101 protein-coding genes, 3 tRNA genes, 1 pseudogene and 1 riboswitch (2 of these 106 only partly in view) are annotated in these 113,306 nt (G+C 62.8%); of the genes and pseudogenes, 52 read left to right on the forward strand and 53 right to left on the reverse strand.

The annotated features are described in order from the left end of the window. Together ACN6KF_RS06510 and lpxB are read left to right on the forward strand one after the other, a co-directional pair. On the forward strand, window positions 1-419 hold the end of the coding sequence (locus tag ACN6KF_RS06510; protein WP_434956056.1) for an LpxI family protein. The gene continues 472 nt to the left of window position 1, outside the view; the window shows 419 of its 891 coding nt (coding positions 473-891); its start codon lies off the left edge, out of view; the stop codon is at window positions 417-419. Beyond that, complete coding sequence (lpxB, locus tag ACN6KF_RS06515) at window positions 419-1,591, forward strand: lipid-A-disaccharide synthase (RefSeq protein ID WP_434956057.1); 1,173 nt, start codon at window positions 419-421, stop codon at window positions 1,589-1,591. The genes ACN6KF_RS06510 and lpxB overlap by 1 nt, the downstream gene beginning before the upstream one ends. A 78-nt stretch (window positions 1,592-1,669) precedes the next feature. Here lpxB and gltA read toward each other — a convergent pair whose 3' ends face one another. Both gltA and gltX read right to left on the reverse strand, forming a co-directional pair. Continuing rightward, window positions 1,670-2,962 carry a citrate synthase gene (gltA, locus tag ACN6KF_RS06520; RefSeq protein ID WP_434956058.1) on the reverse strand — a complete coding sequence of 431 codons (1,293 nt, stop codon included), beginning with the start codon at window positions 2,960-2,962 and terminating at the stop codon, window positions 1,670-1,672. Window positions 2,963-3,265: 303 nt separating this feature from the next. Next, the gene (gltX, locus tag ACN6KF_RS06525) at window positions 3,266-4,696 is read right to left on the reverse strand and encodes a glutamate--tRNA ligase (protein ID WP_434956059.1); all 1,431 of its coding nucleotides are present in this window, start codon (window positions 4,694-4,696) and stop codon (window positions 3,266-3,268) included. Between the two features lie 218 nt (window positions 4,697-4,914). Here gltX and ACN6KF_RS06530 point away from each other — a divergent pair, with 218 nt between their 5' ends. Then, window positions 4,915-7,143, forward strand: coding sequence for a ComEC/Rec2 family competence protein (locus ACN6KF_RS06530; protein ID WP_434956060.1), 2,229 nt, complete (start codon window positions 4,915-4,917; stop codon window positions 7,141-7,143). A 29-nt stretch (window positions 7,144-7,172) separates the two neighbouring features. Then, window positions 7,173-7,379, forward strand: coding sequence for a TOBE domain-containing protein (locus tag ACN6KF_RS06535; protein WP_434956061.1), 207 nt, complete (start codon window positions 7,173-7,175; stop codon window positions 7,377-7,379). 103 nt (window positions 7,380-7,482) lie between these two features. Here the strand turns inward: ACN6KF_RS06535 and ACN6KF_RS06540 are convergent, their stop codons facing one another. From ACN6KF_RS06540 to ACN6KF_RS06585, 10 genes are all read right to left on the reverse strand, one after another. After that, a complete protein-coding gene (locus ACN6KF_RS06540; RefSeq protein WP_434956062.1) occupies window positions 7,483-8,166 on the reverse strand; it encodes a pentapeptide repeat-containing protein in 684 nt (227 codons plus the stop codon). Window positions 8,167-8,192: 26 nt separating this feature from the next. After that, window positions 8,193-8,909, reverse strand: a complete 717-nt coding sequence (gene lexA / locus ACN6KF_RS06545; protein ID WP_434956063.1) for a transcriptional repressor LexA — start codon at window positions 8,907-8,909, stop codon at window positions 8,193-8,195. 112 nt (window positions 8,910-9,021) lie between these two features. Next, on the reverse strand, window positions 9,022-10,242 hold the full coding sequence (locus ACN6KF_RS06550) for a molybdopterin molybdotransferase MoeA (RefSeq protein ID WP_434956064.1): 1,221 nt from the start codon (window positions 10,240-10,242) through the stop codon (window positions 9,022-9,024). Beyond that, entirely contained in the window at window positions 10,239-10,742 is a 504-nt protein-coding gene (moaC, locus tag ACN6KF_RS06555) for a cyclic pyranopterin monophosphate synthase MoaC (protein WP_434956065.1), read from the reverse strand. The genes ACN6KF_RS06550 and moaC overlap by 4 nt, the downstream gene beginning before the upstream one ends. After that, on the reverse strand, window positions 10,739-11,542 hold the full coding sequence (gene trpC / locus ACN6KF_RS06560; protein WP_434956066.1) for an indole-3-glycerol phosphate synthase TrpC: 804 nt from the start codon (window positions 11,540-11,542) through the stop codon (window positions 10,739-10,741). The genes moaC and trpC overlap by 4 nt, the downstream gene beginning before the upstream one ends. A gap of 5 nt (window positions 11,543-11,547) precedes the next feature. After that, window positions 11,548-12,558, reverse strand: a complete 1,011-nt coding sequence (trpD, locus tag ACN6KF_RS06565; protein ID WP_434959626.1) for an anthranilate phosphoribosyltransferase — start codon at window positions 12,556-12,558, stop codon at window positions 11,548-11,550. Beyond that, window positions 12,558-13,172, reverse strand: a complete 615-nt coding sequence (locus ACN6KF_RS06570) for an anthranilate synthase component II (RefSeq protein ID WP_434959627.1) — start codon at window positions 13,170-13,172, stop codon at window positions 12,558-12,560. Before ACN6KF_RS06570 ends, trpD begins: the two co-directional genes overlap by 1 nt. Window positions 13,173-13,256: 84 nt before the next feature. Further along, window positions 13,257-13,763: a hypothetical protein gene (locus ACN6KF_RS06575; RefSeq protein ID WP_434956067.1), complete on the reverse strand. Its 507-nt coding sequence runs from the start codon at window positions 13,761-13,763 to the stop codon at window positions 13,257-13,259. Between the two features lie 18 nt (window positions 13,764-13,781). After that, window positions 13,782-15,293, reverse strand: a complete 1,512-nt coding sequence (trpE, locus tag ACN6KF_RS06580) for an anthranilate synthase component I (RefSeq protein ID WP_434956068.1) — start codon at window positions 15,291-15,293, stop codon at window positions 13,782-13,784. Window positions 15,294-15,302: 9 nt separating this feature from the next. After that, complete coding sequence (locus ACN6KF_RS06585) at window positions 15,303-17,198, reverse strand: peptidylprolyl isomerase (protein ID WP_434956069.1); 1,896 nt, start codon at window positions 17,196-17,198, stop codon at window positions 15,303-15,305. Between the two features lie 519 nt (window positions 17,199-17,717). Between ACN6KF_RS06585 and tpiA the strand changes: the two genes are divergently transcribed. Both tpiA and ACN6KF_RS06595 read left to right on the forward strand, forming a co-directional pair. Beyond that, window positions 17,718-18,482: a triose-phosphate isomerase gene (tpiA, locus tag ACN6KF_RS06590; protein ID WP_434956070.1), complete on the forward strand. Its 765-nt coding sequence runs from the start codon at window positions 17,718-17,720 to the stop codon at window positions 18,480-18,482. After that, window positions 18,479-18,946: a GNAT family N-acetyltransferase gene (locus ACN6KF_RS06595; RefSeq protein ID WP_434956071.1), complete on the forward strand. Its 468-nt coding sequence runs from the start codon at window positions 18,479-18,481 to the stop codon at window positions 18,944-18,946. The genes tpiA and ACN6KF_RS06595 overlap by 4 nt, the downstream gene beginning before the upstream one ends. Before the next feature lie 206 nt (window positions 18,947-19,152). Here the strand turns inward: ACN6KF_RS06595 and ACN6KF_RS06600 are convergent, their stop codons facing one another. The 8 genes from ACN6KF_RS06600 to ACN6KF_RS06635 all read right to left on the reverse strand — a co-directional run bounded on the left by ACN6KF_RS06600 (window position 19,153) and on the right by ACN6KF_RS06635 (window position 26,706). Further along, complete coding sequence (locus ACN6KF_RS06600) at window positions 19,153-19,887, reverse strand: phosphotransferase enzyme family protein (RefSeq protein WP_434956072.1); 735 nt, start codon at window positions 19,885-19,887, stop codon at window positions 19,153-19,155. A gap of 109 nt (window positions 19,888-19,996) precedes the next feature. Continuing rightward, window positions 19,997-20,845, reverse strand: a complete 849-nt coding sequence (locus tag ACN6KF_RS06605) for an ABC transporter permease (RefSeq protein WP_434956073.1) — start codon at window positions 20,843-20,845, stop codon at window positions 19,997-19,999. Window positions 20,846-20,858: 13 nt separating this feature from the next. Continuing rightward, window positions 20,859-21,740, reverse strand: a complete 882-nt coding sequence (locus ACN6KF_RS06610; RefSeq protein ID WP_434956074.1) for an ABC transporter permease — start codon at window positions 21,738-21,740, stop codon at window positions 20,859-20,861. Next, on the reverse strand, window positions 21,737-22,798 hold the full coding sequence (locus ACN6KF_RS06615; protein WP_434956075.1) for an ABC transporter ATP-binding protein: 1,062 nt from the start codon (window positions 22,796-22,798) through the stop codon (window positions 21,737-21,739). Before ACN6KF_RS06615 ends, ACN6KF_RS06610 begins: the two co-directional genes overlap by 4 nt. A gap of 86 nt (window positions 22,799-22,884) precedes the next feature. Continuing rightward, window positions 22,885-24,069: an ABC transporter substrate-binding protein gene (locus tag ACN6KF_RS06620; RefSeq protein WP_434956076.1), complete on the reverse strand. Its 1,185-nt coding sequence runs from the start codon at window positions 24,067-24,069 to the stop codon at window positions 22,885-22,887. A 21-nt stretch (window positions 24,070-24,090) separates the two neighbouring features. Beyond that, on the reverse strand, window positions 24,091-24,834 hold the full coding sequence (locus ACN6KF_RS06625) for a FadR/GntR family transcriptional regulator (RefSeq protein WP_434956077.1): 744 nt from the start codon (window positions 24,832-24,834) through the stop codon (window positions 24,091-24,093). 125 nt (window positions 24,835-24,959) lie between these two features. Continuing rightward, window positions 24,960-25,667, reverse strand: a complete 708-nt coding sequence (locus ACN6KF_RS06630; RefSeq protein ID WP_434956078.1) for an ArsR/SmtB family transcription factor — start codon at window positions 25,665-25,667, stop codon at window positions 24,960-24,962. 88 nt (window positions 25,668-25,755) lie between these two features. After that, window positions 25,756-26,706 (reverse strand): LysR family transcriptional regulator, encoded by a 951-nt coding sequence (locus ACN6KF_RS06635; protein WP_434956079.1) that lies wholly within the window; start codon window positions 26,704-26,706, stop codon window positions 25,756-25,758. 192 nt (window positions 26,707-26,898) lie between these two features. On the opposite strand from ACN6KF_RS06635, the gene uraD reads away from it, so the two are divergent. Both uraD and ACN6KF_RS06645 read left to right on the forward strand, forming a co-directional pair. Beyond that, window positions 26,899-27,438 (forward strand): 2-oxo-4-hydroxy-4-carboxy-5-ureidoimidazoline decarboxylase, encoded by a 540-nt coding sequence (gene uraD, locus ACN6KF_RS06640; RefSeq protein WP_434956080.1) that lies wholly within the window; start codon window positions 26,899-26,901, stop codon window positions 27,436-27,438. A gap of 174 nt (window positions 27,439-27,612) precedes the next feature. Further along, the gene (locus tag ACN6KF_RS06645) at window positions 27,613-28,950 is read left to right on the forward strand and encodes an MFS transporter (RefSeq protein ID WP_434956081.1); all 1,338 of its coding nucleotides are present in this window, start codon (window positions 27,613-27,615) and stop codon (window positions 28,948-28,950) included. Window positions 28,951-29,040: 90 nt separating this feature from the next. Here ACN6KF_RS06645 and ACN6KF_RS06650 read toward each other — a convergent pair whose 3' ends face one another. Both ACN6KF_RS06650 and ACN6KF_RS06655 read right to left on the reverse strand, forming a co-directional pair. Beyond that, window positions 29,041-29,403 (reverse strand): hypothetical protein, encoded by a 363-nt coding sequence (locus tag ACN6KF_RS06650; protein WP_434956082.1) that lies wholly within the window; start codon window positions 29,401-29,403, stop codon window positions 29,041-29,043. 29 nt (window positions 29,404-29,432) lie between these two features. Beyond that, complete coding sequence (locus ACN6KF_RS06655; protein WP_434956083.1) at window positions 29,433-30,551, reverse strand: 2'-deoxycytidine 5'-triphosphate deaminase; 1,119 nt, start codon at window positions 30,549-30,551, stop codon at window positions 29,433-29,435. A gap of 92 nt (window positions 30,552-30,643) precedes the next feature. Beyond that, window positions 30,644-30,723: riboswitch (SAM riboswitch) on the forward strand. A 35-nt stretch (window positions 30,724-30,758) separates the two neighbouring features. Between ACN6KF_RS06655 and ACN6KF_RS06660 the strand changes: the two genes are divergently transcribed. From ACN6KF_RS06660 to ACN6KF_RS06695, 8 genes are all read left to right on the forward strand, one after another. Next, entirely contained in the window at window positions 30,759-31,967 is a 1,209-nt protein-coding gene (locus ACN6KF_RS06660; protein WP_434956084.1) for an O-succinylhomoserine sulfhydrylase, read from the forward strand. A gap of 154 nt (window positions 31,968-32,121) precedes the next feature. Beyond that, window positions 32,122-33,123, forward strand: coding sequence for a xanthine dehydrogenase accessory protein XdhC (gene xdhC, locus ACN6KF_RS06665; RefSeq protein WP_434956085.1), 1,002 nt, complete (start codon window positions 32,122-32,124; stop codon window positions 33,121-33,123). A gap of 194 nt (window positions 33,124-33,317) precedes the next feature. Next, window positions 33,318-34,853, forward strand: coding sequence for an ABC transporter ATP-binding protein (locus ACN6KF_RS06670; protein ID WP_434956086.1), 1,536 nt, complete (start codon window positions 33,318-33,320; stop codon window positions 34,851-34,853). Beyond that, complete coding sequence (locus tag ACN6KF_RS06675; protein WP_434956087.1) at window positions 34,843-35,913, forward strand: ABC transporter permease; 1,071 nt, start codon at window positions 34,843-34,845, stop codon at window positions 35,911-35,913. Before ACN6KF_RS06670 ends, ACN6KF_RS06675 begins: the two co-directional genes overlap by 11 nt. Beyond that, the gene (locus ACN6KF_RS06680) at window positions 35,913-36,848 is read left to right on the forward strand and encodes an ABC transporter permease (protein ID WP_434956088.1); all 936 of its coding nucleotides are present in this window, start codon (window positions 35,913-35,915) and stop codon (window positions 36,846-36,848) included. The genes ACN6KF_RS06675 and ACN6KF_RS06680 overlap by 1 nt, the downstream gene beginning before the upstream one ends. A 73-nt stretch (window positions 36,849-36,921) precedes the next feature. Continuing rightward, complete coding sequence (locus tag ACN6KF_RS06685) at window positions 36,922-38,001, forward strand: BMP family ABC transporter substrate-binding protein (RefSeq protein WP_434956089.1); 1,080 nt, start codon at window positions 36,922-36,924, stop codon at window positions 37,999-38,001. Window positions 38,002-38,227: 226 nt separating this feature from the next. After that, window positions 38,228-39,496, forward strand: a complete 1,269-nt coding sequence (locus tag ACN6KF_RS06690) for an allantoate amidohydrolase (protein WP_434956090.1) — start codon at window positions 38,228-38,230, stop codon at window positions 39,494-39,496. A gap of 346 nt (window positions 39,497-39,842) precedes the next feature. Then, on the forward strand, window positions 39,843-40,715 hold the full coding sequence (locus tag ACN6KF_RS06695) for an EamA family transporter (RefSeq protein ID WP_434956091.1): 873 nt from the start codon (window positions 39,843-39,845) through the stop codon (window positions 40,713-40,715). Here ACN6KF_RS06695 and ACN6KF_RS06700 read toward each other — a convergent pair. The 6 genes from ACN6KF_RS06700 to rimO form a co-directional block, all read right to left on the reverse strand. Beyond that, window positions 40,699-41,508, reverse strand: a complete 810-nt coding sequence (locus ACN6KF_RS06700; protein WP_434956092.1) for an amino acid ABC transporter ATP-binding protein — start codon at window positions 41,506-41,508, stop codon at window positions 40,699-40,701. The genes ACN6KF_RS06695 and ACN6KF_RS06700 overlap by 17 nt on opposite strands. Before the next feature lie 14 nt (window positions 41,509-41,522). Continuing rightward, entirely contained in the window at window positions 41,523-42,158 is a 636-nt protein-coding gene (locus ACN6KF_RS06705) for an amino acid ABC transporter permease (RefSeq protein WP_434956093.1), read from the reverse strand. A 4-nt stretch (window positions 42,159-42,162) separates the two neighbouring features. Further along, complete coding sequence (locus ACN6KF_RS06710) at window positions 42,163-42,831, reverse strand: amino acid ABC transporter permease (RefSeq protein ID WP_434956094.1); 669 nt, start codon at window positions 42,829-42,831, stop codon at window positions 42,163-42,165. 107 nt (window positions 42,832-42,938) lie between these two features. Beyond that, complete coding sequence (locus ACN6KF_RS06715) at window positions 42,939-43,811, reverse strand: transporter substrate-binding domain-containing protein (RefSeq protein WP_434956095.1); 873 nt, start codon at window positions 43,809-43,811, stop codon at window positions 42,939-42,941. Window positions 43,812-44,027: 216 nt separating this feature from the next. Next, window positions 44,028-45,227 (reverse strand): class C beta-lactamase, encoded by a 1,200-nt coding sequence (gene ampC, locus ACN6KF_RS06720; protein WP_434956096.1) that lies wholly within the window; start codon window positions 45,225-45,227, stop codon window positions 44,028-44,030. Window positions 45,228-45,644: 417 nt separating this feature from the next. Further along, window positions 45,645-46,997 (reverse strand): 30S ribosomal protein S12 methylthiotransferase RimO, encoded by a 1,353-nt coding sequence (gene rimO, locus ACN6KF_RS06725; protein ID WP_434956097.1) that lies wholly within the window; start codon window positions 46,995-46,997, stop codon window positions 45,645-45,647. A gap of 386 nt (window positions 46,998-47,383) precedes the next feature. On the opposite strand from rimO, the gene ACN6KF_RS06730 reads away from it, so the two are divergent. From ACN6KF_RS06730 to ACN6KF_RS06765, 8 genes are all read left to right on the forward strand, one after another. After that, a complete protein-coding gene (locus ACN6KF_RS06730) occupies window positions 47,384-48,037 on the forward strand; it encodes a FadR/GntR family transcriptional regulator (protein ID WP_434956098.1) in 654 nt (217 codons plus the stop codon). Between the two features lie 41 nt (window positions 48,038-48,078). Further along, complete coding sequence (locus ACN6KF_RS06735; protein WP_434959628.1) at window positions 48,079-49,248, forward strand: PLP-dependent transferase; 1,170 nt, start codon at window positions 48,079-48,081, stop codon at window positions 49,246-49,248. Window positions 49,249-49,329: 81 nt separating this feature from the next. Next, a complete protein-coding gene (locus tag ACN6KF_RS06740; protein WP_434956099.1) occupies window positions 49,330-50,595 on the forward strand; it encodes an ABC transporter substrate-binding protein in 1,266 nt (421 codons plus the stop codon). A 256-nt stretch (window positions 50,596-50,851) separates the two neighbouring features. Continuing rightward, window positions 50,852-51,775, forward strand: a complete 924-nt coding sequence (locus ACN6KF_RS06745) for a carbohydrate ABC transporter permease (RefSeq protein WP_434959629.1) — start codon at window positions 50,852-50,854, stop codon at window positions 51,773-51,775. A 2-nt stretch (window positions 51,776-51,777) separates the two neighbouring features. Beyond that, entirely contained in the window at window positions 51,778-52,617 is an 840-nt protein-coding gene (locus ACN6KF_RS06750; RefSeq protein ID WP_434956100.1) for a carbohydrate ABC transporter permease, read from the forward strand. Between the two features lie 13 nt (window positions 52,618-52,630). Beyond that, entirely contained in the window at window positions 52,631-53,698 is a 1,068-nt protein-coding gene (locus ACN6KF_RS06755) for an ABC transporter ATP-binding protein (protein WP_434956101.1), read from the forward strand. Between the two features lie 161 nt (window positions 53,699-53,859). Beyond that, entirely contained in the window at window positions 53,860-55,089 is a 1,230-nt protein-coding gene (locus tag ACN6KF_RS06760; RefSeq protein ID WP_434956102.1) for an MFS transporter, read from the forward strand. Between the two features lies 1 nt (window position 55,090). Next, on the forward strand, window positions 55,091-55,441 hold the full coding sequence (locus ACN6KF_RS06765; RefSeq protein ID WP_434956103.1) for an ArsC family reductase: 351 nt from the start codon (window positions 55,091-55,093) through the stop codon (window positions 55,439-55,441). 178 nt (window positions 55,442-55,619) lie between these two features. Here the strand turns inward: ACN6KF_RS06765 and ACN6KF_RS06770 are convergent, their stop codons facing one another. From ACN6KF_RS06770 to ACN6KF_RS06795, 6 genes and pseudogenes are all read right to left on the reverse strand, one after another. Continuing rightward, complete coding sequence (locus ACN6KF_RS06770) at window positions 55,620-55,973, reverse strand: DUF1428 domain-containing protein (RefSeq protein ID WP_434956104.1); 354 nt, start codon at window positions 55,971-55,973, stop codon at window positions 55,620-55,622. A 97-nt stretch (window positions 55,974-56,070) separates the two neighbouring features. After that, window positions 56,071-56,562, reverse strand: coding sequence for a peptide deformylase (locus ACN6KF_RS06775; RefSeq protein ID WP_434956105.1), 492 nt, complete (start codon window positions 56,560-56,562; stop codon window positions 56,071-56,073). A 31-nt stretch (window positions 56,563-56,593) separates the two neighbouring features. Beyond that, entirely contained in the window at window positions 56,594-57,022 is a 429-nt protein-coding gene (gene cueR / locus ACN6KF_RS06780) for a Cu(I)-responsive transcriptional regulator (RefSeq protein ID WP_434956106.1), read from the reverse strand. Between the two features lie 84 nt (window positions 57,023-57,106). Further along, a pseudogene (locus ACN6KF_RS06785) lies at window positions 57,107-59,380 on the reverse strand (heavy metal translocating P-type ATPase); the annotation flags it as partial. Between the two features lie 244 nt (window positions 59,381-59,624). Then, the gene (locus ACN6KF_RS06790; protein ID WP_434956107.1) at window positions 59,625-60,323 is read right to left on the reverse strand and encodes an SOS response-associated peptidase; all 699 of its coding nucleotides are present in this window, start codon (window positions 60,321-60,323) and stop codon (window positions 59,625-59,627) included. A 31-nt stretch (window positions 60,324-60,354) separates the two neighbouring features. Then, the gene (locus ACN6KF_RS06795; protein ID WP_434956108.1) at window positions 60,355-62,442 is read right to left on the reverse strand and encodes an ATP-dependent helicase; all 2,088 of its coding nucleotides are present in this window, start codon (window positions 62,440-62,442) and stop codon (window positions 60,355-60,357) included. 294 nt (window positions 62,443-62,736) lie between these two features. On the opposite strand from ACN6KF_RS06795, the gene ACN6KF_RS06800 reads away from it, so the two are divergent. The 7 genes from ACN6KF_RS06800 to ACN6KF_RS06830 are packed head-to-tail and all read left to right on the forward strand — an operon-like array spanning window position 62,737 to window position 68,973. Next, window positions 62,737-63,417 (forward strand): hypothetical protein, encoded by a 681-nt coding sequence (locus ACN6KF_RS06800; protein WP_434956109.1) that lies wholly within the window; start codon window positions 62,737-62,739, stop codon window positions 63,415-63,417. Next, window positions 63,414-64,649 (forward strand): DUF4350 domain-containing protein, encoded by a 1,236-nt coding sequence (locus ACN6KF_RS06805; RefSeq protein ID WP_434956110.1) that lies wholly within the window; start codon window positions 63,414-63,416, stop codon window positions 64,647-64,649. The genes ACN6KF_RS06800 and ACN6KF_RS06805 overlap by 4 nt, the downstream gene beginning before the upstream one ends. Then, window positions 64,618-65,574, forward strand: coding sequence for an AAA family ATPase (locus tag ACN6KF_RS06810; protein ID WP_434956111.1), 957 nt, complete (start codon window positions 64,618-64,620; stop codon window positions 65,572-65,574). The genes ACN6KF_RS06805 and ACN6KF_RS06810 overlap by 32 nt, the downstream gene beginning before the upstream one ends. Further along, entirely contained in the window at window positions 65,571-66,881 is a 1,311-nt protein-coding gene (locus tag ACN6KF_RS06815; protein ID WP_434956112.1) for a DUF58 domain-containing protein, read from the forward strand. Before ACN6KF_RS06810 ends, ACN6KF_RS06815 begins: the two co-directional genes overlap by 4 nt. Then, the gene (locus ACN6KF_RS06820; RefSeq protein WP_434956113.1) at window positions 66,878-67,585 is read left to right on the forward strand and encodes a stage II sporulation protein M; all 708 of its coding nucleotides are present in this window, start codon (window positions 66,878-66,880) and stop codon (window positions 67,583-67,585) included. The genes ACN6KF_RS06815 and ACN6KF_RS06820 overlap by 4 nt, the downstream gene beginning before the upstream one ends. Beyond that, window positions 67,507-68,019 (forward strand): stage II sporulation protein M, encoded by a 513-nt coding sequence (locus tag ACN6KF_RS06825; RefSeq protein ID WP_434956114.1) that lies wholly within the window; start codon window positions 67,507-67,509, stop codon window positions 68,017-68,019. The genes ACN6KF_RS06820 and ACN6KF_RS06825 overlap by 79 nt, the downstream gene beginning before the upstream one ends. 27 nt (window positions 68,020-68,046) lie before the next feature. Further along, complete coding sequence (locus ACN6KF_RS06830) at window positions 68,047-68,973, forward strand: RDD family protein (protein ID WP_434956115.1); 927 nt, start codon at window positions 68,047-68,049, stop codon at window positions 68,971-68,973. 29 nt (window positions 68,974-69,002) lie between these two features. Here ACN6KF_RS06830 and ACN6KF_RS06835 read toward each other — a convergent pair whose 3' ends face one another. Together ACN6KF_RS06835 and ACN6KF_RS06840 are read right to left on the reverse strand one after the other, a co-directional pair. Continuing rightward, entirely contained in the window at window positions 69,003-69,749 is a 747-nt protein-coding gene (locus tag ACN6KF_RS06835) for a DUF7847 domain-containing protein (protein ID WP_434956116.1), read from the reverse strand. Window positions 69,750-70,269: 520 nt separating this feature from the next. Further along, window positions 70,270-71,379, reverse strand: a complete 1,110-nt coding sequence (locus ACN6KF_RS06840) for a hypothetical protein (protein WP_434956117.1) — start codon at window positions 71,377-71,379, stop codon at window positions 70,270-70,272. A gap of 403 nt (window positions 71,380-71,782) precedes the next feature. On the opposite strand from ACN6KF_RS06840, the gene ACN6KF_RS06845 reads away from it, so the two are divergent. Further along, window positions 71,783-72,646, forward strand: a complete 864-nt coding sequence (locus tag ACN6KF_RS06845; protein ID WP_434956118.1) for a hypothetical protein — start codon at window positions 71,783-71,785, stop codon at window positions 72,644-72,646. A gap of 21 nt (window positions 72,647-72,667) precedes the next feature. Here the strand turns inward: ACN6KF_RS06845 and ACN6KF_RS06850 are convergent, their stop codons facing one another. Continuing rightward, window positions 72,668-73,405: a hypothetical protein gene (locus ACN6KF_RS06850; protein WP_434956119.1), complete on the reverse strand. Its 738-nt coding sequence runs from the start codon at window positions 73,403-73,405 to the stop codon at window positions 72,668-72,670. Window positions 73,406-73,908: 503 nt separating this feature from the next. On the opposite strand from ACN6KF_RS06850, the gene ACN6KF_RS06855 reads away from it, so the two are divergent. Together ACN6KF_RS06855 and ACN6KF_RS06860 are read left to right on the forward strand one after the other, a co-directional pair. Beyond that, window positions 73,909-74,067, forward strand: a complete 159-nt coding sequence (locus tag ACN6KF_RS06855; RefSeq protein ID WP_434956120.1) for a hypothetical protein — start codon at window positions 73,909-73,911, stop codon at window positions 74,065-74,067. A gap of 455 nt (window positions 74,068-74,522) precedes the next feature. Beyond that, window positions 74,523-74,596 (forward strand) — tRNA-Gln (locus tag ACN6KF_RS06860). A 397-nt stretch (window positions 74,597-74,993) separates the two neighbouring features. Here the strand turns inward: ACN6KF_RS06860 and ACN6KF_RS06865 are convergent. After that, the gene (locus ACN6KF_RS06865; RefSeq protein WP_434956121.1) at window positions 74,994-75,788 is read right to left on the reverse strand and encodes a helix-turn-helix transcriptional regulator; all 795 of its coding nucleotides are present in this window, start codon (window positions 75,786-75,788) and stop codon (window positions 74,994-74,996) included. 520 nt (window positions 75,789-76,308) lie between these two features. Between ACN6KF_RS06865 and ACN6KF_RS06870 the strand changes: the two genes are divergently transcribed. Further along, window positions 76,309-76,704: a hypothetical protein gene (locus ACN6KF_RS06870; RefSeq protein WP_434956122.1), complete on the forward strand. Its 396-nt coding sequence runs from the start codon at window positions 76,309-76,311 to the stop codon at window positions 76,702-76,704. A 38-nt stretch (window positions 76,705-76,742) separates the two neighbouring features. On the opposite strand, the gene ACN6KF_RS06875 is transcribed toward ACN6KF_RS06870, so the two are convergent. From ACN6KF_RS06875 to ACN6KF_RS06895, 5 genes are all read right to left on the reverse strand, one after another. Then, a complete protein-coding gene (locus ACN6KF_RS06875; protein WP_434956123.1) occupies window positions 76,743-77,672 on the reverse strand; it encodes a carbohydrate kinase family protein in 930 nt (309 codons plus the stop codon). Window positions 77,673-77,681: 9 nt separating this feature from the next. Then, window positions 77,682-79,313, reverse strand: a complete 1,632-nt coding sequence (locus ACN6KF_RS06880) for an HAL/PAL/TAL family ammonia-lyase (protein WP_434956124.1) — start codon at window positions 79,311-79,313, stop codon at window positions 77,682-77,684. A gap of 107 nt (window positions 79,314-79,420) precedes the next feature. Then, complete coding sequence (locus ACN6KF_RS06885) at window positions 79,421-80,572, reverse strand: carboxylate-amine ligase (RefSeq protein WP_434956125.1); 1,152 nt, start codon at window positions 80,570-80,572, stop codon at window positions 79,421-79,423. 218 nt (window positions 80,573-80,790) lie between these two features. Next, window positions 80,791-82,200 carry a type I glutamate--ammonia ligase gene (glnA, locus tag ACN6KF_RS06890; RefSeq protein WP_434956126.1) on the reverse strand — a complete coding sequence of 470 codons (1,410 nt, stop codon included), beginning with the start codon at window positions 82,198-82,200 and terminating at the stop codon, window positions 80,791-80,793. A 166-nt stretch (window positions 82,201-82,366) separates the two neighbouring features. Then, the gene (locus ACN6KF_RS06895) at window positions 82,367-82,705 is read right to left on the reverse strand and encodes a P-II family nitrogen regulator (protein ID WP_068296275.1); all 339 of its coding nucleotides are present in this window, start codon (window positions 82,703-82,705) and stop codon (window positions 82,367-82,369) included. A 287-nt stretch (window positions 82,706-82,992) separates the two neighbouring features. On the opposite strand from ACN6KF_RS06895, the gene ACN6KF_RS06900 reads away from it, so the two are divergent. Both ACN6KF_RS06900 and ACN6KF_RS06905 read left to right on the forward strand, forming a co-directional pair. Then, window positions 82,993-84,462 carry an NAD(P)H-hydrate dehydratase gene (locus ACN6KF_RS06900; RefSeq protein ID WP_434959630.1) on the forward strand — a complete coding sequence of 490 codons (1,470 nt, stop codon included), beginning with the start codon at window positions 82,993-82,995 and terminating at the stop codon, window positions 84,460-84,462. 213 nt (window positions 84,463-84,675) lie between these two features. Further along, window positions 84,676-85,467: a bestrophin-like domain gene (locus ACN6KF_RS06905; RefSeq protein WP_434956127.1), complete on the forward strand. Its 792-nt coding sequence runs from the start codon at window positions 84,676-84,678 to the stop codon at window positions 85,465-85,467. Between the two features lie 20 nt (window positions 85,468-85,487). Here the strand turns inward: ACN6KF_RS06905 and ACN6KF_RS06910 are convergent, their stop codons facing one another. Continuing rightward, window positions 85,488-86,783: a multicopper oxidase family protein gene (locus ACN6KF_RS06910; protein WP_434956128.1), complete on the reverse strand. Its 1,296-nt coding sequence runs from the start codon at window positions 86,781-86,783 to the stop codon at window positions 85,488-85,490. A 222-nt stretch (window positions 86,784-87,005) separates the two neighbouring features. Between ACN6KF_RS06910 and ACN6KF_RS06915 the strand changes: the two genes are divergently transcribed. The 6 genes from ACN6KF_RS06915 (at window position 87,006) to ACN6KF_RS06940 (ending at window position 94,190) form a co-directional block, all read left to right on the forward strand. After that, window positions 87,006-87,090 (forward strand) — tRNA-Leu (locus ACN6KF_RS06915). 61 nt (window positions 87,091-87,151) lie between these two features. Beyond that, window positions 87,152-88,570, forward strand: a complete 1,419-nt coding sequence (gene tig, locus ACN6KF_RS06920; protein WP_434956129.1) for a trigger factor — start codon at window positions 87,152-87,154, stop codon at window positions 88,568-88,570. Window positions 88,571-88,869: 299 nt separating this feature from the next. Next, window positions 88,870-89,502, forward strand: coding sequence for an ATP-dependent Clp protease proteolytic subunit (locus tag ACN6KF_RS06925; RefSeq protein WP_434956130.1), 633 nt, complete (start codon window positions 88,870-88,872; stop codon window positions 89,500-89,502). A 280-nt stretch (window positions 89,503-89,782) separates the two neighbouring features. Then, complete coding sequence (gene clpX, locus ACN6KF_RS06930; RefSeq protein ID WP_434956131.1) at window positions 89,783-91,042, forward strand: ATP-dependent Clp protease ATP-binding subunit ClpX; 1,260 nt, start codon at window positions 89,783-89,785, stop codon at window positions 91,040-91,042. A 533-nt stretch (window positions 91,043-91,575) separates the two neighbouring features. Then, on the forward strand, window positions 91,576-93,999 hold the full coding sequence (lon, locus tag ACN6KF_RS06935; protein WP_434956132.1) for an endopeptidase La: 2,424 nt from the start codon (window positions 91,576-91,578) through the stop codon (window positions 93,997-93,999). 115 nt (window positions 94,000-94,114) lie between these two features. Further along, window positions 94,115-94,190, forward strand: a tRNA-Val gene (locus tag ACN6KF_RS06940). A gap of 46 nt (window positions 94,191-94,236) precedes the next feature. On the opposite strand, the gene ACN6KF_RS06945 is transcribed toward ACN6KF_RS06940, so the two are convergent. Continuing rightward, on the reverse strand, window positions 94,237-94,449 hold the full coding sequence (locus ACN6KF_RS06945; protein ID WP_434956133.1) for a hypothetical protein: 213 nt from the start codon (window positions 94,447-94,449) through the stop codon (window positions 94,237-94,239). A gap of 285 nt (window positions 94,450-94,734) precedes the next feature. Between ACN6KF_RS06945 and ACN6KF_RS06950 the strand changes: the two genes are divergently transcribed. From ACN6KF_RS06950 to ACN6KF_RS06960, 3 genes are all read left to right on the forward strand, one after another. Beyond that, entirely contained in the window at window positions 94,735-95,226 is a 492-nt protein-coding gene (locus ACN6KF_RS06950) for a DUF4189 domain-containing protein (protein ID WP_434956134.1), read from the forward strand. 234 nt (window positions 95,227-95,460) lie between these two features. Then, the gene (locus ACN6KF_RS06955; RefSeq protein WP_434956135.1) at window positions 95,461-95,718 is read left to right on the forward strand and encodes a YjhX family toxin; all 258 of its coding nucleotides are present in this window, start codon (window positions 95,461-95,463) and stop codon (window positions 95,716-95,718) included. 117 nt (window positions 95,719-95,835) lie between these two features. Further along, entirely contained in the window at window positions 95,836-96,333 is a 498-nt protein-coding gene (locus tag ACN6KF_RS06960) for a GNAT family N-acetyltransferase (RefSeq protein WP_434956136.1), read from the forward strand. A gap of 39 nt (window positions 96,334-96,372) precedes the next feature. Here ACN6KF_RS06960 and ACN6KF_RS06965 read toward each other — a convergent pair whose 3' ends face one another. From ACN6KF_RS06965 to rfbF, 4 genes are read right to left on the reverse strand one after another with little or no spacing between them, the layout of a single operon-like run. Continuing rightward, window positions 96,373-96,903 carry a dTDP-4-dehydrorhamnose 3,5-epimerase family protein gene (locus ACN6KF_RS06965; RefSeq protein WP_434956137.1) on the reverse strand — a complete coding sequence of 177 codons (531 nt, stop codon included), beginning with the start codon at window positions 96,901-96,903 and terminating at the stop codon, window positions 96,373-96,375. Then, window positions 96,900-98,144 (reverse strand): methyltransferase domain-containing protein, encoded by a 1,245-nt coding sequence (locus ACN6KF_RS06970; protein ID WP_434956138.1) that lies wholly within the window; start codon window positions 98,142-98,144, stop codon window positions 96,900-96,902. The genes ACN6KF_RS06965 and ACN6KF_RS06970 overlap by 4 nt, the downstream gene beginning before the upstream one ends. A 10-nt stretch (window positions 98,145-98,154) precedes the next feature. Next, window positions 98,155-99,234 carry a CDP-glucose 4,6-dehydratase gene (gene rfbG, locus ACN6KF_RS06975; RefSeq protein WP_434956139.1) on the reverse strand — a complete coding sequence of 360 codons (1,080 nt, stop codon included), beginning with the start codon at window positions 99,232-99,234 and terminating at the stop codon, window positions 98,155-98,157. Then, window positions 99,231-100,004, reverse strand: a complete 774-nt coding sequence (gene rfbF / locus ACN6KF_RS06980; protein WP_434956140.1) for a glucose-1-phosphate cytidylyltransferase — start codon at window positions 100,002-100,004, stop codon at window positions 99,231-99,233. Before rfbF ends, rfbG begins: the two co-directional genes overlap by 4 nt. A 75-nt stretch (window positions 100,005-100,079) precedes the next feature. Between rfbF and ACN6KF_RS06985 the strand changes: the two genes are divergently transcribed. Beyond that, window positions 100,080-101,258 (forward strand): glycosyltransferase family 61 protein, encoded by a 1,179-nt coding sequence (locus tag ACN6KF_RS06985; RefSeq protein ID WP_434956141.1) that lies wholly within the window; start codon window positions 100,080-100,082, stop codon window positions 101,256-101,258. Window positions 101,259-101,338: 80 nt separating this feature from the next. After that, window positions 101,339-101,701: a DMT family protein gene (locus ACN6KF_RS06990; protein WP_434956142.1), complete on the forward strand. Its 363-nt coding sequence runs from the start codon at window positions 101,339-101,341 to the stop codon at window positions 101,699-101,701. Window positions 101,702-101,707: 6 nt separating this feature from the next. On the opposite strand, the gene ACN6KF_RS06995 is transcribed toward ACN6KF_RS06990, so the two are convergent. Further along, window positions 101,708-103,606, reverse strand: a complete 1,899-nt coding sequence (locus ACN6KF_RS06995; RefSeq protein WP_434956143.1) for a potassium transporter Kup — start codon at window positions 103,604-103,606, stop codon at window positions 101,708-101,710. Between the two features lie 141 nt (window positions 103,607-103,747). Here ACN6KF_RS06995 and recJ point away from each other — a divergent pair, with 141 nt between their 5' ends. Beyond that, window positions 103,748-105,553, forward strand: a complete 1,806-nt coding sequence (gene recJ / locus ACN6KF_RS07000) for a single-stranded-DNA-specific exonuclease RecJ (RefSeq protein ID WP_434956144.1) — start codon at window positions 103,748-103,750, stop codon at window positions 105,551-105,553. A gap of 18 nt (window positions 105,554-105,571) precedes the next feature. On the opposite strand, the gene ACN6KF_RS07005 is transcribed toward recJ, so the two are convergent. From ACN6KF_RS07005 to ACN6KF_RS07015, 3 genes are all read right to left on the reverse strand, one after another. Next, complete coding sequence (locus ACN6KF_RS07005) at window positions 105,572-106,597, reverse strand: aldo/keto reductase (RefSeq protein ID WP_434956145.1); 1,026 nt, start codon at window positions 106,595-106,597, stop codon at window positions 105,572-105,574. A 240-nt stretch (window positions 106,598-106,837) separates the two neighbouring features. Next, a complete protein-coding gene (locus tag ACN6KF_RS07010; protein ID WP_434956146.1) occupies window positions 106,838-108,664 on the reverse strand; it encodes a tetratricopeptide repeat protein in 1,827 nt (608 codons plus the stop codon). Between the two features lie 349 nt (window positions 108,665-109,013). Next, a complete protein-coding gene (locus ACN6KF_RS07015) occupies window positions 109,014-109,676 on the reverse strand; it encodes a TetR/AcrR family transcriptional regulator (RefSeq protein ID WP_434956147.1) in 663 nt (220 codons plus the stop codon). A gap of 112 nt (window positions 109,677-109,788) precedes the next feature. Between ACN6KF_RS07015 and ACN6KF_RS07020 the strand changes: the two genes are divergently transcribed. The 3 genes in view from ACN6KF_RS07020 to ACN6KF_RS07030 are tightly spaced (each overlapping or abutting the next) and all read left to right on the forward strand, a layout consistent with a single transcriptional unit that may run on beyond the window. Beyond that, entirely contained in the window at window positions 109,789-111,396 is a 1,608-nt protein-coding gene (locus tag ACN6KF_RS07020; RefSeq protein WP_434956148.1) for a carboxyl transferase domain-containing protein, read from the forward strand. After that, complete coding sequence (locus ACN6KF_RS07025; protein WP_434956149.1) at window positions 111,393-112,166, forward strand: enoyl-CoA hydratase/isomerase family protein; 774 nt, start codon at window positions 111,393-111,395, stop codon at window positions 112,164-112,166. Before ACN6KF_RS07020 ends, ACN6KF_RS07025 begins: the two co-directional genes overlap by 4 nt. Next, a protein-coding gene (locus tag ACN6KF_RS07030) for an acetyl/propionyl/methylcrotonyl-CoA carboxylase subunit alpha (RefSeq protein WP_434956150.1) crosses the window boundary here: on the forward strand, window positions 112,163-113,306 show its 5' portion. Its footprint extends 869 nt past the window's final position; the window shows 1,144 of its 2,013 coding nt (coding positions 1-1,144); it begins with the start codon at window positions 112,163-112,165; its stop codon lies off the right edge, out of view. Before ACN6KF_RS07025 ends, ACN6KF_RS07030 begins: the two co-directional genes overlap by 4 nt.

Consider the following 113,306-nt stretch of genomic DNA (forward strand, 5'->3'; position numbering starts at 1 on the left):
CGGCGGAGCTCGAAGGGATCGCCATCGGCCAGCGCGCTCTTGCCGCCATGGGGCCGAGCGACATTGGCCAGGGCGTTGTAGTCGCACAAAGGCGCGTACTGGCCGTCGAAGCCGCCGAGGGCACGGATAACATGATCCGGCGAGTTGCCGTTTTGCGCCGGCTTGGCCTATTTGGCCGCTTGTCGCGCCATGGCCGCCCGCCCATCGCCGAGCAGGATGGCGGTGTGCTGGTGAAGGCGGCCAAGCCGGGACAGGATTTCAGGGCCGACCTTCCGAGCATCGGCCCGCGCACGGTGCGCCTCGCCAAGAAGGCCGGACTTGCTGGTATCGCCATCGAGGCCGGCAATGTTCTCGTGCTGGAACGGGATGCGACGATTGCAGCAGCCGATGCCGCCAATCTATTCCTTGTCGGGGTGTGATGATGATGGATCGGCCTTTGAAGATCGCCATCGTCGTGGGCGAACATTCCGGCGATCAGCTCGGCTTCAAGCTGATGCAGGCCTTGCGCGCGCAGGCGGGTGCGCCCGTGGTGTTCAAGGGCACGGCTGGGCCCGCCATGACGCGCGAGGGCATGGAGAGCCTGTTTCCGCTCGACGACATTGCGGTGATGGGATTTGCTGCCGTGATCGGACGCTTCCCCACGATCTATCGGCGCGCCTGGCAAGTGATCGACTCCATCGTTGCCGATCCGCCCGATGGCCTGGTGATCATCGACAGTCCGGATTTTACCCATGCCGTCGCCAAGCGCGTGCGCCGGCGCCTGCCGCATCTGCCGATCATCAACTATGTCTCCCCCAGCGTCTGGGCCTGGCGCCCGGGCCGGGCGGTGTCGATGCGGGCCTATGTCGACCACGTGCTCGCTTTGCTGCCCTTCGAACCCGAGGCCTATCGCCGGTTGAACGGCCCCCCTTGTTCCTATGTCGGCCATCCTTTGATGGAGCGCCTGCATGAATTGCGCCCCAATGCCGAGGAGGAGACGATCCGGCAGGGGGACCGAGCGCTGGTGCTGGTACTCCCCGGCAGCCGTTCGAGCGAAGTGGGGCTGCTGACGGAAGATTTCGGCCGGACGATCGAGCTCCTATCCACCAGGATCGGGCCCTTCGATGCCGCGCTGCCAACGGTGCCGCGCCATGCCGAGCGTCTGCGGCAGGCGACCGCCGGCTGGGCGCCGAATCCCCTGATCATCACCGATCCCGACGAGAAATACGCGGCCTTCCGCCGGGCGAGAGCGGCACTGGCAGCATCGGGCACGGTGACGCTCGAACTGGCTTTGGCGCAGGTGCCGATGATCGGAACCTATCGCTTTCCGGCCTGGGAGGCCTTCCTGGCCCGTCGCCTGGTCAAGGGACGTTTTTTCCTGTTGCCCAATCTGATTCTCGATCGACAGGCTGTGCCCGAACTCTTCCAGGAAGAGGTCGTACCGGACCGTCTGGCCGATCTCATGGCCGGATTGCTGGGGAATACCGATGAACGGCGCGCGCAGATGCACGCCTTCGATGAGATCGATCAACGCATGCAGGTGGTGGGGGAGTCCCCGTCGCAGCGAGCGGCCCGCATCGTGCTGGAAACCATTGCCGGCAAGGCGGGTTGAGGGTCTCAAGCGCTCGTGCCGCAAATAGCAGGGGCTGAAAACCAGAAGGGCGGATCCGAGGATCCGCCCTTTGTTATCTTAGCGGCGCTGGGCCGGGGAAACGTAGTCGCGACGGGCTGCGCCGGTATAGAGCTGGCGCGGGCGGCCGATCTTCTGGGAAGGATCTTCGATCATTTCCTTCCACTGCGCGATCCAGCCGACGGTACGGGCCAGGGCGAACAGCACGGTGAACATCGAGGTCGGGAAGCCCATCGCCTTGAGCGTGATGCCCGAATAGAAGTCAATGTTCGGATAGAGCTTCTTTTCGACGAAATACTCGTCGTGCAGGGCGATGCGCTCGAGTTCCAGCGCAACCTCGAGCAACGGGTCGTCCTTGTGGCCGAGCTCGTTCAGCACCTCGTGGGTGGTACGCTGCATGATCTTGGCGCGCGGATCGTAGTTCTTGTAGACGCGGTGGCCGAAGCCCATCAGGCGGAAGGGATCATTCTTGTCCTTGGCCTTGGCGATATATTGCGGGATACGATCGACCGTGCCGATTTCCTGCAACATCTTGAGCGCAGCTTCATTGGCGCCGCCATGGGCCGGGCCCCAGAGGCAGGCGATGCCGGCGGCGATGCAGGCAAACGGATTGGCGCCCGAGGAGCCCGCGAGGCGGACCGTCGAGGTCGACGCGTTCTGCTCGTGATCGGCATGCAGGATGAAGATGCGATCGAGCGCGCGGGCCAGGATCGGATTGGGCTTGTATTCCTCGCAAGGGACCGAGAAACACATGCGCAGGAAGTTGGACGGATAGTCCAGATTGTTCTGCGGATACACGAAGGGCTGGCCGATGGTGTATTTGTAGGCCATCGCAGCCAGGGTCGGCATCTTGGCGATCAGTCGCATCGACGAGATCATGCGCTGATGCGGGTCGGAGATGTCGGTGGAGTCGTGATAGAAGGCCGAAAGGGCGCCGACCGAGGCGACCATCACGGCCATCGGATGGGCGTCACGGCGGAAGCCCTGGAAGAAGCGGGCCATCTGCTCATGCACCATGGTGTGGCGCGTGACGCGATAGTCGAAGTCCGCCTTCTGGGCAGCTGTCGGCAGTTCGCCATAGAGCAGGAGATAGCAGGTCTCGAGGAAGTCGCCATGCTCGGCGAGTTGCTCGATCGGGTAGCCGCGATAGAGCAGCACGCCCTCATCGCCATCAATATAGGTGATCTGGGATTCACAGCTCGCCGTCGAGGTGAAGCCTGGATCGTAGGTAAACATGCCCGTGTGCTTATAAAGGGGCGCAATATCAACAACCGTCGGACCAACGGAGCCGGCCTTGGTTGGCAATTCGATTGCCTTGTCACCAATAGTCAGAGTCGCCGTGTTACCGCTCATGCAATCCTCCTTGTACGGAAATACGCGGTCACGCCTTGGCCAGAAAGGAGCCCCCCGGCTCAAGTAAGGCCTACGTATCGCCGATCCGTCGGTGTTGGGTAGACCATTTGCTGCAATGCCGCAAGAAAGACGAAGAAGTGAACTGTCGGTTCGACGACTGCTTAGGCGGCAGCGCGCCAGGGTAGGGCCGATTGCCCCACTTTGACGCGAAAGCTTTCCAAATCTTTCGCGTCAAAGCTGCGAAAAATACACCTATTGCGCGAAACCCGATGTCCGGGAAACACAATCATGCGGCGCTTGGCCTCAGCCGGCCTGATCCTTCAGCCGGGCCAGGCTTTCCTCGCGGCCGAGGACGGCCAGCACGTCGAAGACCGGCGGCGAGGTGGTACGGCCGGTGAGCGCAGCGCGCAACGGCTGGGCCAACGAGCCGAGCTTGGCGCCGGTTTCCTCGGCTGCGGCCCGCACCGTCGCCTCGGTCGCACTGGCGCTCCACTCGCCCAAGGCTTCGAAGCGCGGCAACAGCATGGCGAGGGTCGCCCGCGCTTCTTCGTTCAGCATGGCCTTGGCCTTGTCATCCAAGGGCAGGGGACGCGAGACGAACAGGAAATTGGCGCCATCCAGCAATTCCACCAAAGTCTTGGCGCGTTCCTTAAGGCCGGGCATGGCGGCCAGCAACTGAGAGCGCTTGGCACCATTGCCGTCGGCGAGCTGGGCAGCGAGGGCAGGGCCACCGGGAATATGGGGGAGCAACTGGTCGATGGCGGCGAGCAATTCCTCATCCGTGGAGTTGCGCATATAGATGCCATTGAGGTTTTCGAGCTTCTTGAAATCGAAGCGCGCGGCCGATTTGCCGATGGCGCCGGTATCGAAATGCTCGATCATCTCCTTGGTGGTGAAAACTTCCTGGTCGCCATGGCTCCAGGACAGGCGCACGAGGTAATTGCGCATGGCCGCCGGCAGGTAGCCCATGGCGCGATAGGCGTCGACGCCCAGCGCGCCGTGACGTTTGGAGAGCTTGGCACCGTCGGAGCCGTGGATGAGCGGGATATGGGCCATATGCGGCACTTCCCAGCCCATGGCTTCGTAGATCTGCTTCTGGCGGGCGGCATTGGTGAGATGATCATCGCCACGGATGATATGCGTGATGCCCATGTCATGGTCATCGACCACCACGGCCAGCATATAGGTCGGCGTGCCGTCCGAGCGCAGCAGCACCAGGTCGTCAAGGTCCTTATTGGCCCAACGCACGGTGCCCTGCACGTCGTCCTGGATGACGGTCTCGCCCTCGATCGGCGCACGCAGGCGGATCACCGGCTTGACGTCCTTGGGGGCTGTCGCCGGGTCGCGGTCGCGCCAGCGGCCGTCATAGCGCGGCGGGCGCCCTTCCTTGCGGGCGAGCTCGCGCATCTCCTCCAACTCCTGCTGGGTGGCGTAGCAATAATACGCCTTGCCCTGGGCGAGCATGGATTCGGCAACTTCGCGGTGGCGGGCAGCGCGGGCAAACTGGAAGATCGGGTCTCCGTCCCAATCGAGGCCAAGCCAGGCCAGGCCATCCAGGATGGCGGCAATGGCGGCATCGGTCGAGCGCTCGCGATCGGTGTCCTCGATGCGCAGCAGCATCTTACCGCCCTTGGCCCTGGCGTAGAGCCAGTTGAACAAGGCCGTGCGGCCGCCGCCGATATGGAGGAAGCCGGTGGGGGAGGGAGCAAAGCGGGTGATGACAGGAGTGGACATCGAAGTTGGCAATTCCAAAAGGCAGGGGAAGCGAAGCCAGAGCGCGGGAGCATGGAGGCGGAAGTATTGAGGCCCTTGGCTAACCCGGATCACATCAATAAGCTTGGGGCTTTAGCACAGGGTTTCATTGGGCGGTAGCGGCGGGGGCGCCTTTGCCTGAGAATGATCGAGGCCGCGCGCGGGTTGGTGTCCTCGGTGGAAGGCCGGGACAGCTGGGATTGGCGTTGCCCGGCGGCATGCTGTTCGGGCAGGGGCTGCAAAGGCTGGTGTCCTGGCTGGCGACCGGTCTTGCGGCGGAGATGGCGGCCTTCGAGCTTGCTCTCGTCGTTCCGGTCTTTCTGGGCCTGGGTGTCATCGCTTATTTTGCCGCACCGGAAGAGCCTGGTCTTGTCGTTCCCGCATTCCTTACTGTAGGGACGGCCTGCCTTGCCTATGGCTTGCGGGGGCGTTGGTGGTTGCATGTCGGCCTGATCAGCCTGACGGCGGTGGGAGCGGGCTTTTGCTCTGCCAAGCTGCGTACGATGAGCGTCGCCGCACCACAGCTTTCGCGTTCGATGGCGGGAACCGTTACAGGCCTCGTCCTTTCGGTAGAGCCGCGCCTGGGTGGCAGTGCGCGCATCGTCATCAGGCCGGTCTCGGTGGAGAAGCTGGAGCCTGCTGCGATGCCGGCCCGCATCCGACTTACGGTCCGCAAGGGCAGCGAAATCCGGGCTGGCGACAGCATCAGCCTCAAGGCAGTCATGAGACCGCCTCCGCCTCCTGCCTTGCCCGGCGGTTACGACTTCGCACGCGATGCCTTCTTCGATGGCATTGGCGGCGTTGGTTTTGCAGCGGGCAAGATTGCACCTGCAGCCAGCCCCGTCGAGGCGAGCTGGGCGGAAGCTTTCAATATCTGGATCGATCGCCAGCGCAACGATCTGACCCGACGGATCGTCGAGACGATACAAGGCGAGAATGGCGCCATCGCGGCTTCGCAGGTCACCGGTAAACGCGGCCAGATTCCCGGCGACGCCAATGAGGCCTTGCGCGCTTCCGGGCTCTATCATGTCGTTTCGATCTCGGGTCTCCACATGGCGCTATTTGCGGGCGGCCTGTTCGGCCTCATCCGCGCTGTCCTGGCGTTGTCGCGCCGGATCGTGCTCTATCGGGGCACCAAGGAACTCGCCGCGCTGCTCTCGCTGCTGCCGGCCGCTGCCTATACACTGTTTTCCGGCGCCGAGGTCGCGACGGTCCGCTCCTTCCTGATGATGGCCATCGTGCTGCTGGCCGTGGCGCTGGGACGCAATGCCATTACCCGCCGCAACGTCGCCCTGGCCGCGAGCTTCGTGCTGCTGACCACGCCGGAGCAGCTCCTGGGGCCGAGCTTCCAGATGTCCTTCGCCGCGGTGGCGCTGCTGGTGATCGCACATGAGCAATGGAGCCGGCGGAAGCGAGAGAAATCTGCAATGGCGTGGGAAAGGGCCATCGGTGGCGCTGTGACCCTGGTACTTGCCATGATGCTGACCACGATCGTCGCCTCGCTCGCCACGGCGCCATTCTCAGCCTTTCATTTCCATCGTATCACGCTGCAGTCGCTGGCCTCGAACCTTGTCGCGACGCCGATCGTCTCCTTCCTGATCATGCCGCTCGCCATGCTGGCCGTGGTCGCCGAGCCGTTTGGCTATGGCGCTCCATTTTGGCAGGCGATGGGCTGGGCTGTCGGTTTGTTCATGCAGGTGGCTCGTTCGGTTGCGACCTGGCCTGGCTCCGATCTCGTGCTGCCGCAGTTCTCCGCTGCGGCGCTCGGATTGTTCGCTCTGACGCTGGTCCTGCTGACCGTTCTGCGCACGCGTCTTGCTCTGCTGGCCCTATTGCCTTTGGGCGGGGGCATTACTCTGGCCGCGACAGCGTCGCTGCCGGTAGCTCTGTTCGGCGCAAACGGCTACGCGGCCCTCGTTCGCAAGGGCGATCAACTGACCGTGCTGGCGCAGCGATCCGATGCTTTTACGGTTCAGCAATGGCTGCTGGCCATGGGCGATCGGCGCAAGCCGGAGGATCCAACCCTCGCGGCACAGCGCCTATGTGACAGAGAAGGGTGTTCCGCGCCCATCGAGGGAGGCGGGATCTTCATGCTCGACAAGACCAGTAACGCCGCCGAGGAGGACTGTGGACGCGTCAGCGTCCTGGCGGGACCGGTTCCGATCGGTGCTCGCTGTGCCGCCGCTGGAGTTGTGATGGACCGGGAGTTGATTCGCGCGGTCGGCTCGATAGCACTTTATGTAGAGCCGTCGGCGAGCGGCGATATCAGCCCGCGCTGGCGTCTCGTCATGGCCCGCCATCCCCAAGCGTCCCGTCCGTGGGCACCGGGCCGGGTGATTGTGCCGCCGAAACTTCTGCCCCAGGCGGCAGTGCAGGCCCCAGCGACGGATACGCCTATGGACAGCGTCACCGCCGAAACCGATAACTGACGCGAGATTCTCACAAGAAAGGACGGACCATGAAAATCAGCGCCCGCAACCAGATCAAGGGCACGATCAAGAGCGTGACGAAGGGGCAGACTACCTCCCATATCCAGCTCGAGGTCAACGGAACCATCATCACCGCTTCGATCACCAACGAGGCCGTCGATGATCTCCAGCTCAAGCCCGGCCAGAACGCCTATGCCGTGATCAAGGCCTCCGACGTCATGATCGCGGTCGACTGATCGGCGCTGTCAGCCAGGCCGGGTCTTCGGACAGATGGTAGTTCGAAGACACCCGGGGCTACCCGACCATCAAGCGGATTTGCCTGCGAACTCCAGACCTTCTTCAGGTGATCCGCAAGCCCAGCTCGGCCAGCAATTGGCCGGCCTGGTTTTTCGAGATCGTGGCGCCCTTGAAATAACGGGCGTCACCAAGCTTCAAGCCGCCGAGATCGGCACTGCGTAGATCCGCTCCTTCGAAACGGGCATCGACCAGATTGGCATCGCGCAGGCTGCACTCTTCGAAGATGACATCGCGGAAATCGCATTGGCGCAGATCGGCCTGGGTGAAGTCGAGGCGGCGTAGCGTGGACTTGCGAAAGGAAAAGGCCGGCAGTTTCGCCGACATAAGCAAGACCTCCTCGAAAACGAGCCCGAATGCGGCGATTTCCGAGAGATCCGCGCCTGTCAGTTTGCAGCCGGTAAAAACCGCCGAGGCCGCTTTGGCGCGTCGAAAGCTGGCATTGCTGTAGTCACCCGTACGGAATGCAGCATCTTCGAGGTCGGTACCACGGAAATCGGCACCGCCCGCCTTGCAATTGCGCCATAGTGTATTCGCGAGCTTGGCGCCGACCAGCTTGGCATTTTTGAGAATGCAACGCTCGAACGACCAGTGGGACAGGTCGAGACGCGAAAGATCGCATTCCTCCAGTTCACAATCGACAAGGCAATACGGCGCGCGCGCCTTGAGCAACCGCTCGACGTCACGGCGTTCCAAAGCGTGGCCGCTGACTGTATGAAGGCCAGTCATTGCAAGCGAACCAAATTCGCATGCTCTCAATATCGGCGGAACAGGCCCACCAATTTACCCTGGATCTGTACCCTGTCCGGGCCAAAAATACGGGTTTCGTAAGCCGGATTGGCCGCCTCCAGTGCAATGGAGGCGCCGCGCTTGCGCAAGCGCTTCAGCGTGGCTTCCTCATCGTCGATCAGGGCTACCACGATATCGCCGGTATCGGCATGGTCCTGGCGGCGGATCAGCACGGTGTCATTGTCGAAGATACCAGCTTCGATCATTGAATCACCGCGCACTTCCAGGGCGAAATGATCACCTGAGGACAGCATTTCCGGCGTAACGCTGATGGTATGGCTCTTGGTCTGGATGGCGGAGACCGGCGTACCGGCGGCGATGCGTCCCATCACCGGGACCAGAACCGGCCGGCCGACATCCTCGTCCATTTCCGGCCTGACGGGGCGGACCTTGCCGAGATTGCCCTCGATCACGTTGGGGCGGAAGCCCCGCTGCGAAGAGGCCAGCGACAGGCCGCCTGGCACGGCGGATTCGGGCAGGCGTACCACTTCGAGCGCGCGTGCCCGGTTTGGCAGGCGCCGGATGAAGCCGCGCTCCTCCAGAGCCATGATCAGGCGGTGGATGCCGGACTTGGAGCGCAGGTCCAGCGCCTCCTTCATTTCATCGAAGGAGGGGGGCACGCCCTGTTCCTTCAGGCGCTCATGAATGAACCGAAGCAATTCGTGTTGTTTCTTGGTCAGCATGGCTTTCCCGTCGTGGCGGCCGCGAATCACGGTGAAGGTGTAAACAAAACAAGAACAGTGCTACATGTTCCTACTGTGTTCTGCAACTGTGAAGTTCAGGTTAAGGGTAGCGTCAATAGCCGGCCGCACGAAGATCGATGATCTCGCAGATATCGCCCGGTTTTGCTTCCGGCGCAAAGGGCGGCCGGACGACCAGACAGTCGGCATGCTGCATCACACTCACCAGCGACGAATCCTGCAGCGCCAGCGGCTCTACCTTGAGGATGTCTGACGTATCGTCAAGCACGAAGCGGGCACGGATATAGTCTTCACGAACGTCGTTGGCTGGCCAGGCGTTGGCGAAGACGGCCTTGCGGCGGGACAGACCCGCATCGGCCCGCCCCAGCAACGTACGCAACAGGGGTACCAGGAAGAGGACGCCGCAGACCACCGAGGATACCGGATTGCCGGGCAGGCCGAGGATATGCATTGAGCCAAGCCGCCCGTGCAGCAGGGGCTTGCCCGGGCGCATGGCGATCTTCCAGAAGCCGAGCTGCATGCCTTCGCGGGTGAGCGCGGTCTGGATCAGATCGTGATCGCCGACCGAAGCACCGCCGATGGTGACGAGCACATCCGCCTTCTCGGTACGAGCCCGCCGAACGGCAGCCTCCAGAGCCGGGAAGTCGTCGCTGGCGATGCCGAGGTCGAGTACTTCGCCCCCCTCGGCCTCGACCAGTGCCCGAATGGCGAAATTGTTGGAGGCGACGATCTGATTCTCGCCGATGGCTTGACCGGGCAGTACCAATTCATCGCCGGTCGCGAGAATAGCGACTTTGGGGCGGCGGCGGACAGGCAGGGCAGGATGATTCATGGCCGCGGCAAGCGCTATGTCGCGGGGACCGATGACGGTGCCTGATGTCAAAGCCTCCCGTCCTTCGGCAAAGTCCAGGCCACGGGCCCGGATATGCTGGCCGAGCCTGGCCGCCGCCTCCACGATGACGCGATTGCCCTCGCGGCTCGTGTGCTCCTGGATCACCACTGTGTCGGCGCCATCCGGCACGGGCGCACCCGTGAAGATGCGAACGGCCTGGTTTTCGCCAACTCGTCCGGCATAGCCGTGCCCCGCCGCCGATTCTCCGATCAATTCGAGGCTAGCACCTTCCTTGGCATCTGCCGCTCGCACCGCATAGCCGTCCATGGCCGAGGCGTTGAAGCCGGGCTGGGTCCTCAGCGCCGTGATGGCCGAAGCGAGAACACGTCCGCGCGTGGCATGCAGCGATATTGTTTCGGTTGGAAGCGGGGCTACGCCGGCAACCACCTTGGCCAGCGCGTCCGCGACGGGAAGCAGGCTCATCGATTTTCCTCCGCATGCCAATCGCCGGATTTGCCGCCGGATTTCTCCACAAGCCTGATCGCCTCGATGCGCATGCCCCGATCGACGGCCTTGACCATGTCATAAATGGTCAGGCAGGCCACGGAGACTGCGGTAAGTGCTTCCATCTCCACGCCGGTCTGGCCGGCAACCTTGGCCGTCGCCCGCACGGTCAGACCCGGCAGAGCGGTGTCGGGCTCGATTTCGACGGCAACCTTGCTGAGAAGCAGCGGATGGCAAAGTGGAATCAGCTCATGCGTCTTCTTGGCTGCCATGATGCCGGCGATGCGGGCCGTGGCGCGGACATCGCCTTTCTTGGCATCGCCGGACAACACGAGGTCGAGCGTTTCACGCTGCATCACCACGCGTCCTTCAGCGATCGCGGTGCGGCTGGTCACGGCCTTTTGCGAGACGTCGACCATATTCGCCTCGCCGGAGGCGTCGAGATGGGTAAGGCCGCGTTTCGTGCGCTGCTGGCTCATGCCGCGCCGTCCAGGGCCAGTAAGGCGCGGGTGGCGGCAGTGACGTCGGCCTGGCGCATCAGGCTTTCGCCGACCAGGAAGGTGTTGACCCCGACCCGCTGCAGGCGGCCGACGTCATCGGGCGAGAAGATGCCACTCTCACCGACGAGCAGGCGGTCGCTCGGCACTAGCGGCGCCAGAGTCTCCGTGGTTTCCAGGCGGGTGACGAAGTCGTTGAGATCGCGATTGTTGATGCCGATCATGCCGACGTCGAGCATGAGAGAGCGCTCGAGTTCGTCGTGATTGTGAATCTCGCATAGAACGTCGAGCGACCAGTCCTTGGCCGCAGCGATCAGGGTCCGTGCTTCGGCATCGGTAACGCTGGCCATGATCACCAGAATGCAATCGGCGCCCCAGGCTCTGGCTTCCACCACCTGATAGGGATCGTAGAGGAAGTCCTTGCGCAGGGCAGGCAGCGATACCGCTGTGCGCGCTGCGGTAAGGAAGTCGGGCCGTCCCTGGAAGGAGGGCTCGTCGGTCAGCACGGAAAGACAGGCAGCGCCGCCGGCCTCATAGGCGCGGGCGAGCGCCGGAGGATCGAAATCGGCGCGGATCAAGCCCTTGGAGGGGCTGGCCTTCTTGATCTCGGCAATCAGGGCGGTGTGGCCGGCGTCGAGCTTGGCCTGTAGAGCCCTCTGGAAGCCGCGTACGGGACCGGCCTGCTCTGCCAGCTTGATCAGTTCAGGCAACGGGCATGCCGCCTTCGCCGCCTCGATCTCGCGACGTTTATAGGCTTCGATCTTTTGCAGAATGGTGGCCATGGCACTCACGCGTTTGAAACTTCAACCAAACGGTTGAGTGTTGCTAGGGCCTTGCCCTTGTCGACGGATTCGCGGGCGAGGGCTACGCCATCCCCAAGGGTCGGCACCCGCCCCGCCACGAGCAGGGCAGCACCGGCATTCAAGAGGGCGATGTCGCGGTAGGGCGTCTTCTCGCCTTCGAGTACGGCCCGCAGCGCCACCGCGTTGTGGGCAGCATCGCCGCCCTTGAGATCATCGGGTGCTGCCACGCGCAGGCCGACTTCCTCCGGCGTGATGACGCCATGGCTGATCTGGCCGTTCTCCAGCGAGACGATCTCGGTGGGCCCGGTTGTGGTGATCTCGTCGAGCCCGTCGCTGCCATGTACGGCGATGATGCGCGTGGAACCCAGCGTCTTGAGCACTTCCACCATGGGCTGCAGCCACTGGCGGGCATAGACGCCGAGCAGCTGCCGCTTGACGCCGGCGGGATTGGAGAGCGGCCCCAGCAGATTGAAGATCGTCCGCGTGCCGAGTTCGACGCGGGTGGGGCCGACATGCCTCATGGCGCCGTGGTGAGCGGGGGCGAACATGAATCCGACGCCGGCCAGGCTGATGCAGCGCGCAATATCTTCCGGCCTCAGCTCGATATTGACCCCAAGCGCTGTCAATACGTCGGCGGCGCCGGATTTGGAGGAGAGGGCGCGATTGCCATGCTTGGCGACCTTCACGCCCGCGCCTGCGACGATCAGGGAGGCGGCGGTCGAGACGTTGTAGGAACCGGAGGCATCTCCGCCCGTGCCGACGATGTCGACGGCGTCCTCGGGGGCTTCCACCGTCAGCATCTTGGCGCGCATGGCGGTGACGGCGCCGGCCATCTCGTCAGGCGTTTCCCCGCGTACTCTCAGCGCCATCAGGAAGCCGCCGATCTGTGAGGGGGTAGCCTGGCCGGACAAGAGCAGGTCGAAGGCTTCAGCCGCCTCTTCCCGGGAGAGCGAACCGGCGGCGGCCTTGCCGATATAGGGCTTGAAACCGTCCATCATGCATGCTCGCTTTCTTGAGCTCTATTCTTGGCGTTCCATTCCGCCGCCAGCTCCAGGAAGTTCTGGAGGATGCGGTGGCCATGATCGGACATGATCGATTCCGGATGGAACTGAACGCCATGCAGCGGCGCACTCTTGTGCTGCAGGCCCATGATGACGCCGTCGTCGGTCTCAGCGGTGATTTCGAGATCCGTTGGCAGGGTGTCGCGCTTGACCACCAGCGAGTGATAGCGCGTGCCCATGAAGGGGCCGTTCAAGCCCCGGAAAACGCCGCGGCCACGATGGTCGATCGAGGAGATCTTGCCATGCATGGGGATGGCGAGGCGCACGATGTCGCCGCCGAAGACCTGGCCGATCGCCTGATGGCCGAGGCAGACGCCGAAAAGCGGGATGCGATCCCTGGCTTTCTCGATCAAATCGCAGCATATGCCGGCCTCGGTGGGCGTACAGGGGCCGGGCGAGAGCACGATCGCATCGGGCGCCGCGGCGATGACCTCGTCGACGCTGACCTTGTCGTTGCGATGAACCGTGACGGTGCAACCCAGCTGGCCGAGATAATGCCAGAGGTTCCAGGTGAAGCTGTCATAATTGTCGATCAGCGTCACGGTCATGGAACGGTCTGTCGTCACGGCTCTTGCCTCCTTTGAAGCCATCACGACTAGGCGTGCGGAGGCAGCGGGTCAAGCGCTTCGGTTTTAGGAAGTGCCGGGAGTAGGCGGAGCCGCCATCAGGCGTCGGCGTATGCCGTGTTTCTTGCCATAGGCGCAGGCAAAGATCTCCAGCAGGACGAAGAGCGCGAGATTTCGGCCCACGATGGGCTCGAAATAGTCCGAGGCCAAGGTCATGCGAGAAGCGATCATCTGCACGGTGTTCCCGAACAGTTCCAACCTCTCCAAACCATAGGGCAAGAGTGCGCCCAGGCCCGCGAAGACGGCCATGTAGATAAGTGAGGCGAGCGAGGAGATCAGCCAGATGCCGAAACCGTAGTCGGCATAGGGTGCCGAGCGCTCGCTCTCGAACAGCCAATGGAAGAAGAAGATGCCATAGGCAGCGCCCAGGGCAGGCAGGGCAATCGCCAGCATCAGGGCGACGGCCTGCATGCCGCCCGGATAGAGGTAGAGATAGAAATCGGCGAACAGCACGACATAGGCGGCCCCGAAGGTCAGCAGGGCCGATCGCCGGGCACCGGGCCATTTAGCCATGGATGCCGTCCACCTGCCTTACTGTCCCCGCCCGGGCTGGCCGGCGAAGCGGACAGCTTCTTCGGCGGCGCGGAACAGGGCCTTGGCCTTGTTGACGCATTCGGCGTACTCGCTGGTCGGCACGCTGTCATAGACGATGCCGGCGCCGGACTGGACATGCATGGCACCGTCCTTGACCAGGGCGGTGCGCAGCACGATGCAGGTGTCCATCTGGCCGTCGGCGCCGAAATAGCCGATGGCGCCGGCATAGAGGCCGCGCTTGTCCCTTTCGAGTTCGTCGATGATCTGCATGGCGCGGACCTTGGGCGCGCCCGAAACCGTGCCGGCCGGAAAGCCTGCTGCGAGCGCATCGAGCGCGTCATGACCCGGCCCGATACTGCCTTCGACGTTGGAGACGATGTGCATCACATGGCTGTAGCGCTCGATGAAGAAGCGATCGGTCACGCTCACGCTGCCGATCGCCGAGACATGGCCGACGTCGTTTCGCCCGAGATCGAGCAGCATGAGATGTTCGGCCAGTTCCTTGGGATCGTTGAGCAGCGATTCGGCCAGCGCATCGTCCTCGGCCTTGGTCTTGCCCCGCGGGCGCGTGCCGGCGATGGGGCGGACCGTGACCTTGCCCTCGCGCAGCCGGACCAGGATTTCCGGGCTGGAACAGACCACGGAAAAGCCCTCGAGCTGGAGGTAGACCAGGAACGGGGCTGGGTTGATGCGGCGCAGGGCGCGATAGAGCGAGAAGGGCGGCAGCTGGAACGGGGCGCTGAAGCGCTGTGACAGCACGACCTGGAAGATGTCCCCGGCCTTGATGTACTCCTTGGCGCGGGCGACCATGGCCAGGTAATCCGCTTCGGCGGTGTTGGAGACCTGCTGGGCGTGGAGGGCGTCGAGATCGACGGTCTCGGCCAGCTTGGGCGTCGGGCGATCCAAGCCGTCGACGATGGTCATCAGCCGCTGTTCGGCACGCAAATAGGCCTGCTTGGCCGAGACATCCGCCTGCGGGCGAACCGGCGTCACGGCGGTGATGGCATCGCGCACCGCATCGAACACCACCATCACCGTAGGGCGCATCAAAATGGCGTCGGGAACCCCGATGGGATCCGGCTTGGCGGCGGGAAGCTCCTCCACCAGCCGCACCATGTCGTAGCCGAGATAGCCGAACAGGCCGGCCGCCATCGGCGGCGCGCCCTCAGGCAGCTCGATGCGGCTTTCCGCGATCAGGGCCCGCAGCGTCTCGAGGGGATGGCCATCCAACGCCTCGAAGGTCTGGTCCGGCAAATGGCGGTTGATCGAGGCCTTGCCGTTCTCGCAACGCCAGATCAGGTCAGGCTCCAGTCCGATCATGGAATAGCGCCCGCGCGTGGCGCCGCCTTCCACCGATTCCAGCAGGAAGGCGTTGGGCTTATCGCCCGCCAGCTTCATGAAGGCGGAAACCGGCGTCTCCAGATCGCCCACCAGCGTAAGCGTCAGGATCTGCGCCTTGCCGGCCGAGTAGGCGGCCGAGAAGGCCTCGAAGGAAGGTTCGAGAAGCATGGTATCGACTCAGAGGCTGCCGGTGCCGACAATACGGTCGACATTGGTCTGGTTGATGGTCACGCCGAGCTCACCTTCGACCTTCTTGACATATTCCGTCATCAGATCCTGGCCGATGCCGGCTGCAAGCTGCTTGGACAGAGTCTCGGTCTGCGGAGCCTTGCCATCGAGCTCGGGGATCACATTGTCCTCGACGTGGAAGATGATGCGATCGGTTCCGTTGGCGGCGAGCGCCGTACCAAAGCCCTTGAGCGGGGTGGCGAACACGGCAGTGACGACTGCCGGAGGCACGGGCTGGTTCTGGCCGTTGCGGGTGAGATCCCAAGCCGGCATGACCTGCAGGTTCAGGCCCTTAGCGAGGTCTTCGAGCGGCTTGCCGCCCCGCAACTGGGTCACGAGTTCGTCGGCCTTCTCCTTGAGCTTGGCGACTTTCTGATCCGCAGTCCAGGCAGTAATTACCTCGTTCTTGGCTTCGTCGAGCGTGCGGTCGCGAGCCGGAACGACGGTGTCGAGCGAGAACCACATCAGGCCTTCGTCGCGGCCGTCGACGGCTTCGGGATCGGAACCGGGTTCGGCGGTGAAGAGAGCGGGAAGGACCTGGGCGGCGAGCGGCACGGCAACCGGCTTGCCCTCGGCGTCGCGACCCTGCGTATCGACTGCGGGCAGCGTGACGGCCTTCAGCTTGAGCTTGCTGGCGATATCCTTGAGCGGGGCGCCGCCCATGCGCTCGTCCTCGATGGAATCACGCAGATTCTTGGCGGCTTCCGATGCGCGTTGGCGTTCCAGTTCCCCACGCAGGACGGTCTTGGCGTCGACGATCTTGGTAACCTTGACGATGACGTTGGCGAGGCTGCCCTGCACGGCGTCGGATGTGGCGCCTTCCTTCAGGGCGAAGGCTGCGTCGGCGATCTTCTGGTCGCCGAGCTGGCGCTTGGACACCGTGCCCAAATCGATGTCTTCGGGCTTGAGCTTGCGCTCAGTGACAAGGCCTTCGAAGGTGATCTGGCCCGAGGCGATTCGGGTGGCGGCGGCCTTGGCCTCATCCAGCGAGGGGAAGGCGATCTGCTCGACCGTGCGCTGCTCCAATGCTGCCGAGCCTGCCTTGTCCTTGTCGACGGCGGCCTGAACATCGGCATCGGTGACGGTGGCCCGGCCGGTCAACTCTGCCGGCGTCACGAGTATATAGCTCAGGCTGCGCAGTTCCTTGGTGCGGAATGCACCCTTGTTCTCGTCGTAATAGGTCTGCAGCGCGGTGCCGTCGGGCGGAGCGATGTCGCCCACGCTGCTCTGCGGCAGCACGACATAGGACGTATTGCGCTTTTCCTGTTCGTAGCGCGCCGCGGCCTGCAGGAGTGCCTGGGGAACGGGGCCACCGGCCGCCAGGCCCTGGTCGAACTGGCCGCGGACATAGACCTCGTGCTGGCGAGCGAAGAATATCGCTTCGTTCATGCCGTTGGTCTCGAGCATCTGACGGAAGGCGTTGGCGTCGAAGGCGGGCGGCTTGCCCGGCACGGAGACCTGGAAATCGGGGTCGTTCATCACGGTCTGAACCATGGCTTGGGGGTCGAGGCCGAGCCCAAGCCTGGCTGCCTGCACATCCATGGCCTTTTCCGAAATCAGGCCATTGAGCACCTGCTTGTCGATGCCGAAGGTGCGGGCGAGGTCGGGGGTGACTGCCTTGCCGGTGGCGCGGGTGATCTGCACGGTCCGCGCGCGATAGGCTTCGCTGTAGGTGTTGGCGGAAATCGAGGAACCGCCGACCGTAGCAACGTCGGAATTGCTGCCCCCCTGCAGCCAGCCTTCAACACCCCATAAGGCAAAGCTGCCGCTCAGGAGGAACATGAGCCCCGCCGTGATGATCTTGGCGGGTCCCTTGGTCATAACATCGCGGAATGAGCTCAGCATCGGTGTCTTGGTTCCATCAAGGCAAAAGGATTCTCCAGGCTCGTCTCGGAGAGCCCGGGAAACCCCGCATCGTTTCTACTCTTGTTCGGGCCCGCATGAACGGTCCCGGAAGGGGTGGCGCACGAAAAGCGGCGCATCATAGGGACGAGCACGTGGCGTCGCAATGGCGCGGCTGTGGGTTTCTTGCGGTGCCCACGCCTTGCTCCACCGGGATGAGGTTGCTAAGCACGCCAAGCAGAGTTTCTGGCAGAGTTTCTGGGCAAGGCCCGCGGATGGCCCTTGCCCAGAAACTCTGCAAATGTTTGATGCCTTGCGGCTTCCTCCCGATCGAACCACAGGTCCGATCGGGAGGAATCCGCTCAGGTGAAGTCGGCGCATCGGGTGCGAGTTAATGAGCAAACCCGGCGCCAGCCCCGACAGGCGACAGGATTTTCGAGCCCGCCCCGCCGAGCAGCCTCGGCAATCCAGGGTGGTCTCAAATTTGAGACTGCCCTGTTTGACAGAAAGAGGATCAGCAAGATGACAGTAAACCGGCCGCGCCCGCTCGTCGCTGGCAATTGGAAGATGAACGGTCTCACCAAGGGGGTCACCGAGCTCGATGCCATTGCGACGGGCGTCGCAGCCGGAGAGGCCGGCGGTGCCGAGGTGCTGGTCTGTCCGCCCTTCACGCTGATTTCCCGCTTTGCGGCGCAGGCCGCGGGCCAGCATATCAAGATCGGGGCGCAGGACTGCCACGCCAAGGTCTCGGGTGCTCATACGGGCGACATCTCCGCCGAGATGCTGAAGGATGCCGGTGCGAGCTATGTCATCGTCGGCCATTCCGAGCGTCGCACCGATCACGGCGAGACGGACGCGACTGTCAAGGCCAAGGCCGAGGCGGCGCTGCGTGCCGGTCTTGTCGCCATCGTCTGTATCGGCGAGACCCGAGTGGAACGCGAATCGGGCAAGACCCTGGATGTCGTCGGGAGCCAGCTTGCGGGATCCCTGCCTGATGATGCCAACGCAGCCAATACCGTGATCGCCTACGAGCCCGTCTGGGCGATCGGCACCGGCCTGACGCCGACGGCAGCGGACGTGAAGCAGGTTCATGATTTCATCCGTGCCCGTCTGGTGAAGGCGCTCGGCGAAGAGGGCAATGGCGTGCGCGTGCTCTATGGCGGCTCGGTCAAGCCCAGCAATGCGGCCGAGCTGATGGGCGTCGACAATGTCGATGGTGCGCTGGTGGGCGGCGCTTCACTCAAGGCCGAGGACTTTCTCGGCATCGCTTCCGCCTATCGTCGATGACCATGCGTATCCGCAAGGCGGAGGGAGAGCGGGATCTGAGTTTCATGCTCGGTCTCGGCCAGCGCCTTGCGGCGGTCATCGAAACCGAATTGCATGAGCAGGCCGAAATCCAGTCATTTCAGGATGCCTTTTCCGCTGCCAATCTCAGGGATCCCGCGGCGGGGAGTCTGAGCCTGATTGCCGAGGACGTCGTCGGCGTCGGCCTCGGTTTCCTGCATGCCTTGCCGGGGGCAGATGGCATAACCGGCCAGAAGATCGGCTATGTGGCGCTTCTGGCCGTCACCGATGCGGCCGAGGGCACGGGGGTGGCGAGGCAGTTGCTCACCGCCGCGGAGGACTGGGCGCGCGAGCAAGGCTATGCCGCCCTGTCCCTCGACGTCTTTGCCAGCAATCATCGTGGCCGGAATTTCTATGAAAAGAACGGCTTCGCCGCCGAAACACTGAGACTGGTCAAGAAGCTGTAGGCCGCGTGCGAGAAGCAGGCGCTCCAGCCGACGGCAATCGAATCTACCCGTCCGATGAAAGCTGCCTTGCGGACGGCGTACGATTGTGGGTCACAGACCTATTCTCAGCCGTAGCCTCGTGACGAGGGGGCGGGTTGAGGGGACCGCGTCGACCGAGCGGCGGAAAATCCGGCAGTCGATGCGGGCTCGCGATTGGCTGCCGCTGCTCAGACTGCTCGAACTTCGGCAAGCCGCTTGACTGCATAATCGTCGTCCCAGCAGACGGCAGCCTCCCATGCGGCCGACGCTTGCGCGGCGATGTCATGAGCGCCGCCATCGAGGCCGGCGGCGTTGTGGGGCAGCGCTAGGTCAAGGTCGGGCACATCGACATGCGCCTCGTCCCAGTCGATCAATGCGACCCGATCCGCGGTCATGCGGATGTTGCCAGGGTTACTGGGATTGCCGTGGACGATGCATGTCTGACGTCCGATAAGCCGCGCCCACGCAACTCGGCATCGAGCAACGCCCTCAGGCGGCATCGCGCTGAGATTGATCTTGGTCCCGGTTTCGGCGTTGAGAAGATCGGTCGACGATCGCCAGCCCGGGCGCTGCGGCCAACCCCGCGTCAGGCGATGCAGCCGACGAAGCGTCTCGGCCACGCGACGCCAATCGGCCTCCGTTTCGGGCGGCCCGCCCTCCACATATGTCATCACCACCAGACCGTCCGCGAACAGCCTGCCGTCCGTCGTCGGAATCGGCATTGGCACGGTCAGACCTTCGCGGTCGAGATGCTGGAGGAGGTTGGTTTCCCAGGCGAGATCAGCATCGCTCCTGGCACCGAGACGACCAACCGCGAGGTGTCCGTCGACACGCACACTCCAAACGTCGTTGGCAACTCCGCCAGCGAGCGGTTCGATGCGAGCGGCATCTTCACCCCACTGGCCGAGTGCTTCCCATCCCATTGGCAACATCATCCACCAACCCGATTGGTGCTTGATTCCAGCTTGAGCGCAAACTTCATCCCACTTCCGCGTCAGCGCAAGGTGGCTTGCGTCGGAGGGGGCGATTGGATCAGCGGGCAGGCTGGCGTTTTACCCGCGTCACCATCTGCGTCGGGTTGATGAAGCGAAGGGCGATGACCAGCCAGACCAGCGTGCTCAGCATGTAGATGACGGCCATGGCATCCACCGATTGCGGTGCCCTGACACCGGACGCCATCACGGCGGCATAGAGCGAGACGACCAGCGTCTGGCTGTCCGAGCCCGCGATCAGGAAAGTCAGTTCGAACATGGCGATGGTGCGCACCAGCACCAGCAGCAAGGCCGCGAGGGCCCCGGGCAGCAGCAGCGGGATCAGGACGTGCCGGAATACCGAGCCGGTGCGTGCCCCGAAGACCCGTGCCGCCGCCTCCAGGCGCGGATCGATCTGCTCGACGAAGGGAATCATCACCAGGATGACGAAGGGCAAAGCGGGCACCAGATTGGCGATGATCACGCCGGCCAGCGTACTGCCGAGCCCCGCCTTGTAGAGAACCGTCGTCAACGGAATGCCATAGGTAACGGGCGGTACCAACAGCGGCAGCAGGAACAGCAAAGTCACCAGCTTCTTGCCCGGAAAATCCCGCCGCGCCAGGGCGTAAGCCGCCGGAATGCCGATCGCGGCCGAGAGCAGCACTACGCCGAACACAACCTGGAACGTAACGAGGAGCACGCCGCCGAGCTGGAACTCCTCCCAGGCCGAATTGTACCAGCGCGCAGTCCAGCCCTGCGGCAGCCAGGTTCCCAGCCAGCGCGTCGAGAAGGAACTGACGACAACCGCCGCGATGACGGCGAGGAGGTTGATCACAAAGAAGATGGTCAGCGCCCAAACGGCCGTGGACCACAGGCGTTCTGAAAGCGGGCGGGAAATCCGGCAAACCATGGTCGTCTCCTCCCTAACCCTTGCCGCCGCCGGCCGGCCCGCGATAGGCGAGGGAGCGAAGGCCGAGCACGATGGCGATGACGACCAGCAGGATGGCGCCCATGATCATGGCGATCGCCGAGGCCATCGAATAATCATAGAGCTCGGTGGCGGCCTGGTAGGCTGGAATGGTGATGACGCGGGTGGGACCTGCCGGTGCGCCGAGCATCACGGCCGAGGGATAGACCGAGAAAGCCTGCACGAAGCTCAGGCAGAAGGTCACGGCGAGACCTGGCAGCAGCAGCGGCAGAAAGATGTAGCGAAAGCGCGCGGCCGGCCTGGCGCCCAACGTTGCCGCCGCATTCTCCAGGGCCGGATCGATGCCGGTGACATAGGAGAGCGTCAGGAGGAAGGTGAACGGGAAGCCGGTGATCACCAGCGACAGGAACACCCCCCAGTAGTTGTGGACGAGCTTGACCGGGCCGACCCCCACAAGGGTGAGCGCCCGGTTGAACCAGCCTTGCGGCCCGAGATAGTTGAGCAGGCCCTCGGCTACCAGCACCGTGCCGAGTGTGATGGGCAGTACCAGGATGGTGGTGAGCAGGCGCTGATTGTCGAGAAGGCGGACGCGGAAAGCCACCGGTATGGCGGCGAGCAGGTTGAACAGTGTGGCCGGTACTGCGATCCACAGGGTGGTGGCGATCGTGCCGTAGAGTGCGGGGTCGCTGAAGAAGGCGATGTAATTGCCGAAGGTCGAGCCATCCTTGGGCTGGAACGACAGCCAGAGTCCGTAGAAGAACGGGTAGATGAACAGGGCCAGCAGGAACAGTACGGCCGGCAGAACGAGCAGGGTGACGCCATCGATACCGCGCGCGGCAAGGCGCGTCTTCAAACTGACGGCAAGCGGCATGTTCATCGCGCCACCTCGTTGAAGACCAGTACGCGCGCCGGATCGGCGCTCAGATGCACCTTGTCACCCGGCTGCGTGCGCTGCCGCGCCCTGAAGAAGAGCTCGTTGCCGGCGGGGCCCCGGGCTGCGCCGAAGAAGGCGTGGCCGCGATATTCGCAGATGTCGACGATGGCGGGGAAACCTCGTTCACCGGCCGTCAGGTCGTCGGGGCGAATCGCGGCGACCGCCCTTGGCCCGTTCAGCGCTTCACGGGGGACGCCGTCGATGCGCTCGCCGGCGATTTCCAGCGTAACACCGTCGTCGGACGAGGCGATGATCGTGCCCGGCAGGCGGTTGCGGAATCCCATGAATTCGGCGACGTCCAGGGTCGCCGGGCGCTGATAGAGATCCTCGGGCGTGCCGATCTGGCGGATCTCGCCATCGCGCAGGACGATGATGCGGTCGGCAAGGGAAAGCGCCTCGTCCTGGTCATGGGTGACATAGAGGGTGATCGAGCCGAGCCCGGCATGGATGCGGCGGATCTCCTGGCGCATTTCCAGCCGGAGCTTGGCGTCGAGATTGGATAGGGGCTCATCCATCAAGACCAGGGGTGGTTCCACCGCGATGGCCCGGGCGATGGCTACCCGCTGCTGCTGCCCTCCCGACAATTGGCCGGGCAACTTGGCGGCCTGGTCGGTGAGCCTGACCGTCGCCAATGCGGTGCCGATGCGCGCCGAGGCTTCATCCCGCGGCACGCTGCGCATGCGCAGGCCGAAGCCGACATTGTCCCTGACGCTCATATGCGGAAACAGGGCGTAGTTCTGGAACACCATGCCGAAACCGCGGTCTTCCGGACCGAGCGTGTCGATCCGCCGGTCGTCGAGCCAGATCGAGCCACGCGTGGTGGGCAGCAGGCCGGCGATGCAGTTGAGGGCTGTCGACTTGCCGCAACCCGAGGGACCGAGCAGGGCGATGAATTCGCCCCGCTGAACCGTGAAGGACAGATCCTTCAAGGCGTTCATGGCGCCGAAGTCGCGCCCGACCTGGTCGAGCCTCAGATGGCTGAAGCTGTTGAGTGGTGACATCGAACCTGCCGCTTTACCGCGAATGCCGGAAAGGGAGGCCGCCACCCGGTGGGGAACGGTCTCCCGACGATACCCAAAAGTGGGCGTCATTTGGTCTTGGCGGCGCCGATCTGCTTGTCCCACATGTTGAATGCCACCACCATCTTGGCGGGCTCCAGCGGCAGTTCGGTGGGAATTTCGGCGATCAGCTTCTCATATTCCGGACGGCCGAATTCGCCGATGGCAGCCTGGCTATCCTCCGGTGCCATGGCGAGGGTGACGTTCTTGACCGCCGGTCCCGGATAGAAATAGCCCTGGTCGTAGGTATAGGCTTGCTGCTCAGGCGTCAGCATGAAGCTGATCAGGTCGAGCAGCACCGCGACCTTCTCGGGGGCGAGCCCCTTGGGAATGCAGGCGTAATGGGCGTCGGTGACCCAGTGAAAGCCTTTCAGCGTCGAGATCGCGGCGCTCTTGGGCACCACGCCGAGCACGCGCGGATTGATGTCCCAGCCAGTGGTGGAGACGGTCATATCGCGCGAGCCCTCGCCGAACTCCTTCATCGTCGCGCCCGTGCCGGTGGGATAATATTCGACGGTCTCGCCCAACTCCTTCAGATAGGCCCAGGTTTTCTCCCAGCCATTGACGGGGTCCTTCGGATCCTTGTCGCCGAGAATATAGGGAAGCCCCATCAGGAAAGTGCGTCCCGGGCCCGAATTGGCTGGCCGAGCGTAAATGAAGCGGTTCGGATTGGCCTTGGCATAGGCGAGCAGTTCTTCGGCCGTGGTTGGCGGCTTGGCAACGCGCTCGGGTGCATATTCGATCAATGGCCCGGAGGGATAGTAGGAAACGATGACGCCGGCGCCATTTGCCAGCCCCTGCATCCGGGCGGCCGGCGCGAGCAGGATGTCGTCGAGCTTGGGCAACGCCGAGGCGAGATCGGGCAGTAGCGGCACCCAGATCTTCTGATCCAGGCCGGCGGATAGCGCGTCCGTGCCGGTGAGAACGAGATCGATGTCGACCCGGCCAGCATCCTGCTGGGCCTTGAGCTTGCCGGGGAGGTCCGGTGCCGGTGCCTTGGTGAAGCTGATCTTCGATACCAGTTCCGGCTTGGCCTTGGCGTAGTTCTGGATGGCCTTCTGGGTGAGGGCGAGGTTGCCGGCAACATCGACGACATTGAGCGTGACAGGCGATTTCGGCAGGGCGGAGGTCTGCGCCCTGGCGCTCGCAAGGCCGAGCGTTGCGAAACCAATGCCGGCGCCGAGCGCCTGGCGGCGGGTTATCCGAGCAGTCATGACATCCTCCCGTTTTGATTATCAGCGGCGCGTCTTGCCGCGTGTGGCGTTCCCCGTCCGTATCGTGTGGCCGTCTTCCGCGGCATCCATCAGAAAATAGGCTTCGACATTGGCGATGTGAGCCTGCATGGCCCGGCGCGCCTTGTCGCCATCACCTGCGGCGATGGCATCGCGGATGGCTTGGTGGTCGGCCATATTGGTCCGCAGCTTGGTGGAGTTGTTGGTCAGTTCGCCCAGTCTGTCGAAGATGCGCCCGCGCATGTCCCCCCACAGGAGCTCCATCGTGCGGGTGAGCACCGGATTGCCGGTTGCCTCCGCGATGCCCAAATGGAAGGCGCGATCGGCCTCGAAGGAGTCTTCGCCCTTGAGATATTCCTGCCGGTACCAGGCCAGGGCTTGATCGAGGTGCTCGATATCTCCGTCCCCAGCCGCTGCAGCGGCGGTGGCTGCAATCTCGCCTTCTATGATACGGCGAGCGGCGAGGAGGTCGAAGGCGCTCGGGCCGGCGTCACCGAGTTCCCCGGAGCGGGACGAGTTGCTGCAAACATAGCTGCCCGTGCCGGTCTTCACTTCAACGAAGCCGGAGATCTCCAGGGCGATCATCGCCTCGCGTACGACAGGCCGGCTGACGCCCAGTTTCCTGGCCAGATCCCGCTCCGCGGGCAGGCGCGTGCCAGGCGGCAATTCGCCCGAGCGGATGAGCCCGACGACCTGCTCGGCAATCTGCTGAAACAATCTCTGCGACGCCACGGCCTGAAACGGCATGGTTCTGTCTCGCCGGTCATTCTGCTCGCTTCGAGCCTATCACCGACAGCTCAACATTCAAGTGGCTAGGTGGCCTGACCACACGACCCGAAAGCGGATATTATCCGGCCCCATGCAGGGAGGCCCTATGCCGCCAGGCTCGAAACGGGATCGATGCCGAGTTGCCGCCTGAGTTCGACCCAGCCCTTGGGCGTGACCTGAACCGCCCGCGACTCCTTGGCTCGGCGCAGCCATCCCAGGCTGCACATCACGCTCAGCAGGTTGACGCCGAGAGGGCCGGCGAGATGATGGCTTCGTTCGGTCCAGTCGAGACATTGACGGGCGAGCCCACGTGCGGTGGGTTTCAGAGCGTCGACATCGAGGCCTATCGACCTGAACCAGGCGGCCCCATTGGCCGTGACGTGAAACTGCTTGTCGGCGGTAGCGACAAGGTAGCCGTGCTCGACCAGGCCCTGAGTCACGGCGACGCCGACCTGTCCCGCCAGATGGTCGTAGCAGCACCGGCAGTAGCGCAATTCGCGCGCCTTGCCGCTGATCGCCTTGCGCCGGACCGGCTGCTCCGGTCCGAGCAGGGAAAGGTGCTCCAGTGCTTCGGCGACGTGGCTGCCCGCCAGACGATAATAGCGGTGACGCCCCTCCGTCTCGACGGCAACGAGGCCACCCGACAGCAATTTGGCCAGGTGCGAACTTGCGGTCTGAGGCGCAATCCGTGCGGCATAGGCCAGTTCACCGGCCGGCAAAGCGCGGCCGTCGAGCAGGGCGGTCAGCATCAGCGCGCGAGCAGGATCGGCGATCAGCGACGCAGTGGCGGCAAAATCCGGGATTTCTGGCATGGTATCCTCGTTCTGGCGTGATTATGCACCAATCCGCCACGGCATGCTTCGATGCCGACCGAAACATCCGGCGGCCGATAGACAGCTTCTAGACCTTGGAGTCCGGTCTGGCGGCGCGCGCGGTATCGATGCTGCTGCGCGAGCGGGCCATGAGTTCGCGCAGCCAGCGATGGGCCGGGGCATGATGCGAGCGCTCGTGCCACAATTGATAGAAGGTCATCGCCGGGAAACGGATCGGCGAGGTGCGGATCGCCAGGGGGAGGAAAGCCGTGAAATACCGTGCGAAATGGCGGCTGGTCGTGAAGATGAGATCGGATTCGAGCAGCAGATAGGGCGCCATGCCGAAATAGGACAACGCCACCGTCCGCTCGCGGACAAGCCGCAGGCGGCTCAGATGGGTTTCGACCAGGCCGCGATGGGCGACTGAGTAGGACACCGGCACGATATGGGCCGCGGAGAGATAGTCGGCCTGGGTGATCGGGCCATGTGCCAGGCGATGCTGGGCGCCCATGACACAGACGACCTCGTCTTCCAGCAGCACCGAGCGGCGCAAATAATTGGGCGGCGATGGCCAGTTGCCGATCACGGTATCGATCTCCCCCTTGGCCAGGGCACTTTCGAAGTCGAAATCGGGGCCCAGCGCCCGGATGACGAGGCGTACATTCGGCGCCTCGCGCCGGGCGGCCGCGATGACATCGCCCAGAAAGATGGGCGCCAGGTAGTCGGGGGAAGCGATCGTGAAGCTGTGATTGCTCGCCGATATGTCGAAGGGTGCAGTGTTCTCCGCCAGGGCTTCGGCATCCATCAAGAGGGCCTGGATGCGGGGCAGGATCGTCAGGGCACGGTCCGTCGGCACCATCCCGCCGCGCCCGCGCATCAGCAGTTGATCGCCGAAATGCTCCCGCAACCGACCTAGGGCGAGGCTGACCGCCGGCTGCGACATCTCCAGGCGCACGGCCGTGCGCGAGACGCTGCGCTCGCTCATCAGGATGCAGAAGACGCGAAGCAGACTGAGATCCACCAGTGCATCTTTCTTCATTCATCCTCTCCCCTGTTCAGGGTGGGCGTCAGAGGTCCGCCTCATCGATGCTGACCCCTTATTATTCGATTTTCCTAATATTGATCATTCATCTCATCAAATTGACCTAATATGTGTCAAGGCGCATCCTTTTGCTCACGGGAATTCAGCGATCCCGCCGGAGAACAACGACAAATCCCGTGGAGCGGTGCCTTGATCGATCTGACGAGCTTGAATACGGCCAGCCGCGAGGCATTTACCGCCCGGCTGGGGCCGGTCTTCGAGAATTCCCGCTGGGTGGCGGAAGCCGTTTGGCAGCGCAGGCCGTTCGACAGCGTGGATAGCCTGCATGCTGCGATGATGGCCGTCGTCCGCGGCCAGGATGAGGCGAGCCTTGCGGCCTTCCTGAACGCCCATCCCGATCTTGCCGGTCGCGAGGCCAAGCAGGGGACGATGACGGCCGAGTCGGTGGAAGAGCAGGGAACGGCCGGGCTTGATCGGCTTTCTGCCTCTGAAGTCGCGGCCATGGACGAACTGAACGGTAAATATCGCGCACGTCATGGCTTCCCGTTCATCATATGCGTGCGTCACTACACCAGGCTCGGCATCTTCGCGGAATTCCGCCACCGGCTCCTGCGCCGCAGCGACGAGGAGTGCCGCGAGGCCCTGCGCCAGATCGCGTTCATCAGCCGCTACCGGCTGGATGCCTTGCTCCATCACGAGGCCAGGCAGGCCGTGGCGCCTGCGGCCTGACGATCAGACTTCACCCTGCACCGCAGGTGCCGGGTGACAAGCGGTTCCGTCCCTGGACGAACCCGACAAGCGCACCGCTACCGGCATGAAGGCGGCTTGCGCAATGACGCAGACGGCGGGTTGCATCTCTCCGTTGCGAGGCCGGTCAATGAAAAAGACATAAGGGAGAAAACCATGACCGCAAATGCGATGACCGAGCCGGGAGGAGCACTCACGGATACGGCTGCTCCGCAACTGGAAGCACTCTACAAGAAAGTGACCTGGCGCCTGCTGCCTTTCCTGATGTTCCTATGGGTGCTGGCATGGATCGACCGGGTCAATGTCGGTTTTGCCAAGCTGACCATGCTCCAGGACCTGCAGTTCAGCGAAACGGTCTACGGCCTGGGCGCCGGCGTGTTCTTCCTGGGCTACTTTTTCTTCGAAGTTCCGAGCAACATGCTGCTCGAACGGATCGGCGCCAAGAGAACCCTCGCCCGCATCACCATCGGTTGGGGCATCATCTGCATCCTGATGATGTTCGTCACCACGCCCTGGCAGTTCTACACGCTACGATTCCTGCTCGGCGTGTTCGAGGCCGGCTTCTATCCCGGCGTCATTCTCTACCTCACCTACTGGTTCCCATCCCTGCGCCGCGCCAAGGCCTTTGGCCTGTTCATGTCGGCCTCGGCATTGGCGGGCGTCGTGGGCGGGCCGATGGCGGGCACCATCATGACCCAGCTCGGCGGCGCGAATGGTTGGGCGGGCTGGCAGTGGGTGTTCCTGCTGGAAGGCATCCCCTCGGTCCTGGCGGGCCTTGCCACCCTCTATTATCTGACCGACAAGCCCGACCATGCCCATTGGCTGACAGCGGATGAACGCGGGCTGCTGCTCAGCGATCTCGAGCGCGACCGCAAGGCGCTCGGCCATCGCGAGCACAATGTGCTGCAGTCATTGAAGAACCCGATCGTGTGGAAGTTCATCGCCATCTTCTTCTGCATCATCATGGCCAATTCCGCGCTGACCTTCTTCGGTCCCACCATCGTACGGGAGGTCGGCTTCACCAGTCCGGCCACGGTGGGCTGGATCATGGCTGCGATCTATGCCTGCGGAGCCGTCGGCATGATCTCCAACGGCATCCATTCCGACCGTGCCAATGAAGTGCGCTATCATTGCGGCCTGGCCGCTCTGGCCGGAGCGATCGGCCTCACCATCCTCGGTTTCGCCGTACCCGGCAGCGCGCCGCTTGCACTAGGGGCGCTCGCCCTGGCGGTGGTCGGCACCATGTCGGCGATCCCGGTGTTCTGGCAGATGCCGAACCATTTCCTTGCCGGCTCGGCGGCTGCCGTCGGCATCGCCCTGATCAACTCGGTTGCCAATCTCGCAGGCTTCGGCGCGCCCTACCTGATGGGCTATCTAAGGGATGCCGGCGCCATGTCGACGGGCCTTTGGATCGTCGCCGCCGTGGAGGCCGCCACCTTCCTTCTGATCGTCAAATTCGTCGTCTCCTTCGAGCGACGGGCGAAGCCGGCCTGACGCAACCATATCCGCAAACGAACAACAGGGCGGCCCGCCGGGTCGCTCTTTCTCGTTACGACACCTCCGGCGAGAACATCCCGCCTGGGTTCACTTGCGTCTGGCCTGAGGTTTCAGCTCGATGAATTCGACCGAGCCATTCTTGAATTTTCGTGCAGCTCCTTCGCAGACACCTGCACCATATTGTCGTGGGGTCGAGGTGAATTCCTCATTACCAGTGACATTGGCAAGGGGGCGATTGCGCAGCGCCACCATCGCCCGCTCGAATTTGTCCCTCTTACTGGGGCGGATCTGAAATTGGGCAGGGCAGTCACGCACCACCTTGAAGGAGAATGCGGCCGCCCCGATTTCCTCGCAGCTGAAACCACCGAAGCAGTCCATGGCCCGCGCTTGCGGGGCATGAAATGTCAGAACCGAAACGCCAGCAGCAACGGCGATGACAAATTGCTTCAAGGTGCGAGACCCCAGCTAGAGGAAAAGCTTCATTTGAAATGCTTGGATAGTTTCAGCGCCTGGCCCTGATAGTTCGAATTGAGGCCGGAGCCGTATAGGATCTGAGGGCGTTCGAGCATGCGCTCATAGATCAGGCGCCCGACGATCTGGCCGTCCTCGACGATGAAGGGCACCTCGCGCGAGCGCACTTCCAGCACGGCCCTGGCCGCCTCCATGCCATCGGGCGAATAGCCGAAGCCGGGATCGAAGAAGCCGGCATAATGCACGCGGAACTCGCCCACGAGCGGGTCGAACGGCACCATTTCGGCCGCGAATTCCGGTGGCACATGCACGGCTTCCTTGGACGCCAGGATGTAGAACTCGTCCGGGTCGAGGATCATGTCGTTCTTGCCGCGATGAGGGATGGGCTCCCAGAAATCGAGCAGATCGCAGGCCGCCCGCTTGTCGACATCAACAACGGCGGTGTGGCGCTTGGCGCGGTAGCCGACGATACCGTCGCCGAAGCCGGTGAGGTCGACGGAGACGGCGACACCGCCGGCGATGTCCGGGTCGGGCGACGAAACCAGGCCCATGCGGCGCTGCAATTCGCGCAAGGAGGCATCGTCGATGCGGGCTTCGCCACGGCGGAAGCGGATCTGGCTCAGGCGCGATCCCGTCCGCACCAGCACCGGGAAGGTGCGCGGTCCGATTTCAGCATAGAGCGGCCCGTCATAACCCGCCTCGACCTGGTCGAAGGCGCGGGCATGGTCGGTGATGACACGGGTGAAGACGTCGAGGCGACCGGTCGAGCTCTTGGGATTGGTGGAAGCGAGAACGCCATCCGGCATTTGCAGGCTTTCGAGCAGGGGCACGATATAGACGCAGCCCGTCTCCAGCACGGCACCCTTGGTCAGGTCGATCTCATGCAAGGCGAGGTCCCTGATGCGCTCGGCCACGGTGTTGCGCGGCCCCGGCAGGAAGCTCGCCCGCATGCGGTAGGCCTTGGCGCCGAGGCGCAGATCGAGACTGGCGGGCTGAATCTGATCCGAAGCCAGAGGTTGTTCGATGCGGACGGCTCCCGTCTCGACCAGGCCAGCAATCGCCTGGGAGGGCAGGATGCCAAAAGTGTGCAGAAGGCCTGGGGAATGCGGGATGTTCGGGGAGGGCATGGCTCTCGCTTTTTTCTGCCAGCTTATTGCGGTTCCTGGTCTTGCTAGACGAAACCATCCATTGACGCCATCCGGGAGTAGGGCTACTCAACAGTCTTCGTCGTGGTGGATTTGGGCCGGCCGGCTTGCAGCCACGTAAAACAACTCGCTAAAGGGCCGTGGGAAAGAGCGCTGGCGCTCGACTTGCGGCTATCGGGATTGCCGCAGATGACCAAACCTTTGACTTCAGCACCTTCCACCCGGGAATTGCGCCCGGCCACCCGGCTCGTGCATGCCGGCACGCTGCGCTCGCAATATGCGGAGACGTCGGAGGCGCTGTTCCTCACCCAGGGATTTGTCTACGAGAGTGCCGAACAGGCGGAGGCCCGCTTCAAGGGCGAGGATGTCGGCTTCATCTATAGCCGCTTTTCCAATCCCACCGTGGCGATGTTCGAGCAGCGCATGGCGGAACTGGAGGGAGCCGAGGCAGCTCGCGCCACCGCCTCGGGCATGGCCGCCGTCACCGCGACCCTGATCGGCCAGCTCAAGACCGGCGACCACGTCGTCGCCGCCAAGGCGCTGTTCGGCTCATGCCGCTATGTCATCGAGGAATTGCTGCCGCGCTTCGGCGTCACCTCCACCCTGGTCGACGGCACCGAGCTTGCCCAATGGCAGGCGGCGGTGCGGCCGGAGACGAAGGTGTTCTTCCTTGAAAGCCCGACCAATCCCACGCTCGAGATTCTCGACATCGCCGCCATAGCCAAGATCGCCAAGAGCGCCGGCGCCACGCTGGTGGTGGATAATGTCTTCGCGACGCCGCTGCTGCAGAGCCCGCTCGAACTCGGTGCCGATTGCGTGGTCTATTCGGCCACCAAGCATATTGACGGGCAGGGCCGCTGTCTGGCCGGCGTGATCCTGGCATCCGAGAAGTTCATCAACGACCACATCCAAACCTATTTGCGCCAGACCGGTCCCTCGATCTCGCCTTTCAATGCCTGGGTGATGCTCAAGGGCCTGGAGACTCTGGAACTCAGGGTCGAACGCCAGATCGCCAATGCGGTAAAGGTTGCCGATGCCCTGGGGAACCACAAGGCAGTCGAGCGCGTGATCTATCCCTTCCGCGACGATCATCCGCAGGTGGAACTCGCACGCCGCCAAATGAAGGCGGGCGGCACGCTGGTGACCTTCGAGGTGAAGGGCGGCAAGAGCGCGGCGTTCAAGGTTGCCAATGCGCTGAAGATCACCCGCATCTCCAACAATCTCGGCGACACCAAGAGCCTGATCACCCATCCTTCGACCACCACCCATCAGCGCTTCGAGGAAGACGCGCGCCTGGGCATGGGTATCCGCCAGGGCATGCTGCGCTTCTCGGCCGGCATCGAGAGCTCCGATGACCTGATCGCCGATTTCACGCAGGCGCTCGACAAGGCACTGTAATCGGGAGGCTGGTCCTCGGACCAGCCAGGAAATACCGCGCTCCCTGGAGGAGTCCGGGCTGGTCTGAAGACCGGCCCCCGAATTGAACTTTGGCGCGGTCGCCCCAAAGCGTTATCATGCTGGTACTTAAACCGGCATGGGTGCGGGCAGAGCGATGGGGATCTTCGCGACGCTGAAAGCCATGGTCGAGCGGGACGGCCGCGCCGTACTCGTCACCATCATGGACGCGCGTGGCTCGAGCCCGCGCGAGGCGGGCACGCGCATGGCCGTGCGGGCGGACGGGGCTTTTTCCGGCACGGTCGGGGGCGGTACCCTGGAATGGCAGGTGCTGGCGGAAGCTCAGGCTCTCCTCTCCGCCGGGGAGGGTCGCCGTCTACGTTCCATGGACAAGGCTCTGGGCCCTGATCTCGGCCAGTGCTGTGGTGGCCGGGTCGGCCTGATGCTGGAACGCCTGGAACGAGACGATCTCGCCTGGCTGAGCGAACTTGCGGCGCCATCGGTCAATAGGGGACATGTCCTCATCGGTATGCCGCAGGACCGGGGCGGTTTCATGCGTCGCCCGGCTACGGATGCCGAGGCGCAAGGGCTGCCCGCGGAAGCGGCCAGCCGTTTTCTGCCGGATGGGCGCCTGCTCGAAAGACTGGAGCCCGCCAACCCTTCTCTCTATCTGTTCGGAGCCGGCCATGTCGGTAGGGCGTTGATCCTGGCGTTGGCGCCTCTGCCGATCGATGTGGTCTGGTGCGATGCTCGGCCCGATGCCTTCCCGAGCCACGTGCCTCAGAATGTCGTGCTCCGCCGCGATGCGGAGCCCGGGCGGATCCTGGCCGGCGCGCCCGATCGTGCACGCATCGTCGTCATGACGCATAGCCATGCGCTCGATCTTGCCATCGTTTCGACGGCCTTGGCAGCGGACCGCTTTGCCTATGTCGGTGTGATCGGCTCCCAGACCAAGCGAGCCCGCTTCCTCTCGCAATTGCGGCAAGCGGGCCTGACAGAGCGCCTGATCGAGGGCATGATCTGCCCGATCGGGGTGCCCGGCATCGAGGGCAAGGAGCCGGCAGTCATAGCGGCTTCCGTCGTGGCCCAGATCTTGCAGTTACCCCGTCAGGCCGGCAGCCAGATGCCGGTCCTGAAAGACGGCCGGCGGCAGGCCTAGAGCAAAGCGCGTTCACGCTTGAACGCGTGTTTGCCCTAGCGTCTCTGCTTCGATGCGTCTTTGCGATTCTTGGTGATTCCACTCAATCGCAAAACGCTTCGGTCCTGGTACGTCGCTGAGTTGGGGAAAAGCTGCGTCACCATGCCTGAACTCTTCGCATCTGCTCTATTTGCGCCTATGGATTGGGCACGTCCATGAATGTGGCAGCAATGGCAGACGCTCACACGCCCCTGATCGAAGCGAGGGGTATCGTCAAGATCTTCGGTGCGCTGAGAGCGAATGACGGTATCGATCTCAAGATCATGCCGCATGAAATTCACGCCTTGTTGGGCGAGAACGGCGCCGGCAAGTCGACCTTCGTCAAGATTCTCTATGGCCTGCTGCAGCCGAACGAGGGACAGCTCTACTGGCAAGGCGAGCCGATCCAGCTGCCGCGCCCGGCTGCTGCCCGTGCGATGGGCATCGGCATGGTGTTCCAGCATTTCTCGTTGTTCGACAATCTCAGCGTGGCCGAGAATGTCGCCCTGGCGCAGCCGCCGGGTACGAAACTGCGGGATGTCGAGGAGGGCATCGCGGCAGTATCAGCCGCCTATGGGCTGCCGCTCGAGCCGCGCCGGCCGGTGCATACGCTCTCGGTGGGGGAGAGACAGCGCATCGAGATCGTGCGCTGCCTGATGCAGAATCCCAAGCTCCTCATTCTCGATGAGCCGACCTCGGTGCTGACACCGCAGGAGGCCGACCAGCTCTTCCTCACCCTTGAACGCATCACCGGCGAGGGCAGGGCGGTGCTCTATATCTCCCACCGGCTGGAAGAGGTGAAGCGCCTATGCCAAACGGCGACCGTGCTGCGTCATGGCAAGCTGGTGGCGACCTGCGATCCGCGCCGGGAAACTGCCGCCAGTCTTGCTCGCATGATGGTGGGCGCTGACGTCGCCATGGTCGAGCATGGTCGCCTGGCCAATCGGGACGGGCCCGTACGTCTCGCGCTGAAGGGGCTGAATCTACCGGCCGAAGACCTGCATGGCACTGCGTTGAAGGATCTCACGCTGAATGCCCGGGGCGGCGAGATTCTCGCCATTGCCGGCGTGGCGGGCAATGGCCAGAGCGAACTCTTCGCGGCCATCTCCGGCGAGCGGACGGTGGAGCCCGAGGCCGTGGCCGTCGACGGCAAGCCGGTGGGGGGGCTTGGCGTCACCGAGCGTCGGCGATTGCGTGCCGCCTTCGTGCCGGAGGAGCGGCTCGGCCATGCGGCGGCGCCGCGCATGACCCTGTCGCAGAATGCGCTGCTGACTGGCCATGCCGCCAGCGGGCTGGTGTCATACGGTATGGTCGACATGCGCAAGGCTTCGGCCGAGGCAGTCAGGATTTCCGGCACGTTCGATGTGCGCAAGGGCAAGCCGGATCCCGAGGCCGGCTCGCTTTCCGGCGGCAACCTGCAGAAATTCGTGGTCGGCCGCGAGATGCTGCGCGAGCCCGGCGTGCTGGTGGTGAACCAGCCGACCTGGGGCGTGGATGCCGGTGCCGCCGCCCTGATCCGGCAGGCCCTGATCGATCTGTCGCGGCGCGGTGCGGCGGTGGTGGTGATCAGCCAGGATCTCGACGAAATCTTCGAGGTCGCCGACCATATCGCGGTCATCCATCATGGCCGGCTGTCAGCGCCGGAGCCCGTATCGACCATGACCCTCGAGCGGATTGGGCTGCTGATGGGGGGCGCCGATCATGCGGCTTGAACTCGAAAAGCGGGCCGAACGCTCTGTGGCGATGGCCCTGGTTTCGCCGCTCATCGCCATCCTGCTTACGGTGGTCTCGGCCGCCATCATCTTTGCGCTCTACGGCAAGGCGCCCGGCGAAGCGCTTTATGTCTATTTCATCAAGCCGCTAACCGGCCTGCGTACCGCTCAGGAACTGGTGGTGCGCGCCACCCCCTTGGTGATCATCGCCGTCGGCCTGTCGCTCTGCTACATCTCCAACAACTGGAATATCGGCGCGGAAGGCCAGTACATCATCGGCGCAACGGTGGGCGGGGGCGTCGCCCTGTTGTTCCAGGGCCAGACGCCCTTTTATGCCGTGCCGCTCATCCTCATCGGCGGCATCGTCGGCGGTGCGCTCTGGGGCCTGATTCCGGCGATCCTGAAGACGCGCTTCAACACCAACGAAATCCTGACCAGCCTGATGCTGGTCTATATCGCGGACAAGATCCTCGATTATTGCGTGCGCGGTCCCTGGCGCGATCCGGCCGGGTTGAATTTCCCGCTGACCGCCAATTTCGACAATACGCTGCCGGCCCTGTTCCGGCGCAGCCCGATCCATCTCGATTCCATCTTCGCGCTGGTGGTGGTGGCCGCCGCCGCCGTGCTGCTGTGGCGCGGCCTCAAAGGGTTCGAGATCCGCCTTCTAGGGCAGGCACCACGCGCGGCCCTGTTCGCGGGTTTTTCGCCCCGGCGCATGACCTTGTTCGTCTTTGCCGTATCGGGTGGCCTTGCCGGCCTGGCCGGCATCAGCGTGGCCGACGGGACGATGGGATTGCTGCAACTTCCCTTTGCCAGCGGCTATGGCTTTACCGCCATCATCGTCGCCTTTCTCGGTCGGCTCAATCCGGTGGGCATCCTGTTATCAGGCCTGTTGCTGGCGCTGTCCTATCTCGGTGGCGAAGCGGCCCAGATCTCGCTCAAGGTGCCCATCGGCATCACCAGCGTCATCCAGGGCCTCCTGCTGTTCTACGTGCTCGCCTGCGACACGCTCATCCTCTACCGCATTCGCATCGTGCGCGGCGCAGTCAAGGTGGCCTGATGAATCTCACAGAAGCGATCATCCTCACCATCATCACCTCCTCGACGCCCTTCGTGCTGGCCGGCATCGGCGAACTCGTGGTGGAGCGCTCCGGCGTGCTCAATCTCGGGGTCGAGGGCATGATGATCATGGGCACGGTCTCAGGCTTTGCCATCGCCTACATGACCGGCAGCGCGCTGCTCGGCTTTCTTGCGGCGGTCCTGGCGGGAATGGTCTTCGCGGCGCTCTTTGCCTTTATGACCCTGGGGCTCGCCGCCAACCAGGTCGCCTCCGGCCTTGCTCTGACCATTCTCGGCCTCGGCCTGTCCGATCTCCTCGGCACCAGCTTCGTCGGGCTCAACCGGGCCAAGATCCCGTCGCTCGACATTCCCGGCCTGACCGATATCCCGGTGATCGGGCCTCTCCTCTTCGGCCAGGATGCCCTGGTCTATCTGTCGATCGCGCTGGTTGCCGCTGTCTGGTGGTTCCTTTATCGCAGCCGCAGCGGCCTGATCCTGCGGGCCGTCGGTGAAAACCATGTTTCGGCACATGCGCTGGGCTATCCCGTCAGGCTGATCCGCTTCGGGGCCGTGCTGTTCGGCGGGGCCTGCGCGGGCCTCGGCGGGGCCTATCTTTCCTTGGCCGACACGCCTTTCTGGGGCACGGGCATGACGGCCGGCCGCGGCTGGATCGCGCTGGCCCTGGTGGTCTTCGCGTCCTGGCGGCCCGGGCGGCTGTTGCTGGGCGCCTATTTCTTCGGGGCCATCTGGATCGGCAATCTGCACATGCAGGCGCTGGGCGGTTCGCTGCCGCATTGGCTGGTCTGGCCGCCGCAATTTTGGACGGGCCTGCCCTATCTTGCCACGGTGATCGTCCTGGTGATGATCTCTGCCGGCAAGGGGCGGCGCGGTGTGGCGCCAGCTTCGCTGGGCACTGCTTTTGTGCCTGATCGATAATTTTCGTTGGGCGCCGGGCATGGGTCGTGGCCCGGCGTTTCGATCCGTACGGCCCGCCATGAGGGGAAACTCTATGAAAAAAACGATATTGGCAGCCCTGGCCGTTTGCGGCCTCATGGCCGGTGCCGGGGTGACCTCGGCCAGCGCCGAGGAGAAGCTCAAGGTGGGCTTCATCTATGTCGGTCCGGTCGGCGATTTCGGCTGGTCCTACCAGCATGATGTCGGACGCAAGGCGCTGGTCAAGGCGCTCGGCGACAAGGTCGAAACCACCTATGTCGAGAGCGTACAGGAAGGCCCCGATGCCCAGCGCGCCATCGAGAACCTCGCCGATTCCGGTCACAAGCTGATCTTCACCACCTCCTTCGGCTTCATGGATCCCACCATCAAGGCCGCCAAGAACTTTCCGGACGTGAAGTTCGAGCACGCCACCGGCTTCAAGCGGGCCGAGAATGTCTCGACCTATGCCGGGCGCTTCTATGAAGGGCGCTATGTGGAGGGCGTGATCGCCGCCAAGATGTCGAAGAGCGGCATTGTCGGCTATGTCGCACCGTTCCCGATTCCCGAAGTGATCTCGGGCATCAATTCCTTCATGCGTGGCGCCCAGTCCGTACGCCCGGACATGAAGATCAAGATCGTCTGGACCTCGAGCTGGTATGATCCCGGCAAGGAAGCCGACGCTTCCAAGGCGCTGATCGCCCAGGGCGCCGACATCCTGGCGACCCATACCGACAGTCCCGCCGCCACCCAGGCCGCGGCCGAGAAGGGTATCAACTCCTTCGGCCAAGACTCCGACATGATCGCCTTCGGTCCGAAGACCCAGCTCACCGCGATCATCAACCACTGGGACGACTATTACATCGAGCGCGCCAAGGCCGTACTGGACGGGACCTGGAAGTCTGAGGATACCTGGGAAGGGCTCGACAAGGGCATGGTCAAGATGGCGCCCTACACCAACATGCCCGACGATGTGAAGAAGCTGGCGGAGGAGACCGAGGCGGGCCTCAAATCCGGCAAGATCCACCCCTTCACCTGCCCCGTCGCGAACCAGACGGGCGAGACGGTGGAATGCAAGGGCGGCGACAAGCTCGATGCCTCGCAGATCCTCGGCATGAACTGGTACGTCAAGGGCATCGACGACAAGTTCCCGAACTGATTGGCCCGCCGCGCATGCAGGCTCTACACTTGCTCGCGCATAGCGGCCCACGACCTCTCCGGTCCCCCCAACAAAAGGGGACCGGAGCGGCGTTTTCTGTTAGGGACGGGCTAACCTTTCGGAATGCCCTCCTGACGAGACCGTACCACCCCATGCCATTTGACCATGCCAGGCTCGATGCCATCCCCTATCCCGTGTTCTTCCTGCCGACAGGGGAGGCGACGAGATGATCGAACGAGCAATGGCGTTGGGCCGCGAGGCCGAGAGCATGATCCGCGCGCTTGCCACGATCAGTGCCGAGGAAGGACGCCTGACGCGTCTCTATCTCACACCCGAGCATCGGCAGGCGGCGGATCTGGTGGGCCGCTGGATGACGGAAGCCGGATTGGAGGTCAGCGAGGACGCGCTCGGCACGGTGCGAGGCCGGTTGGCACCGTCTTCGGGAACGCGCAATGCCGTGCAGCGGCTGCTGATCGGCTCGCATATCGACACCGTGATTGATGCCGGCGCCTATGACGGCACGTTCGGCGTCATCGCTGGTATCCTGGCGACACGCGAGATCCTCCGCAAACATGGCGCCATGCCCTTCGGTATCGATGTCCTCGCCTTCGGTGACGAAGAGGGCTCCCGTTTTGCGACGACGTTGCTCGGCTCCGAGGCCGTCGCAGGGCACTTCCATCCGGCGGTTTTGCAGATCGAATCCAACGATGGCGTCAAGCTGGTGGATGCGTTGCGACTCTATGGCAAAGATCCGGACGCCATTCCCTCGGCCGCCTATGAGCCCGGCGAGGCGGCGGCTTATGTCGAGGTTCATATCGAGCAGGGCCCGGTGTTGGAAGAGGCCGGCGAGGGGCTCGGTGTCGTGACGGCTATCGCCAGCCAGATACGCTATTCAGTGACGGTAGTGGGCGAAGCCGGCCATGCCGGCACGGTACCGATGACATTGAGGCGGGACGCCTTCTCGGCCTGCGCCGAAATGGCGCTTGCGCTCGAAAACCTCGCCAGAAGCCATGCCGATGATTTCATGGTCGGCACCATCGGCAAGTTGAGCCTGTCGCCCGGCGCCTCCAACGTCATTCCCGCCCGCATCGTCTTTACAGTCGATCTGCGCTCGCAGAGTGACGCCAGGCGCGTTGAGGCGATGAACGTCTTGCGCAAGGAGTTCCTCGCCATCGCCGAACGGCGCGGCGTCTCGGTCTGGATCGAGCAGACCCATGAAGCCAAGGCGGAGCCCTGCGATCCTTTCCTGCAGGCCGGATTTGCCGCAGCGATCATCGCCCAGGGCAGCAAGGCGATCCACCTGCCGTCGGGGGCCGGGCATGACGCCCAGTCGCTGGCCGCCCTCTGTCCGATCGGCATGCTGTTCGTGCGTTGCCGGGGCGGCGTCAGCCATAACCCTGCGGAATTCACCTCGATTCGCGACATGGGGCTGGCGGTGACGGCTCTGATCGATTTCATCGAGAAGTTCGATCCAGCGAAAGCAGCCGCGGGCTGAGAAGGAGGCGTCCTTCTTTCTCAAATCACGGCCGATCATGCTGCGAACCGTCGCACGGTCGGGTTGGCCGACCACCGTCGGGGAACTCTCTGGATCGTCTGAATGCGCCGACATTCCTTCCAAGATGAGGAGGTTTGTCGGCTATGCCTCAGATTATCTATATATACTGATCTCCTGCCCGAATAGAATGATGAGATCTTTCCAGAGTTTGATCGCACGGACGGGAAGAGCGCAGCGATTGCAGGCACAGATCGGCATGCCCCCGGGCGGAAGCCGCAATTGTCATTTTGCCACTCTCCGCTTTGCCGTTTCGATGGTGTAGAAGCGCTCCCCTGAGGAGGGGACTTTGCAGGACAATTCAAGCAACGCGGCCGCAGCATCGACATCGCAGACGAGCCTCGCCCTGGTCATGCTCACATGCTCGATGGTTTCGGTGCAGCTCGGCGCGGCCCTGGCTCATCCCACCATGGCCGCCTATGGTCCTTTCGCCACCACCTGGGGGCGGCTGGCCTGGGCAGCGATCATCCTCGGCATCATCGTGCGGCCGGATCTGCGCCGCTATCACCGCCGGGATATTCTGGCTGCGTTGGCGCTGGGCGCGGTTATCGCGATGATGACGCTCTTCTTCTTCGTAGCAATCACCCGTGTGCCGCTGGGCCTGGTGGTTGCGATCGAGTTCCTGGGGCCGCTAGGCGTCGCGGCCCTCGGCTTTGCCCGCAGTTGGCGGCTGATCTGGCTGGTGCTGGCCTTTGGCGGCGTGCTCCTGCTGGTGCGAAACCAGGCGGGCTGGAGCGTCGACATGCTCGGCTTCCTGTTCGCGCTTGCCGCCGGGACCGGGTGGGCCGCCTATATTCTTTTGAGCAAGCGGATCGGCAAATCCTTCAAGGGGCTGGAGGGGTTGGCGATCTCCTTCGCCGCGGCAGCCCTGATATCGACCCCCTTCGGCCTGTACGAAACCGGTTTTGCTCTTCCCGGCGGCCTCGCCCTGCAGACGGTCGGCCTGGCCGTCCTGACGCCGCTCTTGCCCTATGCCCTCGAAATGATGGCCTTGAGGCGCCTGTCTTCGGCGACCTTCGGGATCTTGATGAGTGCCGAGCCCGGTATCGGTGCGCTTGCCGGCTATTTCGTCCTGCATGAGCCGCTCAGCCTGCAGCAGATCGGCGGCATCGTGCTGGTGATGATCGCCAGTGCGGGCGCTGTCATCAGCGCGCGTGAGTAGGGGCAGGTTGCTGGAGGCCCGCGAAACGCGCGAGGAAGGCGCGAAGCCGCTCGTTCGGCTGTTCGCTGAAGACGAGCGCGGGTGGGGCATCGATCACGATCTTGCCCTGATCGGTGAAAACAACTCTGTCGGCGACCTCCCGGGCGAATGCCATCTCATGGGTCACGAGGATCATGGTGCGCCCCTCGGCTGCCAGCTCGCGGACGACGCCGAGGACCTCGCCGACGAGTTCGGGATCGAGGGCGGAGGTGATCTCGTCGAGCAGCAACACCTTGGGTTCCATCGCCAAGGCGCGGGCAATGCCGACGCGTTGCTGCTGCCCGCCGGAAAGCTGTCCCGGCATCGCATCGATCTTTGCGGACAGGCCAACGCGGCCGAGCCATTTCTCGGCGATGCTCCGGGCCTCGGCTTTGCTCTTGCCGCGCGACTTGATCAGGCCCAGCATGATGTTCTGGGCCGCCGTCAGATGCGGAAACAGGTTGAACTGCTGGAACACCATGGCGGCATCGACGCGTATATGGGCGAGTTCCCGCTCGCTACGTCGCCGCCGCTTACCATTCGCTTCGCTGAAGCCGACTTCGACCCCGTCAATGCGAACCGAGCCCCCATCATACTCCTCCAGGAAGTTGATGCAGCGCAGCAGGGTGGTCTTACCGCTGCCGGAGGGGCCGATTATGGCGATGACCTGGCCCTTCTCGACGGCGAGGTCGACGCCTTTCAGCACCTGCAGGGGCCCGAAGGATTTGGTGAGATTGGCAATCTCGATCACTGGCTGCGTTGCGGCATTTGACATGGCGGTTCTTCCGATCAGACGAAGCGCTTTTCGAGCCGGCGGCTCAGGGCAGAGAGCGGGAAGTTGATGGCGAAATACATCAGCGCGCCCAGCACATAGAGCGGCAGGGCGACATGGGTACGGCCGATCACCTGCTGCAGCGAGAGCAGGAGATCGACGATGCCGAGCAGCGATACGAGCGAGGAGCCCTTCACCGTATCGACCATGCTGTTGATGAAAGGCGGCAGGAAGCGCCTGACGGCCTGGGGAGCAAGGACATAGAAGAAGCGATCGAAGAGGCCGAGGCCGATCGACTGGGCTGCCTCCGTCTGCCCTCTCGGAATGGCCTGAAAGGCGCCACGTGTGATTTCGACGATCTGGGCCGACTTGAAGGCGGTGAGCGCCACGATCGCCGCCAGCAGGCTGGGCAGATTGATGCGCAACGCCGGCAGGCCATAATAGATGAAATAGAGCAGGACCAGGATCGGGACGCCGCGAACGAAATCCGCATAGAGCCGGATCGGCAGTCGTGCCCAGGCCGGCCCGAAGACCAGTGCGCAGCCGAGCGGAATGCCGATCAGCAGCGAAATCACGACCACAGCCGCGGACACGAAGAGCGTGGTCCACAGGCCGCCGAGCAGGAAGGGGAGTGCCTCGAACATCGTGGACATGGTGTCACCGGTTGATGGCATAGCGCCGCTCGGCCAGCCTCAGCAACAGGAGGATGGCGTAGCTGGTCACCAGATAGATGGGGGTCGCGAGCAGATAGACCTCGACGGTGCGGAACGTCTGTGTCTCGATCCAGCGCATGCCATAGGCGAGCTCGGGCACGGCGATGGCGGAGGCGATCGAGGTGTCCTTGAACAAGGAGACATAGGTGTTCGAAAGCGAAGGCAGGGCGATGCGCAGCGCCGTCGGCAGGCGAACGTGCCAGAGCACGCCGAAAGGTGTCAGGCCGATGCTCTTACCCGCCTCGATCAGCCCTTTCGGCACGGCCTCCAGGCCCGCTCGCAGCACCTCGACGAGATAGGCGCCCGAATAGACGGCGAGCGTGGCCACGAAGGAGGTCGTCGCCCCATATTGCAGGTCGATGGCGCTGGGGATGCCGTAAAAGACCAGATAGACCAGCAGCAGCAGCGGCACGTTGCGGACGAACTCGACATAGCCCCGGATCAGGGGGCGAGCCCAGCGCGGCCCGTCGAGCTGGACCAAGGCGAGGACCAGCCCGATGAGCATGCCGATTGCGATGGTCGCGGCCGCCAGTTCGATGCTCAGCAGCAGCCCTTCGAAGAGCTTGGCCGAATAGCGCCAGACGATGGCGAAGTTGAAATGATAATTCATCATGCCGAAGATCCAGCCATCACGCGCGACAGAGCCCTGGCATCGCCGGCCGGGATTGGCACCGAGGTGCGCCGGCGATGCTGTCGGGAATTTGCGGGAGGAGCTGGAGCCTAAAAGGTCGGCAGGCCGGGTTTGCGGGCCGGCGGGGTCAGGCCGAAATAGTCCTTCAGCGCCGCGTCATAGATCTCATTCTGGTGGCCATGGATCGCCACGCCAAAGGTGGTGTCGACGAAACGGATCCAGTCAGGGTCACCCTGGCGCACTGCGGCGCCATACAATTGGGCGTTCCAGGACTTGCCCGCGTCGAAATATTTGTCCGGATTGCGCTTGGCGAGCCACCAGACGTTGGAAAGGTCGACTGCGGCGGCGTCGACCCGCTTGGAATCCAGGGCGAGAACAACGTTGGGCTGGCTGTCGAGCTGCATCACGGTAGCCTCGGGCAGCACCTTCTTGACCGTTTCTTCGGCATCGACATTCTGCAGGATGGAGATGCGCGCCGCGGAACCCGCCTTGAGCAGGTCGTCGAAGGTCTTCTTGTCGCTGTCAGGCCGGGTGAGGAAGGCAACACCCTCGACATAATAGGGGCGGGAATAGGCGACGAGCTGGGCCCGGGCCGGCGAGATCGTCATGAACTGGATGACGACATCGACCTTGCCGGTGGTGATATTGGGGACGCGCTGGGCGGCATCCTGGCGGACGAATTCGATCTTGCTGGCATCATCGAACAGGCCTTTGGCCAAAATCTTGGCCATGGCGATGTCCATGCCTGCCAACTCGCCCTTTTCGTCCTCGAAATGCCAGGGCGCATTGGTGGAGCCGGTGCCGACGATGAGGTGGCCCCGATCAAGTATGGTGCGGAGCAGGCTGTCGGACGAGGCCTGGGCGGCTGCCTGCCGGGCGGAGCCAACGACGCTTGCCAGGGCCAGGCCACCGAGCAGGCCGCCCTTGACCAGATTCCGTCTGGTTTCGGCGAAGTCTTCCATAGTGCTGTACTCCCCGTTGTCTGGATGCTGTATTACATTATTATGTTATATTAGGCATAGTTATGGTATTAACGGTATCTGGGGGTGTCAAGATGGATGTCGGCCTGTGGCAGTGAGACGTCTCGGTTTCGGCGGAAGGGGAGCAATACAAAAAGCCCTGCACCGAGGCGGTGCAGGGCGGATTGCTGACCTGTTGCTGGAATGGCGGGGGACGTTTCAGGGCTTGGGCGCCGGCTTTTTCTGGCCGTCGAGCGCACTCAGGATCTGCCAAGCGGCCTTGACCCGATCCGGTATGGGATAGTTCTTGTTGGCTAGGATCGCGATGCCGATGCCCTTGGCCGGCACATAGGCGACATAGCCACCGAAGCCGTTGGTGGAGCCCGTCTTGTTGAACAGCATGTCGCGCCGCGCTGGCTGTGGCGGTACGAGTTTGTGCGCCTCGTGCGGTTCGAAGGCCATCTTGGCTGAATTTCCGGCAAGCAGGCGCTCGAGCGTCGTCGGATAGCTATACATTTCCCATCCGAGGCCTTGCTGCATCACGCCTATCTTGTAGTAGCCTGCCTGCGTCGCGGCGATGGCACTCTGGAGCGTTTCGTCCAGCCGGGACCTATTCATATTGGCGTCGACGAAGCGGATGAGGTCTGTCGCGGTCGTCTTGATGCCATAGGCCTCTGAATCCATGGGGCCAGGCGACACCCGGACGGACCGGCCATCCTTGGTATAGCCGAGCGCATAGTCCGCCATCCGTTCCGGCGGCACCCGGACATAGGTATTGGAGAGGCCGAGCAGGGGCAGGATTTCTCGCTGCATGAGGTCATCGAAAGGCTTGCCCATGGCCTGGGCGGCAAGATAGCCGAACAGGCCGATGCTCGGATTGGAATAGAGCCTGTGGGTGCCGGGCGAGAAGGCCGGACGCCATGCCTTGTAGTAGGCGATCATCTTGGTATCGTCGGTGATCTCGTCCGGAAACTGCAGGGGCAGCCCACCGGCGGTGTAGGTGGCAAGCTCGAGCAGGCTGACGCCTTCGAGGCTGCTGCCGACGAGTGCCGGCAATCTCTGGCCCGCCTTGTCCGACAGCGACAGGTCGCCACGCGCCACGCCATAAGCGCCAAGCGTGGCCGTGAAGGTCTTGCTGATCGAGCCCATCTCGAAAAGCGTATTGTCGGTGACCTTCTGCCCGCTCTCCTTCGAGGCAAGGCCGTAATTGAAGACGAATTGCTTGCCGCCGGCTGTGACGGCGATGGCCATGCCGGGGATTTTATCCCGCTCCATCAACGGCTTGATGGCGGCGTCGACGATTTGTTCGAGATGGCTCTGTTCGAGCGGTGTCTGGGCCGAGACCGGCTGGGCGGCAAGCATGGAGACTGCAAGCGCGGATGCGGCAATCATCCGCCTGTGCGACGTCGACGAGTTCATTCCCAACTCCATTTTTCGGGGATGTGACCTGAGGAGGCCTGAGCCGCCAGCACTTTTATATGCTGTCGACCGCTGCCCGCTGGGACTCCGGATAGGAGCAAATCCGGCTGCCGCCAAACGATGAATATTTGGATTTGGTATGAGAAAATCTTGGCCTTGAGACATGGCAATGCTTGCCGCGGCACTCCAATTGGCTGCGGGATATAAGTTTACCTTTTGGGATTGAGATGAGAAACCGGGAGTCCCATGCCTCTGGAAATGCTGGGACCCCATCGACTCCGATTGGTGCCAGACGGTGACGATTTCAGCCGGCTTGAATCAGGCTTTCAGGCTAAGTGCATGCTCGCTCTTCGGCGACCGGTTTTGCAAAAGCAATGATGCCATCTCGGCAGCGCCAGGGCTTGCCATCTGCTGTTCTCAGACTGCGATGCCGTGCAGGTCGTAGGCGTCCGAGCGCTCGATCTTCGCCGTGACGATGTCGCCGACGCGCAGCGGGCGGCGGCTGGCGACGTAGACGGCGCCGTCGATCTCCGGCGCGTCGGCCATGGAACGTCCCTTGGCGACGGTCGGTCCGGTCTCGTCGATGATGACGGGCAGGCGCTTGCCGACCTTGTTCTTCAGCTTGCGGATCGAGATCTGCTGCTGGGTTTCCATGAAGCGGCGATGGCGCTGCTTCTTCACCTCGTCCGGCACCGGCATCAGGCCGAGGTCATTGGCGGTGGCGCCGGCCACGGGCTCATATTCGAAGCAGCCGACACGATCGAGTTGGGCTTCGCGCAGCCAGTCGAGCAGCAGTTCGAAATCTTCGTCCGTCTCGCCGGGGAAGCCGACGATGAAGGTCGATCGCAGGGTGATGTCGGGGCAGATCTCGCGCCATTTATGGATGCGCTCCAGCACCTTCTCCTGGTTGCCGGGGCGACGCATCGCCTTCAGCACTGTGGGGGAGGCATGCTGGAAGGGGATGTCGAGATAGGGCAGGATCTTGCGTTCCGCCATCAGCGGGATGACGTCGTCGACATGCGGGTAGGGGTAGACATAGTGCATGCGCACCCAGACCCCGAGTTCGCCGAGAGCCTTCGATAGATCGAGGAACTTCGCCTTGAGCGGCTCGCCCTGCCAGGTGCTTTCGGCATAGCGGATGTCGACGCCATAGGCGGAGGTGTCCTGACTGATCACCAGCAATTCCTTGACGCCGGCCTTCACCAGCTTCTCGGCCTCGCGCATCACGTCGGCGGCTGGGCGGGAGACAAGATCGCCACGCAGCTTGGGGATGATGCAGAAGCTGCAGCGATTGTTGCAGCCTTCGGAAATCTTCAGATAGGCGTAGTGGCGCGGCGTGAGCTTGAGGCCCTGCGGCGGCACCAGATCCGTGAACGGATCATGGGCAGGGGGAGCCGCTCTGTGCACCGCTTCGACCACCGTCTCATATTGCTGCGGGCCGGTGACGGCGAAAACGTTAGGGAATTTTTCCAGGATCGGATCGGGTTCGGCGCCCATGCAGCCGGTGACGATCACCTTGCCGTTCTCGGCCATGGCATCGCCGATGGCGCCAAGGGATTCCGCCTTGGCTGAATCGAGGAAGCCGCAGGTGTTGACGATGACGAGGTCGGCGCCCTTGTGGTTGCGGGTGATGCCGTAGCCCTCGGCCCGGAGCTGGGTGAGGATGCGCTCGGAATCGACCAGGGCCTTGGGGCAACCCAGCGAGACATAGGAGACCGTCGGGGCCGTCTTGCCGTCCGCCGTCTCTTGCGCTGCTTCGATCACCGCCATGTCCGCTGTCCATCCTGTCCGTGAAACGCGTTCCTTTGCGCCAAGACGGGCCGGAATGCAATTGCGGAGTGGGCATGGCTGACCAACGGCCGAGCATTTGGCGCCTCGGTCTCCCGGCCGACAGCAAGGCACGGCCGTACGAGAGGGCGCGATCGGAGGGCCGATCTTCGGTTCGCCCACTTGAATCGCAAGGCCGGCTCCCGGGACGATCTGGGGATAGGCCCTTCAAAACGAATGGTCCGACTTTCTCCTTGACAACCCAACCAACTTTGAAAAATAGTCAGATGTCAGACCAATTTTAGATCGCCATCCGGAAACCCGATTTGCGCTCGCCGTCAGTCCAGGGACTTGCTCCGCTGCCATCCGCCGATCGGGCGGATGATGTGATGCGTGCGATCGGCCATTTCATCGCCACCTCCGGCATCAAGCCGGGCGAGCGCCTGCCGACCGAACGGCAGCTGATGCAGACCCTGGCGGTCGGCCGTTCCACGGTACGGGAAGTCATCCGCAAGCTGCAGGCCTTGGGTGTGGTTGAGTCCCGTAAGGGTAGCGGCACCTATCTCAAACGGCCGTTCTCGGCCGACGCCATCCATATGCCCCTGGTGATCGATGCCACCCTGCTGCGCGACCGCTTGCTGCAGACATTGGAGGTTCGGCGCGGGCTCGAAACCGAGGTGAGTGCGCTCGCCGCCCTCCGGGCAACGCCCGAGGACCTCGCCGTCATCGAGACCAAGCTCGACATCATGGAGGGGGTGCATCTGGAGAAGGGTACCTCCGGCCCCGAAGACCTCGCCTTCCATCTCGCCATCTATGATGCCAGCCACAATCCTTTGTTCGGCCAGCTCTTGGAGCGCATGCGGGAGGCTTTCGAGAGCTTCTTCGACGAGCCGTTCGATCGGCCGGATTTTGCCCGTCGCTCTTTTCGTTTTCATCGCGAGCTCTTCGACGCCATCGTCCGGCGTGATCCGGAGACGGCCCGTTTGAAGACGCTCGCCATTCTCGAAATTGTCGAAGAAGACATCAAGGACTTGTCCAAATGACTGACCATCGGATGACCGAGGCCCAGATGAAGGAGGCCCAGATGACGGAGGTTTGGGCCGACTTCGACTATGCCAGCCTCGTCGTCGCCCATGACGATACTCACGCCTTCGAGGCCGTGGTGCCGCCTATCGTGCAGACTTCGCTGTTCACTTTTTCCAGCTTCGAGGAGATGGCGGCGACCTATCGCGGCGAGCAGGTGCGCCCGGTCTATTCGCGCGTCGGCAATCCGACCACGCGGCTGTTCGAGCAGAAGATCGCCGAGCTGGAGCGCACAGACGATGCCATCGGTTTTGCCAGCGGCATGGGTGCGATTTCCTCCAGCGTGCTGGCCTTTCTCGAGCCGGGCGACCGCATTGTCTGCGTGCGCCATGTCTATCCCGATGCCTATCGCCTGTTCGAGACTCTGCTGAAGCGCTGGAAGGTCGAAACGGTCTATGTCGATGGCCGTGACGCCGATGCGGTGGCGGCGGCGCTGCCGGGTGCCAAGCTGCTCTATTTGGAGAGCCCGAACAGCTGGATGATGGAGACGCAGGACATTCCCGCCCTCACGACCCTGGCGCGTAACCATGGGGTGATCAGCATCATCGACAACAGCTGGGCTTCGCCGGTATTCCAGCAGCCGGTACGCCTCGGCGTCGACCTCGTCGTGCATTCGGCTTCCAAATATATCGGTGGCCATTCGGACGTGGTTGCCGGGGTCGTGGCAGGGCGCAAGGAACTCGTCGAGATCATCCGGCGCACCATCACGCCCTATCTCGGCGCCAAGCTGGCCCCGTTCGAGGCCTGGCTGCTGCTTCGCGGTCTGCGCACGCTGCCGACGCGCATGAAGGCGCACGAGGCGGCGGGGCTGGCCGTGGCGCGCAAGCTTGGCGAGTTGCCCGAAGTGGTAGCGGTCCATCATCCAGGCCTCGGCAACAGCCTGCCGCCGGGACTGAGTGGTACTTCGGGCCTGTTTTCCTTCGAATTCGACGACAGTGTCGCCATTCCCGCCTTCTGCAACGCCCTGCGCCTGTTCAAGATCGGCGTGAGCTGGGGCGGGCATGAAAGCCTGGTGGTGCCGGCGCTGGTCGGACGCGGCCAGAATGCCGGCCCCAATTCGGCCGTCGATTTCGGTGTGCCCGAACGCATGGTGCGGCTGCATGTCGGCCTTGAGGGCGTGGATGCGCTCTGGGGCGATATCACCCAGGCGCTATCAGCTGCGAAGAGATAGGGCGAGCCCGGACGCAATCCGTCGGAAGGTGTCCGGGGCGACCTTGGAAGTGAAGCGCAATAACAAGAGAGGGGAGTCTCAATGTTCAAGAAACTACTGCTGGCCGCCACGGCCTCGCTAGCGCTGGCTCTGCCAGCCTGGGCGGATACCACGCTCAAGCTGACGGAGGTGATCACCAGCCCCGAGCGCACGGAGACGCTCAAGCAGATCGTCAAGACCTTCGAGGATGCCAATCCCGGCGTGAAGGTCGAGATCACCTCGCTGCCCTGGGGCCAGGCCTTCGAGAAGTTCGCCACCATGGTTTCGGCGGGCGACACGCCGGATGTGGTCGAGATGCCGGATCGCTGGATCTCGCTCTATGCCAATAACGGCATGCTGGAGAACCTCGAGCCCTATCTGGCCAAGTGGGACCACACCAAGGACCTCAACGACAAGACGCTCCAGATGGGGCGCTACATCAACAACACCGCCTATGGATTGCCCTACGGCTTCTATCTGCGCGCGATGTTCTACAACAAGAAGCTGTTCAAGCAGGCCGGCATCGACAACCCGCCCAAGACGATGGACGAGTTCGTCGAGAGCGCCAAGAAGATCTCCGCCATTCCCGGCAAGTTCGGATACTGCCTGCGCGGCGGCCCCGGCGGCCTCAATGGCTGGATGATGATGGGCGCCACCGCGGCCGGCAACGACACCTTCTTCAAGGCGGACGGCACTTCCACCATGGCCGACCCCGCTTGGGTGAAAGGCCTCAGCGTGTTCGTCGATCTCTACAAGAACGGCTACGTTCCCAAGGACAGTGTGAACTGGGGCTTCAACGAGATCGTCACCGGCTTCTACTCCGGTACCTGCGCCATGCTTGATCAGGATCCGGATGCCCTGATCGCCGTGGCCGACAAGATGAGCAAGGACGATTACGACGTCGCTCCCATGCCCAAGGGAGCGGGCGGCAAGAGCTTCCCGACCCTGGGCTATGCCTCGTGGTCGATGTTCGCGGCTTCGGAGAACAAGGATCTGGCCTGGAAGCTGATCGCGGCTTTGGACAGCCCGGAAGGCAACATCGCCTGGAACAAGCGCACCGGTGCCCTGCCGATCTACAAGGCGGCGGAGCAGGATCCCTTCTATGCCGACCCTAAGTTCAAGGGCTGGTTCGAGGAACTGCGTGACCCCAATGTCGTGCCCCTGGTCATGCCGTTCCATCTGGAAGAGTGGGCCTTCTTCGACAGCTCCATCGCGTTGAAGACCACGCAGCAGGCCCTGCTCGGCCAGCTCGCGCCGGATCAGCTTGCCAGTCAGTGGGCCGAATATCTCACCAAGGCTCAGCAGGCCTACCTGGCGAAGAAGAAGTAATCGTTTCGTAGGCTCTGCGCGCGTCATCCTTCTCCCCTTGCGAGACCTGGCACTTCCTCCGGAAGTGCCTTGGGTGGCACGAATTGCCGGATGAGGGGAGAGATGCGACCTCTCCAGGGGCTCGCCGGAACCCCTCATCCGCCAACCATCCCCCGGTCCACTCCAAGTGGAGTGGACGATAACCGCAAGGGGAGAAGGGATGGTTGGGCGCGCCGGCTGTCTTCTCGGTCCCCAGCCCGTTCCCGATCGGATCATCATGGCTCTGGCAGATATCCCCGTCCAATCCAGCCGGCGCAGTCGAAGCGCCCGGCTGGCGTTCGAACCCTGGCTCTATGCCACTCCTTCGATCATTCTGATCGTGGCGATCATGCTGGTGCCTCTGGCAATCGGCATGTCCTACGCGTTTCGCGATATCCAGCTGCTGAAACCATTCGGGGGCGGCTATGTCGGCCTCGAGCATTTCCGCACATTGTGGGGCGACCTGAACTTCTGGAACGCCCTGTCCAATACCGTGCTGTGGACCGTGATTTCCGTCGCGCTGCAGTTCGTGCTCGGACTCATCCTGGCCTTGCTGCTGAACCGGCCCTTCCCGGGACGCGGCGCGGTACAGGCCCTGGTGTTCCTGCCCTGGGCCGTGCCGAGCTTCCTGTCCGGCCTCAATTGGGCCTGGATGTTCAATCCCATTGTCGGGCCCTTGCCGCATTGGCTGTCGGGACTGGGTGTGATGGCAGCACCCGACAATATTCTGTCCAGCCCTACCCATGCCATCTGGGGACCGATCGTCGCCAATGTCTGGTGGGGCTTTCCGTTCTTCGCCATCACCCTGCTGGCCGCCCTGCAGTCCATTCCGCAGGACATCTATGAGGCGGCCGAGATCGACGGGGCCGGACCGCTCAAGCGCTTCACCTCGATCACCATCCCGTTCCTGGCGCCGACGATCGCCATCACGGTGCTGCTGCGCGCCGTCTGGATCGCCAATTCAGCCGATCTCATCGTGGTGATGACCGGAGGCGGGCCGGCGGATTCGACGCAGATCGTCGCCAGCTACATCTACACCCAAGCCTATAAGCGCCTCGATTTCGGCTATGCCTCGGCGATCTCGCTGGTACTGCTCGTGCTGTTGCTTGCCTATGCCGCCACGCTGATCGCGCTCAGGCAAATGCTGATCCGGAGGGGATGATCATGCGCCGCTCCACACGTCGTTCCATCTACTGGGTCCTGCACTACACGCTGATCGGCCTGTTCCTGGCCTTCGCGCTGTTTCCGCTGTTCTGGCTGTTCAAGGTCTCGGTGACGCCCAATGACCTGCTCTACAGCGAAGGGGTCAAGCTGTGGCCCTCACGCTTCAGCTTCGATCATTATGCCTCGGTGATCCGCCACACGGATTTTCCGCTGTTCTTCCGCAACAGCGTGATCATTTCGGCCTTGACGGCCCTGTTTACCACGATCGTGGCGGCCGGTGCCGGCTACAGCTTTTCGCGCTTCGTCTACAAGGGAAAGTTCTGGCTGGTCGGACTGATGCTGATCACCCAGATGTTCCCGCTGGTGATGACCATCGCGCCGATCTTCAAGCTGTTTCAGCCGCTCGGGCTCAACAACAGCCTGACGGGCCTGATCATCATCTACACCGCCTATAATGTGCCGTTCGCCGCCTTCTTGATGCAGTCCTTCTTCGACGGCATTCCGAAGGATCTGGAAGAGGCGGCGATGATCGACGGCGCCACCCGCTTCGGGGCGCTGCGCCAGATCATCCTGCCCCTGACCATGCCCGGCATCGCCGCCACCCTCGGCTTCGTCTTCACCGCAGCCTGGAGCGAACTGCTTTTCGCGCTGATGCTCAACACCAAGGACAATGTCATCACCTTCCCGGTGGGCCTGCTCAACTTCGTGTCGAAGTTCGCGGTGGATTTCGGGCAGATGATGGCGGCCGGCGTGCTCGCGCTCATCCCCGTCTGCATCTTCTTCTTCCTGATCCAGCGTTATCTGGTCCAGGGCCTCACCGCTGGCGCGGTGAAGGGCTGAAAGGTTTATTCCGATGGCCAATATCGAAGTGAAAGCCGTCCGCAAGAATTACGGCGCGCTGCCCATCCTCAAGGGCATCGACCTCTCCATCGCCTCTGGCGAGTTCGTGGTGCTCGTCGGCCCGTCCGGCTGCGGCAAGTCGACCTTGCTGCGCCTCATTGCCGGGCTGGAAGATACCACCCAGGGGCAGATCCTCATCGACGGCGCCATGGTGAACGACCTGCCGCCGAAGGATCGCGACATCGCCATGGTGTTCCAGTCCTATGCGCTCTATCCGCATATGAGCGTGCGCGACAATATGAGCTATGCGCTCAAACTGCGGAAGAAAGCGGCCGATTTCATCTCGGATGCTGTGACCAAGGCAGGTGCCAAGCTCGGCCTGGAAGCTCTGCAGGAGCGCAAGCCGCGGCAGTTGTCGGGCGGGCAGCGCCAGCGCGTTGCCATGGGGCGCGCCATCGTGCGCAATCCCAAGGCCTTCCTGTTCGACGAGCCGCTGTCCAATCTCGATGCGCGGCTGCGCGAGCAGATGCGGTTCGAGATCCGCAAACTGCACCGCGATCTCGGGGCGACCTCGGTCTATGTCACCCATGACCAGATCGAGGCGATGACCATGGCCGATCGCATCGTCGCCATGCAGGGCGGCGTGATCCAGCAGGTCGGCGCACCGCTCGAACTCTATGACGATCCCGCCAATATGTTCGTGGCCGGGTTCATCGGCTCGCCGGCCATGAACTTTCTCGATGCGCAGGCACAGCCGGGCGAAGGAGGCACGGCCTTGCGGGTCGGCGATACGGTTCTTGCCGTCCTGCCGGGCCAGCGCCTGCCCGCCAAGGTCGTCGTGGGCATTCGCCCCGAGCGCGCGGTGCTGTCGTCGGCGGGTAACGTGCCGGCCCGCGTTGATCTGGTGGAGCCGACAGGGCTCGGCACGGTGGCGCACCTGGAGATCGGCGGTCAGGGGGTGAAGCTCTTCACGACCGAGCGTCCCGCCCTGACGGTAGGCGAGATCGTGAAGCTGGCCATCGCTCCCGGCGATCTCAGGCTGTTCGACCCTGCCAGCGGAGAGCGCATCAGGCTTACCTGATGCGATCCGCGCCTGTCGGTGGCAGATGCGTGGAGCTTTTGTCGGACAAGGGCTGGCCAAGCCGACACTGCCCGTGACAAAAGAAGAGCTGAATTCCTTTCAGGCTCGCATGACGCTTTCCCATAGCCGGGGGCTGCATGCCTTTTCTTTTGTGAGATTTGATGTCCCGCATTGCAACGAGCAGCGAGGCCGTGCAGGAGCCCGCCGCCTCCGCCTGGGTCACTCTGTTGATCGCTGCGGCTTGCGGCCTCATCGCCGCGAATATCTACTATGCCCAGCCGCTCGTCGGCTTGATCAGCGCCGATCTCGGCATGTCGCCAGGCGCGGCTGGGTTGATCGTGACGATGACGCAGATCGGTTACGGCGCCGGGCTGCTGTTCCTGGTGCCGCTCGGCGATCTGATCGAGAATCGCAAGCTCATCCTCTGGGTGATGGGGCTGGCGGTGATCGCGTTGGCAGGGGCCATGCTGGCCCGCGACAGCCTGCAATTCCTGGTCTCGGCCTTGCTGATCGGGCTCGGATCGGTGGCCGTGCAGATCCTCGTCCCCTTTGCCGCCCATCTCGCACCCGAGGCGCGGCGGGGCAGGGTGGTCGGCAATGTGATGAGCGGGCTGATGGTCGGCATCATGCTGGCCCGTCCGGTATCGAGCCTGATCACCTATTTCAGCTCCTGGCACATGGTGTTCCTGGTCTCCATCGTCGCCATGCTGGTGCTGGGCGCAGTGCTGGCCCGGGCGTTGCCCAAGCGCCAGCCGCCGCCGGCACCGTCCTATGGCCGTCTTCTCCTCTCGATGGCGACCTTGATGCGCGCCACGCCGATCCTGCGCAGGCGCGCTCTCTATCAAGCCTGCATGTTCGGCGCCTTCAGCGTGTTTTGGACCTGCACCCCGCTGCTGCTGGCGAGCCCCGTCTTTGGCATGACGCAGTCGGGCATTGCCTTGTTCGCGCTGGCCGGGGCGGCAGGCGCGGTGGCAGCCCCGCTCGCCGGGCGTGTCGCCGATCGCGGCTGGGTCCGTCCCGCCTCGGCCTTCGCCATGACGCTCGGCGCCCTCAGCTTCCTGCTCACCCATTTGGCCGAGCCGGGATCGAGCCTGTCGCTCGGCCTACTGGTCACTGCCGCGATCGTGCTCGACTTCGGCGTTTCGGCCAATGTCGTGCTCGGCCAACGCCTGATCTACAATCTGGGTGCGGAATATCGCAGCCGCCTCAACGGCGTCTATATGGCGACGTTCTTCGTGGGCGGTGCGCTCGGCTCGGCGCTGGGGGGCTGGGCCTTTGCCCATGGCGGCTGGGCGGCGGTCTCCTGGCTGGGCTTTGCCCTGCCGGTCCTCGCCCTTATCTATTTTTCGACGGAAAACAGGGCCTTGTACGGCCCCGCAAACAGGACCTGACATGAGCGTGACGATCTACGGTATCAAGACCTGCGACACCATGAAGAAGGCACGCAACTGGCTCGACGCGCATGGCAAGGCCTATGGCTTTCACGATTACCGGGCCGAAGGGATCGACCGCAAGCGCCTCGAGGCCTGGGTGGACAAGGTCGGCTGGGAAACACTCCTGAACAAGTCGAGCACCACGTTCCGCGCCTTGCCCGAGGCCGACAGGCAGAGTATCGACCGGGCCAAGGCGATCGCATTGATGCTGGCCGAACCGACCATGATCAAGCGCCCGGTCCTCGACCTCGGCGGCGGCAAGCTGCTGGTCGGCTTCAAGCCCGACAACTACGCCGCCGCCCTGGCCTGATGGGACAGGGCGGTGGTCCTAACCTGGCGGACAAGAGCGCTTATGCTGGTGTGCCGATCTCCAGATCGGCATTCTGGGTAGCAATATGTCTGTCGAAAAGATGCCGATCTGGAGATCGGCACACCAATTCTGATGCCTTCGATTGGCGCTTATGAACAGGCGGCGATGAGGACCTGGCCTACCGCTCGATCAAGGTGGTGAAGCCGCCAAAGATCATGCGCTTTCCGTCGAAGGGCGCGTTCGCCATGCTGCCCTCCAGCCGGGGATCGGCCATCACCTTGGCCATGATGGCGTCACGCTCCTCGCGCGAGCGGTAGGTCACCCAGGAGAACACCACGATCTCATCCTCCTTGGCCTGGACGGCGCGCGGAAAGGACGTGACCTCGCCATAGGGCACGTCGTCGGCAACGCATTCGACATAGCTGAGTGCGCCATGTTCCATCCAGACCTGGCCGCCGAGACGGGCCATTTCCTCATAGGCCTTGAGGTTCTGCTTGGGCACGGCGACAACGAAACCGTCGACATAGGTCATTTCAGCTTCCTCCTGTTTCGATCTCCCGAAGGACGTTCGGCATCCGGCCAAGCCGACAGCCCTCGCGAAATTTTGTTGTCTGCGGGGCTGGCCGGCGTCAGGATCGCTTTTGAAAACGTTTGATCAGCCTCTCGCGTTTCAGGCGCGACAGACGCTGAATCCAGAAAATGCCGTCGAGCTGGTCGATTTCGTGCTGCAGGCAGACGGCGAGCAATCCATCGGCTTCCTCGGTCTCCTCCGCCCCTTCGAGGGTCTGGAAGGCGACACGCACCCGGGTGGGACGTTCGACCGTCTCGGTCGCACCGGGCATTGAGACGCTGCCTTCGACATGCTCCCGTTTATCGTGCGATGACCAGACGACGCGCGGATTGACATAGATCCGCACTCGTTTCTCATCGGGCAGCTCGATCACCGTCAGTCTTTCGAGAATGCCCAGATGCGGGGCCGTAATGCCGATGCCGGGCGCGGCGCGCATGGTGTCGAGCAGATCCTCGGCTAGGGCGGTAAGCCTGGGCCCGAATTCGGTCACGGGATTTGCCGCCTGGCGCAAGCATGGATCGGGAAAACGCAGAATCGGTTGGACAGGCATGGCGGGAAGTTAGCTCACCTCATCATGCACATCACGCTCGGCGACGCTTGGGCTTGGGGGGTGCCGCCTCCTCGCCATGGGAAAGATCCTCCAGGATCGGGCAGTTGGGCCGGTTGTCGCCGTGGCAATTATGGACGAGATGGCGCAGGGTCTTCGCCATACCCTCGATCTCGCGCGCCTTGCGTTCGAGCTCGATGATATGAGCTGCGGCGATGCTCTTGACATCGGAGCTCGCACGGCTGCGATCGCTCCACAAAGCGAGCAAGGTTTCCATCTGCTCGACGGAAAAGCCGAGATCGCGGCTGCGGCGAATGAAACGCAGTGTGTGGATATCGCTGTCACCATAGACGCGATAGCCGGCTTCCGTGCGGGCTACGTTCGGTACGAGCCCGATAGATTCATAATAGCGGATCATCTTGGCCGAGACGCCGGAGGCGGCGGATGCTTCACCGATATTCATGACGGTTCTTCCTGTTCGTCCTTCACGCGAAGACCTCATCACGACCTTCGAATCTTGATGAGCTTTCTTCGATATTCCCTTGAATTAGCTTGATGAAGTCAATGCCTGTACACCTGTCGCTTGTGCTGGTGCAGTCTCGGGCTGGAAGCCCTTGAGCCTGAGCGCATTGGTCACCACGAAGACGCTTGAAAGCGCCATGGCGCCGGCTGCCAGCATCGGCGAGAGCAAGGTGCCGTTGACGGCATAGAGAGCGCCGCCAGCGATGGGGATCAACGCGATGTTGTACGCGAAGGCCCAGAACAGGTTCTGGCCGATATTGAGCATGGTCGCCCGTGACAGGCCTATGGCCCTGACGACTCCGTTGGGATCGCCGGCCATCAGCACCACCGCCGCGCTCTCGATGGCGACGTCGATGCCCGTGCCGATGGCGATGCCGACATCGGCGGTGGCGAGCGCCGGCGCATCGTTGATGCCGTCGCCGACGAAGGCGATCTTGCGCCCTCCGGCCGCCAGCCGCTGCACGGTCTGGGCCTTGCCGTCCGGCAGGACTTCGGCCTCGACGGTTTCGATCCCGAGCCTTGCCGCAATCGCCTGTGCCGTCCGCCGGGCGTCGCCCGTCACCATCGCAACCTGGAGACCGAGTGCCTTGAGGGCCGCGACGGCGGCCTTGGCCGTCGGCTTGATCGGATCCGCGACGGCGATGACTGCTGCGATCTTGCCGTCGACGGCTGCAAAGAGCGGCGTTTTGGCCTGTTCGCCGAGGGCTTCCGCCCGAGACGACAGAGCCGTGGCATCGATGCCCTGTTCTGTCATCCAGTGGGCCGAGCCGATCGAGATCTTCCGGCCATCGACGAGGGCGGAGGCGCCGCGCCCCGGGATCGCCTCGAAATCGGTGGCCGAGGGAATGTCGAGGTTACGCTCGCGGGCCGCCTTGACGATGGCGGTGGCGAGCGGATGCTCCGAACGCGCTTCCACCGAGGCCAGCAGAGCGAGAACCTCATTCTCCGAAAAGCCGGGGGCGGTTTCGATATCTGTGACCGCAGGCTCGCCCTGGGTGAGGGTTCCCGTCTTGTCAAAGGCGACGATCTCGACATCACGCAGGCTCTGCAGGGCATCGCCGCGACGGAAGAGCACGCCGAGTTCGGCCGCACGGCCTGTCGCCACCATGATCGAGGTGGGGGTAGCCAAGCCCATGGCACAGGGGCAGGCGATGATCAACACGGCAACCGCATTGACGAGAGCGAAGCTGAGGGCGGGGCTCGGGCCGAACAGCAGCCAGGCGAGGAAGGTCAGCGTTGCGATGGCGATGACGGCGGGCACGAACCAGGCGGTCACCTTGTCGACCAGCGCCTGGATCGGCAGCTTGGCGCCCTGGGCTGCCTCGACCATGCGGATGATCTGGGCGAGGAGGGTCTGCGAACCCACCTTCGTCGCCCGGAACGAGAAGCTGCCTGTTTTGTTGATGGTGCCACCGATGACTTCGGCACCCACGCCCTTGGTAACCGGTATCGCCTCGCCGGAGATCATCGACTCGTCCACGAAGGAGGAGCCTTCGACGATTTCGCCGTCGACGGCGATCTTCTCACCGGGGCGCACCCGGATGATGTCCCCCGGCTGGAGCTCGGCGATCGGCACTTCGGTCTCCGAGCCGTCGCGAAGGCGCAGGGCCGTCTTGGCCTGCAGGCCGGCCAATTTGCGGATCGCTTCGCTGGTCTCGCCCTTGGCACGGGCCTCGAGATAGCGGCCGAGCAGGATCAGCGTGACGATGACGCCGGCGGCCTCAAAATAGACATAGGCCGTTCCCTCCGGCAGGGCCGAAGGCAGGAAGGTCGCGACGACCGAGAACAGCCAAGCCGCACCGGCACCGAGGGCGACCAGGGCGTCCATGTCCGGAGCACCGCGCAGCAGCGCCGGAATGCCCTTGACGAAGAAGCGCAGCCCCGGCGCGAACAGCACCAGGCTGATCAGCACGAATTGCGCATACCAGTTCCAACGACCCAGATTCATCTGGACAGCGTGGTGCAGGCTCGGCACCAGGTGTCCGCCCATTTCTACCAGAAAGACCGGTACGGTCAGCAGGGTGGCAAGAGCCAGATCCCGGCGCAGTGTGGCGATCTCAGCCTTGCGGGCCGTGCGTTCAGGATCCTCGGCCCGGTCTTCTTCGATCACATGGGCGCCATAACCCGCTTTGGCGATGGCAGCCAGCACAGGAGGGAGGTTGGCCGGCCCCTCGAAGGCGACCTGCGCCCGCTCGGTGGCGAGATTGACGGCGGCCTGCACGACGCCTGGGGTGGCGGCGATGGCCTTCTCCACGCGACGAACGCAGGAAGCGCAGGTCATGCCCTCGATGGCGATGTCAAAAGTTGCGGGGTTCGAGGTCGAATAGCTCAAAGTCGGAGGGCTCATAGTCGGAGACATGGGGCAATCCCTTTCCAGGTCATTGCCAAGATAGGTAAACCTTCCAGTCATGGGAAGGTCAAGAGCTTCTTCTTCGGAGCGCGGACTTCCAGTCCGCTCTGTGAAATATCACGCTGACAGAAAGAGAAGAGCGGACATCGCCCCATGACTTCATGGAGCTGAGAAGTCCGCGCTCCCAGCCTCCTCACACAGGCCTGGCGATATCTTCCGTGTTGTTGGCTGGGCTGTTTACGCGCGAAGAAATCGGCCAGATCTCCATCAGCTCCGGCGGAAAGGGCACCATCAGGTCGAAGGGATCCGGCTCGATATTGTCGAGCCAGCGCTTATGGCTCTCCGGGGCCACTATTACCGGCATGCGGTCGTGGATCGTCGCCATCAGCGCATTGGCCTGGCAGGTGACGACGGCGAAGCTGCGCGTGATCTCACCAGAGGCCTTGTCGATCCAGCTTTCCCAGACGCCGGCCACGGCGAAGGGACGGCGATCCTTCATGGCGATGGCATATGGCTGCTTGGCTCCCTTCACCGGCTTGCCGTCCGGCTCAAGGATCTTCATCCATTCGAAGAAGAGATCGATCGGAACGAGACAGCGCCGTGCCTTATAGGCATCGCGGAAGGAAGGCTTGGTCTGGATGCCCTCGCAACGGGCGTTGATCGGCTTCGGCCAGTCGCTGGGATCTTTCACCCAGTTGGGAATGAGGCCCCATTGCAGGAGATCCCGAACATAGGTCGCCGATCCGGGTTTTCGGCGGAACACCCAGAAATATTGCGCCGGTGCGCCATTGAAATGGGCCTCCCAGGCACGAGCGACCTCTTCCGGCGTAGCGCCAGGTTCCGTCTGAAGGCCCGGCAGGTCCGGGCTGCGCTGCATGATCCGTCCACACATGGCCGGACCATGGCATGCTCAACCACACGTCTCAACGCCACATGCCGCGCATGCGGTCGCGCAGGTCGATCGAGCTGTGGATGCCGCCGGGTTGCCGCGCTCCGGATGCTGCCACCTTCGGCCACATCATCTGCTGGAAGCGATCTAGGATCGAAGCCGGGATGAAGCGGGTGCGGTTGGCATAGACATGCCGGTCGCCCTGGGAATGCTGGCCATGGGTGAAGAAGCGCTGCGGCATGACAAGATGCAGGCTGTCGCGCGCCCGCGTCATCGCGACATAGAGCAGCCGACGCTCTTCCTCCAGATCGTTCTTGGTGCCGGCGGCGAGATCGGCGGGCAGGCAGCCATCCACGGTGTTGAGCACGAAGACGGCCTTCCATTCCTGCCCCTTGGCGGAATGGATGGTGGAGAGGATGAGGTAGTCTTCGTCCCGCAAGGGAGCTCCGGCCTCGTCGCTGGTGGCGTTGGGTGGATCGAGCGTCAGCTCGGTGAGGAAGCGTTCGCGGGATTCATAGCCCGCCGCGATCTGCTCGAGCTGGAGAAGATCGGCGCGGCGCGTCACCGCATCCTCATGCATGCGCTCGAGATGGGGCTCGTACCAGCGACGAACGCGCTCGATCTCGCCGGGCCAGTCGCTCGGTCCCTTGTGCAGGCTCGCGGCGAGGTCGACGAAATCGGGCCAGTCCGCGCCCGCGCGGGGAGGCGCCGGCAAGGCCGCGATGTCGTCGACACCGACGGCGTCGAGCACATTGGCGGCCGACGTGGGGCCGACGCCCGGCAGCAGTTGCAGGACGCGGAAACCGGCGACGCGGTCGCGCGGGTTCTGCGCCCAACGCAGCAAGGCCAGCATGTCCTTGACGTGGGAGGCGTCGAGAAATTTCAGCCCGCCGAACTTCACGAAGGGGATGTTGCGGCGGGTTAGTTCGACCTCGAGCGGGCCGGAATGATGGGAGGCGCGAAACAGCACCGCCTGCTGCTTCAGCGTCATGCCGCTCTCGCGATTCTCCAGGATTTGACTGGCGACGAAATCGGCCTGCCCAGCCTCATCCCTGACGGTGACGAGATGCGGACGCTCGCTCGATTGCCGCTCCGTCCACAAATTCTTGGTGAAGCGCTCGCTGGCAAGGGCGATGACGGCATTGGCAGCCGCCAGGATGGGTTGGGTCGAGCGGTAGTTGCGATCGAGCGTGATGATTTCAGCCGCGGGCGAGAACTGGGCCGGAAAGTCGAGGATGTTGCGCACGGTGGCGGCGCGGAAGGAATAGATCGACTGGGCGTCGTCGCCGACCACCGTGACGCCTTTGCCGTCTGGCTTGAGCGCCTTGAGGATCGAGGATTGCAGGCGGTTGGTATCCTGGTATTCATCGACCAGGACATGGTCGAAACGGGCCGAAATGTCGGCGGCGATCATCGGTTCTGCCACCATATGCGACCACCACAGCAGCAGGTCGTCATAGTCGAGCACATTGTTGGCGAGCTTGGCTTCGACATAGGCGGCGAACAGGCTGCGCAGCTCCGCTGCCCAGGCAAGACACCAGGGAAAGGCCTCCTTCAGCACGTTTTCGAGTTCATCCTGCGCATTGACCACGCGCGAATAGATGGCCAGGCACGTGCCTTTGCTCGGGAAACGGCTTTCCGTCTTGGAGAAGCCGAGTTCATGGCGCGCCAGGTTGATCAGGTCGGCGGAATCCTCGCGGTCGTGAATGGTGAAGGAGGGATCGAGCCCGATCTGATAGGCATATTCGCGCAGGAGCCGGGCGCCGATGGCGTGGAACGTACCAGCCCAGGTCAGGCCTTCGCTCAGTGTCGCCCCCTTTGCCCCCATGACCTTGGCGGTGATCTGCTCGACCCGCCTTGTCATTTCGGAGGCGGCCCGGCGCGAGAAGGTCAGAAGGAGAATGCGCCTGGGATCAGCTCCTTCGGCGATGAGATAGGTAACCCGGTGAGCCAGCGTGTTGGTCTTGCCCGATCCGGCGCCGGCAATGATCAGCACGGGCCCGGCCGGCTGGCCCGAACCATGCTCGACCGCCCGGCGCTGGTTTTCGTTCAGGCCGGCGAGAGGGTCGATCGGCGATTGAATGGACACCTCGGGGACAAGAAGGGCTGCCTGCGCGTTCATGCCTTGGTCTCGCGTCGTGAGGAACGAATCTGCCCACCGATTCGGCGGACCGTCTTCGGGAAAGGGTAGAAGTTACATATGAACAAAAATGGAACAGATTCGCGAATGACCCGTTTACCGGCAACGACCTACCGCCGCGCTCCCGCTGGTGGATGAATTCGATCGAGGCGGCGTGAATGTGTTCCCTGGGCGCTTGCTCCGGATCGGCCATCACGCCATGTTCGCGGATATGAAGCAGGGCTGATTGGCGGTTTGGTGCGGGAACGGGGTCGAAAACATCCGACGGGAAGGATCATGCCGGCTATGGCCGGCTTGGCGGTTCTGCTCGCATTGACGCCGGCAACGCCGGCTTTCGCTGCCCCCGATCCACAAGCCGTGGTCAAGGATGTCGCGCGCGATCTCAGCCTGCAGCCGGATCTACCCGGCAACAAGGGCGAGGTTGTGACGCCCAAGACTGAACCGAAGCAGGATGAGCGGGCGCCACGCGTGTGGAACCCGTCGCTGGGAACCTTGCTGAGCATTCTGCTCTATGCCGCCATCGCTGCGGGTCTCATCTTCGCGATCTGGACGATGCGGGATCGTCTGCCAGCCCTGGGGCGGCGCAAGCTCGTTGCCAGTGTCGATACGGATGTCTCCGCTCAGGCCGCCTCGGTCGAGCGCATGGTGGTGGCCCAGGTCGAGGCCGACGAACTGGCGCGCCAGGGACGCCTTGCCGAGGCGATGCATGCCTTGCTGCTGCGCAGCCTGATCGAGGTGCGCAAGAGGCTCAATGTCAGCTTCGCGGACTCGCTGACTAGCCGCGAAATTCTTCGGGCCCTGTCGCTGCCCGACCGTGGCAAGCAGGCGCTGTCCGACATCATCGGTCGCGTGGAGCCCGTCTATTTCGGCGAAAGCCCCGCCGAAGAGCGCGATTATGCCGCTTGCCGGCAGAGCTATGAGGCCCTGACCGAAGCGATGCAGACGAGGGCGGTATGAGCGAAAAAGCCACCTTCTCCGGTCCTGTCCTCGCCGTGCTGGTCGCTGGAGCCACGGCCGTCTTCGCCCTGTCCATGCTGTTGATGCTGAACGGCTCGTCTGAAGAACAGGGCTTCAGCACCACCACCAAATCGGTCTCGGCGATCGGGCATGCCGGCCTCTATGAGCTGGCGCAACGCCTCGATGTTCCCGTTGCCCGCAGCCGCATCAACGGTACCGTCGCCCCTGGTGAAGGCGGGCTGCTGGTGATGGCCGAGCCGACGTCGAGCCTGTCGAAGGACGACATCATTCGCTTGGGACGCGAGAGCAATGTCCTGCTGGTGCTGCCGAAACGCTGGGCGCTGGCCGACAGGAGCAAGCCTGCCTGGATCCGCTCCGCCACGCCGATGGACATTCCCTGGGTTACCAGCATTGCGCGGCTGGTCGAGCCCAAGCTCGAGGTGACGCGGGGAGACCCGCCCAAGAGCTGGGACCGCAACGATCTCAATGTGAATCCCTCCTTCGACGACGGCGCCCAACTGATCAAGAGCGAAGAGCTGACGCCGATCATCGGCAATCGCCAGGGCATGCTGATCGGCGAGAAACTCGACGGTGAGCGCCGCGTCTGGGTGCTTGCCGACCCCGACCTCATCGAGAATCATGGCCTGACCAAGGGGCGGAACGCCGAATTCGCGCTCGCTTTGCTGAATGCCATGCGCGATGCCGAACTCGGGGACGGCAAGGTCGTGTTCGACGAGACCATCCATGGCATGGTCAACAATGTCGACAGCCCCTTCAAGAAGCTGTTCCAGTTTCCCTTTGTCATCGTGCTGTTGCTCGTACTTGCCGCGACGGCGCTGCTGGCTTGGGCCACCACGAGCCGTTTCGGCAAGCCGCGCCTTGCGCCGCCGGCTTTCGACCTCGGCAAGGGGCGCCTGATCACCAACACGGCTACCCTGCTCGACCGTGCCGGCCACCATGCCTTCGTCATGCGCCGCTATGTGCGGGCGACATTGCGTGATGTGGGTCGGCTGTTTCACGCACCACGCCAGCTCGATGACGAAAAATTGGCAGAGTGGCTCGACAAGATCGGTGAGGCGAGGGGGCTGGAAACCAAGGCCTCCGACGTCCTCGCACGCACCGTGGAAGGGCAGGGTACGTCCCTGACCGGTTTGTTCCAGGCCACGCGCGATATTCATGATTGGAAGGAAGAAATCTCCGATGGAACTGCAGCGCGTCGCCCACATCGCTGACGGCATCCGCAAGGAAGTCGGCAAGGCCATCGTCGGCCAGGACGAAGTCATCGAGCTAATGCTCACCGGCCTGCTCTGCGGAGGGCATATCCTGCTCGAAGGCGTGCCGGGCACCGGCAAGACGCTGCTGGCCCAGGCCTTCGCCTCGACCTTGTCGCTGAAATTCGGTCGTGTGCAGTTCACGCCCGACATGATGCCGGGCGACGTGATCGGCACCAACCTGTTCAACTTCCAGACCAACGCCTTCATACTGACCGAAGGGCCGATTTTTACCGACCTCTTGCTGGCGGACGAGATCAACCGCACCCCGCCCAAGACACAGGCGGCGTTGCTGCAGGCGATGAACGAGCGGGCTGTCACCATCGACGGCAAGACCTATGCGCTTGGCGCCGACTTCATGGTGGTGGCGACCCAGAACCCGATCGAGCAGCAGGGCACCTATCCCTTGCCCGAGGCGCAGCTCGACCGCTTCCTGTTCAAGATCGATGTCACCTATCCCAGCCGTGACGAAGAGAGAGCCATCGTCACCCAGCACGGGCACCGCTCGGCCATGCCCAAGCTTTCCGATTTCGGCCTCCAGAGCCAGGCCGATCCGGCAACGCTCGCCGATCTCAGGGCCACCAGCGAACAGATCGTGCTGACGCCGCAGATCATCGACTATGTCGTCGACGTGGTGCGCGCCACCCGCCAGCACCCGGCGATCGAGACGGGCGGATCGACCCGCGCCGCCAATGCACTTGCGGCCTCCGTGCGGGCCTTGGCCGCGCTGAACGGGCGCGATTTCGTCATTCCCGACGATGTGAAGCGGCTGGCCCGGCCGATCCTGCGTCATCGCATCGTCCTGGCGCCCAATGCCGAGATCGATGGCCTCACTCCCGACCGCATCGTCAACGAAATCCTGGACCAGACGGCAGCACCTCGATGATCCGGCCGACACCGCGCGCCGTGCTGCTGTTCAGCCTAGGCATCCCCGTTGCCCTGTTGATGGTGGTGTGGAATCCGGCGCTATGGCCGTTTTCCTTCGACCTAAGCCTGCTGGCCCTGCTGGTGATCGCCATCGACGCGCTGCTGATCCCGCCACGCCGTGCCCTCATCGTCGACCTTCAAGCGCCGATGCGGTTGCCGGTCGGCAATGAGGGGCGGATCGATGTCACGCTGCGTAGCACGAGGTCGGCGCGCCCGCTCAGGATCGAGGCGGTGGTCGATCTCGATGGGCCACTGGAGACGCCGCCGATGGTTGCTGGCCGTTTCGGCGGGGCCCCGGAGGTGCTCAGCATTCCCTTTACGGCTCTGCGACGCGGAGTGGTGACGCTGGAAGCCCTCTGGCTGCGCTGGCGAGGACCTTTGGGGCTGGTGGAATGGCGCCTGAAGGAGGAATTGGCCCGCAAGATCGAGATCCTGCCCGCCGCCCGCATGTCCTTCGGCCCAGCCATCCAGGCGCTGAGCAAGAGCGCCATCTATGGCACCAAGACCCAGAACCAGAAGGGCGAGGGCACCGAGTTCGATACGTTGCGCGAGCATGTGGCGGGCCTCGACTCTCGCATGATCGACTGGAAGCAGTCGGCCCGCCATCGCAAGCTCCTGTCGAAGGAGTTTCGCATCGAGCGCAACCACCAGATCGTGCTGGCCTTCGACACCGGCCATCTCATGCTCGAGCCGATCGACGGCCTGGCGCGGCTCGATCATGCCATCGAGGCGGGGCTGATGCTGGGCTGGACCGGACTGAGGGCCGGCGATCTCGTCGGCAGTTTTGGCTTTGACGCCACCATCCGCCATTATCTCGAACCGGGGCGGGGTAGCACCTATTATGCCCGGCTGCAGCGCTCCGCGGCCCAGCTTGCTTATCACACGGAGGAGACCAACTTCACCCTCGGCCTGGCCGAGTTGAACGCGCGGCTGAAGCGCCGGGCTCTGGTGGTGCTGTTCACCGAATTCGTCGACAGCGTGATGGCCGAGCTGCTGATCGAGAGCTTGAAGCGCATGGCCAACCGCCATGCCGTGATCTTCGTCACGCTGCAGGATCCATTGACCGCGCGGCTGGCCAATGCCGAGCCGGAGGATTTCACCGTCGTGGCCGAGGCCGTGGTGGCGCATGATTTCGCGCGCGAGCGGGCGATCGTGATGGAGCGCATCGCCCGTCTGGGCGTGCATTGCGTCGATGTACCGGTCGGTGGGCTTAGCGTGGCCTTGCTCAACCGCTATCTCCAAATCAAGCAGGAGGGCCTGCTATGACGGCCGTGGATGCGGGCATGCCGGAGGCCGGGCCGGCTCCGACGATCATCGGCGTGCCCAACGAACCTCGGGCTCAGCTCGTGCTGCGCTCGGCGGAGTTTCGGCGGGGGCGCGAGGAAAGCTGGCGGGAGCTCGAAGACCTGGTCGCGCGCGTCGAAAAGCGGGGGATCCACGGCGTCTCCGCCGACGAACTGCAGAAGATGCCGCTGCTCTATCGCTCGGCGCTGTCTTCCCTGTCGGTTGCCCGCAGCATCGCGCTCGACCGTAATCTGCTGCGCTACCTCGAAGCCCTGACGTTGCGGGCCTATCTGGTGGTCTATGGGCCACGTACCAGCCTGCTGGCGGGGCTGGGCCATTTCTTCCGCTATGGCTTCCCCGATGCCGTGCGCAAGGCGGGCTGGCATATCTTGATCGCTTTCGCGGCGATGGCCCTGGGCATCGCGGCCGGGTTCGTGCTGGTGACCAGCGAAGCCGAATGGTTCAACGCCATCGTTCCCGACGGCCTCGCGGGGGGAGGGGGCCGAGCGCCAGCACCGAATATCTGCGCAGCGTGCTGTTCGCGCCCTGGGACGGCTTCAAGGAGAGCTTCATCGTCTTTGCCAATTACCTGTTCCAGAACAACAGCATGGTCGCCATCCTCTCCTTCGGGGTCGGTTTCATGGCCGGCGTGCCGACCTTGCTGCTGCTGGTCTATAATGGGCTGATCGTCGGCGCCTTCCTGGCGATCCACTATCAACGCGGCCTCCTGATCGATTGCATCGGCTGGCTGTCCATTCACGGCGTGACGGAACTCGGTGCCTTCATCCTGTGTGGCGCCGCCGGCCTGGTGGTGGCCGAGAAGATCATTTTCCCGGGCCGCTATTCGCGCCTGGAAGCGCTTGCCATTCACGGCAGGCAGGCCGCCATCATCGCCTGCGGCGCGGTTGCCATGCTGTTCATCGCCGGTTTTATCGAGGGGGGCCTGCGCCAACTGATCAACGTGACCTCCTGGCGCTTCGCCTTCGCCGCCGTTACCGCCGTGCTGTGGGGGGTCTATTTCCTCTATTGCGGCAAAGCGTCTTTCGATTTGACGGGTTCACCAAGAAGCGCAAAGACGCGTCGAAAAAAACTGTTAGAGCAGGGAGGCGTTCAGCCATGAACACGCTTTGCTCCAAGGGAGGGCAGCATGGCCTCTCCGCGTGACCGCGTTTCCCAACTGCTGGAGGGCCGGCAGCGCCGCACCCGCGAGATCGTCACGCCGGAAGGGGTCGCCATCCATGTGGAGATCGCCGATCGCGGCGAAAGGCTGGGGGCCTTCCTGATCGACCTGGTGATCTGGTTCGGTGCCACCATCCTGATCTGGATCGCCCTGGCGACCACCTTCCTGCGCGGCGGCAGCGATGTGACGGTGACGGTGATCTCCTTCCTCTCCTTCACGCTGCGCAACCTCTATTTCATCCATTTCGAGCTGGCCTGGCAGGGCTCGACGCCCGGCAAGCGCGCCACCGGACTGAAGGTGATCGATCGCAAGGGCGGCGCTTTGACCCCAACCGCCGTCGTTGCCCGCAACCTCACCCGCGAGGTCGAATTCTTCCTACCGCTGCAGCTCTTCTTCATGTGGATCGGCGCCTCCAACAGCGGCGAATCCTGGCAGGCGCTTTCGATGCTAGGCTGGGTGGTGCTGCTCGCCGCGTTGCCCTTCTTCAACCGGGATCACCTGCGGGCGGGCGACCTGATCGGCGGCACCTTGGTGATCGCCTTGCCGAAGCGGGCACTTGCCCTCGACCTCACGCAGGGAGCGGCCAAGGTGGCGGCCCGCTACAGTTTCACTTCGGCGCAGCTGCAGGCCTATGGCGCCTATGAATTGCAGGTGCTGGAGGAGATTCTGCGCCGGCCCGGCGGTACCGAAACCTGGCGCATTCATCGCGAGATCGCCGAGAAGATCATCCGGCGTATCGGCTGGCAGGGCACCTTCGAGTCCAATGCGGCCACGGATTTCCTGCAGGCCTTCTATGCGGCCGAACGGGCGGAACTCGAGCGCGGCCAGCTTTTCGGCCGCTATCGCGACGACAAGAACTCGGGTACCCGCAAGGTGGGTGAGCCGGCCAAGTGAGGGCCGGCTCCTTTCCAGAACAAGGGTCTTCAATCGAAGACGGTGGCGAGCCTGTCGATGTCGACGCCTTCCTTGATCGAGCGCAGGCGGTAATAGACCAGGGCGCTAAGCACGCTGCCAAGAGCGATCAGATAGATCTGGATGAGATTGCCCAGCAAGGCACCGAACACCGGGCCACCGAGGCTGCCACCGACATACTCGATGATCATGGAGACGATCCAGCCAGCGATGCCGACAATCAATACGAGGCCGAGGATCTGCCAGCGAAAGCCCGAGGTGAGTTCGCTGCTGCGGGACATGCTATCCGTCACGCCGCGCTGTTCAACGACACAGACCGCGACGGCGGCATAAAGCATGCAGATCAGCCATAGGCCCGGTACGACAAGCAGTACCAATCCGATCGTGACCGCAAGGCCGACCAGGATCGAGAGGCCCAGCAGCGGCAGGAAGCGCGCCATCCCTTTGGAGAGGGCCTCTCCGACCGAAAAGGTCTGCCCGCGCAATTCGTTGAACGCGCCGTAGATCATGCCGCCCTGAATGACGAAGAGCAGGGCGATGTAGATCAGCAGCAGCACGACGAAGGCACTGACATTCGGAAGCGGATTGTCTGGTGTCGGCACGCCGATGACCAGGGTCGAGATGATCAGGGGAATGATGGGAATCAGGCCCAGCGCCAGAAATCGCGGCAAGGCGCGGTGGAGAACGGCAAAGCTTTCGCTGATCAAGGCGCCGATGTTGAAATCACCGGAGCCGGTGCCTTGACTGTAGTTGGTCATGAGAGCGCATCCTGTTTGATGGCGTTCGGAGCCTGAGTACTGTGCCGGCCCATATCGACGATATGTCATGCCGATGACTTGCATTTGAAAAGCAAGCATCTGCGCTTCAATACAAGTGCTGAGTCGTTTCGATCGGGCAAGTGAAGGGGCAGATTGTCGGAAGCGGAAACGAAGCTGTTCACATCTGCCTCGCAAAGTATACCCCGGCGAAGGGGTATTCATCTGTTTCCTGACGAACAGAAGCTCCGCGTCCTGCCAAGGATTTCAAGACCGCGATACAGGGGAGCGCGCTTACAGGTGACCTCTGAGGTCTTGCCGCTGGCTCATTCCGGCAAGGGCCGAGTATCCTCCGGCGGGCCGCTGATCTCGTGCAATCGCTCGAAAGTCGCCGTCGCGGGCCCCGCCGGGGGCGTTTTGCGATTTGGTGGAATCACCAAGCATCGCAAAGACGCGTCGAATCAAAGAGCTAGAGCAGAACAGCGTTTCCGTCTAAACGCGCTTTGCTCTGGAGAATGTCGTTTCAGCGGCTGGGAGGGCGCCAGGTCTCGGGCGGATATTGGTGCGGGCGCCGTACTTCCTCGTTCGGGTCCGGGGGCTGCTCGCCGAAGAGCACGTCCGGATCGGGCGCCGTGACACCCCACGGGTTGCCGTCGGCGGGCATGTAGCCGCTCTTGGCACCCCAGCCTTTGTCCTGTTCGAACCAGCGGGCGAAATTCGGCAGGCCGTCATATTCGTATTTGCGCTCATAGGCCTCGCAGGCCTCGGGCTTGGGGCCGAGATTGAGGCACATGAGGGGCGAGCGCTCGTAATAGGAACAGCTCGGGTAGAGGCTGTGGGCGACCAGTTCGCCTTCATAGGTCCCGTCATAGCGAATCGTCAGCTTCAGTTCCGTCCAGATCGGCGGGAAATTCATGACTTTCTGCAGGATCTTGCCGGCGACGAAGCCGATGGGCGCAGGTGCCACGCCCGCAGCGAGTTCGGCGCTCTGGGTGCGGGCGCCGACGGTCTGGCGGAACACCACGCCCTCATCGATATATTGCGGCTCCTCCAGCTTGATCGGATAGGGATAGGAGGGAAAGCCGAGAAAGGATGGCGAGCGGTAGAGGCCTGTATCCTTCTCGTAGGCGACGCGATGGAGCAGCCTGATCGCCTTGGAGGAGGTGTCGGTGCTCTCGATGGTGGCTTCGAGAAAATTGGCGAAGCGATAGCCGCTGCTGCCGAGGATGAGCTTGCGATCGACGAGTTCACCCGGGCTGCCGGCATCGTGCTCCGGCAGGCCGGAGCGCGGGTCGATCCAGCTCATGGTGGCAATCGAATAGGTGAAGCTGTTTATCTTGAGGACGAGTTGGCCGTCATCTGGGGGAATCATGATGATTCCCGGATTGGCGCCGCTGCTGAATCGCCAGTTCCAGCCCTTCGAGCTCGGCACGACGCAGCCAACGCGGTGGCGCAGATACCAGTTCACCTCGCGTGTGTTGAGCGTGTCGAAATTGTAGCTGATCAGATATTGCACGTTGATGCCATGCGCCCTGGCAACGGAAAGCCAATCGTCGCCATCCTTCACACGATAGGGACGGCCGCGCGGAATGGGAGCCAGCTTGGCAGGCTTGGTTTCAAGCGGTGTAGCCATGATCTTCTCCGTGAAGGCAGCATGCCTGCTTGGCCGAGCGATCGCGGTTCGTCGTGCGCGGCTCGCAGCAAGGCCGCGATGCCTGCCTGACGAGACAGTATGGGCAGATGGAGCGTGGTCGTCATCCCGAGTTCAGAGGAGGCGGCCCCGCCCTTTTTGTGCTCCAATCAAGCCTGTTGCGGGTCCATCTCCCTTGGAGCAGCACGCGTTCAAATGTGAACGCTTGTTTGCTCTAACTCTTTGTTTCCAAGTCAGTCCAACGGGGATTGGCTAGAGCATCTTTGCGATTCTGGGTGATTTCGCCCCATCGCAAACGCTGTTGCGGCGCTCGTTTCGATACCGTGCCATCCTGTCAACAACGCCCTCCTCAGCCCGTGGTGACGATGGCGCGAGAGTCCCTCAAATGACGAGTTTTCTCGACTTCAACAAAGATCCTGCCAACGACATCGATAACAAACCCCAGCAATATCATGATTTTGGCGGCAAGGGCGTGCGCGTACAGGTCTATTGGGCTGCCGATGTCTGGCGCGACGTATCGCTTTGGAACAACAGCTGGGTGCTGCTCAAGGGCGCCGACGAAATCCTCCGGAAATATACGCTGGCGCTCGACATGCTGCCGCTGCAAACCGAACCGGCAGCACTGGCGCCAACGAAGGACAAGGCCACCCGCGAATTCGACAAGTCCGTAGGCAAACAGGTTGCGAGGCAAAAGAAGGCGAAGGGCGAGGTCGCCAAGAAACAGACCGAGGCTGCCGCCAAGGCAATCGAAGAGCAAGGCCGGGTGGCACGTGGCCTCTTGGATTTCAGCGGCTCGGTCTATGTGCCCATGCAGGGCGAGGCTCCCATTGATGGCCTCACGGCTCTCAGGAAAAGCCTCGGCACGATTCCGGATGAAACGCGGTTGGTCGTGGTGTTCGCCCATATCGATGGCGGGCCGAACGGTTACACAGTCCTGCGCCAGGAGTGGCTGCCCTGGGTCATCGTCGATCCGCAGCCGATCCAGGACAATCCCAAGACGTTGCTGCTCCATGAAATGGGACACGCCTGCCGCCTCAGCCACCAGCAAGACAGCGCCGGTTCGGCGACGGCCAAGAACATCATGTATTCCCTGGATTTCAAGGGACTGACCCATCTGTGGGGCTGGCAGGTGGACACCATCTACGATTCCTACTGGTGCAATGGCCGCAAGCCCTCGAACTGGTGGGATAGAATCAGCAATGCCAAGCTGCCGCCTGATCACCCCTTCCTCTGGGATGAGCCGCCCTAGCAGATGGCAGTGGGCAGCCTTTCAGGTCTTGCCGCTGGCCCATTCCGGCAAGGTCCGAGCTGCCTCCGGCATGCTGCGGATCTCACGCAATCGCTCGAAGGCCGCCGTCGCCGTCACCGCCGAGAGAATGCCAAAAAGAATCATGCCGGCCTCCTGACCCAGCGTCTGCATCAGGCTCGCGGGTGCATAGGCGAGATCGCCGGTGACGGCACCGAGCCCGATCGTCGGCAGCAGCGTCAGGATGAAGAGACCGAGGAAGGACCAGCGATAGCCCTGGGTGAGTTGCCCGCTGCGCTCCAGGCTCTCCACCATGTCGGTGCGCTCGATCATGCAGGCCGGCAGTGCGAGATAGAGCAGAGCAATTGCCATCAGGCCGGGTACCACCAGTGCAGCAAGGCCGAGCAGGACGAGAATGCCGCTGAGAAAGGCGGTGCCGAGCAGGGTCGGAAGCCTTTGCCAGGTTTGCCGCGCTGAAAGAAGCAGGTCGAAATCCTCGCCCTGCAGCAACCGGTACGTGCCGGCGATGGTGGCGCCCTGGGCAAAAACCAGCAGGATCACGGCGACGGGCAGGGCCACCAGATCGGCAAGCGTCGGCGTCTGCGAGACTTCGCCGTTCACCGTCAAGGCGAGGAGAGTCGGCAGGCTCGGCAGACTGTTGAGGAAGGCGATTGGAAAGAGGCCACGCCACAAGCTCTTCACCGCATTCGCAAGAAGAAGGGACAAGCGCAGAGGCGGTCGTTGAGAGGTATGTCTGCTCATGGGCAACTCGATCGAGACTGGCCACACCAATCAATCAGTTATGACCTGTGTGGGCGCCAAGAGGAAGAGCCTGCGTGGTGGTACCATAACGCCCGGAACGCGCTTTGGTCCCCGATGGCTAGGCCTGTATTATGGGACATGCGCGGTGATGCCGGTTCACGGAAATGCGCGCTGCCGTTCAGGGGGCCGCCAATTCGTCGAGCAGAGACCGCGTCGGGCATGGTTCACGCGGGTTTTTGGTATTTCCTGGGAATCTCACTTCGTAAAAATCCAGAAAAATGGAATTTTTTCGTTAAGGAGAGGTTCTAATCATTGGGTATGTTCGAGACAAATTCAGAAAGGAGAGCTCGATGACACGCTAGATATCGATAGGTCCTGCGGTTTCAATGGGCGTTGCTGGTCCGTCGATGGTGTTTGATGTGCCCCTCGTGCTGCCTCCGGTCAAAGATGGTTCCGGCGTCACCCAGGGTCGGTATCATGGTGGATGTCCGCCCGGGTATAAGATGACCAGCCATGGAGGCTGCAAACTCAGCCATTATCTGCGTCGCCATCCCGGCCAGAATCCGAACAACTACTATTACGACGATCGCCGACCCCGGTTCGGGTTTGGCTTTGGCTATCGCGGCTACCGCCACCGTCGCTATTACGGTGATGGCTATTGAACCATTTTCAATCGGCAGGGGCGCCGTTGCGGCGCCTGTTTTCTTTCGGACCTGACGTGGCCTCTTCGGTGCTGCTGCGCCTCGCCGTCGATCTGCGATGGGCCGAGAGCGCCTTTCAGGGTACTGCCGACTGTGCACGATTCGTCTTCTGTATCAGGCATCCTGGCTCTCAACAGGAGGTGAGATTTTCGACACGGGACCGCGAGATCGCGCTTTGATTCGGATCCGGGCGACGCTTGGAAGACTGGAAAGCGGCCGCCAGCCGCGGCGTTTTCATCGAGGTGGTGAATAGGCGGCGCAAAGCGATCCCGTGGCCACAGAAAATCGACGAGACCTCTTGCAATGCGGGAGCGACTTCAATATGAAGCCCGAACGGAACGGGGCCACCCACTGGAAAGCACTCGTTGGAATTGCACAACATTCCAACCAGGTGATTGACCTAAAAGGCCTATTGTTCGGGGATAGTTCAACGGTAGAACAGCGGACTCTGACTCCGTTAATCTTGGTTCGAATCCAGGTCCCCGAGCCATCTAATTTTACTCGCATTCCTGCTTTGAAATCATCGGATGTCGTTTGATCCTGTGATTTTTCACGGCACTGAATTCAAAGTACGTTCTCGGCCTCCATGTCGTTCTCGGCCTCGTTTTCGACAGGGGCTTCGAGCTTCTTGATTGGTTCATTGCCAATTTTCATCCCTGAAAAGGGAAGGGTCCGGTCTAGGGTCGTCCGAACGTCCGCCACGAAGTGCCGGTCAGTGTCGCGATCTTCGGGATGGTGCATCCGGGATTGCCAGTGCGGCCACAGCCGAGCGTCCGAGATCGCGACATGTGATCCTTGAAATGCAAGCGCCGTAGCGCTCTCAGCCGCGGCTGCGCAGTGTATAGTAGAACGACTGTTTGATCAGCGTGCCCCAAACCCTGCCGCACCTATGGTTTCCTCAATTTATAGGCAATCTCTGAGCGATTGCGCGCTCCGATCTTGCGCATGATGCGTAGGAGGCTTGCCTTGACCGTGCGTTCTTTCAGGCCGAGCTCAGCGGCGATCTCTTTGTTGGACATCCCTTTGGTGACGTATTCAACGATCTTGATTTGACGGGCAGTAAGAACCGAACCGTCAGCCTCGATCGACGGATTTCTCAGTATGTTCCTGCCTTCGGACAATAGCTCAAATGGGAAGTACAACTGCCCGATGATGACCAGCTGAATGATCGATCGCAGCATATCGAAGCTGGCTTGCACTCCAATGAAAGCCTTGGCCCCAGCAATGTAGGCCTGCTTCATGACATCGACATCAGAAATTTCAGAAACAACAATTATGCGGGATCGTGGAGATTTGGAAACGATTGAGGCAATTGCATACCGCAAATTGCGATAGAATGAGGTATCTTTCTTCCAGTATATTATAACGATAGGAGAATCGTCCGAATTATCTGGTCTCCAGTCTTCAGCGGCCTGATAGCCTTCTGTCAAAACAGATAATTTCGAATTGATAATATTCCTTACCATGGTGTCTCGAACCAGCTTGATCTCACAGATCACGATCGCCCGTGTGATGAGAGGACCTGGGCTGAAGTCTTGCCCTCCAGATGAACCTGGTTGGCTCGAACCAGAAGGATACTCCGGGGATGCTGCATGTCTGATGGCAACATCTTCCCCTGTGCCGCAGCTGAGTATCCGCTGTTTATGGTGACATCGCGGGTTATGCTCGTCCCGGATCTGCATCACCGGCACTCCTACCAGAAATTTTTAACATGAGAACCATTCGATATCCTGAAACAAATTACCAGACGGTCAAAAGTTGTATGTGATGGGTATGTTTTTATCGCGGTACTATTTTTTCACGCTACGGAATGTCGCGGTGGATTATTTTAAAAACACGTATCTGTCCTTGCGGAATTATGACGGTGGGCAGGGTGAAACGCGCTGTTCTCGCTACGCAGTTAATTGATTTTCCCTTGACCCCTCAGCAACGCGTGATTGGCGCAGACGCATGCAACCCGCGTCATGAAATCTGCGTGTGGAGCCGCCGGTAGCTATTCCCCATCCGCGGCGGCGAGTAGAGATCCGGCACAGCCTACGATCGGGCCGAGGCGTTTCGGGAGTTACAGAACACGCCCCGCGCAATTTTAACGGTTGCCAGTACGGTGAAGCAGGGGGATTATTCAGTCCGGGCCTCGTGGACGTCTGCAAGCGCTGTCATTGTGCTTGAGCCGCGCCAAAGGCGTTGTTGGCGAGTACACGAATGGCGTCCGAGACTTCTCCCGAATCCCGCACCAAGGGCCTGGTTACCTGGGGGTTGCGTATCTTGGTGGCGCTGATCTTCCTCACGCCCGCGCTGCTCACCCTGTGGGGGCATCGGATCATGGTCCGTCAGTTCGATGCGCTTGGCTTTGCACCCTGGATGCGCGTCACCTTGTCGTCGACGCAGGCTCTTGCCGCATTGCTGGTGCTCGTGCCCGTGGCCAGCCTGGCGGCGGCCGTGCTTCTGCTCTTGATCGACGCAGGCACGCTGATCGCCCAGTTCCTGCTGATCCGCGGCGGCTATGTGCATCTGGCGCTGTTTGCTTTGCCACTGCTCGCGCTGATCAGCCTGCAGAGCGGGCGTTTCGACAGAAAATTAGCCGAACTGGAGAAGTAGCGGCATCAATGCTGATGCCGCCATTAGGCGTTTTGTGATCAGGCCATCTCGTGGTTCCAGGGCGGATCCGCGCCCTCGCGCGAAACCGTGATTGCCGCCGTCCTTGCGGCATAGTCCATGGCTTCTTGGGCAATGGCCTCGTCGAGATTCTTCACGGTGTCGATGGAAACCACTTTGCGGCGCTGCAGGATGGTGAGCAGGCCCGAGGAATAGCTGTCGCCGGCGCCGACCGTATCGGCGACCTTCTCGACCCTGACCACGGGGCTCTTGACGGCAAAACCCCTGCCATAGCCTTCAGCGCCGTTGCCACCGTCCGTCAGCACGACGAAATGAGCGCCCTTGGCCACCAGGTCCCGCGCCCAGGTGGCGGGATCGATGCCGGGGTAGAGCCAGTTGAGATCGGCTTTGGAGATCTTGATGATCTCGGCGGCTTCCGTCATGCGCTTCATGCGGGCGCGATATTCGACGGCATCATCAACCACGGTCGGCCGGACGTTTGGATCCATGCCGAGCACGCGCTGGCCCTTGCTGGCGAAATAGAGCGTCTCATAGGCCGAGGCGATGGGATCGTTGATGAGGGCGACCGAGCCCGTCCAGATCATCGAGACTTCCGGCCCGATCGACGGAGCATCGCGCTCTGGGGAGAATAGACGGTTGGACGAGGCCTCGTCGATGAAGGCATATTCGGGTTCGCCTTCGCCGACGGAGACGAAGGCAAGCATCGACGAGTGCTTCGAGCGGGCGACATAGCGCTGATTGACCTTCGACTTGGTCAGGGCAACGGCGAGATCCTCGCCGAAGAAATCGGTGGACAGCGCGGCGCAGAACCCGACATCGCCCTCGAGCCGACCGATGCCGATGGCCGTATTGAACGGGCTGCCGCCGACAGCCGGCCGATAGGCGTTCCGGCCATCAGCGCTTTTGACAGGCAGGAAGTCGATCAGGGCTTCGCCGCAGACAAGAATCATGGGGTCTCCTCACTCCAGAACACCGACTGCCGATTCAACGGCGGCCAGGATGCGACCGCTGCGGGCAAGATCGAGTATGGATTGCATTTCGTGGTGGTACCAGCGGTCGCCGTCAAGGGCCGGTGTGATTTCTGCACGGATCGCTTCGAGCGCCGCCTGCGAGCCCTTGCCGATCGGATAGCCCTTGCTGCGATCGGCAACCAGCGAAAGCGCCTGGGCGGCCATCAGCATTTCGACGGCGACGATCTGTTCGACGTTCTCGACAATGGTACGGGCCTTGCGGGCGCACCAGGTTGAGTTGGAGACGTGATCCTCCGCATTGCTCTTGCCAGGAATCGAGTCGACCGAGCCGGGCGTGGCGAGGCCGCGATTTTCCATCACCAAAGCGGACATCGAGCATTGTACCGTGGCAAAGCCGGTGTTGAGGCCGCGCTCGCCGGCGAGGAGGTTGCGCGGCAGGCCATAGCTCATCACCGGATCGATCAGACGGGCGAGGCGACGCTCGGAAATGGCGCCGAGATCAGTCATCGCGATGGCGAGGAGATCCATGGCCTGGGCGACATAGGCCCCGTGGAAATGGCCGCCCGAGATCGAGACGTAGCTGCCGTCGTCGTTGGCGAACATCAGCGGGTTGTCGGTGGCGGAATTCATTTCCACCCCGAGTATGCCGTCAGCATAGGCAAGAGCCTCGAAGACCGGGCCATGGACCTGCGGGGCACAGCGCAGCGAATAGACGTCCTGCACGCGCGGCGGCACGGGCTTGGCTGGATCGCGCGTCTCGTCGGGGTACAGGATGGCGCGGGCGCCTTCCGAACAACGCTTGGAATCGCCGGCGATGCGCAGGAGGTTGCGGGCGGTGCGTGCCTGGCCGCGATGCGGGCGTGCTGCGTGTACGCGCGGATCGAAGGCCGCCAACTCGCCGCGTAGGGCCTCCAGCGTCAAGGCAAGCGCGATGTCGGCATGTTGGAGGATACGCTTGGCATCCTCCTGGGCGAGGGCCGCGATGGCCAGCGACACGGTGGAGCCATTGATGATGGCCGAGGCTTCCTTGGCCCCCATCTTGTATTCGGGCTCGAAGCCGGCCCGGCGCGCGGCTTCCGGCGCTGGATAGATCTTGCCCTTATATTCGACCTGGACGTCCTCGAAGCCGCGAATGGCGCCAGCGAGATAGGCGAGGGGGGCGAGGTCGCCAGAGGCGCCAACCGAACCCTTGGAAGGGATCACCGGATGCAGGCCGGCATTGAGGAAGCCGACCAGACGATCCATCAGCGGCAGTGTCGCACCCGAATAGGCGGAGGCAAAGGCATTGGCGCGCAGCAGCATGGTGGCCCGCACGATCTCGCGCGCGAAGGGCTCTCCGATGCCGGTGGCATGGGCGCGAATGGTCTGGTCCTGGTAATGCGCCATGTTGGCGATGGGGATGCGCACTTCCTTGAACAGGCCGACGCCGGTGTTGAAGGCGTACATCAGCGGGGCCTGGTCGTTCAGCCAGTTGGCGTCGATATAGTCGCGTGCAGTACCCACCGCGGCGCGGGCCTTGGCCTCGATGCCGGCCTTCTCGAACCGGCCTGCCTTCTGGGAGCGCGCGACACGGACGACCTTAGCACCCGTCATACGTCGTCCGTCTATGGTGACAGTCATGGCCTCCCCCGCATCACGCTCGAACGCGGCGGTCAGCCGGGCCGCAAAGCCCGGAGACCGCTCATCTTCTTGACCTAGCAGAAGCGGATCGAAACGCAACCGGCCAGTCAGCCGCCGGCTGCGAGGCCCGCGGCGAGCGGCGCTGCAGTCTTGTTGGCGAGCCAATCGACCACGGCGTGGATGGCTTCGTCAGCCGTCGCGCCGGCAGCGATGCGCTCTTCATAGACGGCCAATTGTCCATCGGCGCTGGTGCCGTTGCGCAGAATCATCTGTGCTGTTGCCAGCTCTTCACTGCAACCGAGCAGTTCGGCATCTTCCCAGACGAGATCAAGCAGTTCCGTCAGCATATTGGCGGCGCTTCTCGCGTGTCCGCTATTGAGATCAATGAGCGAGCCGTGAATGCCATAGCGTTGCGCCCGCCATTTGTTTTCTTCGACGATGGCTCGCCCAGGTGACGTCAGGCCGCGATTGAGGTCCGGCTTGCGGGCGAGATGCCGCACCAGGCTGCGATAGAGCGCGGCGATGGCGAGAGCGTCTTCCACATTGGTGCAGACATCCGTGATCCGCAGTTCCAGTGTGGGCAAATGGCCGGAGGGCCTTATTGCCCACCACAGGAAACTGGCGTCGTCGATGATGCGATTGCTGATCAGTGTGTCGACATAGGTCTGATAGTCTTTTTCGCTCTGGAAGAGGTCGGGCAGGCCCGAGCGGGGCAACTCGGCATAGATGTTCTGACGGTAGCCCATCAGGCCGGTCCGGCGCGACTGCCAAAAGGGCGAGGAGGTGGAAAGCGCCAGCAGCAGCGGCAGGTAGGGTAGCGCGCGCCCCATGAGGTCCACCCGAGACAGGTCCTGGGGAACCTCCACATGCACATGCATCCCGCAGATCATCTTGCGGCGCGCGAGCATCTGCAGGTCACGCGCCACCTTGCCATAGCGCGAGGCCTGGGTGGGGTGCTGCTCGGACCATTCGGCAGAAGGGTGGGTGCCCGCCGCCAGGATGCCGAGATCGTGCTTGAAGGCGAGATCCTGCAAAGCCTGGCGGCACCCCACCAATTGCAGCCTGGCATCATGCATGTTGCGGCAGGGCGTCGTGGCGATCTCGATCTGCGATTGCAGCAATTCGCGGGTGACGTGCTTGCCCAGTGCTTGCCGGGCCTCGTCGAAGAACTGGGGCGACATGGTTTCCTGGACGGCGCCTGTCTGGCGCTGGAACACGAAATACTCCTCCTCGATACCGAAGGTGTAGGGATGCTCCATGCTGTCCTCCGATAGGTGTCGGGCAGTGATCGGTTCCTCGATCCAACCCTCTAACGCAGGTCGCCTGCAGAAGGTCCCCCTGGCAGGTCTGAATCCTCTCGCTGCCGGCAACGGCGGAGCGGCATCCGCTCATGTCCGCCATCAAGGCCGAAAAAAGAAAGGCCGGTGCATTGCTGCACCGGCCCTCGCTCGGTTCTCTCTGGATGGTTTTTGAGTTCTTAGACCGAGTAGTACATCTCGAATTCGACCGGATGCGGCGTCATCTCGAAGCGCATCACTTCCTGCATCTTCAGTTCGATGAAGCTGTTGATGAAGTCGTCGGTGAACACGCCGCCCTTCTTGAGGTATTCGCGGTCCTTGTCGAGGGCGGAAAGGGCTTCGCGCAGCGAGCCGCAGACGGTCGGGATCTTCTTGAGCTCCTTGGGCGGCAGATCATAGAGGTCCTTGTCCATCGCCGGGCCCGGATCGATCTTGTTGAGAATGCCGTCCATGCCGGCCATGAACAGGGCGGCGAAGGCGAGATAGGGGTTCGCGGCCGGATCGGGGAAGCGAACCTCGACGCGCTTGGCCTTCGGGTTGGTGGTGTATGGAATGCGGCAGGAGGCCGAGCGGTTGCGGGCCGAATAGGCCAGCAGCACCGGCGCCTCGTAGCCGGGGACCAGGCGCTTGTAGGAATTGGTCGCCGGGTTGGTGAAGGCGTTCAGCGACTTGGCGTGCTTGATGATGCCGCCGATGTAATGGAGGCAGGTCTCGGAGAGGTCGGCATATTTGTTGCCGGCGAACACCGGCTTGCCGTCCTTCCAGATCGACTGGTGCACATGCATGCCCGAGCCATTGTCGCCGAAGACGGGCTTGGGCATGAAGGTCGCCGTCTTGCCATAGGTGTGGGCGACGTTGTGGATGGCGTATTTGTAGATCTGCAGGTGGTCGGCCATCGTCACCAGCGTGCCGAACTTCATGCCGAGCTCATGCTGGGCGGACGCGACCTCGTGGTGATGCTTCTCGACCACGACGCCCATCTGCTGCATGGCAGCCAGCATTTCCGAGCGCATGTCCTGCGCCGAATCGAGCGGGGGAACCGGGAAGTAGCCGCCCTTGGTGTTGATGCGGTGGCCGAGATTGCCGCCCTCATATTCGGTGTCGAAATTCGTCGGCAGTTCGGTCGAGTCGAGCTTGAAGCCGGTGTTGTAGGGATCGGCCTTGAAGCGGACGTCGTCGAACACGAAGAATTCGGCTTCCGGGCCGAAATAGGCGACGTCGCCGATGCCGGTCGACTTCAGATAGGCTTCGGCGCGCTTGGCGATGCCGCGCGGATCGCGGCTGTAGCCTTCGCCCGTGGACGGCTCGACCACGTCGCAGGTGATCGACATCGTCGCTGCGGAGAAGAAGGGATCCATGGTGGCGGTGGTGGGGTCAGGCATCAGGCACATGTCGGATTCATTGATCGCTTTCCAGCCGGCGATCGAGGAACCGTCGAACATCGTGCCTTCCGTGAAGATCTCCTCATCCACCAGGGATACGTCGAAGGTCACGTGCTGCCACTTGCCACGCGGGTCGGTGAAGCGGAAGTCGACATATTTGACGTCGTTGTCCTTGATCGCCTTCAGGACATCCTTGGCGGTCTTCATCGTGTGCAAACCTTTCGTTCGTTTGGGCACAATCTTTTTGAGGCGCGAGCTGGGCTCGCTGATTGCCAGAGCGTTTTGCGATTGGACGGAATCACCTGAAATTGCAAAGACGCGTCGAAACAAAGAGTTAGAGCAAACAAGCGTTCAGTCACGAACGCGCTTTGCTCTAGATGGCGTCGAGGCCGCTCTCGCCGGTACGGATGCGGATGGCTTCTTCGATGTTGAGGACGAAGATCTTGCCATCGCCGATCCGACCCGTCTGGGCGGCCTTGCGGATGGCGTCGATGGCGCGCTCGACACGCTCGTCCGGCACCACAACCTCGATCTTCACCTTCGGAAGAAAATCGACGACATATTCGGCGCCGCGATAGAGTTCGGTGTGGCCTTTCTGCCGCCCGAATCCCTTTGCTTCCGTCACCGTAATGCCCTGCAGGCCGACCTCCTGCAGCGCTTCCTTCACCTCGTCCAACTTGAAGGGCTTGATGATGGCTTCAATTTTCTTCATGGGGTCTCCTCGATTTCAGCACATAGTGCGCAGAAACCTTCTTGCTGGTAGCAGGTCGCATGCCAAACCGCCAACAGGAAAATTTTCTTTTATCTTCAAGGTGTTGAGGCGTTAGGTGCTGAAAAATGGGCAAGCGGTACCGAAAGACTGCACAATTTTTCGGCGGCCTGCCAATAAAATATGCGGCCTAAGAGGGTAATTTTCGGCACACGGCGGCGGGGATCGCATTTTTTTCCACCGAATGCGACGAGGTAGCGCATGTCGGTGAAGGTTTGGAGGATGTCTTGATCGAGTTGCTGACCCCGTCCGAAATGGCCGATGCTGACCGCCTCGCCATTGCCGAGGCCATGACCGCCGACCAGTTGCTGGAACGGGCCGGGCGAGCGGTGGCCGACGCTGCGGCAAGGCATCCTTTCAACATACCGATCCTGGTTTTGTGCGGCACGGGCCTGAATGGAGGCGATGGTTTCGTTGCCGCCCGCATCCTGCGCGAAAGAGGCTATCGGGTCCGACTCGGCCTGCTGGGACCTGTGTCGATGCTGGGGGGAGAAGTCGCCTATGCCGCGGAGAAATGGGGACAGCCCGTCGAAGATGCCCTGACATTGTCGCTTCCCAGGGAAGGAATCATCATCGACGCGTTGCTCGGCGCCGGGCTCTCTCGCGACATAGGCGGCCCGCTCGCTACGCTGGTCGGGCGTATCAATGCCTCTGGCCTGCAGGTCATTGCAGTGGACCTGCCGTCCGGCATCGATGGCGCAACCGGCCAGGTCCGCGGCGTGGCCGTCAAGGCGCGCGAGACCGTGACCTTCTTCCGGCGCAAGCCTGGGCACCTGCTCCTGCCGGGCAAACTGCATTGCGGCGCCATTCGGGTTGCGGATATCGGCATTGCGGACGACGTGTTGGCAACCATCCGGCCCCGGACGTTCGTCAACAAGCCCGCCTTGTGGCAGCCCTGTTTCCCGCGTCTCGAACCGGCGGGGCATAAATATGCGCGGGGGCACCTCGTCGTCCTGTCCGCCGGCATCGAAGGGACGGGGGCGGCACGCCTGGCGGCCAGGGCTGGATTGCGCGCCGGCGCGGGGCTCGTCACGGTCGCCAGCCCTTCCGAGGCCCTCGGCATCCATGCCGCCTCGCTCGATGCCATCATGGTGCGGCGCTGCGATGGCCCCGAAGGCCTCGCCATCATGCTGGAGGATATCAGGCGCAATGCTTTCGTCGTGGGACCGGCGCTGCCGCCGGACGAGGAGACCCGCGCCAAGGTCGACATGGTGCTTACCTCCTCGCGTTCCGTGCTGATCGATGCCGGGGCACTCTCCGCCTTTGCCGCCGAGCGCATTCACTTCATCGCCACGCTGCGGGCCGCGCTCGGGCCGGTCGTTCTCACGCCGCATGAGGGTGAGTTCGCGCGCGTCTTCGACGACATCGCCGGAAAACATGCGGCCAAGCTCGACCGGGCCCGCGCGGCCGCCGAGGCAACTGGCGCGGTGATCGTGCTGAAGGGGGCCGACACCGTGATTGCGGCGCCCGACGGACGGGCCGCCATCAACGCCAATGCGCCGCCGACCCTGGCGACGGCGGGCTCCGGCGACGTGCTCTCGGGCCTGATCGGCGGGCTGCTCGCCCAATCGATGCCAGCCTTCGAAGCCGCCAGCGCCGGGGTCTGGCTGCATGGGGAAGCGGCCAATCTGTTCGGGCCGGGCCTCACCGCCGACGATCTGCCGGCGATGCTGCCCAAGGCACTCGCCGCCCTGTCGTGAAGGGGGCCGGGTCTGATTGTGTCGGAGCGACTGGTTCTTTGCTTGGTGAGGCGCGTGTTCCGGTAAAGCGACCTGCAGCAGGAGATCGCAGGTTCCGATTTCGGTGTGACACCCAGGTCACGCACGCTGAGCGATACTGCCGAGACAAGAAAAACATGGCGGTTCCCGGGCATGGAAGAAATCTACGGACTGAGTTTCCTGGTGCTTTTCAGCTTGAGCGCCATCGGCGGGGTGATCCTGCGGAAGCGTCTGCATGAGGAGCATCTCTCTAAGGAGAATATGGAGACGGTGCGGCTGGTGACGGGCCTGCTGGTGTCCTTCGCTGCCCTGATCCTGAGTTTGCAACTCTCCACCTCCCGAGCCAATTTCGATGCGGCCAGCAAGGACCGCTCGACCTATGCGGCGCATTTGGCGAGTCTCGATCAATGCCTGCGCGACCTCTCTCCGCGGATGGAACCGGCGCGGCAACTGCTGCATCGCTACACTGCCGCGGTGATCGCCAGCACCTGGCCCGATGAGCCGGCGCCGGAGGTCAAGACCATGCTCGATACCAAGGACATGCCGCTCAGAGGGGAGGATAAGGTTCTTGCCGGCGTGATGAACCAGATCGGTCTGGCGATCGATTCCTTCGAACCCACGGATAGCGTCAGCAAGAACATCGCCGCGCGATGCCAACTCGACTACCGCGCAGCGCTGACGGGACGCTGGGCTGTCATCGAGGATACGCACGCCCCGTCCGGCGTATTCTTCACTCTGATCATCGCCTTCTGGCTGGCGCTCGTCTTTCTCAGCTTCGGCCTGCAGATCGCGCACCGGCTGTTGAGCAAGGTCGTGCTCGCCATTGGCGTCGTTTGTGTGTCGAGCGTCATGTTCGTCATCGTCGACCTGAAGATTCCCTATGGCGGATTCTTCGGCATCTCCAGTGCATCGATGCGCGATGCGCTGGCCGACATGAACCGCGACGAAAGCGTCGGGAGGGGTCGTCAGGAGCCCCCTGCACCATGACTAGACGCGGGTGCGGGAGTTCAGATCACTTCGAACCAGGTCACGAGATCCTCCTGGGCAGGGCCGCAGGGGCGGCCATGCAGAAGCCATTTGCCGGGATTGTCCGCCAGGAACACCGTATGGACGGTCTCTCCCGGGCCGATCGCGACCGTGTCGACCCAATAGGGCTGCCACTCATCGTCAAAGGGATGCAGGATGCGCATGGCGTGGCCGTGCACATGCACGACCTGGTCGACGCGCGTCTTGTTTGAGAATGCCAGATCGACGAGGCTGCCGCGCTTGACCGAAAACAAAGGCCTGTCTGGCAGAATCTGGCCGCCGGCACGGCCGGGCAGGGGCACGGCAACGCGCTTGGCCTTCTGCAGGGCCAAGGCAGCGGGCAGATCGGGACGTGGGAGCGTCAAGGGGGGCAAGGGAGCAGGACGAAGCGGCGCCGCGCCGCTCGCTGCGAGGTGGGCGAGAACGACGACTTCACCGTCATGGTCGAGCGCGATGCCGGCCTCGCTCGCCGCTGCAAGCGTGCCGTCGACCGCAATATCGACACGACCACCGGGCGGCAGATCGATCCGGCCGTGATTGGGAGCAAAGGGCGTGTCGACGGGGTGGCCGTCGATGGCGATGATACTAGCCCCAAAGCCGGCCAGAGCCAGTTTGGCGATGCGCGTCATGGCGACGTTGACGATGCGCAGGCGCAGCCTCTCATTGGGAGCAAGGCTGATCGTTTCGGCCGCTTTCGAATTCACCGTGATGATGGACTTGCCACCGGCGCTGTGCGTTGCCGGCAGGATCTGCCCGTCGGGGCCGATATGCCAGTCGTCAATGACGAGAATCAGATCACGGTCGACCTTGGGAGGTTCGTCTTCATCGACGACGAGAACGCCATAGAGCCCGGCCTCGCATTGGGACAGAGACGGCCCGAAAGCGGGCGGATGGTACCAGAAGGTACCGGCATCCGGCGGCGTGAACGCATAGTCGAAACCGTCAGCCGGCTTCACCGCCTGTTGCGTCAGCGCAGGGACGCCGTCCATGGCGTTGGCGAGGCGTATGCCATGCCAGTGGATTGTCGAAGGGGCTTCGAGACGGTTGGCGAAGCGCACGGTCACGGCCTGGTTGCGTTTCACGCGCAGAAGGGGCCCCGGGGTCGAGGCATCGAAACATTGCGTCCGGGTCGGTCTCGCGCCGCCTGGCAAGGCGAGTTCGCCGGCGGCCGCCGTCAAGGTCAATCCTGAAGCCGCCGCAGGGCGGGCGAGGGCAAGACTGGTCAGGCTGACACCGAGCCCGGCAAGGAGCTGACGCCGATTGAGGCTGCCGGTCATCGGTGGGTCCTTCTGGGCTGGATAAGGGTGGATTCCCGCCTGCCGGGGCGGCCGTTCGGGCTCCGGCAATGGCCTTAAGGCTGGGCATCGCCGCCGCCTGCGAATCCTGGACTCCAAATATCATGCAGGGGGCGGCATTTTTTTGCTGCATCAATTTCATGACATGCTATATGGCGCCACTCGTTTCGCGGAATGCAAGTTCCGCGATAGGGAGCCCTATTTGCGGGCGTGGCGGAACTGGTAGACGCGCTGGATTTAGGTTCCAGTGATGAAAGTCGTGGGGGTTCGAGCCCCTCCGCCCGCACCACGACCGGCCTTGATGGCCTTGAAACAGGGCGGCTACGAACTCACGGATTCGGGACAAGAATATGCAGGTGACCCAAACCCTGGCCGATGGCCTGAAACGGGAATTCAAAGTGGTGGTGCCGGCGGCCGATATCGCCACGCGCACCGACGCCCAGTTGGAAGACATGAAGGGCAAGGTCCGCGTCAACGGCTTTCGTCCGGGCAAGGTGCCGGTGGCGCATCTGCGTCGTCTCTACGGCCGCTCGGTGACTGCCGATGTCGTCAACAATTTCGTTGGCGAAGCCAATCGCAAGATCGTGGATGAGAACCAGATCAAGCTGGCCATGGAACCCAAGCTCGATTTCGGTGCCAACGATGAAGGCGTGACGCAGGTGCTGGACGGCAAGGCCGATCTCGCCTGGACCGTCGCCGTGGAAGTGCTGCCGACCTTCGAGGTCGGCGACATTTCCGGCATCAAGATCGTCAAGCCGGTGGCCGAAGTCGCCGACGAGGAGGTGCAGTCGCGCCTCGAGGATCTGGCGCGCCGCAACGTGACCTATGCCGACAAGAAGGCCAAGTCGAAGGCCGAGACCCACGACCGCGTGATCGTCGATTTCGTCGGCAAGATCGACGGCGTCGAGTTCGAGGGCGGCAAGGGCGAGGACATTTCTGTCGACCTCGGCTCCAACACCTTCATTCCCGGCTTCGAGGATCAGCTGATCGGCGTCACCGCCGGCCAGGAAAAGACCATCGAGGTCAAGTTCCCCACCAACTATGCCTCCGACACGCTGGCCGGCAAGGACGCCACCTTCGACGTCAAGGTCAAGGCGGTGCAGGCTGCGGGCGACTTGGTCGTCGACGACGAACTTGCCAAGTCCGTCGGCCTTGAATCGCTCGACAAGCTCAAGGAAGTGATCAAGAGCTCGATCGAGGGCGAGTACAACAACGTCTCGCGCAGCAAGGTGAAGCGCCAGCTCCTCGATGCGCTGGATGCGAAATATTCCTTCGATCTGCCGCCGACCCTGTTCCAGCAGGAGTTCGACAATGTCTGGCTGCAGGTCGAGCGCGAGATGCAGCAGACCGGCCGCACCTTCGAGCAGGAGAACACCACCGAAGAGGCTGCCAAGGAAGATTATCGCAAGATCGCGGCCCGCCGCGTGCGCCTTGGCCTCGTTCTGGCCGAGATCGGCGAGAGCAACAAGATCCAGGTGACCGAGGAAGAGGCGACCCGCGCCGTGATCGAGCGGGCCCGCCAGTTCCCGGGCCAGGAGCGCCAGATCTGGGAGTTCTATACCAAGAACCCGCAGGCGATTGCCGAGCTGCGTGCCCCGATCTTCGAGGACAAGGTCGTCGACCATATCCTCTCGCTCGCCGACGTCACCGAGGACAAGGTCTCCAAGGAGGAATTGTTCAAGGAAGACGACGAGCAGGCTGCTCCCGCCGCGGCAGAGGACAAGCCGGCCAAGGCCAAGAAGGCCAAGGCTGCCAAGTCTGCCGAGTGAGGCTGCGCCGAGCCGTCGTGGTTCGTCGAAACGGATATGCAATGGCCGGGCCTGCCCCGGCCATTGTCGTTCTCGAATGCCCTCGGTTTTCGCAAAAGGCGGAGAGGGGACTTGCAGGACGAGACTTGACGACACATTTGCGACGAGAGGGCCCGTTTCTGCTCAGGCAAGCCACCCTCGACACCCGTCGCGCCTTCATGTCCCAGCGGGGGGCGGGAAGGTTCACTTGACAAACAGGCTCGCGATCCCTGCCCTGACGGGAACATGGACTGCCGAGATTCGCTTGCTGGAGAGATTTGATGCGAGATCCGATCGACTTCTATACCAACAACCTCATACCGACCGTGGTCGAGAGCACCAATCGCGGCGAGCGTGCCTGGGACATCTATTCGCGCCTGATGCGCGAGCGCATCATCTTCCTGACCGGCCCGGTGGAGGACTACATGGCCTCCATCGTGGTGGCCCAGTTGCTGTTCCTCGAGGGAGAGAATCCCAAGAAGGAAATCGCGATGTACATCAACTCGCCGGGCGGGGTGGTGACGGCAGGCCTGTCGATCTACGACACCATGCAGTTCATTCGCTCGCCGGTTTCCACGCTTTGCGTCGGCCAGGCCGCATCGATGGGATCGCTCCTGCTTGCCGCCGGCGAGAAGGATCTGCGCTTCGCCTTGCCCAACGCCCGGATCATGGTGCATCAGCCTTCGGGCGGCTATCAGGGCCAGGCGACCGACATCCTCATCCATGCCGAGGAGACCCGCCGGGTGAAGCAGCGCCTGAACGAGATCTACGTCAAGCACACCGGCCAGGACATCAAGACGATCCAGGACGCTCTCGAGCGTGACAATTTCATGGAAGCCGAGCAGGCGAAAGCTTTCGGTATCGTCGACCATGTCAGCGAGAAGCGCCCCGATGAGGGCGCTGCCAAGGCCTGATATGACGTTGCAGGAGGCGACCTGCACGAGTTTCGCCACAGTTCATTGCGATGGATATCGGTAATGATCTGTTGACGTGAAGGGCGCTAAATTCCAGCATTGAACCTGCTGGATGCAGTGTCATCAAAGATTGCAGGGGCGAACGCCACTTGGCATAACCCTTGCAATACGAAACTTGTCGATGCAGGTACGCCTGCAGGATTGTGTTTACAGCCACGGGGGTTCCCGTGGGATTACGCGGAATGTCCGTTCCGCCGAGAGAGCCCGAAAGGGGGATGCCATGACCAAGGCCGGCAGCGATACCAAGAACACGCTCTACTGCTCGTTCTGCGGCAAGAGCCAGCACGAAGTTCGCAAGCTCATCGCCGGCCCGACAGTGTTCATCTGCGATGAATGTGTCGAGCTGTGCATGGACATTATCCGTGAGGAGAACAAATCCTCATTGGTGAAGTCGCGCGATGGGGTACCGACCCCGCGTGAGATCTGCAAGGTGCTCGACGATTATGTGATCGGTCAGATGCAGGCCAAGCGCGTGCTCTCCGTGGCCGTGCACAATCACTACAAGCGCCTCAACCATGCTACCAAGCACAGCGATGTCGAATTGGCGAAGTCGAACATCCTGATGATCGGGCCGACCGGCTCGGGCAAGACACTACTTGCCCAGACCATGGCCCGCATCATCGACGTGCCCTTCACCATGGCCGATGCCACCACCCTGACGGAAGCCGGCTATGTCGGCGAGGATGTCGAGAACATCATCCTCAAGCTCCTGCAGGCGGCCGACTACAATGTCGAGCGCGCCCAGCGCGGCATCGTCTATATCGACGAGGTCGATAAGATCAGCCGCAAGTCCGACAACCCCTCGATTACCCGTGACGTTTCGGGCGAGGGCGTGCAGCAGGCCTTGCTGAAGATCATGGAAGGCACGGTGGCCAGCGTTCCGCCCCAGGGTGGACGCAAGCATCCCCAGCAGGAGTTCCTGCAGGTCGATACCACCAATATTCTCTTCATCTGCGGCGGTGCCTTCTCGGGCCTCGAAAAGATCATCTCGAGCCGCGGCAAGGGCACTTCGATCGGCTTCAGTGCTCGCGTGGTGACACCGGAGGACCGGCGGACCGGCGAGATCTTCCGCGAGGTCGAGCCCGAGGATCTCTTGAAATTCGGCTTGATCCCGGAATTCGTCGGGCGTCTGCCTGTCATTGCGACACTGGAAGACCTCGACGAACCGGCGCTGATCAAGATCCTGACCGAGCCCAAGAACGCACTGGTGAAGCAGTATCAGCGCCTGTTCGAGATGGAGGGCATCGATCTGACCTTCCAGGAGGAGGCCTTGTCATCGATTGCCAAGAAGGCGATCGAGCGCAAAACCGGTGCGCGCGGCCTGCGATCGATCATGGAGGGCATCCTGCTTGACACCATGTTCGAACTGCCGGGCCTCGACGGTGTCGAGGAAGTGGTGATCTCCAAGGAGGTCGTTGACGGACAGGCTAAGCCGCTCTTCATCTATTCTGAAAAGCAGGAGGTTTCCTCCACCGGCTGATGCCGGCAGGAACAACGCTTGCACTGCAATGCCGGCCTGTGGGCCGGCATTGTCATGTCGGTGCCTGCCTGCAGTCATGTTGAAATGCATGGCTCGATCTGGTGAAGGTCGACCATTCGCCGCATCGGCCGTTGATTGCGCTGGACGTCGGAGGGGGGTATCGTGGGGCCAGGAGGGATCAGCTCGATTCGAGCTGGTTTCCGTAGAAAATTACGCGATTTAAAGGATTGTCGAAGCTTTTCGGGACGTCATTTCAAGGATAGCTCGTAGCTCCCCGCAATCAATCCAAAGTCGATCGGGCAGAAAATTACAGTGAGGTTCGCAGGTGCGAGAAGGAAAATCGAGACAGCGCAATTTACCGGGATTGGCCGGCTTGACACTGTGCTTGGTGCTCTCCACCTAACCCTTATCGAAGCAACTGTGCCCAGCCGGGGCAGTTGGGAATACCTCCGGGTCGCTCTTCATGTTGGCCAGGAGGATAGCGCCGCTGGCACGGCTATTGCAGCGTGGTACGGCGCAGGAAAGGATATGCAATGACAACGAATAAACAGCGTCCTCCGTTGCCGGCCGGCACCGTCGATACGTTCCCGGTGTTGCCGTTGCGCGACATCGTCGTGTTCCCGCATATGATCGTGCCGCTCTTCGTCGGCCGCGAAAAGTCGATTCGGGCGCTGGAAGAAGTCATGCGGACCGATCGCCACATTCTGCTGGCGACGCAGTTGAACGCCGCCGAGGATGATCCGGCGCCGGAGGCAATCTATAAGCTCGGCACGCTGGCTACCGTGCTGCAATTGCTGAAGCTGCCCGACGGCACGGTGAAGGTGCTGGTCGAGGGTGTCGATCGCGCGCGCGTGCTCTCCTACTCCGGGCATGATGATTTCTACCAGGCCGAAGCCGAAGTCCTGGGCGATGGCAGCGGAGAGAAGATCGAAGCCGAGGCGCTCGCCCGTTCCGTGGTCGCCGAATTCGAGAGCTATGTGAAGCTCAACAAGAAAGTGTCGCCGGAAGTCGTGGCCACGGTCACCCAGATCGAGGACTATTCCAAGCTGGCCGATACCATCGCGGCGCATCTTGCGGTGAAGATTGCCGACAAGCAGGAAGTGCTGGAGATCCTGTCGATCTCTGCGCGCCTGGAAAAGGTGCTCGCCCTGATGGAGAGCGAGATTTCCGTTCTGCAGGTCGAGAAGCGCATCCGTACCCGCGTCAAGCGGCAGATGGAGAAGACCCAGCGCGAATACTATCTCAACGAGCAGATGAAGGCGATCCAGAAGGAATTGGGCGACGAGGAAGGCAAGGACGAACTCGGCGAACTCGAGCAGAAGATCAAGGACACCAAGCTCTCCAAGGAGGCCCGCGATAAAGCGCAAGCCGAAATGAAGAAGCTGCGCCAGATGTCGCCGATGTCGGCCGAGGCCACCGTCGTGCGCAACTATCTGGATTGGCTGATTTCTTTGCCCTGGGGCGACAAGTCCCGGATCAAGAAGGATCTGCCGCATGCCCAGGAGATTCTCGATGCCGATCACCATGGCCTGGAGAAGGTCAAGGAGCGCATCATCGAGTATCTGGCGGTGCAGCAGCGTGCCAACAAGTTGACCGGCCCGATCCTGTGCCTCGTCGGTCCGCCGGGTGTCGGCAAGACCTCGCTCGCCCGTTCGATCGCGAAGGCGACCGGCCGCGAATATGTGCGCATGTCGCTCGGCGGCGTCAGGGACGAGGCCGAGATCCGTGGCCATCGGCGCACCTATATCGGCTCGATGCCCGGTAAGGTCGTCCAGTCGATGCGCAAGGCCAAGAAGCAGAATCCGCTCTTCCTGCTCGATGAAATCGACAAGATGGGCCAGGATTTCCGCGGCGATCCGTCTTCGGCTCTGCTGGAGGTGCTGGATCCCGAGCAGAACTCGACGTTCAACGATCATTACCTCGAGGTCGATTATGACCTGTCGAATGTGATGTTCGTGACCACGGCGAACACGCTTAACATCCCGCCGGCGTTGCTGGATCGCATGGAGATCATCCGTCTCGCCGGTTATACGGAAGACGAGAAGGTCGAGATTGCCCGCAAGCATCTCATCCCTTCCTCCGTGCAGAAGCATGGTCTGAAGGCGCGCGAGTTTTCGATCGATGACGAAGCGCTACTCAACCTGGTGCGCCGCTACACGCAGGAAGCCGGGGTGCGTAACCTTGAGCGTGAGATCTCGAACCTGACCCGCAAGGCCGTCAAGGACATTCTGATGTCCAAGAAGAAGAGCGTGAAGGTGACCAACACGGTGCTCGAAGAGTATCTCGGTGCGCCGCGCTATCGCTACGGCCAGGCCGAACTCGAGGATCAGGTCGGTGCGGTCACGGGTCTGGCCTGGACAGAGGTCGGCGGTGTGCTTCTGACCATCGAAGCGGTGATGATGCCTGGCAAGGGCAAGATGATCGTGACGGGCAATCTGAAGGACGTCATGCGCGAGTCGATCTCCGCGGCAGCCTCCTATGTGCGTTCGCGTGCCATCGATTACGGCATCGAGCCGCCGCTGTTTGACAAGCGCGACGTGCATGTGCATCTGCCCGAAGGCGCAACGCCCAAGGATGGCCCTTCTGCCGGCATCGCCATGGCAACTGCCATGGTGTCGGTGATGACGGGCATCCCGGTTCGCCGCGATGTCGCCATGACCGGTGAGGTCACTCTGCGCGGCCGCGTGCTGCCGATCGGTGGCCTGAAGGAGAAGCTGCTCGCTGCGCTGCGGGCTGGCATCAAGACCGTGCTGATTCCGGAAGAGAATGCCAAGGATTTGGCAGAACTTCCTGATAATGTGAAAAACGGCCTCGAACTGGTGCCGGTTTCCAGGATGGAAGAGGTTCTGCGCAGGGCGCTGGTGCGCATGCCCGAGCCCATCACCTGGGACGAGGACAAGAACGCGCCGCCGCCGGCCAAAGCCGGCGATGACGCCAACGCCGTCGTCGCCCACTGACACTGAAATGATCTGGGAGCGGCCGTGCCTCACAAAGGCACGGCCGCTTTCTTTTGCCTTGCGAAGCGCGCGCAAGCACAATAGACAGAGGCCCTGTGTGGTTCCCCGCGACTGGGGGCGGTTAGCTCAGTTGGTAGAGCATCTCGTTTACACCGAGAGGGTCGGCGGTTCGAGCCCGTCACCGCCCACCAATGATTCAATCGTTTAGCGTTGTCATCCTGCAAGCGCGATTTGTGTTTAGCCTCGGCCTGCTGCTGCCTTGCGTGTCGCCGGTTGCAGGTCCTGTCTGTGCACTTCGATCGAATCCAGGCTTTTGTCGAACAAGGTTGGATCGCCTTCCAGATAGGTGGCCGCCCAAATCTCGGCCTCGACGAGATCGTCGAAAGTCCGCGCTTCCGGCAGCGGTACGACGTGAGCGCCGCGACGTTTCATGATGACGAACTGGGGCATTCGAGTCTTCCTGAATATTGAATTCATAGATGAAATGCACGCCGAGGCGCGCGGGTTCCACAGCGACGCTCGTTTCACACTCTCGCCTCGATCGACCTCCGTAAATTGCGGCCGGGGGAAATCGGCCCCAACAAGGATGCGAAATCACCGGTGTTGAGGTCGCTATAGTGTCAACGTCCCTTCAGCCGGGATGACCTCTTGTCAAAGCCTGAATTCTATATGCATATCCTTGCGTAAGGCCACCGGATCGGCGGGACGCGACCGGGCTTTCGGCGGGGACAGACAATGCGCAGGGCTTTCTTTATCGGTGTCACGCTGGCCGCGATGAGCTTGCCGGCCGGTGCCGGCGATAACAGGGACACGACCTACGGGGCTGTGCAACCCGATCCGCAGACCACTGCCGACCGAGCCGTCTGGGGGGCAATCGCCTATTCACCCTCGACAGGCAAGGATGGCATCTTCTGGGGAGCGGCGACACGTGAGGAGGCGCGCGAAACGGCGCTCCGCCATTGTCGCAATGCCATCGGGCAGAAGGACGGTGCGGGAGATGACTGCGCTCTTGCCGTGCTCGTTTACAATGACTGGGATGATCGGCGTATCGGCCGGACTGCCAGCGCCCACAATCGGGCGCCGCATTGCGGGGCGGTTGCCGTTGGTGAGCGCCATCGCTATGCCGCCGCGCGCGGACGCAGCCTGGCCGAGGCGAGGGATGGCGCACTCGCGGCGTGCGCGGATAAGAACGGCGCCTGCAAGGTGCAGCAGGATTTGTGTACCTGAGGCTTGTGACCCTCGGCAGGCCCTGATGACTGGGTCGGATTGACACCGGGCCAATGCCGAACTATGCGATGGCCACCTGCTGATTTGAGCGGAAGGTTTTATGTCAGAGCTTGTGGGAAACCGCTGATCGTCTCGATTTGACGAGACATGAGAAAGCATTGCGAGGCGCTGTGGCTGGATCAGCCGAGCGCCCGGGCGATGCTTGTCATGGTTTCTGCGACAGGCTCTACCATCATGAACATTTCACGGGGCGAGCAGCGTGTGCTGCACGTGCTGGCCCAGGGCGGCCATATCCGTCATCACCGCGGTGATAATGGCCGCATCCACCATGTCGACTGCTTCACGCGCGACGGCCATCGTCTGGCCGACTGCACGCTGGAGACATTCTGCAAGCTTCACCGCAAGAGACTGATCGAGTCGCATGCCTCCGGCCCTTACCGCATTTCGCGCAGGGGGCGGGAGAGCGTGCGCGCGCAGGCCGACAATCGCTGAACAAGAGAAAAGTGCGATTTCTTCGAATGGCACTTTTTCTCCAACGCATTGTTTCAACGCGGTTTCTTGATCAACAAGCCCATCGGCTTTTCTGAAAAACGCTTTAGAGGACAAATCATGCAAATCCGGCCAGAACGTGCCGACGATATCGGCATCATTCGCGCGGTGACGAAGGCGGCCTTCGAGGGAATGGCGCATAGCAGCCAGACGGAGGCGGCGATCGTCGACGCCTTGCGGGCGGCGGGAGCCCTGACTTTGTCGCTAGTTGCGGAAAAAGCAGGCGAGATCGTCGGCCATGTCGCCTTCTCGCCCGTCACCATCGACGGCGCTTTTCGGCACTGGTACGGGCTGGGGCCAGTATCAGTGCGGCCGGACTGCCAGAGGAGCGGCATCGGGCGAGCCTTGATCGAGGCAGGCCTAGCCGATCTTCGCCGGCTGAGGGCCGAAGGCTGTGTCGTGCTGGGAGATCCGGCCTATTACAGCCGTTTCGGCTTCAAGAACGAGGTGGGGCTTTGCCTACCCGGCCTGCCGCTGGTCTATTTCCAGTGCTTGCCCTTCGGGGCTGACACACCGCATGGAAACGTGGCCTATCATCCTGGTTTCGAGGCGAAATAGCGTGCCGTCAGCCGCGAAAGCCCCGCGGCTGACAGCCTTTCACGTACCGAAGGCCGGCCAGGCCTCATCCGCCGGTGCGATCACCGCCGGCGGATGAGGCCACTCGATGGAGAAGGCCGCGTCGTCGTAGCGATAGCCTCGGGAATAGCCGGGAACATATTTGCGGCCCATGCCGTACAGGACGTCCGTGCCGGCTTCGAGCGTCAGGAAGCCATGGGCGCAGCCCTCGGGAATATAGAGCTGGTGCAGGTTGTCGGCGCTCAGCTCCGCGCCGATCCATTGCCGGAAAGCTGGACTATCCGGCCTCAAATCGACCACGACATCATGGATCGCGCCCCGTGCCACCTGGACGAGCTTGGCCTCGGCGTGAGGCGGGTCCTGGAAGTGCATGCCGCGCAGCGTGAAGGCCTTGTCGTTGCGCGAGAGATTGGTCTGCACCGGCGCGAAGGTGATGCCGGCCGCGGCGAACTCATCCGGGCAATAGGTCCGGGCGAAGAAGCCGCGATCATCACGCCGCGGCTCCGGCTTGATGAGGAAGCAACCCGGGATCCGCGTTTCGCTGAAGATCACGGTGTGAGCCTGATGCTGGGCACGGCCGTCACGAAGGAACTGCCTGAGGGCATCAAGGGGCGCATCTGCTCCATCACCTCTTCGGCGATGTTCCAGGGCAGGATGACCAGATAATCCGGCGTAATCTCGCTGATCTTGTCGGGCGAGAGGATCGGAATCTGGCTACCGGGTAGCAGGCGGCCCTGCTTGGCCAGGGACCGATCGAAGACCGCCACGATATCGGCAGGGCCGACGCCGCAGAAATTCAGGAAAGTATTGCCCTTGGCGGCAGCGCCATAGGCGGCGATGATCTTGCCGGCGGCCTTGGCCTCGGCCAGGAAGGCGAGGAAGCTGCGCTTGACCTCGGCGACCTTGGCGGCAAAGCCTTCATAGCCTGCCAGGGTGTCGAGACCGGCGGCGTGCTCCTTGGCGCGCAGGGCATCGAGCCGCGCCGAAGGTTGGTGGCTGGAAGCTGCCGGCGCCGCGAACAGGCGCAGCGAGCCGCCATGGGTCGGCAATTCCTCCACATCGACGGCCTTGAGCCCGACGGCGGCAAAAACCTTTTCAACCGTCACCAGCGAGAGATAGGAAAAGTGCTCGTGATAGATGGTATCGAACTGCACCTTCTCGATCAGATTGAGCACGTGCGGGAATTCGAAGGTGACGACGCCTTCGGGCTTGAGCAGGGTGGCGAAGCCGCCGACGAAATCGCGAATGTCGGGGACATGGGCGAGCACATTGTTGGCGGCCATCAGATCGGCGCGCTTGCCCTGGCCGACCAGGCGCCTGGCGGTTTCGACCCCGAAAAAGGCCACCTCGGTATCGATGCCCTTGGCCCGGGCCGTCTCGGCGACGTTGGCAGCCGGTTCGACACCGAGCACCGGCACGCCCGCGGCCTTGAAGTGCTGCAGGAGGTAGCCGTCATTGGAGGCGATCTCGACAACCAGCGAAGCGCCGTCGAGCTTGAAACGCTCGATCATCGCATCCGCATAGCGCTTGGCATGCGCGACCCAACTGTCCGAATAGGACGAGAAATAGGCATAGTCGGAGAAGATGGCATCGGGCGGCACGGAATCGTCGACCTGGACCAGCAGGCAGCTCGGACATACGCGTGCGTGCAGCGGGAAGCTGCGCTCGGGATTGCTGTCGTCGGGCAGGCGATAGTCATTGGCGAGCGGCATCGAACCGAGGTCGCACAGGGTGGTCGTCAGCGGCGTGGCGCAGAACCGGCAATGGGGAAGCGTTGACTTGGCATCGGTCATGGCGGCGGTCTCAAAGCGTCGAGAAACGGGAGATCTGGTCGAGGGTGAAGGCGTGCATATCCTGGCCGGCGGCCTCGGCCGCATACCATTGCGCGGTCCATTCCAGGCTGGCCGGGCCGGCCAGCCTGTCCTGCCAGCCGAGGAGGTGGCGGGCGCGGTCGGAGTTGACGGTAAGGGCCTTCATCTCGATGGAACCGGGTACCGGCTTGTGCAGCCAGTCCGGCTTGCGGTCGAGGGCGTGGAAGACAGCGTCCGCCACTGCCGAGACGGGCAGGGGTCGAGACGGATCGGGGCCGAAATTGAGCGCGCGCGGCGTATCGGCAACGGTGGTGAGCCGCTCGGCATAGACGAGATAGCCGTTCACACAGTCCAGCACATGCTGCCAGGGACGTGTCGCTTCCGGATGGCGCAGTTCGAGCGGCCTCCCGCTGCGCACGGCACGTACGATATCGGGAACCAGCCGGTCGGCCGAATGGTCTCCGCCGCCGATGACATTGCCGCCGCGCGCCGTGGCAACCGGCACACCCGCTTTGTCGAAAAAAGAGCGGGCATAGGCATAGGTGACGATCTCGGCCGCCGCCTTGGAGGCAGAATAGGGGTCCTTGCCGCCGAGCTTATCGTCCTCGCGGAAGGCCGATCCTTCTTCCTGGTTGAGGTAGACCTTGTCCGAGGTCACCGCGAGGATACAGGCGAGGCCGGGGCGAGAGCGCAGGGCGTCGAGAAGATGGACAGTACCCATCACGTTGGACCCGAAGGTCTCGACCGGATCGGCGAGGGAGCGTCGCACCAATGCCTGGGCCGCGAGATGCAGCACGATCTGTGGCTGCGCCACATTCACTGTTTGGCGCACGGCCTCGGCGTCACGCAGGTCGCCCAGAATCGAGCGGACCGCGCTGTCCACGCCGGCTGCGGCGAACAGCGGCTGGTCGGCGGCCGGCGGCAGCGCAAAGCCGGTGACCTCGGCCCCCAGCCGATGCAGCCACAAGGCCATCCAGCTTCCCTTGAAGCCGGTATGGCCAGTCAGGAGCACCTTCTTGCCCCGCCAGAAGCCCGGTGAAGGCAATGCGCCTGCGGCAGCTGCCCCGATCACGGCCAGACCTTCCAGGGCGCCTTGCCTTGTGCCCACAATTGTTCGAGATGGTTCTTGTCGCGCAAGGTGTCCATGGGCTGCCAGAACCCCGAATGCCGATAGGCCATCAATTCGCCGGAGGCGGCCAAGGCTTCGAGCGGTGCGCCTTCCCAGGAGGTCTGGTCCGTCTCGATCAGATCGACCACGCCCGGTTCCAGCACGAAGAAGCCGCCATTGATCAGCGCATTGTCGCCCGGAGGCTTTTCGATGAAACGGGTGACTTTTTCGCCGTCGAGGGACAGGGAGCCATAACGGCCAGGGGGGATCACGCCCGTCAGCGTGGCATGCTTGCCATGCTTCTTGTGGAAGGCGATGAGGGCGCCAATGTCGACATCAGCGACGCCGTCGCCATAGGTGAAACAGAAGGATTCGCCCGGCGTCAGGAAGGGCGCGACCCGCTTCAGCCGGCCGCCCGTCATGCTGGTCTCGCCGGTATCCACCATGGTGACCCGCCAGGGCTCGGCCTTCTGGTTGTGATAGGTGACCTCGTTCTTCTCGGCGTCGATCGTCACATCCGCATTGTGCAGGAAGTAATTGGAGAAATACTCCTTGATCATATAGCCCTTGTAACCCAGGCAGATCACGAAATCATTGATGCCGTAATGGCTGTAGATCTTCATGATATGCCAGAGGATCGGCCGGCCCCCGATCTCGATCATCGGTTTGGGGCGCAGATGCGATTCTTCGGAAATGCGTGTGCCCATGCCGCCGGCGAGAATGATAGCTTTCAAGGTCTGATCCGATAGACAGAGGGTGGTGGCGCGGCTATAGCCGCTTGGCTGTTCAATGGCAATCAAACGGCAGAAATGGCCCGCGTCAAATCCGGATTTCGAAAGCGTTTCAATATCCGCTACTGGCGCTGGCGCATGACGCGGGCGACCATCGGGCGGGTAGGGCTGTTGCGGCGCCATTTTTCCTTCTATCCGCGCGGGGTCGATCCCCAGATTGCCGCAGCCCTGGTCATCGAAGATCGCAAGGCCGAGATGGCAACCTCGTTCACGCCGGAGGAATGCGCCTTTGTGCGGGACCGGTGCTGGCCCTACGACACTTTGGCACGCGAGTGGACGGGAGGCGTCACGGTTCCGGTGCAGGAACTGGCGGTGACAGTGAAGCCCGCCGAGCTGCTCGGCCATGTCAGCCGCATTTTCGCGCCCGGTAAGGGGGGCGTGGTGATACGCGACGTGGAATGGGTCAATTGGAACTTCGCCAAGGCCAAGCGGCTTCGCACCTTGCCCGCTCTGGCCGGGCGTTGCCTTCTGCTGGCCCGCACGGACAACTATTATCATGCCCTGTTTGAAGACCTGGTGCCCGTGGTCGACTATCTTGAGCGTTTTCACCCCAGGGGCCTGCCACTCACCTTGTTGCTGCCGCCCTCGCGCCTGGAGAGCCTGCATCTGGGCTGCGCCTTGCTGGAGCAGGCCTATCCCGGGGTGCGTGTGGTTGCTCTGCCGGACGATGCGAAGGTTGCGGTCGAGGAGGCTCTGTGGCTTTCCTTCGATGCCGGCAACGCCGAATGGAGTTTTGCCGAAGCCGCACCGGTATGGCGGTTGGCCGAGCTCTTCCGGGAGCATTACCGGGTGGAGCGCCGAGGCGCCCAGCGCATCTTCTTTTCGCGAGGGAGCAGCAAGATCCGGCGTCTGCTCAACGAAGACGCGCTCTGGGACATTGCAAAGGAGCACGGCTTCGAGCGCTTCGAGGCCAGGGGCGACAATCATGCCGAGCAGGTCCGCCTGTTCTCCCAGGCCGAAATGGTCATCGGAGTACATGGTGCCGGGCTCGGCAATCTGGCGTTCTGCCGGCCGGGAACGCAGGTCATCGAGCTGTTTCCCGAAAATTTCACCAAGAGTACCTATCTATGGCTCAGCAAGCGCCTCGGTCTCGATTATCACTGGCTCATCGGTGGGCCGGGTGATTATGACCAGGCTTTCACGCTGAACGAGGGCTTGCTGCGCAGCAAGCTCGAGGAACTTTCCGCTCCCTCCTGAGGATCCCATCCTTCGCATCGACCCCCGCCCGCAAATCTGCGCGATCGGGACTGCGTTGCGACCATAACCCTGGAATATCGATGCTGTCCTTCATTCCCGCCTGGCTGCTGCCGATCGTTCTGCTGACCTTTTCCAACGTCTTCATGACCTTTGCCTGGTACGGGCATCTCAAATTCGAGAACCGGCCTCTCTGGCTGGTGGTCATTGTGAGCTGGGGCATTGCCTTCTTCGAATATTGCCTCGCGGTTCCCGCCAATCGCTTTGGCAACCACGTCTATCAACCGGCCGAACTCAAGACGATGCAGGAGGTGATCACTCTGGTGATCTTTGCCCTGTTCTCGGTCTTCTATCTGGGTGAGAAACTCACGATCAACCACGCCATCGGCTTTGCCCTGATCTGCGCCGGCGCCTTCTTCGTCTTCAAGGGGCCGATCGCGTCCTGAGGGCGTTCAGATCTCGATCTCCGTTCCAAACTGCACCACTTGCGGCGCCGGGATGCGGAAATAGGAAGCCGAGCGTTCGGCATTGCGCTGGAGCATGGCGTAGAGGACCTCGCGCCAGAAGGCCATGCCCGCGATCTTTTTGGACGGAATGATGGTCTCACTGCCGATATAGAAGGAGATCTCGGCAAGGTCGAAGCCGGAGATCAGGCCGTGCGAGATGGCCAGCCGCATGCCCTTGAGCACATCCGGTTCCTCCATGAAACCGAAGCGCAGGATGATGCGCTCGAAACCGGGGCGAAGAGAGGTTACCGTCACGCGGTCGACATCCTTGACGCGAGGGGTCTCAGCGCCCTTGACGGTGACCAGCAGCACGCGCTCTGGAATGGCGTGGGTGTGGCGCCAAAAAATGCTCAGCGAGAGCGGCATGCCGACTATGGCCGAACTCAGGAAGGCGGCCGTGCCCGGCAGCCTGACGGGACGCTGGGTTTTCATCGCTGCAAAGAAGGCCGTTTCCTCTACGCGCAGATGCCTGCGGGCCTGTTCGGCCAGGATCTGGCCGCGGCGCCAGGTCAACATCAGCATGGCGACGAAGATGGCCAAGAGCAGCGGGTACCAGCCGCCTTCGAAGAGCTTGACGCCATTGGCGGAGACGAAGATCAGATCGACGATGAAGAAGGCGCCATTGACCAGAATGACGAGGAAGAGATTATAGCCCCAATGCCGGGCCACGAGCGCTGCCAGCAGAGTCGTGATTGCCATCAGCAGCGAGACGGCCACGCCATAGGCGCCTGCGAGAGCCGCGGACGAGCCGAAGCCGAGCACGGCGCCGAGTGTTGCGATGCACAGCAGCCAGTTGACCAGGGGAACGTAGATCTGGCCGAACTCCTGATTGTCGGTTTGCTTGATGGTGAGGCGCGGGAGGAGACCAAGCTGTATGGATTGTCGCGCCAATGAAAACGCTCCCGATATGATGGCCTGGCTGGCGATCACGGTAGCTGCCGTGGCGAAGATGATGACGGGAAAATGGAGCCAGTCCGGCACCAGATTGTAGAACGGATTGGAAGCGGCGGCGGGATTGCCGAGCAGCAGGGCGCCCTGGCCGAAATAATTGAGAACCAGGGCGGGCAGGGCGATCGTGAACCAGGCGAGGCGGATGGGGTTCCGGCCGAAATGCCCCATATCCGCGTACATCGCCTCGCCGCCGGTGACGGCGAGAAAGGCCGCCCCCAGGATGGCGAAGCTGACGGCTGGATTTGCCGTCACCAGGAAATTCAGGGCCACCAACGGATTGAGTGCGGTGAGGATGGCGGGATTTCGCACGATGCTGGCCAATCCCAGCAGGCCGATGAGGATGAACCAGGCCAGCATGATCGGGCCGAAGAAACGGCCGATCATGCCGGTGCCGTAGCGTTGGACCATGAACAGAACGAGGAGGATCACCAGGGTCAAGGGCACCACGACATGGGCCAGCGACGGGGCGGCGATCTCCAAGCCCTCGATGGCGCTGAGCACCGAGATGGCCGGCGTGATGGCGCCGTCGCCATAGAGCAGCGCAGCGCCCACCAGCCCGATGATCAAGAGGACGACCTGGCGACGACCCTCGCGCCGGCCACTGCCTTCCAGAATCGCTAGCAGGGCGACGATGCCGCCTTCGCCCTTGTTGTCGGCGCGCAGGATCAGGATGGCGTATTTCAAGGATACGATCAGGATAAGGGCCCAGAAGATCACCGAGACGACGCCCGTGACGATCCAGGCCTGGCCCGCACCGCCATCGCCGCTGGCAGTGATGGCCTGGGCAAAGGCGTAGAGCGGGCTGGTGCCGATGTCCCCGTAGACGACACCAAGCGCCGCCAGGGCCAAGCCTGGTGAAAACCGAGATCTATTAGCGCCCGCCGCAGCCGTCATCACCATCACCCCGTGAGCGTTCCGGAAGTCTGCGATTGATGGCAGATTGTCGCACATGGTCAAGGATACCGAAGGTGTTATGCGGGGTCGTCGAAGCATTTCCGCTGGCTTGGATCATGGCTTCGCCGATATGGTCCGCGCATGCAGTCACCCACTCCCCCTTCTCGTTATTTTCTCGGCGTGCAATCCTCCTTCACCGGCAAGGCCTGGCGGGAAAGGCTGGATGCGCAGGGGCAGATGCAGGCCATGACCTTGGCCCAGCGCTCCGGTCAGCCCGATCTGCTTGCACGCATCCTTGCCGGCAGGGGCGTGACGGCCGAGGAGGTCGACGCTTATCTCGCTCCCACCTTGCGCCACTATATGCCCGATCCCTCCCGTTTGACCGATATGGACAAGGCGGCGGAACGGCTGGCCGATGCGGTGATGGCACGTGAAAGCATTGCTATTTTCGGTGACTATGATGTCGATGGCGCCACCTCCGCGGCGCTGCTTGCGGGGTGGTTGCGCGAGGCCGGCGTACCGGCGCGAATCCACATCCCCGACCGCATCTATGAAGGCTATGGCCCGAACGAGGAGGCGATTCGCCTGCTGCGCGCCGACGGGGCCAGCCTGCTTGTGACGGTGGATTGCGGTACGACCAGCGTCGACGTTCTCGGCAAGGCCGCGGAACTCGGCTTCGAGACGCTGGTCGTCGACCATCACCAGGCCGGTGAGGCTCTGCCGCCGGCGGTGGCGGTGGTCAATCCCAATCGTCTCGACGATCTCTCCGGGCAAGGGCATCTATGTGCCTGCGGCGTTACCTTCATGCTGCTCGTCGCCGCCAGCCGGAGCCTACGCAAGCGCGGCTGGTGGCGGGATCGGCCAGAGCCGGATCTGATGGCGCGTCTCGACCTGGTCGCTTTGGGAACGGTGGCCGACGTGGTGCCGCTCAAGGGCCTCAATCGAGCCTTTGTGGCCCGGGGTCTCGCCGTCATGCGCCAGCGCCAGCGCGCCGGCTTGCGCGCGTTGATGGACATGGCTCGCCTGGACGGGCCGCCGAGGCCCTATCACCTCGGATTCCTGCTCGGGCCGCGCATCAATGCGGGTGGGCGCATCGGCGATGCCGCGCTGGGTGCAAGGCTGTTGATGAGCGAGGATGGCGAGGAGGCGGCTTCGATCGCCGCGACATTGGACCGTCTCAACCGGGAGCGCCAGACGGTCGAAGCCATCATGCTGGAGGAAGCGCTGGCGGAGGCTGTCGCCGCCCTCGGCCTCGAGGAGACGGGCGCGACTGTGGTGACGGCCTCGCGAAATTGGCACCCTGGTGTCGTGGGTTTGGTTGCTGCCCGTCTGAAGGAGCGTTTCGGCCGGCCTGCCTTTGCGATCGCCTTCAACAAGGATGGGGTCGGCACCGGATCCGGACGTTCCATCGGCGGCGTGGATCTGGGCAAAGCCGTAAGGCAGGCAGTGGAAACCGGCCTCATCGTCAAGGGCGGCGGCCACGCCATGGCCGCGGGCATCACTTTGGGCCAGGACCAGCTCGGCGCCTTCCGGGCCTATCTGGAGGCTGAGCTTGCTGTGGCCGTCGAGGCGGCCCGGGCAGATGCTGCCCTGGAGATCGACGGCGCGCTCGCCGCCGGCGGAGCAACCACCGGCCTGATCGAGATGCTCGAAAAAGCCGGTCCGTTCGGCCAGGGCAATCCGGAACCCCTGCTGGCGCTGCCAGGCCACCAGCTTGCCTTCGTCGACACGGTCGGCGAAGCGCATTTGCGTCTGCGCCTCAAGGCGCATGACGGCGCTATGCTCGACGCCATCGCCTTCCGGTCTGTCGGGCAGCCCTTGGGCGATGGCCTTGTCAGCCATCGCGGCAAGGCCGTGCATGTCGCCGGTACCTTGAGCGTCGATCGCTATGGCGGGTGTGAGCGCGTGCAATTGCGGGTGATCGACGCGGCTCCCGCCAATGGCTGAACGCGCATACCGGAACGACTAGACCGGCGGCGGGTTGCGCTCGGCGAAGCCGCGCTGGTGCCAATAGGGATAGGGCAGGGTGACGGTGCTGGCCTCATCCAGCCTTGCGATCTGCTCCGATGTGAGCGACCAGCCGATAGCCCCGAGATTCTCGCGCAATTGCGCCTCGTCGCGCGCGCCGATGATCACATTGGCTACCGTCGGCCGCTGCAGCAACCAATTAAGAGCAATCTGGGGCACGCTCTTGCCGGTTTCGGCGGCAATCGCGTCGATAGCATCGACGACGCGGTAGAGCAGATCATCGCTCACCGGGGGCCCCTCGGCGGCCGTCTTGTGCAGGCGGCTCGTGGCCGGCAAGGCCGCGCCGCGGCGCAGCTTCCCGGTCAGGCGGCCCCAGCCGAGCGGGCTCCACACCACGGCGCCGACTTTCTGGTCGAGGCCGAGCGGCATCAATTCCCATTCATAGTCGCGGCCGACCAGCGAATAATAGGCCTGGTGGGCGACATAGCGCGGCAGCCCATAACGGTCCGAAACCGCCAGTGACTTTGCCAGATGCCAGCCGGAGAAATTGGAGACGCCGATATAGCGGATCTTGCCGGCCCGGACCAGGTCGTCGAAAGTCTGCAGCACCTCTTCCACCGGTGTCTGGGCGTCGAAACCATGCAGTTGGAAGAGATCGATATAGTCGGTGCCCAGGCGCTTCAGCGCCTTGTCGATGGCATCGGTGAGATGGAAACGGGAGGAGCCGACATCGTTCGGCCCCTCGCCGGAGCGAAAGGTCGCCTTGGTCGAGATGATCACCTGGTCGCGACGCCCGGCGATGGCTTTGCCGAGAATCTCCTCGGCGAGACCGGAAGAGTAGACATCGGCACTGTCGAACATGGTCAGGCCGGCATCGATGCAGATGTCGAGCAGGCGCCGTGCGCCTTCCGCATCGGTCGAACCCCAGGCCTTGAAGAAATCACCGCCGCCACCGAACGTGCCTGTGCCCAGGCTGAGGACCGGCACCTTGAAGCCCGAGCCGCCTAATTGACGATATTCCATGGATATTCCTCGTTGCTGAAGCGTTTTGAAATTTGATGAATGACTTCAAATGGCAAAGACACGCCGACGCGATCGCATGATATCTCATCCAAGGCGAACGCGATTTGTCAGAGGATATTCCGGTTGTGATTTGACGACAATCTGAATCGGGGCGAGAGCGGGTACCTCGCGAAAATAGCGCAATCCGATCCGTCCTCAGGTCAACGGCCTCGCGTGGCGGCTGTAGCCTGTCGTCCGGTTCTATGGGGAGGCCGATGCCTTGAGTGTTTTCTTCTCAGGAAAGTTTTTGTCTCTTATTTCTATGGCCTTGGCGCGATTTCTTATAGCGCGGTCGAATTTTGGTTTGATGCGGATGGCGTGATCGAAATCCGTGATCGCCCTATCGTAATCACCTATGCCCAAATAGGTGATGCCGCGATCATTATAGGCCTCAGCATAGTCGGGGTCGATGCTGATGGCCAGATTGAAGTCCGTCAGCGCCCTGTCGGACTTTCCCAGATTGTCGTAACTGGAGCCGCGCTTCCTATAGGCGAGGGCATTGTTCGGCTTGATGCGGATCGCCTGATTGAAGTCCTGGATCGCGCGAGCGTGGTCACCCTTGTTGTCGTAGCTGACGCCTCGATTGACGAAGGCGGCCGCATTATCGGGATCGAGCCGGAGAGCCTGGTCGAAGTCGCGGATGGCGCGGTCGTAATGGCCCTGCCGGTCATATGTGATGCCGCGGTTCCTATAGGCGAGGGTGTAGTCGGGTTTGATGCGAATGGCTTGATCATAATCCGCTAGAGCGCGGTCGCGATCGCCTTTGTCGTCATGGGCGTTGCCGCGGTTGTTGAAGGCGAGCGCGTAACCGGCGTCGAAACGTATAGCCTGGTCGAAATCCTGGATGGCGCGCTCATAGTCGTCCCTGTCGTAATAGACGTTGCCCCGCGCATTGTAGGCCCTCGCATAATCAGGCTTGAGGCGAATGGCTTCGTCGAAATCCCGGATCGCGCGATCGGGGTCGCCCTTTTCGGCATATACGCCACCCCGATTGTTGAAGGCGATAGCCAAATTGGGGTCGAGCCGGATCGCCTGATCGTAGTCCTGAAGCGCGCGGTCGCTGTCGCCCTTGTCGTCATAAGCGTTGCCCCGGCCATTATAGGCGAGAGCATGGTCCGGCTTGATGCGGATGGCCTGATCGTAGTCCTGAATGGCGCGGTCGAATTGGCTCTTGTCGTAATAGGCGTTGCCGCGGTTCGAATAGGCGATGACGTAATCGGGATCTATGCGGATGGCTTCATCGTAATCCCGGATGGCCTTGTCATTGTCACCCTTGTTCTTGTTGGCGACGCCGCGGTTGTTGAAGGTGTAGGCATAGTCAGGCTTGAGGCTGATGGCCTGATCGTAATCGCGGATAGCGCGGTCGTAGTCGCCCTTGTCATCATAGGTGCTGCCGCGGTTGTTGAAGGCATCGGCGTAATTGGGCTTGAGGCGGATGGCGCGATCGAAGTCCCGAATGGCCCGATCGTACTCGCCCTTGTCTTGATAGACGCTGCCACGGTTATTGAAGGCGTAGGCATAATCAGGCTTGAGACGGATGGCCTCATCGAAGTCCTGAATGGCGCGATCGCGATCGCCCCTGGCGTCATGGGCCTTGCCACGGCCGTTGAAGGCCGTGGCATAGTCCGGCCTGATGCGAATGGCGTGGTCGTAATCCTGGATGGCGCGGTCGCGATCACCCTTGTCGGCATAGACGCTGGCGCGATTGTTGAGCGCGAGGGCATCGTCCGGCCTGAGGAGGATGGCTCGATCAAGGTCCTGGATGGCGCGGTCATAGTCCCCTCTGTCGGCATGGGCGTTACCGCGATTGCTCAATGCCAGCGCGAAGTTCGGGTCCAGGCGAAGGGCTTGGTCGTAATCCTGGATGGCGCGACCCGTATCGCCCTTGTCGGCATAGGCGTTGCCGCGATTGTTGTAGGCGGAGGCGTGATCGGGTTTCAGGAAGATCGCCTGGTCATAATCCGCGATGGCGCGGTCCCCGTCGCCCTTGTGCTGATAAGCTACGCCGCGATTGTAATAGGCGGTCACCAGATCCGCCTGGGAACTGCCCCCTCCCACAATGAGCCAACTGCAGCCAGTGATAGTCTGATCGTCGGTGGATTTGGCGTCGAAGCAAAATGTCTCAGCCTGTTTGCTCGAAATCCCTCTGGCGAACCCGGTTGTGGGGACTAACGACAACACGATTGCCATCGCCCATAGCGCTTGTTTCCCGTTCAACGAAGACCTCACCCAGCGAAATCACCCCTGTTTGCAGTAAAGCCTATCTTAGCAATGGTGAAAAGGCTCAATGTCTGCTCGCTCGATCAGTCAGCGTTGCAAGCTATGCTTGTGCAGCAGCATATAGAGCCAAGCACCCAGGCATCGATGCCGGTTTGCCTCAACCGATTGCCTGCATTCGGGTAGTGCCGATCCCGGTGACGGCTGCCTCGCCGGGGAACTCCCCCGAAGCGCCGGGTAACAACCCGCCGATAACGAGCTGCCGGTGGATGGCGATGATTTCGTCCTCACCGAGCCGGCCATTGGGATCGTACCAGCCGACCACGCCGGTGAGTTGGGCGATGATCGCGAAGGTGGCGACGGTCACATCAGGCACCAGCAGGGCACCGCTCTTGGTCCCCTCGGCCAGGATCTGCTCCAGGCGCCGTTCATAGTCGCGCCGCAGTCCGGTCACGACAGCCCGGTTTTGCGGCTCCAGGCTGCGCAGTTCGGAGTTGTTGATGAAGACTTCCATCCTCCGGGTCAGGTGATAGCGCAGATGGAATTCGATGAAGGTGTCGAGGCGGGCAAGCGGGCTCTCGACGCCTGCAAGCGCCGCGTCGAGCGCTTCGGTCAACCTCGTCATATGCTCAACCAGGAAGTCGAACAACAGCGCTTGTTTGGTGGTAATATGATTGTAGAGCGAACCTGGCTGGATGCCGACGATCTGGGCGAGATCCCTCAAGCTCATGCCCTCATAGCCATGTTCGAAGATCAGGCGCAGGCCGGCGGCTCGGATCGCCTCCGCCGTCCTGCTGCCATCCGCTCCCACCTTGCGCGCCATATGAAACCACTTGCGGAGAAACCCGCCCCCGACTATAGAAACAAACGTCCGTTCGTTTATGATCCAATCAGGGCCGCATCGCAAGCGGCTTGCAACAGGCAAGGCGGTCTGCATGCCGGTCATAGGGAGTGCCATCGATCGGCGGTCGGAGGCTTTTCAGCGCAATCACGATGCGCTGGCAGCGCTCGCCGCTGAATTGCGCGAACGCAATCAGCGCGCTGGTGGCGGCGGTTCGGCCTCCGCGCGCGAAAAGCATCTCAAGCGCGGCAAGCTGCTGCCGCGCGACCGCATTGAACTGCTTCTCGATGCCGGAGCTCCGTTCCTGGAGCTTTCCCAACTTGCCGCCTTCGGCCTTTATCGCGATGAGGTTCCGGCTGCCGGGCTGATCACCGGCATCGGCCGGGTCTCCGGCCAGGAATGCATGATCGTCGCCAACGATGCCACGGTGAAGGGCGGCACCTATTTCCCGATGACGGTGAAGAAGCATCTGCGGGCGCAGGCCATTGCCGCCGAGAATCATCTGCCTTGCGTCTACTTGGTCGATTCCGGCGGGGCCTTCCTGCCCAAGCAGGACGAGGTGTTTCCCGACCGGGAGCATTTCGGCCGCATCTTCTTCAACCAGGCGCGCCTGTCGGCCGCCGGCATTCCGCAGATCGCGGTGGTGATGGGCAGTTCGACGGCGGGCGGCGCCTATGTGCCTGCCATGGCCGATCAGGTCGTGATGGTGCGCAACCAAGCCACGATTTTCCTCGGCGGCCCGCCGCTGGTGAAGGCAGCCACTGGTGAGACGGTCAGCGCGGAGGTGCTGGGCGGCACCGACACCCACACCCGCACCTCGGGCGTCGCAGACTATGCTGCGGAGAACGATGCCCATGCCCTTGGTGTTGCGCGGGAGATCGTCGGCAATCTCAACCGGCCTAAGCATGACGACGCCGACCTCGCGGCGCCCAGGCCGCCGCTCTACGATCCCAAGGAAATCTACGGCATCGTCTCAGCCGATCCCCGCAAGCCGTATGATGTGCGTCAGGTCATCGCCAGGCTGGTCGACGGTTCGGAATTCGACGAATTTAAGGCCGAATTCGGCACTACGCTGGTCACCGGTTTTGCCCGGATCTGGGGCTATCCCGTCGGCATCATTGCCAATAATGGCATCCTCTTCTCCGAATCGGCGCTTAAAGGGGCTCATTTCATCGAGCTCGCCTGCCAACGCGGCATTCCCCTACTCTTCCTGCAGAACATCACCGGTTTCATGGTCGGCCGGGAGTATGAGGCGGGCGGCATCGCCAAGGACGGCGCGAAGCTGGTGGCGGCGGTGGCGGCGGCAAACGTGCCGAAATTCACCGTTGTGATCGGCAACAGCTTCGGCGCCGGCAATTATGCCATGTGCGGCCGTGCCTACGATCCGCGCTTCCTGTGGATGTGGCCCAATGCCCGCATCTCCGTGATGGGAGGCGAACAGGCCGCCAATGTGCTGGCGCAAGTGCGCCGGGATGCGGCCGGGACCGATGAGTCCAAAATCGACACCGAGGCCGAGGAAGCCTTCAAGGCGCCGATCCGGGCCCAGTATGAGGAGCAGGGCAACCCCTATTACTCGACGGCGCGGCTGTGGGACGACGGCATCATCGATCCGGCCGAAACCCGCATGGTGCTGGCGCTGGCCCTGTCGGCCGCGCGCAATGCTCCAGCCAGGGAGACACGCTTCGGCGTGTTCCGGATGTGAGTCTGAGGGTCGAACGGAATGGGCCGGTCGCGGTCCTCACCCTGGATCGTCCCGAGGTGTTGAATGCCTTCGACGAAGCGCTCATCGCCGAACTGACCCGAACCTTTGCCGAGGTGGGCGCCGACGGCACGGTCAGGGCCGTACTGCTGCAGGCCGAGGGCAAGGCCTTCTCGGCCGGGGCCGATCTTGCCTGGATGCGCCGCGCCGCCGATGCCTCGCCGGAAGACAATCTGGCCGATGCGCGCCAGCTTGCCGAACTGCTGCGGGTGGTCGATACCTGCTCCAAGCCGACGCTCGCGCGGGTGCAGGGGGCGGCCTTTGGCGGGGCGGTCGGCCTGGTGGCTTGCTGCGACATCGCCATTGCCGTGCCGCAGGCGCGTTTCTCCCTCAGCGAGGTGCGCCTCGGTCTCATCCCCGGGGCGATCAGCCCCTATGTCGTCAGGGCGATCGGCCAGCGTGCCGCGCGCCGCCTCTTCCTCACGGCTGAGCGCTTTTCGGCCGAGGATGCCCTGAGATACGGCCTGATCCATGAAATAGCGTCGCCCGAGACGCTGGACGAGACGGTGCAGCGCTGTCTTTCGGATATCTTAGCGGGGGGCCCCGAGGCCGTCGCCGCCGCCAAGAAACTGGCTGATGACATGGCCGGACCCATCACGGCCGAACGCATCGAGGAAAGCGCCCGACGCATTGCCACGATCCGCTCTTCGCCCGAGGCGCGTGAGGGCCTCGCCGCCTTCTTCGCCAAGCGCAAGCCTGGATGGATGTCATGACCGCCCATCGACCCAGACCCATTCGCGTGCTCTTGATCGCCAATCGCGGCGAGATCGCCGTGCGCATCATCCGCACGGCCCGCGCCATGGGCATCCGCACCGTCGCCGTCTATTCCGACGCAGATGCCCACAGCCTCGCCGTGGCGCTGGCGGACCGGGCGCTGCGTCTCGGCCCCGCCCCCTCCCGAGAAAGCTATCTGTCGATCGACAAGTTGATCGCCGCCGCCAAGGCAAGCGGCGCCGACGCCATCCATCCCGGCTATGGCTTCCTGGCCGAGAATGCCGAGTTCGCCCGGGCCTGCGCGGCTGAAGGCATCACCTTCGTGGGGCCGTCGGCCGAGACCATCCTCGCCATGGGCGACAAGGCGCAGGCGCGTTCCCGCATGGCCGCTGCCGGCGTGCCGGTGTTGACGGGCTATGAGGGCGAGGACCAGAGCCTCGACACGCTGATGCGTGCGGCGGAGGCCATCGGTTTTCCGGTGCTGCTCAAGCCTTCGGCCGGCGGCGGCGGCAAGGGCATGCACATCGTCAGCCGCAGCGAAGACCTGGCGGCCGCCTTGCAGGCGGCCCAGCGCGAGGCGCGTTCCTCCTTCGGCGACGACCGCATGGTGATCGAGCGTTATCTGCAGGTCGCCCGCCATGTCGAGGTCCAGGTCTTTGCCGACCACCACGGCAATACCGTGCATCTGTTCGACCGCGACTGCTCGGTGCAGCGCCGCCACCAGAAGGTGATCGAGGAGGCGCCGGCGCCCGATCTGCCGTCCGCCCTGCGCGACGGCCTGCACCAGGCGGCGGTCACCTGCGCCCGTTCGGTTGACTATGTCGGGGCCGGCACGGTCGAATTCCTGGTCGCCGACGACCATTTCTATTTCATGGAGATGAATACCAGGCTTCAGGTCGAGCATCCGGTGACGGAGGCGGTCACCGGCCTCGACCTGGTGTCCTGGCAACTGCGGGTGGCTGGCGGCGCGCCGCTCCCGCTGGCGCAGGAGGCGATCACCTGCACGGGCCACGCCCTGGAAGCGCGCCTGTGCGCCGAGGATCCGGCCGGCGGCTTCCTGCCGAGCATCGGCAGGATCGAGCATCTGGCGCTGCCCGAGGGCCTGTCAGGCCTTCGTGTCGACAGCGGCTTTCGCAGTG

Origin of the sequence: Labrys methylaminiphilus subsp. lupini (assembly GCF_051161885.1) — a bacterium.
GTDB lineage: Bacteria > Pseudomonadota > Alphaproteobacteria > Rhizobiales > Labraceae > Labrys.

What these genes read in the sequence shown, in the direction of transcription:
- ACN6KF_RS06615 (WP_434956075.1), bottom strand. Translation starts at nt 22,798, where the DNA reads ATGTCACCACTCAACAGCTTCAGCCATCTGAGGCTCGACCAGGTCGGG.
- ACN6KF_RS06750 (WP_434956100.1), top strand. Translation starts at nt 51,778, where the DNA reads ATGCGCCGCTCCACACGTCGTTCCATCTACTGGGTCCTGCACTACACG.
- ACN6KF_RS06835 (WP_434956116.1), bottom strand. Translation starts at nt 69,749, where the DNA reads ATGACCAACTACAGTCAAGGCACCGGCTCCGGTGATTTCAACATCGGC.
- ACN6KF_RS06970 (WP_434956138.1), bottom strand. Translation starts at nt 98,144, where the DNA reads ATGACCGATGCCAAGTCAACGCTTCCCCATTGCCGGTTCTGCGCCACG.
- ampC (WP_434956096.1), bottom strand. Translation starts at nt 45,227, where the DNA reads ATGAACTCGTCGACGTCGCACAGGCGGATGATTGCCGCATCCGCGCTT.
- ACN6KF_RS06815 (WP_434956112.1), top strand. Translation starts at nt 65,571, where the DNA reads ATGATCCGGCCGACACCGCGCGCCGTGCTGCTGTTCAGCCTAGGCATC.
- ACN6KF_RS06570 (WP_434959627.1), bottom strand. Translation starts at nt 13,172, where the DNA reads ATGACCGTGACGCTGATCGACAATTATGACAGCTTCACCTGGAACCTC.
- trpC (WP_434956066.1), bottom strand. Translation starts at nt 11,542, where the DNA reads ATGGCCACCATTCTGCAAAAGATCGAAGCCTATAAACGTCGCGAGATC.
- ACN6KF_RS06700 (WP_434956092.1), bottom strand. Translation starts at nt 41,508, where the DNA reads ATGTCAAATGCCGCAACGCAGCCAGTGATCGAGATTGCCAATCTCACC.
- ACN6KF_RS06950 (WP_434956134.1), top strand. Translation starts at nt 94,735, where the DNA reads ATGCGCAGGGCTTTCTTTATCGGTGTCACGCTGGCCGCGATGAGCTTG.
- ACN6KF_RS06755 (WP_434956101.1), top strand. Translation starts at nt 52,631, where the DNA reads ATGGCCAATATCGAAGTGAAAGCCGTCCGCAAGAATTACGGCGCGCTG.
- ACN6KF_RS06985 (WP_434956141.1), top strand. Translation starts at nt 100,080, where the DNA reads ATGGCCCGCGTCAAATCCGGATTTCGAAAGCGTTTCAATATCCGCTAC.
- ACN6KF_RS07020 (WP_434956148.1), top strand. Translation starts at nt 109,789, where the DNA reads ATGCCGGTCATAGGGAGTGCCATCGATCGGCGGTCGGAGGCTTTTCAG.
- ACN6KF_RS06760 (WP_434956102.1), top strand. Translation starts at nt 53,860, where the DNA reads ATGTCCCGCATTGCAACGAGCAGCGAGGCCGTGCAGGAGCCCGCCGCC.
- ACN6KF_RS06645 (WP_434956081.1), top strand. Translation starts at nt 27,613, where the DNA reads ATGACCGCAAATGCGATGACCGAGCCGGGAGGAGCACTCACGGATACG.
- ACN6KF_RS06620 (WP_434956076.1), bottom strand. Translation starts at nt 24,069, where the DNA reads ATGACTGCTCGGATAACCCGCCGCCAGGCGCTCGGCGCCGGCATTGGT.
- clpX (WP_434956131.1), top strand. Translation starts at nt 89,783, where the DNA reads ATGACCAAGGCCGGCAGCGATACCAAGAACACGCTCTACTGCTCGTTC.
- ACN6KF_RS06820 (WP_434956113.1), top strand. Translation starts at nt 66,878, where the DNA reads ATGACGGCCGTGGATGCGGGCATGCCGGAGGCCGGGCCGGCTCCGACG.
- ACN6KF_RS06770 (WP_434956104.1), bottom strand. Translation starts at nt 55,973, where the DNA reads ATGACCTATGTCGACGGTTTCGTTGTCGCCGTGCCCAAGCAGAACCTC.
- ACN6KF_RS06805 (WP_434956110.1), top strand. Translation starts at nt 63,414, where the DNA reads ATGAGCGAAAAAGCCACCTTCTCCGGTCCTGTCCTCGCCGTGCTGGTC.
- ACN6KF_RS06875 (WP_434956123.1), bottom strand. Translation starts at nt 77,672, where the DNA reads ATGATTCTTGTCTGCGGCGAAGCCCTGATCGACTTCCTGCCTGTCAAA.
- ACN6KF_RS06670 (WP_434956086.1), top strand. Translation starts at nt 33,318, where the DNA reads ATGAATGTGGCAGCAATGGCAGACGCTCACACGCCCCTGATCGAAGCG.
- ACN6KF_RS07015 (WP_434956147.1), bottom strand. Translation starts at nt 109,676, where the DNA reads ATGGCGCGCAAGGTGGGAGCGGATGGCAGCAGGACGGCGGAGGCGATC.
- ACN6KF_RS06690 (WP_434956090.1), top strand. Translation starts at nt 38,228, where the DNA reads ATGATCGAACGAGCAATGGCGTTGGGCCGCGAGGCCGAGAGCATGATC.
- ACN6KF_RS06685 (WP_434956089.1), top strand. Translation starts at nt 36,922, where the DNA reads ATGAAAAAAACGATATTGGCAGCCCTGGCCGTTTGCGGCCTCATGGCC.
- gltA (WP_434956058.1), bottom strand. Translation starts at nt 2,962, where the DNA reads ATGAGCGGTAACACGGCGACTCTGACTATTGGTGACAAGGCAATCGAA.
- ACN6KF_RS06895 (WP_068296275.1), bottom strand. Translation starts at nt 82,705, where the DNA reads ATGAAGAAAATTGAAGCCATCATCAAGCCCTTCAAGTTGGACGAGGTG.
- glnA (WP_434956126.1), bottom strand. Translation starts at nt 82,200, where the DNA reads ATGAAGACCGCCAAGGATGTCCTGAAGGCGATCAAGGACAACGACGTC.
- tpiA (WP_434956070.1), top strand. Translation starts at nt 17,718, where the DNA reads ATGACAGTAAACCGGCCGCGCCCGCTCGTCGCTGGCAATTGGAAGATG.
- ACN6KF_RS06655 (WP_434956083.1), bottom strand. Translation starts at nt 30,551, where the DNA reads ATGCCCTCCCCGAACATCCCGCATTCCCCAGGCCTTCTGCACACTTTT.
- ACN6KF_RS06735 (WP_434959628.1), top strand. Translation starts at nt 48,079, where the DNA reads ATGACGGAGGTTTGGGCCGACTTCGACTATGCCAGCCTCGTCGTCGCC.
- ACN6KF_RS06540 (WP_434956062.1), bottom strand. Translation starts at nt 8,166, where the DNA reads ATGACTGGCCTTCATACAGTCAGCGGCCACGCTTTGGAACGCCGTGAC.
- ACN6KF_RS07005 (WP_434956145.1), bottom strand. Translation starts at nt 106,597, where the DNA reads ATGGAATATCGTCAATTAGGCGGCTCGGGCTTCAAGGTGCCGGTCCTC.
- recJ (WP_434956144.1), top strand. Translation starts at nt 103,748, where the DNA reads ATGCAGTCACCCACTCCCCCTTCTCGTTATTTTCTCGGCGTGCAATCC.
- ACN6KF_RS06550 (WP_434956064.1), bottom strand. Translation starts at nt 10,242, where the DNA reads ATGAGCCTGCTTCCCGTCGCGGACGCGCTGGCCAAGGTGGTTGCCGGC.
- gltX (WP_434956059.1), bottom strand. Translation starts at nt 4,696, where the DNA reads ATGTCCACTCCTGTCATCACCCGCTTTGCTCCCTCCCCCACCGGCTTC.
- ACN6KF_RS06625 (WP_434956077.1), bottom strand. Translation starts at nt 24,834, where the DNA reads ATGCCGTTTCAGGCCGTGGCGTCGCAGAGATTGTTTCAGCAGATTGCC.
- ACN6KF_RS06845 (WP_434956118.1), top strand. Translation starts at nt 71,783, where the DNA reads ATGACGAGTTTTCTCGACTTCAACAAAGATCCTGCCAACGACATCGAT.
- trpD (WP_434959626.1), bottom strand. Translation starts at nt 12,558, where the DNA reads ATGGACGGTTTCAAGCCCTATATCGGCAAGGCCGCCGCCGGTTCGCTC.
- ACN6KF_RS06740 (WP_434956099.1), top strand. Translation starts at nt 49,330, where the DNA reads ATGTTCAAGAAACTACTGCTGGCCGCCACGGCCTCGCTAGCGCTGGCT.
- lexA (WP_434956063.1), bottom strand. Translation starts at nt 8,909, where the DNA reads ATGCTGACCAAGAAACAACACGAATTGCTTCGGTTCATTCATGAGCGC.
- ACN6KF_RS06715 (WP_434956095.1), bottom strand. Translation starts at nt 43,811, where the DNA reads ATGGAAGACTTCGCCGAAACCAGACGGAATCTGGTCAAGGGCGGCCTG.
- ACN6KF_RS06855 (WP_434956120.1), top strand. Translation starts at nt 73,909, where the DNA reads ATGACCAGCCATGGAGGCTGCAAACTCAGCCATTATCTGCGTCGCCAT.
- ACN6KF_RS06955 (WP_434956135.1), top strand. Translation starts at nt 95,461, where the DNA reads ATGAACATTTCACGGGGCGAGCAGCGTGTGCTGCACGTGCTGGCCCAG.
- ACN6KF_RS06765 (WP_434956103.1), top strand. Translation starts at nt 55,091, where the DNA reads ATGAGCGTGACGATCTACGGTATCAAGACCTGCGACACCATGAAGAAG.
- ACN6KF_RS06680 (WP_434956088.1), top strand. Translation starts at nt 35,913, where the DNA reads ATGAATCTCACAGAAGCGATCATCCTCACCATCATCACCTCCTCGACG.
- tig (WP_434956129.1), top strand. Translation starts at nt 87,152, where the DNA reads ATGCAGGTGACCCAAACCCTGGCCGATGGCCTGAAACGGGAATTCAAA.
- ACN6KF_RS06775 (WP_434956105.1), bottom strand. Translation starts at nt 56,562, where the DNA reads ATGCCTGTCCAACCGATTCTGCGTTTTCCCGATCCATGCTTGCGCCAG.
- ACN6KF_RS06600 (WP_434956072.1), bottom strand. Translation starts at nt 19,887, where the DNA reads ATGGGATGGGAAGCACTCGGCCAGTGGGGTGAAGATGCCGCTCGCATC.
- ACN6KF_RS06840 (WP_434956117.1), bottom strand. Translation starts at nt 71,379, where the DNA reads ATGGCTACACCGCTTGAAACCAAGCCTGCCAAGCTGGCTCCCATTCCG.
- ACN6KF_RS06745 (WP_434959629.1), top strand. Translation starts at nt 50,852, where the DNA reads ATGGCTCTGGCAGATATCCCCGTCCAATCCAGCCGGCGCAGTCGAAGC.
- ACN6KF_RS06575 (WP_434956067.1), bottom strand. Translation starts at nt 13,763, where the DNA reads ATGGCTAAATGGCCCGGTGCCCGGCGATCGGCCCTGCTGACCTTCGGG.
- ACN6KF_RS06635 (WP_434956079.1), bottom strand. Translation starts at nt 26,706, where the DNA reads ATGAAGAAAGATGCACTGGTGGATCTCAGTCTGCTTCGCGTCTTCTGC.
- ACN6KF_RS06705 (WP_434956093.1), bottom strand. Translation starts at nt 42,158, where the DNA reads ATGTCCACGATGTTCGAGGCACTCCCCTTCCTGCTCGGCGGCCTGTGG.
- ACN6KF_RS06825 (WP_434956114.1), top strand. Translation starts at nt 67,507, where the DNA reads ATGGTCGCCATCCTCTCCTTCGGGGTCGGTTTCATGGCCGGCGTGCCG.
- ACN6KF_RS06850 (WP_434956119.1), bottom strand. Translation starts at nt 73,405, where the DNA reads ATGAGCAGACATACCTCTCAACGACCGCCTCTGCGCTTGTCCCTTCTT.
- ACN6KF_RS06795 (WP_434956108.1), bottom strand. Translation starts at nt 62,442, where the DNA reads ATGAACGCGCAGGCAGCCCTTCTTGTCCCCGAGGTGTCCATTCAATCG.
- ACN6KF_RS06925 (WP_434956130.1), top strand. Translation starts at nt 88,870, where the DNA reads ATGCGAGATCCGATCGACTTCTATACCAACAACCTCATACCGACCGTG.
- ACN6KF_RS06660 (WP_434956084.1), top strand. Translation starts at nt 30,759, where the DNA reads ATGACCAAACCTTTGACTTCAGCACCTTCCACCCGGGAATTGCGCCCG.
- lon (WP_434956132.1), top strand. Translation starts at nt 91,576, where the DNA reads ATGACAACGAATAAACAGCGTCCTCCGTTGCCGGCCGGCACCGTCGAT.
- ACN6KF_RS06865 (WP_434956121.1), bottom strand. Translation starts at nt 75,788, where the DNA reads ATGCAGATCCGGGACGAGCATAACCCGCGATGTCACCATAAACAGCGG.
- ACN6KF_RS06610 (WP_434956074.1), bottom strand. Translation starts at nt 21,740, where the DNA reads ATGAACATGCCGCTTGCCGTCAGTTTGAAGACGCGCCTTGCCGCGCGC.
- ACN6KF_RS06910 (WP_434956128.1), bottom strand. Translation starts at nt 86,783, where the DNA reads ATGACCGGCAGCCTCAATCGGCGTCAGCTCCTTGCCGGGCTCGGTGTC.
- ACN6KF_RS06810 (WP_434956111.1), top strand. Translation starts at nt 64,618, where the DNA reads ATGGAACTGCAGCGCGTCGCCCACATCGCTGACGGCATCCGCAAGGAA.
- trpE (WP_434956068.1), bottom strand. Translation starts at nt 15,293, where the DNA reads ATGCTTCTCGAACCTTCCTTCGAGGCCTTCTCGGCCGCCTACTCGGCC.
- ACN6KF_RS06800 (WP_434956109.1), top strand. Translation starts at nt 62,737, where the DNA reads ATGCCGGCTATGGCCGGCTTGGCGGTTCTGCTCGCATTGACGCCGGCA.
- ACN6KF_RS06595 (WP_434956071.1), top strand. Translation starts at nt 18,479, where the DNA reads ATGACCATGCGTATCCGCAAGGCGGAGGGAGAGCGGGATCTGAGTTTC.
- ACN6KF_RS06630 (WP_434956078.1), bottom strand. Translation starts at nt 25,667, where the DNA reads ATGCCAGAAATCCCGGATTTTGCCGCCACTGCGTCGCTGATCGCCGAT.
- ACN6KF_RS06535 (WP_434956061.1), top strand. Translation starts at nt 7,173, where the DNA reads ATGAAAATCAGCGCCCGCAACCAGATCAAGGGCACGATCAAGAGCGTG.
- ACN6KF_RS06730 (WP_434956098.1), top strand. Translation starts at nt 47,384, where the DNA reads ATGCGTGCGATCGGCCATTTCATCGCCACCTCCGGCATCAAGCCGGGC.
- moaC (WP_434956065.1), bottom strand. Translation starts at nt 10,742, where the DNA reads ATGAGCCAGCAGCGCACGAAACGCGGCCTTACCCATCTCGACGCCTCC.
- ACN6KF_RS06585 (WP_434956069.1), bottom strand. Translation starts at nt 17,198, where the DNA reads ATGCTGAGCTCATTCCGCGATGTTATGACCAAGGGACCCGCCAAGATC.
- ACN6KF_RS06885 (WP_434956125.1), bottom strand. Translation starts at nt 80,572, where the DNA reads ATGGAGCATCCCTACACCTTCGGTATCGAGGAGGAGTATTTCGTGTTC.
- ACN6KF_RS06880 (WP_434956124.1), bottom strand. Translation starts at nt 79,313, where the DNA reads ATGACTGTCACCATAGACGGACGACGTATGACGGGTGCTAAGGTCGTC.
- lpxB (WP_434956057.1), top strand. Translation starts at nt 419, where the DNA reads ATGATGATGGATCGGCCTTTGAAGATCGCCATCGTCGTGGGCGAACAT.
- ACN6KF_RS06710 (WP_434956094.1), bottom strand. Translation starts at nt 42,831, where the DNA reads ATGATGAATTATCATTTCAACTTCGCCATCGTCTGGCGCTATTCGGCC.
- ACN6KF_RS06830 (WP_434956115.1), top strand. Translation starts at nt 68,047, where the DNA reads ATGGCCTCTCCGCGTGACCGCGTTTCCCAACTGCTGGAGGGCCGGCAG.
- xdhC (WP_434956085.1), top strand. Translation starts at nt 32,122, where the DNA reads ATGGGGATCTTCGCGACGCTGAAAGCCATGGTCGAGCGGGACGGCCGC.
- ACN6KF_RS06945 (WP_434956133.1), bottom strand. Translation starts at nt 94,449, where the DNA reads ATGCCCCAGTTCGTCATCATGAAACGTCGCGGCGCTCACGTCGTACCG.
- ACN6KF_RS06990 (WP_434956142.1), top strand. Translation starts at nt 101,339, where the DNA reads ATGCTGTCCTTCATTCCCGCCTGGCTGCTGCCGATCGTTCTGCTGACC.
- ACN6KF_RS06960 (WP_434956136.1), top strand. Translation starts at nt 95,836, where the DNA reads ATGCAAATCCGGCCAGAACGTGCCGACGATATCGGCATCATTCGCGCG.
- ACN6KF_RS06995 (WP_434956143.1), bottom strand. Translation starts at nt 103,606, where the DNA reads ATGACGGCTGCGGCGGGCGCTAATAGATCTCGGTTTTCACCAGGCTTG.
- ACN6KF_RS06675 (WP_434956087.1), top strand. Translation starts at nt 34,843, where the DNA reads ATGCGGCTTGAACTCGAAAAGCGGGCCGAACGCTCTGTGGCGATGGCC.
- ACN6KF_RS06790 (WP_434956107.1), bottom strand. Translation starts at nt 60,323, where the DNA reads ATGTGTGGACGGATCATGCAGCGCAGCCCGGACCTGCCGGGCCTTCAG.
- ACN6KF_RS06870 (WP_434956122.1), top strand. Translation starts at nt 76,309, where the DNA reads ATGGCGTCCGAGACTTCTCCCGAATCCCGCACCAAGGGCCTGGTTACC.
- cueR (WP_434956106.1), bottom strand. Translation starts at nt 57,022, where the DNA reads ATGAATATCGGTGAAGCATCCGCCGCCTCCGGCGTCTCGGCCAAGATG.
- ACN6KF_RS06605 (WP_434956073.1), bottom strand. Translation starts at nt 20,845, where the DNA reads ATGGTTTGCCGGATTTCCCGCCCGCTTTCAGAACGCCTGTGGTCCACG.
- rimO (WP_434956097.1), bottom strand. Translation starts at nt 46,997, where the DNA reads ATGGCGGTGATCGAAGCAGCGCAAGAGACGGCGGACGGCAAGACGGCC.